This is a genomic window from Blautia sp. AM47-4 (assembly GCF_003479865.1).
GTDB lineage: Bacteria > Bacillota > Clostridia > Lachnospirales > Lachnospiraceae > Fusicatenibacter > Fusicatenibacter saccharivorans.
In genome coordinates, this window is the sequence record NZ_QUHY01000003.1 from 115,343 (window position 1) to 230,685 (window position 115,343).

General features: G+C 45.9%; 97 protein-coding genes, 6 pseudogenes and 1 riboswitch (2 of these 104 running past the window's edge). Of the genes and pseudogenes, 24 read left to right on the forward strand and 79 right to left on the reverse strand.

The annotated features are described in order from the left end of the window. The 7 genes from DW965_RS03135 to DW965_RS19575 form a co-directional block, all read right to left on the reverse strand. Nucleotides 1–856, reverse strand: the 5' portion of a protein-coding gene (locus tag DW965_RS03135; RefSeq protein ID WP_119198016.1) for a LysR family transcriptional regulator. 53 nt of this gene lie to the left of the window's left edge; the window shows 856 of its 909 coding nt (coding positions 1–856); it begins with the start codon at nt 854–856; its stop codon lies beyond the left edge, outside the window. Between the two features lie 121 nt (nt 857–977). Continuing rightward, entirely contained in the window at nt 978–1,910 is a 933-nt protein-coding gene (gene cysK, locus DW965_RS03140; RefSeq protein WP_119198017.1) for a cysteine synthase A, read from the reverse strand. Nucleotides 1,911–2,050: 140 nt separating this feature from the next. Beyond that, entirely contained in the window at nt 2,051–2,575 is a 525-nt protein-coding gene (locus tag DW965_RS03145) for a spore maturation protein (protein WP_117801829.1), read from the reverse strand. Between the two features lie 76 nt (nt 2,576–2,651). Continuing rightward, a complete protein-coding gene (locus DW965_RS20680) occupies nt 2,652–4,016 on the reverse strand; it encodes a glycoside hydrolase family 36 protein (RefSeq protein WP_330420830.1) in 1,365 nt (454 codons plus the stop codon). Continuing rightward, on the reverse strand, nt 3,919–4,860 hold the full coding sequence (locus DW965_RS20685) for a hypothetical protein (RefSeq protein ID WP_330420831.1): 942 nt from the start codon (nt 4,858–4,860) through the stop codon (nt 3,919–3,921). The genes DW965_RS20680 and DW965_RS20685 overlap by 98 nt, the downstream gene beginning before the upstream one ends. Nucleotides 4,861–5,038: 178 nt before the next feature. After that, entirely contained in the window at nt 5,039–7,105 is a 2,067-nt protein-coding gene (locus tag DW965_RS03155; RefSeq protein WP_243036305.1) for a glycoside hydrolase family 38 C-terminal domain-containing protein, read from the reverse strand. Further along, entirely contained in the window at nt 7,000–7,788 is a 789-nt protein-coding gene (locus tag DW965_RS19575) for a hypothetical protein (RefSeq protein ID WP_243036306.1), read from the reverse strand. Before DW965_RS19575 ends, DW965_RS03155 begins: the two co-directional genes overlap by 106 nt. Before the next feature lie 301 nt (nt 7,789–8,089). Between DW965_RS19575 and DW965_RS03160 the strand changes: the two genes are divergently transcribed. Then, a complete protein-coding gene (locus DW965_RS03160) occupies nt 8,090–9,235 on the forward strand; it encodes a substrate-binding domain-containing protein (RefSeq protein WP_119198018.1) in 1,146 nt (381 codons plus the stop codon). A gap of 7 nt (nt 9,236–9,242) precedes the next feature. On the opposite strand, the gene DW965_RS03165 is transcribed toward DW965_RS03160, so the two are convergent. Beyond that, nucleotides 9,243–10,280, reverse strand: a complete 1,038-nt coding sequence (locus tag DW965_RS03165) for a helix-turn-helix domain-containing protein (protein ID WP_158582793.1) — start codon at nt 10,278–10,280, stop codon at nt 9,243–9,245. A gap of 462 nt (nt 10,281–10,742) precedes the next feature. Between DW965_RS03165 and DW965_RS03170 the strand changes: the two genes are divergently transcribed. Continuing rightward, the gene (locus DW965_RS03170) at nt 10,743–11,048 is read left to right on the forward strand and encodes a hypothetical protein (protein ID WP_002569240.1); all 306 of its coding nucleotides are present in this window, start codon (nt 10,743–10,745) and stop codon (nt 11,046–11,048) included. 114 nt (nt 11,049–11,162) lie between these two features. Further along, nucleotides 11,163–11,651, forward strand: a complete 489-nt coding sequence (locus tag DW965_RS03175) for a hypothetical protein (protein WP_002569239.1) — start codon at nt 11,163–11,165, stop codon at nt 11,649–11,651. A 36-nt stretch (nt 11,652–11,687) separates the two neighbouring features. Here DW965_RS03175 and DW965_RS19280 read toward each other — a convergent pair whose 3' ends face one another. Beyond that, the gene (locus DW965_RS19280) at nt 11,688–11,930 is read right to left on the reverse strand and encodes a hypothetical protein (RefSeq protein ID WP_199681623.1); all 243 of its coding nucleotides are present in this window, start codon (nt 11,928–11,930) and stop codon (nt 11,688–11,690) included. A 349-nt stretch (nt 11,931–12,279) separates the two neighbouring features. Between DW965_RS19280 and DW965_RS03185 the strand changes: the two genes are divergently transcribed. The 8 genes and pseudogenes from DW965_RS03185 to DW965_RS03220 all read left to right on the forward strand — a co-directional run bounded on the left by DW965_RS03185 (nt 12,280) and on the right by DW965_RS03220 (nt 19,343). Then, nucleotides 12,280–12,675: a plasmid mobilization protein gene (locus tag DW965_RS03185; RefSeq protein WP_002594236.1), complete on the forward strand. Its 396-nt coding sequence runs from the start codon at nt 12,280–12,282 to the stop codon at nt 12,673–12,675. Next, nucleotides 12,647–14,271 (forward strand): annotated as a pseudogene (locus DW965_RS03190) (relaxase/mobilization nuclease domain-containing protein). The gene DW965_RS03185 and the pseudogene DW965_RS03190 overlap by 29 nt, the downstream one beginning before the upstream one ends. Next, on the forward strand, nt 14,261–14,647 hold the full coding sequence (locus tag DW965_RS03195) for a cysteine-rich VLP domain-containing protein (RefSeq protein WP_002594234.1): 387 nt from the start codon (nt 14,261–14,263) through the stop codon (nt 14,645–14,647). Before DW965_RS03190 ends, DW965_RS03195 begins: the two are co-directional and overlap by 11 nt. 130 nt (nt 14,648–14,777) lie before the next feature. Next, on the forward strand, nt 14,778–15,518 hold the full coding sequence (locus DW965_RS03200; RefSeq protein ID WP_002594233.1) for a replication initiator protein A: 741 nt from the start codon (nt 14,778–14,780) through the stop codon (nt 15,516–15,518). Beyond that, a complete protein-coding gene (locus DW965_RS03205) occupies nt 15,515–16,369 on the forward strand; it encodes an ATP-binding protein (RefSeq protein ID WP_002594232.1) in 855 nt (284 codons plus the stop codon). The genes DW965_RS03200 and DW965_RS03205 overlap by 4 nt, the downstream gene beginning before the upstream one ends. Next, complete coding sequence (locus tag DW965_RS03210) at nt 16,366–16,560, forward strand: transposon-encoded TnpW family protein (RefSeq protein WP_002594231.1); 195 nt, start codon at nt 16,366–16,368, stop codon at nt 16,558–16,560. Before DW965_RS03205 ends, DW965_RS03210 begins: the two co-directional genes overlap by 4 nt. A 127-nt stretch (nt 16,561–16,687) precedes the next feature. Continuing rightward, complete coding sequence (locus tag DW965_RS03215; protein ID WP_002594230.1) at nt 16,688–18,313, forward strand: recombinase family protein; 1,626 nt, start codon at nt 16,688–16,690, stop codon at nt 18,311–18,313. A 283-nt stretch (nt 18,314–18,596) separates the two neighbouring features. Further along, the gene (locus DW965_RS03220) at nt 18,597–19,343 is read left to right on the forward strand and encodes an SDR family NAD(P)-dependent oxidoreductase (protein ID WP_199596439.1); all 747 of its coding nucleotides are present in this window, start codon (nt 18,597–18,599) and stop codon (nt 19,341–19,343) included. Between the two features lie 287 nt (nt 19,344–19,630). Here the strand turns inward: DW965_RS03220 and DW965_RS03225 are convergent, their stop codons facing one another. Beyond that, on the reverse strand, nt 19,631–20,392 hold the full coding sequence (locus DW965_RS03225) for a sulfite exporter TauE/SafE family protein (protein ID WP_117801823.1): 762 nt from the start codon (nt 20,390–20,392) through the stop codon (nt 19,631–19,633). Between the two features lie 139 nt (nt 20,393–20,531). Further along, nucleotides 20,532–20,954, reverse strand: a complete 423-nt coding sequence (locus tag DW965_RS03230; RefSeq protein WP_055226165.1) for a MarR family winged helix-turn-helix transcriptional regulator — start codon at nt 20,952–20,954, stop codon at nt 20,532–20,534. Nucleotides 20,955–21,179: 225 nt separating this feature from the next. Between DW965_RS03230 and DW965_RS03235 the strand changes: the two genes are divergently transcribed. Next, nucleotides 21,180–22,520 carry an MATE family efflux transporter gene (locus tag DW965_RS03235; protein ID WP_119198020.1) on the forward strand — a complete coding sequence of 447 codons (1,341 nt, stop codon included), beginning with the start codon at nt 21,180–21,182 and terminating at the stop codon, nt 22,518–22,520. Nucleotides 22,521–22,730: 210 nt separating this feature from the next. Here DW965_RS03235 and DW965_RS03240 read toward each other — a convergent pair whose 3' ends face one another. From DW965_RS03240 to DW965_RS03250, 4 genes are all read right to left on the reverse strand, one after another. After that, nucleotides 22,731–23,471 (reverse strand): energy-coupling factor ABC transporter ATP-binding protein, encoded by a 741-nt coding sequence (locus DW965_RS03240; RefSeq protein ID WP_119198021.1) that lies wholly within the window; start codon nt 23,469–23,471, stop codon nt 22,731–22,733. A gap of 111 nt (nt 23,472–23,582) precedes the next feature. Next, the gene (locus tag DW965_RS19580) at nt 23,583–23,705 is read right to left on the reverse strand and encodes an energy-coupling factor transporter transmembrane protein EcfT (protein ID WP_243036315.1); all 123 of its coding nucleotides are present in this window, start codon (nt 23,703–23,705) and stop codon (nt 23,583–23,585) included. Continuing rightward, nucleotides 23,702–24,352 carry an energy-coupling factor transporter transmembrane component T family protein gene (locus DW965_RS03245; RefSeq protein WP_243036317.1) on the reverse strand — a complete coding sequence of 217 codons (651 nt, stop codon included), beginning with the start codon at nt 24,350–24,352 and terminating at the stop codon, nt 23,702–23,704. The genes DW965_RS19580 and DW965_RS03245 overlap by 4 nt, the downstream gene beginning before the upstream one ends. Before the next feature lie 23 nt (nt 24,353–24,375). After that, nucleotides 24,376–25,368 carry an energy-coupling factor ABC transporter permease gene (locus DW965_RS03250; RefSeq protein ID WP_119198022.1) on the reverse strand — a complete coding sequence of 331 codons (993 nt, stop codon included), beginning with the start codon at nt 25,366–25,368 and terminating at the stop codon, nt 24,376–24,378. A 434-nt stretch (nt 25,369–25,802) separates the two neighbouring features. On the opposite strand from DW965_RS03250, the gene DW965_RS03255 reads away from it, so the two are divergent. After that, nucleotides 25,803–27,260: an alpha-L-fucosidase gene (locus DW965_RS03255; protein ID WP_199681625.1), complete on the forward strand. Its 1,458-nt coding sequence runs from the start codon at nt 25,803–25,805 to the stop codon at nt 27,258–27,260. Between the two features lie 179 nt (nt 27,261–27,439). Here the strand turns inward: DW965_RS03255 and DW965_RS03260 are convergent, their stop codons facing one another. The 9 genes from DW965_RS03260 to DW965_RS03300 all read right to left on the reverse strand — a co-directional run bounded on the left by DW965_RS03260 (nt 27,440) and on the right by DW965_RS03300 (nt 40,023). After that, nucleotides 27,440–28,825 (reverse strand): glycosyl hydrolase family 28 protein, encoded by a 1,386-nt coding sequence (locus DW965_RS03260; RefSeq protein ID WP_118697260.1) that lies wholly within the window; start codon nt 28,823–28,825, stop codon nt 27,440–27,442. A gap of 14 nt (nt 28,826–28,839) precedes the next feature. Next, nucleotides 28,840–30,993 carry a glycoside hydrolase family 3 N-terminal domain-containing protein gene (locus DW965_RS03265; protein ID WP_118697259.1) on the reverse strand — a complete coding sequence of 718 codons (2,154 nt, stop codon included), beginning with the start codon at nt 30,991–30,993 and terminating at the stop codon, nt 28,840–28,842. Nucleotides 30,994–31,084: 91 nt separating this feature from the next. Next, the gene (locus DW965_RS03270) at nt 31,085–32,878 is read right to left on the reverse strand and encodes a family 43 glycosylhydrolase (RefSeq protein WP_119198023.1); all 1,794 of its coding nucleotides are present in this window, start codon (nt 32,876–32,878) and stop codon (nt 31,085–31,087) included. A gap of 385 nt (nt 32,879–33,263) precedes the next feature. Next, complete coding sequence (locus tag DW965_RS03275) at nt 33,264–34,532, reverse strand: extracellular solute-binding protein (protein ID WP_119198024.1); 1,269 nt, start codon at nt 34,530–34,532, stop codon at nt 33,264–33,266. A gap of 90 nt (nt 34,533–34,622) precedes the next feature. Further along, on the reverse strand, nt 34,623–34,979 hold the full coding sequence (locus DW965_RS03280) for a hypothetical protein (protein WP_055220368.1): 357 nt from the start codon (nt 34,977–34,979) through the stop codon (nt 34,623–34,625). Nucleotides 34,980–35,088: 109 nt separating this feature from the next. Next, on the reverse strand, nt 35,089–36,303 hold the full coding sequence (locus DW965_RS03285) for a M56 family metallopeptidase (protein WP_118666944.1): 1,215 nt from the start codon (nt 36,301–36,303) through the stop codon (nt 35,089–35,091). Nucleotides 36,304–36,332: 29 nt separating this feature from the next. Beyond that, nucleotides 36,333–36,698, reverse strand: coding sequence for a BlaI/MecI/CopY family transcriptional regulator (locus DW965_RS03290; protein ID WP_022461242.1), 366 nt, complete (start codon nt 36,696–36,698; stop codon nt 36,333–36,335). 122 nt (nt 36,699–36,820) lie between these two features. Further along, nucleotides 36,821–37,750 (reverse strand): calcium/sodium antiporter, encoded by a 930-nt coding sequence (locus DW965_RS03295; protein ID WP_022461243.1) that lies wholly within the window; start codon nt 37,748–37,750, stop codon nt 36,821–36,823. A gap of 434 nt (nt 37,751–38,184) precedes the next feature. After that, on the reverse strand, nt 38,185–40,023 hold the full coding sequence (locus DW965_RS03300; RefSeq protein WP_119198025.1) for a six-hairpin glycosidase: 1,839 nt from the start codon (nt 40,021–40,023) through the stop codon (nt 38,185–38,187). A 254-nt stretch (nt 40,024–40,277) separates the two neighbouring features. On the opposite strand from DW965_RS03300, the gene DW965_RS03305 reads away from it, so the two are divergent. Then, on the forward strand, nt 40,278–41,474 hold the full coding sequence (locus DW965_RS03305; RefSeq protein WP_022461245.1) for a cation:proton antiporter: 1,197 nt from the start codon (nt 40,278–40,280) through the stop codon (nt 41,472–41,474). An 86-nt stretch (nt 41,475–41,560) separates the two neighbouring features. Here the strand turns inward: DW965_RS03305 and DW965_RS03310 are convergent, their stop codons facing one another. From DW965_RS03310 to DW965_RS22425, 3 genes and pseudogenes are all read right to left on the reverse strand, one after another. Beyond that, the gene (locus DW965_RS03310) at nt 41,561–43,549 is read right to left on the reverse strand and encodes a right-handed parallel beta-helix repeat-containing protein (RefSeq protein ID WP_119198026.1); all 1,989 of its coding nucleotides are present in this window, start codon (nt 43,547–43,549) and stop codon (nt 41,561–41,563) included. 125 nt (nt 43,550–43,674) lie between these two features. Next, nucleotides 43,675–45,045, reverse strand: a complete 1,371-nt coding sequence (locus DW965_RS21965; RefSeq protein ID WP_442857820.1) for a right-handed parallel beta-helix repeat-containing protein — start codon at nt 45,043–45,045, stop codon at nt 43,675–43,677. Nucleotides 45,046–45,194: 149 nt separating this feature from the next. Then, nucleotides 45,195–45,731: pseudogene (locus tag DW965_RS22425) on the reverse strand (DUF1565 domain-containing protein); the annotation flags it as partial. A gap of 212 nt (nt 45,732–45,943) precedes the next feature. On the opposite strand from DW965_RS22425, the gene DW965_RS03320 reads away from it, so the two are divergent. After that, a complete protein-coding gene (locus tag DW965_RS03320) occupies nt 45,944–46,816 on the forward strand; it encodes an AraC family transcriptional regulator (RefSeq protein ID WP_118595224.1) in 873 nt (290 codons plus the stop codon). A 1-nt stretch (nt 46,817) separates the two neighbouring features. Here DW965_RS03320 and DW965_RS03325 read toward each other — a convergent pair whose 3' ends face one another. The 13 genes and pseudogenes from DW965_RS03325 to DW965_RS03375 all read right to left on the reverse strand — a co-directional run bounded on the left by DW965_RS03325 (nt 46,818) and on the right by DW965_RS03375 (nt 63,364). Continuing rightward, on the reverse strand, nt 46,818–47,930 hold the full coding sequence (locus tag DW965_RS03325; protein ID WP_119198027.1) for a Gfo/Idh/MocA family protein: 1,113 nt from the start codon (nt 47,928–47,930) through the stop codon (nt 46,818–46,820). Nucleotides 47,931–48,113: 183 nt separating this feature from the next. Further along, nucleotides 48,114–52,463, reverse strand: coding sequence for an ABC transporter permease (locus DW965_RS03330; protein WP_119198028.1), 4,350 nt, complete (start codon nt 52,461–52,463; stop codon nt 48,114–48,116). A gap of 7 nt (nt 52,464–52,470) precedes the next feature. Then, nucleotides 52,471–53,175: an ABC transporter ATP-binding protein gene (locus tag DW965_RS03335; protein ID WP_022461251.1), complete on the reverse strand. Its 705-nt coding sequence runs from the start codon at nt 53,173–53,175 to the stop codon at nt 52,471–52,473. Between the two features lie 125 nt (nt 53,176–53,300). Continuing rightward, complete coding sequence (locus DW965_RS03340) at nt 53,301–53,504, reverse strand: hypothetical protein (RefSeq protein ID WP_147345116.1); 204 nt, start codon at nt 53,502–53,504, stop codon at nt 53,301–53,303. A gap of 192 nt (nt 53,505–53,696) precedes the next feature. Continuing rightward, nucleotides 53,697–55,219, reverse strand: a pseudogene (locus DW965_RS03345) (glycoside hydrolase family 43 protein). Between the two features lie 13 nt (nt 55,220–55,232). Then, complete coding sequence (gene bglX / locus DW965_RS03350; protein ID WP_243036318.1) at nt 55,233–57,233, reverse strand: beta-glucosidase BglX; 2,001 nt, start codon at nt 57,231–57,233, stop codon at nt 55,233–55,235. After that, entirely contained in the window at nt 57,149–57,448 is a 300-nt protein-coding gene (locus tag DW965_RS19585; protein ID WP_243036319.1) for a hypothetical protein, read from the reverse strand. Before DW965_RS19585 ends, bglX begins: the two co-directional genes overlap by 85 nt. A gap of 2 nt (nt 57,449–57,450) precedes the next feature. Next, the gene (locus tag DW965_RS03355) at nt 57,451–59,016 is read right to left on the reverse strand and encodes a DUF5597 domain-containing protein (protein WP_022461254.1); all 1,566 of its coding nucleotides are present in this window, start codon (nt 59,014–59,016) and stop codon (nt 57,451–57,453) included. Nucleotides 59,017–59,026: 10 nt separating this feature from the next. Continuing rightward, nucleotides 59,027–59,461, reverse strand: coding sequence for a carbohydrate ABC transporter permease (locus DW965_RS19590; RefSeq protein ID WP_243036321.1), 435 nt, complete (start codon nt 59,459–59,461; stop codon nt 59,027–59,029). After that, on the reverse strand, nt 59,437–59,877 hold the full coding sequence (locus DW965_RS19595; protein WP_243036323.1) for a carbohydrate ABC transporter permease: 441 nt from the start codon (nt 59,875–59,877) through the stop codon (nt 59,437–59,439). Before DW965_RS19595 ends, DW965_RS19590 begins: the two co-directional genes overlap by 25 nt. Nucleotides 59,878–59,893: 16 nt before the next feature. Further along, nucleotides 59,894–60,802 (reverse strand): carbohydrate ABC transporter permease, encoded by a 909-nt coding sequence (locus DW965_RS03365; RefSeq protein WP_022461256.1) that lies wholly within the window; start codon nt 60,800–60,802, stop codon nt 59,894–59,896. Nucleotides 60,803–60,894: 92 nt separating this feature from the next. Further along, nucleotides 60,895–62,196, reverse strand: coding sequence for an ABC transporter substrate-binding protein (locus DW965_RS03370; protein ID WP_022461257.1), 1,302 nt, complete (start codon nt 62,194–62,196; stop codon nt 60,895–60,897). Nucleotides 62,197–62,263: 67 nt separating this feature from the next. Then, nucleotides 62,264–63,364 (reverse strand): LacI family DNA-binding transcriptional regulator, encoded by a 1,101-nt coding sequence (locus DW965_RS03375; RefSeq protein ID WP_117762079.1) that lies wholly within the window; start codon nt 63,362–63,364, stop codon nt 62,264–62,266. 646 nt (nt 63,365–64,010) lie between these two features. Between DW965_RS03375 and tnpC the strand changes: the two genes are divergently transcribed. Then, nucleotides 64,011–65,447 carry an IS66 family transposase gene (tnpC, locus tag DW965_RS19600; protein ID WP_442857822.1) on the forward strand — a complete coding sequence of 479 codons (1,437 nt, stop codon included), beginning with the start codon at nt 64,011–64,013 and terminating at the stop codon, nt 65,445–65,447. A gap of 17 nt (nt 65,448–65,464) precedes the next feature. Here the strand turns inward: tnpC and DW965_RS03385 are convergent, their stop codons facing one another. Continuing rightward, nucleotides 65,465–66,778 (reverse strand): ATP-binding protein, encoded by a 1,314-nt coding sequence (locus tag DW965_RS03385; RefSeq protein WP_022461260.1) that lies wholly within the window; start codon nt 66,776–66,778, stop codon nt 65,465–65,467. 151 nt (nt 66,779–66,929) lie between these two features. Here DW965_RS03385 and DW965_RS03390 point away from each other — a divergent pair, with 151 nt between their 5' ends. The 3 genes from DW965_RS03390 (at nt 66,930) to DW965_RS03400 (ending at nt 69,715) form a co-directional block, all read left to right on the forward strand. After that, nucleotides 66,930–67,364 (forward strand): hypothetical protein, encoded by a 435-nt coding sequence (locus DW965_RS03390; protein ID WP_119198029.1) that lies wholly within the window; start codon nt 66,930–66,932, stop codon nt 67,362–67,364. A gap of 261 nt (nt 67,365–67,625) precedes the next feature. Continuing rightward, nucleotides 67,626–68,342, forward strand: coding sequence for a histidine phosphatase family protein (locus tag DW965_RS03395; RefSeq protein WP_022461262.1), 717 nt, complete (start codon nt 67,626–67,628; stop codon nt 68,340–68,342). Nucleotides 68,343–68,368: 26 nt separating this feature from the next. Next, nucleotides 68,369–69,715: an aminopeptidase gene (locus DW965_RS03400; protein ID WP_119198030.1), complete on the forward strand. Its 1,347-nt coding sequence runs from the start codon at nt 68,369–68,371 to the stop codon at nt 69,713–69,715. On the opposite strand, the gene DW965_RS03405 is transcribed toward DW965_RS03400, so the two are convergent. The 4 genes from DW965_RS03405 to DW965_RS03420 form a co-directional block, all read right to left on the reverse strand. Further along, entirely contained in the window at nt 69,601–70,209 is a 609-nt protein-coding gene (locus tag DW965_RS03405; protein WP_117762080.1) for a nucleoside recognition protein, read from the reverse strand. The genes DW965_RS03400 and DW965_RS03405 overlap by 115 nt on opposite strands. 148 nt (nt 70,210–70,357) lie before the next feature. Further along, complete coding sequence (locus DW965_RS03410) at nt 70,358–71,725, reverse strand: MATE family efflux transporter (protein WP_118753771.1); 1,368 nt, start codon at nt 71,723–71,725, stop codon at nt 70,358–70,360. Between the two features lie 114 nt (nt 71,726–71,839). Continuing rightward, nucleotides 71,840–72,184: a hypothetical protein gene (locus tag DW965_RS03415; RefSeq protein ID WP_147398769.1), complete on the reverse strand. Its 345-nt coding sequence runs from the start codon at nt 72,182–72,184 to the stop codon at nt 71,840–71,842. Between the two features lie 53 nt (nt 72,185–72,237). Continuing rightward, nucleotides 72,238–72,462: a helix-turn-helix domain-containing protein gene (locus tag DW965_RS03420; RefSeq protein WP_119198032.1), complete on the reverse strand. Its 225-nt coding sequence runs from the start codon at nt 72,460–72,462 to the stop codon at nt 72,238–72,240. A gap of 147 nt (nt 72,463–72,609) precedes the next feature. Between DW965_RS03420 and DW965_RS03425 the strand changes: the two genes are divergently transcribed. Both DW965_RS03425 and DW965_RS21970 read left to right on the forward strand, forming a co-directional pair. Next, the gene (locus tag DW965_RS03425; RefSeq protein ID WP_117762181.1) at nt 72,610–72,852 is read left to right on the forward strand and encodes a type II toxin-antitoxin system Phd/YefM family antitoxin; all 243 of its coding nucleotides are present in this window, start codon (nt 72,610–72,612) and stop codon (nt 72,850–72,852) included. 26 nt (nt 72,853–72,878) lie between these two features. Continuing rightward, a pseudogene (locus tag DW965_RS21970) lies at nt 72,879–72,992 on the forward strand (type II toxin-antitoxin system death-on-curing family toxin); the annotation flags it as partial. A 46-nt stretch (nt 72,993–73,038) separates the two neighbouring features. Here DW965_RS21970 and rsmI read toward each other — a convergent pair. The 25 genes and pseudogenes from rsmI to DW965_RS03560 all read right to left on the reverse strand — a co-directional run bounded on the left by rsmI (nt 73,039) and on the right by DW965_RS03560 (nt 101,364). Then, nucleotides 73,039–73,899, reverse strand: a complete 861-nt coding sequence (gene rsmI, locus DW965_RS03435; protein WP_117762180.1) for a 16S rRNA (cytidine(1402)-2'-O)-methyltransferase — start codon at nt 73,897–73,899, stop codon at nt 73,039–73,041. A 4-nt stretch (nt 73,900–73,903) separates the two neighbouring features. Continuing rightward, on the reverse strand, nt 73,904–74,587 hold the full coding sequence (locus DW965_RS03440; RefSeq protein ID WP_055226320.1) for a tRNA1(Val) (adenine(37)-N6)-methyltransferase: 684 nt from the start codon (nt 74,585–74,587) through the stop codon (nt 73,904–73,906). 168 nt (nt 74,588–74,755) lie between these two features. Further along, nucleotides 74,756–75,658, reverse strand: a complete 903-nt coding sequence (locus tag DW965_RS03445; RefSeq protein WP_055226011.1) for a PSP1 domain-containing protein — start codon at nt 75,656–75,658, stop codon at nt 74,756–74,758. Between the two features lie 4 nt (nt 75,659–75,662). After that, nucleotides 75,663–76,652 carry a DNA polymerase III subunit delta' gene (gene holB / locus DW965_RS03450; protein ID WP_022461270.1) on the reverse strand — a complete coding sequence of 330 codons (990 nt, stop codon included), beginning with the start codon at nt 76,650–76,652 and terminating at the stop codon, nt 75,663–75,665. Between the two features lie 54 nt (nt 76,653–76,706). Then, nucleotides 76,707–77,303: a guanylate kinase gene (locus DW965_RS03455; protein ID WP_055267250.1), complete on the reverse strand. Its 597-nt coding sequence runs from the start codon at nt 77,301–77,303 to the stop codon at nt 76,707–76,709. Between the two features lie 27 nt (nt 77,304–77,330). Continuing rightward, complete coding sequence (locus tag DW965_RS03460; RefSeq protein WP_022461272.1) at nt 77,331–78,020, reverse strand: response regulator transcription factor; 690 nt, start codon at nt 78,018–78,020, stop codon at nt 77,331–77,333. Continuing rightward, on the reverse strand, nt 78,017–79,510 hold the full coding sequence (locus DW965_RS03465) for a sensor histidine kinase (protein ID WP_118660287.1): 1,494 nt from the start codon (nt 79,508–79,510) through the stop codon (nt 78,017–78,019). Before DW965_RS03465 ends, DW965_RS03460 begins: the two co-directional genes overlap by 4 nt. Nucleotides 79,511–79,685: 175 nt before the next feature. After that, nucleotides 79,686–80,873, reverse strand: a complete 1,188-nt coding sequence (gene metK, locus DW965_RS03470) for a methionine adenosyltransferase (protein ID WP_055267252.1) — start codon at nt 80,871–80,873, stop codon at nt 79,686–79,688. Nucleotides 80,874–80,999: 126 nt separating this feature from the next. Further along, a riboswitch (SAM riboswitch) is annotated at nt 81,000–81,112 on the reverse strand. Between the two features lie 221 nt (nt 81,113–81,333). Beyond that, nucleotides 81,334–82,962, reverse strand: a complete 1,629-nt coding sequence (gene ptsP, locus DW965_RS03475) for a phosphoenolpyruvate--protein phosphotransferase (protein WP_119198033.1) — start codon at nt 82,960–82,962, stop codon at nt 81,334–81,336. Between the two features lie 23 nt (nt 82,963–82,985). Further along, complete coding sequence (locus tag DW965_RS03480) at nt 82,986–83,243, reverse strand: HPr family phosphocarrier protein (RefSeq protein ID WP_055267256.1); 258 nt, start codon at nt 83,241–83,243, stop codon at nt 82,986–82,988. 4 nt (nt 83,244–83,247) lie between these two features. Further along, the gene (locus tag DW965_RS03485) at nt 83,248–84,084 is read right to left on the reverse strand and encodes a PRD domain-containing protein (RefSeq protein WP_022461277.1); all 837 of its coding nucleotides are present in this window, start codon (nt 84,082–84,084) and stop codon (nt 83,248–83,250) included. A 27-nt stretch (nt 84,085–84,111) separates the two neighbouring features. Then, entirely contained in the window at nt 84,112–86,274 is a 2,163-nt protein-coding gene (locus DW965_RS03490) for a PTS transporter subunit IIABC (protein WP_119198034.1), read from the reverse strand. 293 nt (nt 86,275–86,567) lie between these two features. Beyond that, a complete protein-coding gene (locus DW965_RS03495) occupies nt 86,568–86,978 on the reverse strand; it encodes a TIM-barrel domain-containing protein (RefSeq protein ID WP_118595206.1) in 411 nt (136 codons plus the stop codon). Between the two features lie 235 nt (nt 86,979–87,213). Beyond that, nucleotides 87,214–88,503 carry a UDP-N-acetylglucosamine 1-carboxyvinyltransferase gene (locus tag DW965_RS03500; protein WP_117510690.1) on the reverse strand — a complete coding sequence of 430 codons (1,290 nt, stop codon included), beginning with the start codon at nt 88,501–88,503 and terminating at the stop codon, nt 87,214–87,216. A 337-nt stretch (nt 88,504–88,840) separates the two neighbouring features. Next, nucleotides 88,841–89,344 carry a shikimate kinase gene (locus DW965_RS03505; protein WP_055226307.1) on the reverse strand — a complete coding sequence of 168 codons (504 nt, stop codon included), beginning with the start codon at nt 89,342–89,344 and terminating at the stop codon, nt 88,841–88,843. A gap of 39 nt (nt 89,345–89,383) precedes the next feature. After that, the gene (locus tag DW965_RS03510) at nt 89,384–90,403 is read right to left on the reverse strand and encodes a sugar kinase (RefSeq protein ID WP_055268266.1); all 1,020 of its coding nucleotides are present in this window, start codon (nt 90,401–90,403) and stop codon (nt 89,384–89,386) included. Nucleotides 90,404–90,580: 177 nt separating this feature from the next. Next, nucleotides 90,581–91,468 carry a carbohydrate ABC transporter permease gene (locus tag DW965_RS03515; RefSeq protein ID WP_117510684.1) on the reverse strand — a complete coding sequence of 296 codons (888 nt, stop codon included), beginning with the start codon at nt 91,466–91,468 and terminating at the stop codon, nt 90,581–90,583. A 14-nt stretch (nt 91,469–91,482) separates the two neighbouring features. Next, nucleotides 91,483–92,394, reverse strand: coding sequence for an ABC transporter permease (locus tag DW965_RS03520; RefSeq protein WP_238046142.1), 912 nt, complete (start codon nt 92,392–92,394; stop codon nt 91,483–91,485). A gap of 90 nt (nt 92,395–92,484) precedes the next feature. Continuing rightward, complete coding sequence (locus DW965_RS03525; RefSeq protein ID WP_119198035.1) at nt 92,485–93,363, reverse strand: hypothetical protein; 879 nt, start codon at nt 93,361–93,363, stop codon at nt 92,485–92,487. A 44-nt stretch (nt 93,364–93,407) separates the two neighbouring features. Then, a complete protein-coding gene (locus DW965_RS03530) occupies nt 93,408–94,328 on the reverse strand; it encodes an extracellular solute-binding protein (protein ID WP_119198036.1) in 921 nt (306 codons plus the stop codon). A 476-nt stretch (nt 94,329–94,804) separates the two neighbouring features. Continuing rightward, nucleotides 94,805–96,250, reverse strand: a complete 1,446-nt coding sequence (locus DW965_RS03540) for a uracil-xanthine permease family protein (protein ID WP_117510677.1) — start codon at nt 96,248–96,250, stop codon at nt 94,805–94,807. Between the two features lie 287 nt (nt 96,251–96,537). Then, nucleotides 96,538–96,891, reverse strand: coding sequence for an Hpt domain-containing protein (locus DW965_RS03545; protein ID WP_055220310.1), 354 nt, complete (start codon nt 96,889–96,891; stop codon nt 96,538–96,540). Between the two features lie 430 nt (nt 96,892–97,321). Then, nucleotides 97,322–98,655: pseudogene (gene gdhA / locus DW965_RS03550) on the reverse strand (NADP-specific glutamate dehydrogenase). 349 nt (nt 98,656–99,004) lie between these two features. Continuing rightward, nucleotides 99,005–99,604: a flavin reductase family protein gene (locus DW965_RS03555; protein ID WP_117510675.1), complete on the reverse strand. Its 600-nt coding sequence runs from the start codon at nt 99,602–99,604 to the stop codon at nt 99,005–99,007. Nucleotides 99,605–99,708: 104 nt separating this feature from the next. After that, nucleotides 99,709–101,364 carry a putative manganese-dependent inorganic diphosphatase gene (locus DW965_RS03560; protein WP_117510673.1) on the reverse strand — a complete coding sequence of 552 codons (1,656 nt, stop codon included), beginning with the start codon at nt 101,362–101,364 and terminating at the stop codon, nt 99,709–99,711. Nucleotides 101,365–101,744: 380 nt separating this feature from the next. Between DW965_RS03560 and DW965_RS03565 the strand changes: the two genes are divergently transcribed. Further along, nucleotides 101,745–102,656 carry a 30S ribosomal protein S1 gene (locus tag DW965_RS03565; RefSeq protein ID WP_117804507.1) on the forward strand — a complete coding sequence of 304 codons (912 nt, stop codon included), beginning with the start codon at nt 101,745–101,747 and terminating at the stop codon, nt 102,654–102,656. An 83-nt stretch (nt 102,657–102,739) separates the two neighbouring features. Here the strand turns inward: DW965_RS03565 and DW965_RS03570 are convergent, their stop codons facing one another. From DW965_RS03570 to DW965_RS03580, 3 genes are read right to left on the reverse strand one after another with little or no spacing between them, the layout of a single operon-like run. Further along, nucleotides 102,740–103,624 carry a carbohydrate ABC transporter permease gene (locus DW965_RS03570; RefSeq protein ID WP_117762170.1) on the reverse strand — a complete coding sequence of 295 codons (885 nt, stop codon included), beginning with the start codon at nt 103,622–103,624 and terminating at the stop codon, nt 102,740–102,742. 20 nt (nt 103,625–103,644) lie between these two features. Next, entirely contained in the window at nt 103,645–104,562 is a 918-nt protein-coding gene (locus DW965_RS03575; RefSeq protein ID WP_117804563.1) for an ABC transporter permease, read from the reverse strand. A 14-nt stretch (nt 104,563–104,576) separates the two neighbouring features. Beyond that, nucleotides 104,577–106,079 carry an ABC transporter substrate-binding protein gene (locus tag DW965_RS03580; RefSeq protein ID WP_117804508.1) on the reverse strand — a complete coding sequence of 501 codons (1,503 nt, stop codon included), beginning with the start codon at nt 106,077–106,079 and terminating at the stop codon, nt 104,577–104,579. Between the two features lie 317 nt (nt 106,080–106,396). Between DW965_RS03580 and DW965_RS03585 the strand changes: the two genes are divergently transcribed. Continuing rightward, complete coding sequence (locus DW965_RS03585; RefSeq protein ID WP_158582795.1) at nt 106,397–108,106, forward strand: sensor histidine kinase; 1,710 nt, start codon at nt 106,397–106,399, stop codon at nt 108,104–108,106. Between the two features lie 18 nt (nt 108,107–108,124). Further along, the gene (locus tag DW965_RS03590; RefSeq protein ID WP_117801777.1) at nt 108,125–109,702 is read left to right on the forward strand and encodes a response regulator; all 1,578 of its coding nucleotides are present in this window, start codon (nt 108,125–108,127) and stop codon (nt 109,700–109,702) included. Between the two features lie 120 nt (nt 109,703–109,822). Here DW965_RS03590 and trhA read toward each other — a convergent pair whose 3' ends face one another. The 6 genes and pseudogenes from trhA to DW965_RS03620 all read right to left on the reverse strand — a co-directional run. Next, nucleotides 109,823–110,497, reverse strand: a complete 675-nt coding sequence (gene trhA, locus DW965_RS03595) for a PAQR family membrane homeostasis protein TrhA (RefSeq protein ID WP_117804510.1) — start codon at nt 110,495–110,497, stop codon at nt 109,823–109,825. Nucleotides 110,498–110,723: 226 nt separating this feature from the next. Next, nucleotides 110,724–110,981 (reverse strand): GIY-YIG nuclease family protein, encoded by a 258-nt coding sequence (locus tag DW965_RS03600; RefSeq protein ID WP_055220299.1) that lies wholly within the window; start codon nt 110,979–110,981, stop codon nt 110,724–110,726. 172 nt (nt 110,982–111,153) lie between these two features. Continuing rightward, the gene (locus tag DW965_RS03605) at nt 111,154–112,029 is read right to left on the reverse strand and encodes an ROK family protein (protein WP_022461220.1); all 876 of its coding nucleotides are present in this window, start codon (nt 112,027–112,029) and stop codon (nt 111,154–111,156) included. 17 nt (nt 112,030–112,046) lie between these two features. Continuing rightward, nucleotides 112,047–112,981, reverse strand: a pseudogene (gene manA, locus DW965_RS03610) (mannose-6-phosphate isomerase, class I). Nucleotides 112,982–113,323: 342 nt separating this feature from the next. Next, entirely contained in the window at nt 113,324–114,277 is a 954-nt protein-coding gene (locus DW965_RS03615; RefSeq protein ID WP_117762165.1) for a peptidoglycan DD-metalloendopeptidase family protein, read from the reverse strand. A gap of 320 nt (nt 114,278–114,597) precedes the next feature. Further along, nucleotides 114,598–115,343, reverse strand: the 3' portion of a protein-coding gene (locus tag DW965_RS03620) for a D-alanyl-D-alanine carboxypeptidase family protein (protein WP_158582797.1). The gene runs 259 nt beyond the window's last position; the window shows 746 of its 1,005 coding nt (coding positions 260–1,005); its start codon lies off the right edge, out of view; it ends in the stop codon at nt 114,598–114,600.

The window sequence follows — 115,343 nt, forward strand, 5'->3', positions numbered from 1 at the left end:
GTGCGCTGATCGACATACCCTTCCTGGAAATATAACCGATCATCATGTTTTCCTCCGCGTGAAGCGGCACAGCGCGGTAGTCACTGCCGTTTAATTCCTCACAGATAATGCCGGAGCAAAGCGTATAACCATTCAGTCCGACCATCAGATTCAGCATGGTCGCACGGTCATTTGCCTTAATGATTCTCTTATATTCATACGTCGAAAGCACTTCCTCTGCCAGGAAGAACGAATTGTTGCTTCCCTGATCAAATGACAAGCATGGATATTCCTTTAGCTCCTCCATGGTGATCTCCGCCTGATCCGCAAGCGGATGATCTTTCCATAGATAGACGTACGTTCCGCAGGAAAACAGGTCGTGAAACTCGAGGTTATTATCCTTCAGCAGCTTGTTCAGCACCTTCGCATTAAAGTCATTCCGATACAAAATCCCAAGCTCACTCTTGAAGTTTTTTACATCCATCAGCACATCGTACGTTCTCGTCTCATAAACCGCAAACTCGTACTCATCCATACCAAACTGCTTCACCAGCTCCACAAACGCCTTTACGGCAAAACTGTAATGCTGCATCGACACGCTGAATTTTTTCTTTCCCTTGGTGCGATAAATATAGCGGTTCTCGAGAAGCTGATACTGATCGGTAACCTGACGTGCGTAACCCAGAAACTCCTCGCCCTCCGGGGTCAGTACTGTTCCGTGGCTGCTGCGCTTGAACAGCTCAATTCCAATATCTTTTTCCAGCTCCTTGATTGCTCCGGAGAGACTCGGCTGTGAAATATAGAGTGCCTTTGCCGCCTCATTCATGGATCTGGAATCTGCGGCCCGAATTACATAGCGAAGCTGTTGTAATGTCATAAGTAAAGTTCCCTTTCTGGTATAAATTAATATGCGAAACTGCCATTCGCGGTGGAGAGAAAATGCCGCGGATGGCAGTTTCGCTGATATCTATTATTTTAAAATCTGAAGCTGTTCCCTTTTATTTGGCAAACAGGGCTGTGGAATAGTATCTGTCTCCGTTATCCGGCAGGAGCACAACGATGGTTTTGCCTTTATTTTCCTCTCGTTTTGCGAGCTGGATCGCCGCATACAGAGCTGCTCCGGAGGAAATTCCTGCGAGAATCGCTTCCTCGGCTGCCAGATATCTTCCGGTCTCGAAAGCGTCCTCATTTTCTACTTTGATGATTTCATCGTAAATGCTGGTGTTCAGGGTATCCGGCACAAAGCCTGCGCCAATTCCCTGGATTTTATGCGGTCCGGAAATGCCGTCGGACAGTACCGGGGAGGATGCCGGTTCTACTGCTACGATTTTTACTTCCGGTTTTTTCTCTTTTAAATATTCACCCGTTCCGGTGATGGTTCCGCCGGTGCCGACACCTGCAACAAAGATATCAACCTCTCCGTCGGTGTCTTCCCAGATCTCCGGTCCTGTTGTCTTTTTGTGGGTTGCCGGGTTTGCCGGGTTCACAAACTGGCCTGCGATAAAGCTGTTCGGAATCTCTTTTGCAAGCTCATCGGCTTTCTCGATGGCACCCTTCATTCCCTTCGTTCCATCGGTCAGAACAACTTCTGCGCCGTATGCTTTTACGATATTGCGGCGCTCCACACTCATTGTCTCCGGCATGGTAAGGATCATGCGATAGCCTTTTACGGTTGCTGCCGCTGCCAGTCCGATTCCAGTGTTTCCGGAGGTCGGCTCAATGATAACCGAGCCTTCTTTTAAGAGACCTTTTGCCTCAGCGTCCTCGATCATCGCTTTTGCAATACGGTCTTTTACGCTACCTGCCGGGTTAAAGGATTCTACCTTTGCGATCAGTTTCGCCTGCAGTCCTTCTTTTTCTTCAATTCTTTTCAACTCTACCAGCGGTGTCTTTCCCACAAGATCCAGAATGCTGTCATATACCTTTGCCATCGTTGATTTCCTCCTTACTTTTGCGCTCTTTTCTCTATTTCCTTATTTCCTATTGAGTTTGTATGTTTTAAGTTGGTTCCATCTTATTCCAATTGGATGGAAATGTCAACACATTTCACTGGTATGATTAGAAAAGATCCTTACACTCCCTTTGCCAGGGCAATACTGACCGCCATTCCGACAAGAGAAGAGAACAAGGCGCCCGCCAATGTGTACCGTGTTTTTTTGATCTGCACCGCGCCAAAATAGACTGCCATGGTATAAAAAACCGTCTCCGTGCACGACATCATAATCGATGCCGCCCGTCCGGCAAAGGAGTCACAGCCCGCCTCTTTGTAGAGATCCAGCAGAAGACCCACCGCCGCGCTGTTGGAAAAGAGACGCACAACACCGAGCGGTACCAGCGCAGACGGGATTCCCGCCGGTTCCAGCACGGTTCCAAGCAGTTTTCCAAATTCCTCCAGAAATCCCGATGACCGCAGCACGCCGACCGCCGCCATCAGCCCGATTAAGGTCGGCACAATTCCGATCACCGTCCGCATGCCGTCCTTCGCCCCGTTCAGAAAATCGCCGAACACATCCTGTTTCATCAAAAGCCCCAGTCCGACCACATAAAAAATCAGCACGGGAACCATCAGATCTGAAAGCGCCGAAAGAAAACGCAAAAAATCCCCTCCCCAGAAAAATCCTATCAGATACACTCCGATACAATTTATTCCGCGGGCGGGGATTTATGTAATTTTATTTCACTTTAATCTGAAACAGACGCGCCATATACGTCTCCGGGAAGTGAATCTGCAGCGTCTTGCTGTAGTCATCGTAATGGAACACATCACCGCATGCTTTCGGGTAAATGCAGGAAACCTCCAGCTCTTTCCCTGGGAATGCTCGGTTCAGCGGAACTTCAAAATCAGCCTCTCCGCCGCGTCTCCACACACCAAGATAAATCACATCCCCCGGCACGCGGATGCCGGCTGCGAGGTGCTTGTCCTCATTATCCGCCCATCCCATCGGCCAGAACGGAACGCCGTCCCTGATGCCGCTGCGGATCTCTTTGTAGCAGTCAATTCCTTCTTTTACAAGTTCAAACCGCTCCGGCGAAATTTCTGCGAGATGGCCGCTTTGGTGAATACGAAGCAGCAGCGCATTGACCATATTGAAAATAACTTCCTCTTTTGTGCCGTCCCGCAGCGGATATGACCAGATCGCCGCCTGCTCCGGCGTCACACCGATAGCTGCATTCGCCGAAATCGTCGCATAATTGCGGTAATCCTCCTGATCGCTGGTCGACTGAATGCTGTTTCGCGCCAGCATCGCATAGTCCATCCGAAGACCGCCGCTCGAGCAGTTCTCAATGACAAGATCCGGATACTTTTTGTAGATGCCATCCAGCCATGCCAGATACGCTCTCTCATGCTCCAGAAGACCGTCTCCAAAACTGTCTGCATCTACTTCCGTACCAATACCCGGCTCAATATTGTAGTCCATCTTGATATAGCCGACACCGTAGTCCCGTACCACACGGTCGATGACTTCGGTCACATGCTCAATCACAAGCGGATGACGGAAATCCAGCTGATAACGGCTTCTGTCATACACACGCTTGCCGTGGCGCAGGAAGAAGCACTCATCCGGCAGAATGGAAGCCTTCTTACAGTTGATACCCATAACCTCCAGCTCCAGCCAGACACCAGGAATCATGCCCTTCGAACGAATATAATCCGTCACCTCACGCACTCCATTCGGAAAGCGCTTTTTACTCTCCTGCCACTCACCGACACTGTCCCACCAGTTGCCGTCCGCATACCAGCCGGCATCAATGACAAAATACTCACATCCGGCCTTCTCTGCCGCATCCACCAGCGGGAACTCTTTTTCTGTGGTCGGATCTCCAAACAGACAATTCATATAATCATTGAAAATAACCGGCAGATTTTCATTATCTTTGTTCGGACGGCGGATCTTTCTGCGGTACTTCGTCAAAGTACCAATCGCTTCCTCGAAATCATCATGACCTACGCCGACAGCCACCGGAACCGTTGTAAAGGAATCTCCCGGCTTCAGGTTCTTCGACCAGTGTGACTGAATCTCTGTCGGACCGCTCACCGCCAGATAAAATGGCAGTTCTGATCTCCGATCTCATAATGCCAGGAACCACTGTGTCAATCTCAAAAAACAGACTCGAATCTGCCGCACTGTTTCCAATATATCCCATCGGCACATATTCCTTCGCCGACCAGTTGCCCGTATTCGTAATCTCAATCGTCTTCGAAGTTCTCTGATAATTATGCGGCTGCGTCTGCGCCATGCCAAGATCTGCAAACCGGTACTTCTTCACCGTCAGCTCCTTCTGCCATCCATTGTGAACCACAACCATCGACATCTTGTCATCCGAGCTGACAAGCTCTGGAATTCCCTCTTTCTGTTCCTTCTCAATACCCCAGTAACTAAAACTCGAGATGTACTCCAGTGTCTGGTCTTCCTTTCCTTCGTTCGTCACTGTATTGTACATTCTCGCAACCGGAATCCCATCAAAAAACTGCATCACAGACTCCACCTTCGCGCCCGTCACATCATCCGACTGCACAATCCAAAGCACATCACCCTTCTCATTTCTCTCCTCGGAAATGGAATCAAACTTCAGCATAAAGCCCGGAGCCGTCACAATATACTTATTTCCATGCTTCTCATACGGCCGGTTATACCCCGAAAAATTCACCTGCACCAGCTGGAAGCTCTCCTTAATCTGAGCTTCCCGCATTCCTTCCATCATCCACACTCCATCCGGCTTCCGGCAAAGATTCTCCGCGTCAAACGGTGCATGTGAAAAATGAAACAGCTTCAGCTGATTCTCTTCCGTCACCCCAAACACAATATGAATTCCATTCACATCATAACAAATCAGCTCTGCCTTGATCGGGGTCTCAATCCTGCTCGTCCATCTCTGCATCTTAAAAACCCTCCCTTGGAAATTTTTCTCATATTTCCAGCATATAACTTGTCCCCTCTAAAGTCCAGCATATTCTTGCTTTTTCCATTCTATTCTTTTCAACCATCTTGCGCCGATCCGCCCTCCAGGCGGATCCAGACTTTCCTCCCGTTCTCACTCCTATCCCACGCGCCAGCCGTTATTTCACAACCCCAAACGTCGCAATCTCAAACTCCCGGAGTGTCACATGATACACCCCGTTCTCATCCGGGCAAAGTACCTCACCCTTCTCTTCCACTACATTACTGCGGTAAACCTCTTTCATCCAGCTCTCCTTTCGGAAAGAAAGCACCTCATCCTGCGGCATATTGTTCACAAACCGCACAAACAGATCGTCCTTTGCAAGTCCCTTCTTAAACGCCGTCAGATGAATTCCTTCCCCTTCAAAGCGGAGGAAGCTCATTTCCAGCGGCATCTCGCCCGATACGAGTTCCGGTTTTACCTGACCCGGCTTTCTGAGCCATGCCTTTGAAAGGCCGGCCTGTGCTGCTGTCAGATCCTGCTGGAATGCATAACCCTCGGCAAATGCCTCGCCTGTCTTACCAGCTGCATAAGGCACAACTTCAAACTCCAGGGTAAACGTTCCGATCTGCTGCGCCTTTGGCGTCGGGAAATAACCCCAGTCGCCCATCTCCGCAACGGAACGAAGCAGCGTTACCGCAATCGCATTCTCCTCATCCGCCAGAACCTCATATTCATACAAGCCGCGGTTTGCCACAAGAATACCATTTGTCTCATCTTCCATTGCAGCAAAACACTGCTGTCTTTCACATCCGCAAGGATTCGTCCAGGTACCATTATGACGGTTATTTCTCTTCACAACCTCAAAGGCAGAATCTGCCAGATGCATGGATGTATTCAGACCGGTCGGCATTACAACACGGACTCTGTGATCCTTTGCCTGATTACAGATCGTCGTTGCGACACGCAGACCTTTTCCCGATTTTTCCAGCGTCAGAACCGTCTTTACTTCCATCGGAACCAGTTCTTTCGAACGGTTTGCCACACGCGTATACGGATCAATACACATCTCGCGCTGTTTCTGCAGTTCCTCTCCCATACCGGATGGAATCATCATTTCGTGGCAGATCTCAACTACTGTGCGGAACGCATTTTTCTCCATACAGCGAATATCAGCTTTCATGCCTTTCGTTGTGATCGTCTGCTTTCCAGAGTCCTGAATATAAATATATTCATTTCCCATATCTCCGGTATCTTCATAGAATCCCAGATTTTCATACGTTCTTCCAGTTTCCTTATTCAGAATCTGGTAGGAACCGTCCTCATTGACCGTAACTTTCAGGTTTTCATTTTCCAGAACGCGCTCATTCGCAAAATCTGCAGAGGTTTCCTGGTTCTGATCCGGCTCTGCCTGCTCCAGATAATATGTTGCATATCCCATCGCCGGAACTTCTGCCTCAAACGTTACCAGCACCTTCTTTGCCATATATGGCTGACGGAACCGGTCATCCGGCAGATCGTACCCGAAGGAAATTCCTGCATTTTCGATTTTGGCCGGAACTGCATTTCCGTTTGCATCGCGAAGCACCAGATTTGGCATTTCTACAGCCTCGGCCGCCTCATAACCATCCCATACAAACAGATTGTAATCGCGGAACAGGTGCAGTTCTTTTGCAATGACCTGTTTTTTCGCGGTGCCAGAAGTATTCCATACAACGAACGGAATCTTTTCGCTGTTTCCAGGAAGTGCCGCGGTATTCACCTGATCGGTCAGATATTCTACACTCTCATCGTAAATCGCATCCGCTACCTGTCTGCTCTTCGCAAAGCGGGTTTTCATTTCTTCATTTACTTCATCGACGCTGCAGCCGCAGATGCTGTCATGCGGATGATTCTGCATCAGCTTTTTCCAGCTGTAAATCATCTGGTCTTCCGGGTATGCTTTGCCAAGCACCTCTGCCATAGCTGCCGCCGGTTCTGCTTTCCGCTCCAGCGCTGTTTCGCCGGCACGGTTGTCCACCTTCAGTCCCATCCAGGAAGAAGCGGTGTTTGCCAGTGTCCATCTTCCGTCTGTTTCCTGGCTTGTCAGCTCGCCTTTTACCGTAGAGAAATTCTCGGAAATTTCTTTTTCCATTGCCTTTACATAGGTTTTGAAATCCGAATGAATAAATTCAATGTCCGGGTACAGTTTCCGTGCGACACGGATTGCCTCGGTAATGTCCTTCTGCAATGCTGATGGTCGCATCCGTTCATCATCAGAAGCTGATGTGTTGCCGCAAATTTTCTCGCATCGGCCAGTTTTTTGTCCCAGTAAACTTTTGCTTCTGCCTCATCCACCGGAATCTCCACTCCGTTGTTATACCAGTTTGCAAACAGAATACCCGGCAGTTTCGTTCCGTCCGGGGATGCCCACATCATTTCGGAATACGTGGACTCATACTGTCCTCCGGTTACCTCATTATTCGGTCCGATCGGTTTTACGCCGCGTCCGAACACAACCGCATCCATGCCCGCCTGCTTCAGCACCTGCGGCATCTGTCCCGCATTTCCGAATGCATCCGGGAAATAACCGACATTTCCGATCGCTCCGTAACGCGCTGCTTCCTGCATGCCGACCTGAAGATTGCGGACACATGCCTCACCGCTGGTCAGAAACTCATCCTGCAGAATGTACCACGGGCCAGTCTGGATTTTTCCTTCACGGACGCATTTTTCCACCTGCTCGCGTTTTTCCGGGCGCACTTCCAGGTAATCGTCCAGGGCAATCGTCTGTCCATCCAGGAAAAATCCGCCAAATTCCGGATCGTTCTCTGCTTTTTCCAAAATATTGTCTACCAGCTCAATCAGTTTCATTCTGTGTTTTTCAAAAGACTGATACCACTCTCTGTCCCAGTGGGAATGGGAAATAATATGAACAGTTGTTTTCATGATGTGTTTCCTCCTGTTATAAAAATGATTTTCAAACTTAAAACTCTTTCTATTTAAGTCTTGTTCCTGTATTGCCATGTTGATTTGATATATCATATCATAAAAAAACGCAATGCTTCTGTCAAGTATTTCTGCATTTTTCCTACGCTTTTCCATGATTTTATATCATTTTCTTTTTGCTTGATATATCATTTTTAGTTTGACTTATCTTTTTCCCGAGATTATAATACAAAACAAGTCGACATCACACTTTTACAAATACAGTTGTCACCAATCATACTATTTGAGGAATTTTACAGACATGGATAGAAATAAAAGAATAACGAAACCCAAATATGAAATCATCAAAGAAGCTCTTTTAGAGCGCATCCGCACCGGACAGTTTTCTTCCGATGCCGTGTTCTGCACGGAAAAAATGCTCTCGGAGCAATATGAGGTAAGCCGCATCACAGCAAAGCGGGCGATTGAAGATCTGGAACAGCAGGGAATCCTGTATCGAAAACGCGGCGTCGGAAGCTTTGTCTCGCAGAAAATCCCACCGGTTTCCTCCTCCGCATCAGAAAACGACAGCAAATCAAAAATGGTTTCCCTGCTGCTTCCCTTTGCCACAACACAGGGAAACATTTCGGAAACGATTGGTTCCTTAAGTGCCGCACTGGCCGAAAAAGGATACTTTTTAAGCATTCATATCACCGGCTCTTCCTCTCCGAAGGAACGTACGACACTGGAACTGCTCCGTTCTCAGAACATCGCCGGACTTGTCTACTATCCCAAGCGTGACAATATCCACCTGGAACAGTTAAACGATTTCCTGTTTGCGAACCGCCCGGTTGTCATCATCGACAAGCAGACCGACTGTCCGTATTTAAACAATGTTGTCTGCGACAATTACGATGGCGGACGGCAGCTCACCCGTCACCTCCTGGAACAGGGGCATCGCAACATCGCCTTTTTCGCAACAGCTCCCCTTTCCGAAACCTCGTCAGTCCGTGATCGTTTCGGCGGATTTTTGCACGAAATGAAAGCTGCCGGAATCATGCCCGATTCTCAGCAGCTTGTCACCTGGTCCCATTCTCTTTCTGAAGAGGATGCCCTTTCCACGGAACTGACTTCTTTTCAGCAGCAGCTCCTTGCTCTGCATCAAAATGGAATCACTGCTCTTCTCGCAGAAAATGACCAGGTTGCCGAACTTATTTTCCTTGCCTGCCGTACCATCGGCCTTAGGATTCCGGAAGATCTCTGCCTCTGTGGTTTTGATGACACGAGTCTCAGCCGAAGCCTTGAAATTACCTCTATTCATCAGGACTTTGAAAGCATCGGACGGGAAGCCAGCCGGATTCTCCTTTCCACACTGGAAAACCCTGCGGCGGAACCGGAAAAAATTGTACTGCCGGTGACACTTGTTCCCCGGGCATCCTCGCTTCGAATGATAAAAACAGAATCCTAAAACCAGATCATTTTTCATCTGAATTTTCTTCCAGAAATTTTCGGATCTTCTCTGGCGGCAGCAATGCATAAATACTTTTATGGAATGTTGCCGCCACTTCCAGTTCTCCGTAATATCCTGTACGCACATCACAATTTCCCTGGAATGCCTCCCGCAGTGTCGCATTCAGCGCTGCTCCCTCATCACTGTCCATAAAATCTTTCAACATCCGGCAGCAGGTGTGCGTGTTTTCATAATAGCGGCGGTATGCCGGATGAAATTCCCGCATCCATCCGCTCACGGATACACAGAACAACGCCGTCGGATGGATCACCGGCTGATAAAGAAGATGCCATTTTTCCTGCTGTACTGGATCTGCCGCAAACGCAAGCAAAGAAACTTTCAGCTCTTCCATAAAACCCGGATAATCTTCCTCCGTCAGAGAGATAATTTTCTGATTGCGCAGATACTGGTTGATATTCGTCGCATCAATCTGCTCCGGAGAAATGTACTGTAAATAACGGGACATCATTTTCAAATCCGTACCTGCGTGCTCAATCGTATGCTGTGTGATTTTCTGCCACAAAAACTGCTGATATTCCGTAACCGGCGTATCCAGATATGCCATCCACAAATACTGTGCCAGCAGCCGGGCATCCCGGGATTCCATCTGATTCCGGGTAGGATCTTCCGGGCAAAAATCGGTATCTGCAAGCATCCCCGCAAGCTGTTCAAGCGACTGGCACATAGGAAGCTGTCCGCTCAAACGATCCATTTCGCTGATCGTCTGCTGAATGGTAAGCATCTGCGACTGGAGTGCATTCAGCTGTTTATGCAGATAAAATGGTGTTGTGCGCGGCTTGTGAAGAATCGCGCGGATATCCGCCAGTGAAAGTCCTGCCTCGCGCAGCTTGCGGATGATAAAAAGTTTTTGAATATCTGCTTCTGAAAAATCATGGTAACCGTTATGTTCATCAACAACAGGCGAGATCATCTTCTGATCGATATAATAATAAACCGTCCTCCTGGACAATCCTGTTTTTTTGATTACTTCCTGAATTCTCATTGTTGCACCCCGTTTTTCCTTTTGTCCAGTCATTCCCCCGCATTCTGACCGTTTCTCTTTTTTTCACTCTTTTTCTTTCTGTTTTTCCGCTTTTTTTCGTTTTGATTTTATAAAAGCATACACCTGGTGTATACTTTTGTTTCCTATTATATCCTGTTTTCCCTCAAAAAGCCACGTAACAATTCTCTTTTTCCATAGAAATCTTCTGCTTTTGAGAAAAGAATGCTGTTTATTTCTGAAAAAATTTGCATTGACTGTCCACCAACGATATCCCGTATAATAATGCTCATGTGCGGTAAAGTAATAAAAAGATTTAGGTAGCCGCCTTAACTATTCCTAAATAAGATAATATGCACAGTATTTTCTCGTAAATAGAAAATAAATTATTGCATTTTACCAATTATTATGTTAAAATGACAATGTAACAAAGAGCTATGTATTTTTAAGGAAAGGGAGGAACTTATGAATTTAAGAAAATCTATTTTAGCACTTTCAGTAGTAGCTGGAATTGTAGCTGCTCCAATGACTGTATTTGCCGCTCATACTCATAGTTGGGGTTCTCCCCAGTACTATGGATATGAAGATGAAATGCCTGGTATATATGATGACTGGGATAAATGTGCGACACGTCATGTATATAATTACAAACAATGTTTAATTTGTGGAGAAGTAAGCATTTATGAAGTTGAGACGATTGAAATGTCTCACAAATGGGTGAATGGTGCATGTGTATATTGCAACAAAGGTTACGCGAAAGAGATAAATTAACATAGTATCATTACCGGCAAGTTTATGATCAAAAAATAGAAAGCATTGAGAATATTTCAAAATTTCTTGAAAGTACTCTCAGTGCTTTCTTTGATAATATGAAAGGAGAAATAAATGCAAAAAAAACAACTTTCTGTATTAGTACTAATTATTTTATGCTTTTTATTAGGATGTAACAGAGAAACACCAAAAGATGAATCTCAACAAAATTATGAAGATGAATCTAATATTTCTAAAACAAATGGAGAAGAACTTGTAAATATAAACAGTGAATTGTTAGGTTCGACTCCTTTTGATATCCAAATCGATAAAACAGCATTGCAGACTAGAAAAGAAACAGAAACAGAAGTTACAATAAAGACAAATTTAACAGACTGGGGTTATACTGTTTCTTCTGAAAAAGGGAAAATATCTGATATAAATAAAAATTCATTCATATATATAGCACCTAAAGATGAGAGGGATGATACTATAAAAATACAATTATCGGACTATGAAAATGGCATATCATATGAATATACAATTCCACTTATTTTTGCGGGAAACAATGAACATTCTTTAGATAAATTCAAGGAAAATCTTTCAAGATTACCTAATAGTTAGTAAAGAGTCGATAGACTAAAGTACCACCATCCTCTTTTATTTCAACTGAATATCCATCCCGCCGCACCGCAGCGGCACATGAAGCAGTAAATCCGAAAAAGATTTGCTGCTTTTTTTGCGTCCATTTTTGGCAAATTTCCAAAAGTTCCGTATTAGACAGTGAAACCAAAAAAGGCTGCCATTTTTTTTCAGACAGCGGGCAAAACGCAGCTTCCGAAACGCCTTATTGTCGGGAAAGACCGAGCCGCCGGAAAAGTTCTTGCCGGAAAGTCCGTCCATTCTGCTCTTTTGTGGTTTGTAGGGAGTAAGGGAAAAACGCCAGCCCGCAGCCTTTTATAAAAAAAGCTGGTTATAGATTTTCTGAAAAAGTGGCAGTAGCAAGTGAACGGCAGGCCGGCAGTTTCTTAGAGCAAGATTCTACCGAGGTGCCAAAATTCGCTTATCGCTCATTTTGCCCCTGCGGGAATCTTGTTGGGGAGTGCCTTCCCCAAACCCTGCTTATGCGGCTTGCGCCGCTGAAAAACCCCTCAAAATATTTTTCGGATTTTTCAAAAACAGTTCCGCTTCACACCCTGTTTTTCTCCTATTAGTGAGAGGACACCACGCACAGAAAGGAGGTCAACCACCTATGAAACGATACAACACGCCGCACCGCAGCCGGGTAGTCAAAACACGCATGACCGAGGAAGAATACGCCGAGTTTGCCCAGCGGCTTTCTGCTTACCACATGAGCCAAGCCGAGTTTATCCGGCAAGCCATAACCGGGGCAGCCATACGCCCCATCATAACCGTTTCCCCCATCAATGACGAGCTGCTTGCCGCTGTCGGGAAGCTGACCGCCGAATACGGGAGGATCGGCGGCAACTTAAACCAGATAGCCCGGACGCTGAACGAGTGGCACAGTCCCTATCCGCAGCTTGCCGGGGAGGTACGGGCGGCGGTTTCCGACCTTGCTGCCCTAAAGTTTGAAGTCTTGCAGAAAGTGGGTGACGCTGTTGGCAACATTCAAACATATCAGCTCTAAAAACGCCGACTATGGCGCAGCGGAAGCCTATCTCACATTTGAGCATGACGAGTTTACCATGAAAGCCACCCTTGATGAAAACGGGCGGCTGATACCGAGGGAGGATTACCGCATTTCTTCCCTCAACTGCGGGGGCGAGGATTTCGCTGTTGCCTGTATGCGAGCCAATCTCCGCTATGAGAAAAACCAAAAACGGGAAGATGTGAAAAGCCACCACTATATCATCAGCTTTGACCCACGGGACGGGACAGACAACGGCTTGACCGTAGACCGGGCGCAGGAGCTGGGCGAGCAGTTCTGCAAGGAGCATTTCCCCGGACACCAAGCCTAATCTGCACCCACCCGGACGGGCATAACCACAGCGGGAATATCCATGTGCATATCGTCATCAACTCCCTGCGGATTTACGAAGTCCCGCTTCTGCCCTACATGGACAGACCAGCCGACACGCTGGAGGGCTGCAAGCACCGCTGCACCAACGCCGCTATGGAATATTTCAAGAGCGAAGTCATGGAAATGTGCCACCGGGAGGGGCTTTACCAAATCGACCTCTTGAACGGCAGCAAGGAACGGATAACCGAACGGGAATACTGGGCGGCAAAGAAAGGGCAGCTTGCCCTTGACAAAGAGAACGCCGCCAGAGAAGCCGCCGGACAGCCGACCAAGCCCACCAAGTTTGAAACGGACAAGGCGAAGCTGCGCCGGACGATACGGCAGGCACTTTCCCAAGCTGGCAGCTTTGACGAGTTTTCTTCCCTTTTGCTGCGGGAGGGTGTGACCGTCAAGGAGAGCCGGGGGCGGCTTTCCTACCTCACGCCGGACAGGACAAAGCCTATCACAGCCCGAAAGCTGGGGGACGATTTTGACAAGGCTGCTGTCCTTGCCCTGCTCACGCAGAACGCCCACAGAGCTGCCGAACAGACCAAAGCCATACCCGAATACCCTGCCGCAGTTAAAAAGCCGTTACAAGGGGAAAAAGCTGCAAAAACCACCCCGGCAGACAACACCTTGCAGCGCATGGTTGACCGGGAAGCCAAGCGAGCCGAGGGCAAGGGCGTGGGCTATGACCGCTGGGCGGCAAAGCACAACCTAAAGCAAATGGCAGCTACCGTTACCGCCTATCAGCAGTACGGCTTTTCCTCCCCGGAGGAACTGGACGAAGCCTGTTCTGCCGCCTATGCCGCCATGCAGGAAAGCCTTGCGTGGTTGAAGCAGGTGGAAAAGACGCTGAACGGGAAAAAGGAGCTGCAACGGCAGGTGCTTGCCTATTCCAAGACCCGCCCTGTCCGGGACGGGCTGAAACAGCAGAAAAACGCCAAAGCAAAAGCAGCCTACCGTCAGAAGCATGAAAGTGACTTTATCATAGCAGACGCAGCCGCCCGCTATTTCAGGGAGAACGGCATTTCCAAGCTGCCGAGCTATAAATCCCTGCAAGCAGAGATTGAAAGCCTTATCAAAGAGAAAAACAGCGGCTACAACGATTACCGGGCAAAACGGGAGGAGTACCGCCGCTTGCAGACTGTCAAGGGCAATATCGACCAGATTTTACGCCGGAGCGAGCCGCAGCGCAGAAAGGAGCAGAGCCATGAACGGTAATATCCCCCGCATGGACTACCGCCAGTACCGGGCAGCCCGCCGCCTTGTGCATGAGTGCTGCAACTATGACAGCGGGAACTGCCTGCTGTTGGAGGACGGCGAGCCTTGCGTGTGTGTACAGAGTATCAGCTATTCGCTGCTCTGCCGCTGGTTTACCGCCGCTGTCCTGCCCCTTGATGAAGCACTGGAAGCCGCCCTCTTGCGCCGGGGAAGCCGGAAACGCTGCGCTGTCTGCGGGGCGTTCTTCTTCCCAAAATCCAACCGGGGGAAATACTGCCCGGACTGCGCCGGACGCATGAAGCGGATAAACGCCGCCAAACGGAAGCGGAAACAAAGGGAGAAATGTCACGCTTTAGGGCATTTCAAACCCGCATAAATCAAGGCTTTTTTGGAGGGTGTCAAAGGGTGCGTGATACATTTATCCTTTTCCCTTAAAAACGCCCCCTAAAAGCGTAACAGAACCCACAGACAGACACCACAAGGAGGTGAACCCTATCGCTGATTATATGACCGCAGGAACGGAGCTGCCCGCTTACCTGCCTTACCCCCGTTTCCTGCTGGAAACAGACCTATCCCACACCGCAAGAGAGTTATATGCGCTGCTGTTAGACCGTTCCACCCTTTCGCAGAAGAACGGCTGGCAGGACAGCGAGGGACGGACATACATTGTCTACCCCATAGCAGAGATAGCGGAAATGCTGGATAAAGGCTGCACCACCATAAAGGGCGCACTGAACGAACTGGACGCTGCCGGGCTGCTGGAACGCAGACGGACGGGCTTTTCTGCCGCCAACCGTCTGTATGTGAAAGTGCCGCCTATCCCAGTGGTACAGTTTTCCGACCAACTGACGGACGGAAAACCGCCCCTCATAAGGGCGGGAAACCGACCAACTGACAGCCGGAAAACTGACCTTATGACGGTCGGAAAACCGTCCCCTAACCAAACTAATATAAACAACCTAATAGAGAGCCAAACAAAAGGAGCGAGTGAGGGGCAGCCCCCCGCCGCTTATGGCAGATATAAAAATGTATTTCTTTCTGACACAGAACTTTTGGAGCTGGAACAGGACTTCCCCGGCAAGTGGGAGTATTACCTTGACCGCCTTTCCTGCCACATCGCTTCCACAGGGAAGCAGTACCAGAGCCATGCAGCCACCATTTACAAGTGGGCGCAGGAGGACGCTGCCAAAGAGAAGCCAAAGAAAGGCATACCGGACTATTCATTCAAGGAGGGAGAAAGCCTATGACCGATACAATCCACAACACCATACTGCCTATGACCGACACCACAGCCGAGCCGGAGGATTACACCGGGGAGGACGGGCTTTTATACTGCGGCAAATGCCGGAAACCCAAAGAAGCCTATTTCCCGGAGGGCAAGACCTTTTTCGGGCGTGACCGCCACCCGTCAGAGTGCGACTGCCAGCGGGCAGCCCGTAAGGAACGGGAAGCCGCCGAGAAGCGGCGCAGCCACCTTGAAACGGTGGAACGGCTGAAACGGCAGGGCTTTACAGACAAGACCATGCAGGACTGGACATTTGCCAACGATAACGGCAGCTGCCCGCAGATGAAGAACGCCGCCGGATATGTGGCACGCTGGGAACAGATAAAGGACGGGAACTACGGGCTGCTCTTGTGGGGCAGGGTAGGCACTGGGAAAAGCTATTTTGCCGGGTGTATTGCAAACGCCCTCATGGAGCAGGAAGTCCCGGTGTGCATGACAAACTTTGCAGCAATATTAAACGACCTTGCCGCCAGCTTTGCGGGCAGGAACGAATATATTTCCCGCCTTTGCAGCTTCCCCCTGCTCATCATTGACGATTTTGGAATGGAGCGTGGCACAGAATACGGTCTGGAACAGGTCTACAATGTGATTGACAGCCGCTACCGGAGCAGGAAGCCGCTGATTGTGACGACCAACCTCACGCTGGAGGAATTGCAGCACCCGGAGGACACCGCCCACGCCCGGATTTATGACCGCCTGCTTGAAATGTGTTCCCCTCTCTGCTTTACCGGGGAGAATTTGAGGAAAGCCGCCGCACAGGGAAAAATGGAACAGCTGAAACGGCTGCTTGCCGGAAAGGAGATTTGCCTATGACCGACACCCAGAGAAACAAACGCCCTGCCCGCCGCCCGGACTGCGTGACCGAAACGAGGATAGGCAACACAATCCTTGTGGTGTCTGGCTTTTTCAAGGAGGGGGCGACCGACACCGCCGCTGACAAGATGATGAAAGTGCTGGAAGCAGAAGCCGCCGCCGGATATTTGACCTGTGATAAGCCTGATTGAAAAACCGTCATTTTTACCGACCGTAAAGAAGCAGATTTGACGCTTTTGCCGCTATACAGACAGCCGCCCCATGTGGTACAATCAAGGTACGGAATAGTGGGGCTGGCTGTCGGAAACGGAGGAATTTATGTTAAGACAGACCACCCAGCAACTCATTACCGCCCTTTACCCAAGACTGTCCCATGAGGACGAGCTGCAAGGCGAGAGCAATTCCATTTCCAACCAAAAGAGGATTTTGGAAACCTATGCCAAACAGAATGGATTTTCTAATCTGCGCTGGTACACCGACGACGGTTATTCCGGTGCGAACTTTCAAAGACCCGGATTTCAAGCCATGCTTGCAGACATTGAAGCAGGGAAAGTCGGGACAGTTATCGTCAAGGATATGTCGAGGTTAGGGCGAAACTACTTACAGGTGGGAATGTACACAGAAATGATTTTCCCACAGAAAGGTGTCCGCTTCATCGCTATCAATGACGGAGTGGACAGCGCACAGGGGGAAAATGATTTTGCCCCGCTGCGGAACATTTTTAACGAATGGCTGGTGAGAGATACGAGCAAGAAAATCAAGGCAGTAAAACGCTCTAAGGGCATGAGCGGAAAGCCCATCACAAGCAAGCCCGTCTATGGCTACCTCATGGACGAGGACGAAAACTTTATCATTGACGAGGAAGCCGCCCCGGTGGTACGGCAGATTTACAGCCTTTGCCTTGCCGGGAACGGTCCGACCAAGATAGCCCGTATGCTGACCGAGCAGCAAATCCCCACGCCGGGGACGCTGGAATACCGCAGGACGGGCAGCACCCGCCGCTACCACCCCGGCTATGAGTGCAAGTGGGCGACCAATACCGTGGTTCATCTGCTGGAAAACCGGGAATATACGGGCTGTCTGGTAAACTTTAAGACCGAGAAGCCGTCCTACAAGCTGAAACACAGCATAGAAAATCCCCCGGAAAAGCAGGCGGTTTTTGAGAACCACCATGAGCCTATCATTGACCGGGAAACGTGGGAACGGGTGCAGGAGTTACGCAAGCAGCGCAAACGCCCCAACCGTTATGACGAAGTGGGCTTGTTCTCCGGCATACTCTTTTGTGCCGACTGCGGCAGCGTCATGTACCAGCAGCGATACCAGACGGACAAGCGCAAGCAGGACTGTTATATCTGCGGAAGCTACAAGAAACGCACCGCCGACTGCACAGCGCACTTTATCCGCACTGACCTCTTGACCGCTGGCGTACTCTCCAATCTGCGGAAAGTTACCAGCTATGCGGCAAAGCATGAAGCCCGGTTTATGAAGCTTTTAATCGAGCAGAATGAGGACGGGGACAGACGCAGGAACGCCGCCAAGAAAAAGGAGCTGGAAGCCGCCGAGAAACGCATAGCCGAGTTATCTGCTATCTTCAAGCGGCTGTATGAGGACAGCGTAACCGGGCGCATATCGGACGAGCGTTTCACAGAGCTGTCGGCAGACTATGAAGCCGAGCAGAAAGAACTGAAAGAACGTGCCGCCAGACTGCGGGAAGAACTTTCCAAAGCGCAGGAAGCCACCGCAAACGCTGAAAAGTTTATGAATGTGGTACGCAGGCACACTACCATTGAAGAACTTACCCCTACTCTGCTGCGGGAGTTTGTGGAGAAAATCGTTGTCCATGAAAGCGTTGCCCTTGACGGGAAACGCCGGGGCAAGTTACGCAGACAGGAAATCGAAATCTATTATTCTTTTGTCGGCAAGGTAGAACTGCCCGACACCTAACCGCCCGACCTATCCGACATACCTCATGTGCCGGATAGGAACGGCAAAATTTTTTACACTTCTATTACTTCTTTATCACACATAAGCAAAAGGAAAAGATTTGCAACAAAATTTAAGAGAAAGGAAATATCCCGTTTTTTGTATTCTCCAAAACGAATCGTCATTCAGAGTCAAATGATTTTTCATGCAAAATTCATTTTTCTCCGAATCGTTAAAAAAATAAAAACTACAGCCTGCATAATCAGTTTTCATTGATACGAAAAAACGGGATCGGGTGAATGGTATGATGTTAAAAGATAAAGTTGCAATTGTTACCGGCGGAACCAGAGGAATCGGCTATGCCATTGTGCACAAATTTCTGCAGAACGGCGCGAAAGTCGTCCTGTTCGGATCCCGGGAAGAGACCGTTGCAAAAGCGGTTGCATCTTTAAAAGAAGAAAACCCGGACTGGGAAGTTTCCGGTGCATGGCCAAAGCTAACCGATGCAGCTGCCATGGTAGATGAGATCAACAAAGTCAAAGAAAAATACGGCAAAATCGATATTCTTGTGAACAACGCCGGTGTCTCAGACAGTACACCAATTGACAAGTATACCGCAGAGCGCTTTGCCAGTGTCATGGATCTAAATGTCAACGCCATGATGAACGGCATCCTTCCAACCGTTGCTATTATGAAAGAACAGGGCGGCGGCTGTATTTTAAATACCAGCTCAATGGTCAGCATCTGCGGCCAGCCGGGCGGCGTTGCCTATCCATCCAGTAAATATGCGGTCAACGGTCTGACCTGGTCCCTCGCACGGGAACTTGGTCCTTTCCATATCCGTGTAAACGCGGTTGCACCTGGCATCACCCGTACCGATATGGTTGCCGCACTTCCAAAAGAAATGATTGATCCACTCATCAACCGCATTCCTCTTCGAAGAATTGGTGAGGCAGAAGACATTGCAAACGCATTCCTCTTCCTGGCAAGCGATATGGCTTCGTATGTAACCGGAGAAATTCTTTCCGTGGATGGTGCGATGAGATCCTGATTTATTTTTCATCCAGTTGTACACCATTTTCTGATTTTGAGGTTATCTGCGTAAAATCTATGGTTTTATGATAGAAAAAATCCTGCAAGACGTTAAACTATCTCTCAATCTTCCGCTTTCCATTTTGAAGATTGGGAGGCAGTTCATGTCCCACAGGATTTTTTCCTATATAGCAGCAGATATTCTCAATCCGATTCGCTGCTTATTGTTTTTCACCATGGAAGCAAAGGACTTCCTTGATTTGGTTAAATCATATTTGGAAACTTCTAAAGTGTCAGTTGACGTAGTTAGAAAAACAGCATCACCACTCCCAGCGCACAAAGCAAAATTCCCGTCACGCGGTTCAGCATTTTCACATTTGCCCCGTTGGCCCATTTCGCTCCAATCTGTGCAAAGACCAGGGTACTGATGACACAGGCAATCAGAATTGGAATGTCCGGCGCGCCGCCGATATAAAAATGGGAGATCGCACCGGTCAGAGCTGTAAAGGTCATAATAAAGACGCTCGTTCCAACTCCTGTTTTCAGTTCATATCCGAGCACGCTGGTCAGCACCAGAAGCAGCATCATGCCACCGCCTGCTCCGACAAATCCACAGATAAATCCAATCACAACACCGCAGAGAATCGACTGCTGGATTTTCTGTTTTTCTGATTTGTTTGCCTGTACTTCTTTCGTCGTCATGATCGGACGGATGATAAATTTCAGTCCGACAAACAGTGTCATCACTTTCGAAAATCCGCCCATGGTTCCATTTGGCACAAGCGAAGATACGAAGCTGCCGACCAGTGTAAAAATCAGAACAGATATCAGCATAATCACGCCGTGGCGGATATCAATGTTTTTATTCTTTTTATAAGTCCAGGCACTTACTCCTGATGCCAGCACATCCGATGCCAGCGCAATGCCAATCGCCTGATAAGCCGGCATGTGTAAAAAGGTAATCAGCATCGGTGAAACAACGGCCGCTGCGGAGAGTCCCGCAAGTCCCGTGCCAAGGCCGGCGCCAAGACCAGCCACAATACATACGATAAGTTGTGTTATTGTCATAGTTTTCTGTCATCCGCTTAGATCCGTTGCACTTTTCCTGTACTTTGCCATTTAGGGGCAGATGACTGTTTTCCTCCTCTTTCTGTTTTTGTTTTGTCTTATTTTTCTATTATGTTCTTCTCTCTGGCTTTCAGCGTTTTTATTTTTCCGTCACGTTCCTCCGAATCAGCTCGCATAATCTGAGAAATTCTTCCCTGTCTTCTCTGGAAATTCCGGAAAACAACGATTCTCCAAACGCTCTCTGGCAATCCTGTCCAAAGCGGATAATTTCTGATGCACTTTCTTCTAGCTTCAAATGCACTTTCTTGCGATCCGCCGCATCTGTTTCTTTTTGAATGTATCCTTTTTCACACAGCTTGTTCACTGCCAGTGAAACATGCGATTTCTGCATTTTCCGCACACGCACAATATCCACTGCAAGATCAAACTGGCTGTTATTCGCAAGAAACAGCAGAACATCCACTTCCGCAGCTGACAGATCATAACGCACCATGACCTTTTTTCGGTACTGGTTGTATTTTCGTTCTACCTCCACTGCAAATTGCCATTGTTCATCAAACATACTTTTTCACCTTCTTTTTTAACTTGATATTCTTATTTGTTCTATTTTGAACTTTTTTGTATAATAGTTCTTTTTTGAACATTTGTCAAGGAGTGTACACGGAAAACGTTCGAACTTATAAATCTAAAGTATTTTTATAAAGTGCAGAAAATTATATTCTTGACTCTATAATCATTGTAGGGTTTACTATAATCGTAACATTCTACAACAGGAGGTTTCCCTATCATGGAACGAAACTTAACAACCGGCAGTATCTGGAAAAATATTTTCTATTTTTCGCTGCCTTATCTCTTATCGTATTTTCTGCAGACGCTCTACGGCATGGCAGATCTTTTCATCATCGGACAGTTTGAAGGCGCGGCCAGTACAACAGCCGTTTCCATCGGCAGTCAGGTTATGCATATGATTACCGTTATCATCGTGGGACTTGCCATGGGAACGACTGTCAGCATCGCGCAGGCCGTCGGCGCAAAAGATAAAAAGCAGGCATCACGCTGCACAGGAAATACCATCACTTTATTTCTCGGTGTTTCCGTCGTGCTGATGGTAATCCTGCTTCTTCTGGTAAAGCCGATCGTACTTGTGATGTCCACACCATCCGAAGCCGTTTCCGGCACCGTCGCTTATCTGACGATCTGTTTCATTGGTATTCCATTTATCACCGCGTATAATATCATCAGTTCCATCTTCCGTGGACTTGGTGATTCGAAAAGCCCGATGTACTTCATCGCAGTCGCATGTGCGGCCAATATCACACTCGACTATCTCTTTATGGGCGCCCTGCATCTTGGTCCATCCGGTGCCGCGCTTGGAACCACGCTTTCCCAGACACTCAGCGTCATTCTGGCACTGATTGCGATCCGCAAACGTGATACCGGCATCCGTCTTACCCGGTCGGATCTCTCCCCTCAGACAGCTGTGATGGGACAGATTCTTAAAATCGGTGTTCCGATCGCCCTGCAGGATGGTTTTATTCAGATCGCCTTTATCATCATTACCATCATCGCTAACCGGCGCGGCCTGGAAGCAGCGGCTGCAGTCGGTATTGTAGAGAAAATCATCAGCTTCCTGTTCCTGATTCCATCTTCCATGCTTTCCACTGTTTCGGCGCTCGGCGCGCAGAACATCGGTGCTGGAAAGCAGAAGCGTGCCGAACAGACCATGTGGTGTGCTGCACTGATTACTGTCGTTTTCGGACTGATCGTCGCTATTACGATTCAGTTTATTTCCGTTCCTGTGGTCGGTCTTTTCACAACAGATGCGGAGGTTGCACGCCTCGGCGGTCAGTATATCCGCGGTTATATCTGGGACTGCATTTTTGCTGGAGTCCACTTCACCTTCAGCGGCTATTTCTGTGCCTGCGGACGGTCGGAATTTTCCTTCCTGCACAATATCATTGCCATTCTGCTTGTTAGAATCCCCGGTGTGTATCTGACTTCCATCTGGTTCCCGGACACGCTGTTCCCGATGGGCATTACAACGGCATGTGGATCTCTGACCTCTATTATCATCTGCCTGCTGGTGTTTCGGTACTTAAAGAAGAAACCGATTCGTACTGCTGTATAAATTTTCTTTGGAGATATCTTTATGACAGACGATCGCAGGAAATCACCTTAATTGACAACGGAATGACAAGCGATCCAGAAAAATTTGTAACAGAAATCCGAATCCCGATTCGACCTTCGGATTCTTTTTAAAAACAACAACCGGGAATATCTGATTTTTTGATTTCAGATATCCCCGGTTGTTGTTTTCTTTTGTTTTTTTCGGCCTTTTCTACCACACCGGCTTCTGCAGGCAGAACGGCAGTTCCAGTCCATTTTCCTCGAGAAGTTCCTGGTTCGTCAAAATTTCTTTTGCATCTCCATCGCAGACAATGCACCCGCCGGACATCAGAATCACGCGACTGCACGTTTCCAGAATCATGTCGAGATCGTGCGATGCGATGATTTTCAGATGTTCAAAATCGTTCAGAATGTGGATCAGTGATCTGCGGTTTCTGGGATCGAGTGCAATCGATGGCTCGTCCATCAGGATAATATCCGGTGTCATAGCGAGAATCGTCGCGATCGATGCCATCTTTTTTTCTCCGCCCGACATTTTGTAAATTTGTTTGTCCCGCAGATGCTCGATGTGAATCTGTTTCAGTGCATGGTTTACACGTTTTTCCACCTCTTCCTCCGGCAGCCCGTAATTTCGCGGAGCAAATGCAACATCCTCAAATACCGTCGACATGAAAAGCTGGCTGTCGGAATCCTGGAAGACATAGCCGATTTTTTCGCGCACTTTGGGAAGCATCTCTTTTACAACCGGCATTTCCTCCACACGGATGCTGCCTTCGTAGTCCAGATTCAGTCCCACCAGAAGTTTCAGCAGCGTCGATTTTCCAACACCGTTCGCGCCGATCAGTCCGATGCTGTCATTTTCGTGTGCAGTAAACGTGATGTCCTGCAGAATCGGGACTGATTTTTCGTAAGAATAATGAACATGTTCAAAATTGATGTGAATATGACTCATTTTTGATATCTCCCGACAATTCTTTTCTCTTCCCGCGTGCAGGCAACTGCACCAGGTTGCTTTTCTACTTCTTCCGACTTGTTGCAAATAGATGTCTTCCCACGCAGCGCTTCATCCCGTTACTTTCAGTACGGCAAAAAGTACAAGCCACACACCCATATACAGCCAGTCCTTCGCTTTGCACGGCTCCTTCGCTGTATAGTAAAATTCTCCCTGATAGCCACGCAAAGTCATGCTTTCATACACCTCATTTGCGCGGTCCATGCTGCGCAGAAGCAGCTGCCGGCCAGTGTTCCCCATACCTTGAAATGAACACCCTTCTGATTCGGCGCGCGCAGACTGTACGCCTGGGTCATACGGTTTGCCTCCTCAAGAAGCACCGTGACATAGCGGTACGTCAGCAGCACCTGTGTCACCAGAATGGCAGGGATATGAAGCAGACGCAGTGCATAACAGATTTTCTCGATGGATGTTGTCGCAATCAGAAGATACGCCGCCAGTACGCTGTAAATACCTTTGATCATCAGCGTCACCATGGAAAGCATCCCTGCTGTCAGCGGAGCAGTACCAATATGCCCGATTACCTGACGGTCAAAGATCGGATTGAACAGCCCCACAAAGCAGACGAGCGGAAGGACAATCCGAAGCCGCCGGATGCTGTCGCTTGACGAAATTTCGCCGACAATAAAGAGCACAATCGGATAAATTCCCATGCGCAGCAGGCCGGTCAGATCGTACTTTGGAAAGGACATCGTTACGGTCAGAAAAACAACCGTTAAAACAAGTTTAACCAGCGGATGAAGCTTGTTCACCCACTGGTCCTTTGCCGCAAGCATATCCATATGATGGATTTCATATAGTGCATTGCCAAGTTTATTCATTTCTTTCTCCTGTTCCGTGCATCTTATGACTTTTTCTTTTTAAAGAAGCGGAATGCATAGCATGCACCGACACAGACAACAAGAACGACTGCAGATCCCGCAATTCCGGAAAAACTGGTTCCAAACGTGGAATCAGAATTTTTAAAACCATAATCCGGCAGAAGTGCCGTTTTTTCCTGAATCTCTTCCGCCGCTGCATGTGCGCCGGTTCCGTTATTTTCCAGTTCCGTCGAACCGGTCAGACGCTCCATGGACCACTCAAGTCCATCCGGATTGGAGGATGCCGCAAGAGAAACGGCTCCGCCGATCACCAGTGCTGCGATGCCTAAGATCGCAATTGTCTTCTTGAAAGAAAAGCGGCTCTTTGTTCTTTCTTCGCTGCATGAAAGCATCTCCGGGCGCGCTTCATAGACGAACAGCAGAACGGCCGCTGTAATCAGGCCTTCTACAAGACCAATCGCGAGATGAATCGGCTGCATTGTTGCCACAAATACAGAAAACGGCAGATCCGTTATCCCGGATGCAAGCGTTTCCAGCGCCACACTGAAAGCGCCAAGCTGCAGGGTCACCACACAGCCGAGAATCGAAGCGCCGGCAATTTTTCCCCGTGACATTCCCTTTTTCATCATTGGACGCCAGAACAGGAAATATCCAAGAAAACACCCGTAAAAAGCCATGTTCCAGATGTTGCACCCGAGTGCCAGAAGTCCGCCATCCGCGAACAGCAGACACTGAATCAGCAGCACACCTATCATCGTCAGGAATGCGGCATACGGTCCAAGCAGTGCCGTCAGCATCATACCGCCGCAGAGATGGCCGCTCGAACCCGTGCCTGGAATGGTAAAATTAATCATCTGCGCCGCAAAGACGAATGCACCCATCACTCCCATCACTGGGATCCTTTTCGGGTCGCTCTCCAGGCGCACTTTTTTTACAGAAAAACCAGCTGCTCCGCCGGAACAGACATACATTGTTGCAGCCACTGCAGGCGCAACCAACGCATCAGCCATATGCATAATGTTCTCCTCCTTTTTGTTTTCTGTTTTTTTCTTTTTTTACTTTACTACGCTAAAATTCGTCCTGCAAACCCCCGTGGGGGTTATTTTTTCAGATTTTTTTGCGATTCTTTTTGTTCACTTTTACCTATTTTTTATGAACATTTTGTTTAAATTTAAAGGGTGACTTTTTAACATTTATATGGTATTCTATAGACAACACAGACGGATATCCCGGTGTCGGGAGTCCGTACACACACTATCTCGAGGACAGGATTCCTGTCCGATCCGCGGCCGCCTGCACGTCATCGGGTCGCCGCGGTTTTTTCTACAAAAAAAAAGCCCTCCGGGCAGGATTCTTTCTTATTTTAGTGCCAAAACCGGCTCTTTACGGGTTCTGGCTGTATTTTCGAGTATTGGTGTGAATTTCATCTTGACGAGAAGGAGACTCTCTTATGAGCACAGAGAACTTAGAACACGAAGAACAAAACAGAACAACGGAACCGATCATCGATATCCGGGACAATGAAGCGCCCGCTGATCCAGAACAGGAAATTGTTTCCCAGGGTGTCCACAACTACAGCGCCGCTGAAACATATGTGTGCCCGACCGATCCGGCTGTTCTGCAGCAGCTCGAATGGTTCCGGGATCAGAAGCTTGCGCTGATGATGCATTTTGGATTGTACTGCCAGCCCGGCATGGTTGCTTCCTGGGCATTAAGTGACAAGGATTCCGACTGGTCCCGCCACCAGGTAAACTGGACGGACGGCGAAACCTTTAAAAAACAGTATTTCGGCCTGAATCGTTCGTTTAATCCGGTCCGCTTTCAGCCGGAGGAATGGGCGCAGATGGCAGAGGACTGCGGATTCCGTTATCTTCTTCTGACCACAAAGCATCACGACGGATTCTGCCTCTGGGACACCAAATATACAGATTATAAAACAACTGCAGAGGACTGCCCGTTCCATGAACATAAAAATGCGGATATTGTAAAATCCATGTTTGATGCATTCCGTGCAAAAGGCATCGGCATCGGTGCTTATTTTTCCAAAGCCGACTGGCACTGCCCGGACTACTGGAAAGAAGATCTGAGAAAAGATGGTCTGACATCCCGCGGACCTTCCTACGATCCAAAGGAATATCCGGAAGTGTGGAACCGTTTTAAAGAATATACGAAAAATCAGGTTCTGGAGCTCTGTGAAAATTACGGTAAACTGGATATTCTCTGGTTCGACGCGGGCTGGGTCTCTGAGAGCAACGGCCAGGATATTGAGCTTGGAAAGATCGTTGAGGAAGCACGTAAGATTCAGCCGTGGATTCTCTCCGTTGACCGTACAATCGGCGGTGCTTACGAAAACTACGTGACACCGGAGCTCTGCATTCCGGAAGAACCGCTGAACGTTCCGTGGGAAAGCTGCCTTACCCTCGGCGTTGACTTTACATACGAATACGGCGACCATTATAAATCTCCACGTGAGCTTGTCGGCATGCTTGTCAACATCGTTGCCAAAGGCGGCAACATGGCGCTGAACGTCAGCCCACAGCCGGACGGCCGCATCCCGGTCGATGCCTGGGACAGCCTGAACGGTTTTGGCCAGTGGATGAAAACCTTCGGCGATGCCATCTACGGAACCCGCGTCTGCGCGCCGTACCAGAGCGGAACCCTTTCGTTCACACAGAAAGGTGATTCTGTCTATGTATTCCGGTTATATCCGACGGTACAGGAATCGGTAGAGGCAGAAATTTTCGTACCGTATACCGAGACGAAGATTTCGGAGATCTGTATGGTGGAAAACGGAGAAAATGTTGCATTCAAAGAAGTCGAAGGCGGCCTTTGTATGACCGTCCCGGCAGGATACAGACGAGGCTCCGCACCGATTGCGCTGGTGTTTGAGATGAAGAAAGAGCGGTAAATCAACAAGTGTAAAATTTTCCTTGATCCATTTAGGTCGGCTGGACTAGTCATTGATACGCCTAACGTCAAAACAGTTCAAGTGCATTTCTGCACCTGAACTGTTTTTCTGCTTTTTCAATATAATTGAAAAAACTATATTCATTTAAGAAGTTGAATCTTCCCTATATGGTAATATTCTCAGAATTTCATCTGTCTGCATGTTCTGACACCGTTGACGTAAATATCATTTGCCAGTTCTGTGACTAGCCGCATATCCTGCCAGGTTTCACACTTGTTCCCCATAAAAGTAATGTTATCAAAATGGACATCATGAACACGTACTTCTTCTGTCGGTGTCTGGTACCCCCGGATCACGGAAACCGGGATATCTCCGTTCAGCACCTGGATATTGTCAAAATAGATATCATTAATCTCTCCTTTGGCAAGCTGTTCCGTATATTTGCAAAGCAAAACCTTAATATCGAACAGTTTCTGTTCTGCCTGCTCTACTCTGATATTTTTATAATGTATATCATGAACATGACCGCCATCTGCCTGATGGATGGAAATCGCCGCACCACCCATGTTTCCTTCATACTGGCAGTGTATGATGTCACAGTCTTCAAATACCAGGTCGTGGATTTCGCTCTGGAGGGCATAACCAAGCTCTATGGCATTACCGGGTTCTGCATTCCAGATTACGTTATTGTGAACACGCACTTTTGTTACATCACGTACCGTTGACGGATCTTCAAACAATCTTTGGGATTTGATGCAGATACTGTCGTCTGTGGAACGGATAAAGCAATTTTTCACCTCTACATCCTGGCTGCTCGTAATATCAATACCGTCTCCCGTTACAATCCTCGACATAATATTCATATTATCAATCACAACATGGTCACACGCCGCAGGAACTACATGCCAGGAAGGTCCGTCTACAGCCGTAAAGCCTTTTAAGAGTACATTATTACACCACTTGGTATAGATAAAGAAACGGTGTGCATTACTGTCCGGCAGATGCCAGCAGGCTCCGTTGATAATTCCGTTTCCTACAATGGAAATATTGTCACAATGGTCTGCATATACACACCCTGATACAACAGCACCTTCCTCAATATAAACCGTATCATTGGACTTTAAGGTAAGAACTCCTACATTATATACCTTGCCCTTTTCAAAGCAGATGGTGGTATCTGCCGGTTTCTCAATCCTGTGCGAGCAAAGTACAAACAATGCATCATGAAGACCACCATCTGTTTCTACAGTAAACTTTCTCGGCTCATCAAGATGGATATGGACTGTTTCTCCTTTTACAGAAGGAACTATGCCAAAGCTGGACGGACGGATTTCAAGTTTTTCATATGATGCATGGATTGAAATCTCCAGATCATACGCTTCGTTATCTACTACTACAACATAGTCAAACGAATCTGTATGGTATACCACTCGCTCTGTTCCATTGCAGGTAACACTGTATTTTGCTGATTTTTCCAATTCATCTACAGAATTTAAAATAAATCTCGGTTCCTTGACCGGGTCCGGATTAGGATAATAAATCAAATCATTTTTAAAATCCTTCATGTCTCTTTTCCCTCCTATGCTCGTATAATGTTCTCAGAAACAAGGTGGTCACTACTGTTTCCAATACTGATACGCAGTTTCATTCCGCTGCTGACGGTTTCCATGTTTTTGCCATAATATGAAAATTCTTCCTGGTCAATCAAGAAATCTACATCCTTCTTTTCCCCCGGCTCCAGGAAAACCTTCCGGAAACGGACAAGTTCTTTCTTTGGACGTACTACAGATGCATATAATGTTTCATAATAACACTGGACTACTTCTGTTCCCGCAACATTCCCTGTATTGCACACATTACAATGTATATGTACTTTTTTATCCTGTCCTGTCTGCACATCAATGTCCGAAATATCAAACTCTGTATAGGACAATCCATAGCCAAATGGATATAACGGCGTATTTGGGATATCCATATATCTGCTGGTGAAACGATTTTCTGAATTATCTTCTGTAAATATATGCCCGGTTTTTACATCCCAGTAGCTTATGGGCACCTGTCCCACACACCATGGGATACTCACAGCTAATTTGCCGGAAGGGTTTATTCTGCCATACACAAGATCTATGATTACTTCAGCTCCCATAGTGCCGGGTCTCCATGCCATAATGACAGCCTTGGATCTTTCTGATATCCTCCGCAGGTCCAATGGTCTTCCTGTAATTACCACAGTCACAATATTACTTGTACGTTCTGCTATTTTTTCAAATAACACCTGCTGTTCTTCCGGCAAAGTCAGGAATGCCCTGCTGGCAGCCTCTCCTGACTGGGACTCATGTTCCCCAAGTACACATACAACCGTATCTTCATGGGTTATCGTTTCCAGCCACTGCTCATCCCTTGGCTTGTCAGACACTTCCTGTTCCACCTGCCATACTTTACACTCTTCATCAGAAAGAATATTGCATCCTGTAATACATTCTGCTTCTATCTGCTTTTTTTGTAAAATATCTTCTATTGTTTCAACTGCCTCATGTTCTCCAAAAATTGACCAGCGGCTTAAGAATTCTCTTGACGCTGTATAAGGACCTGCCCAGATAACTTTCTTCTTCATGCTTAATGGCAGCAGCTTTTCATTTTTCAAAAGGACACAGCTTTCGCCAGCCAGCTGATATGCTTTTTCCCGGTTATGCAGAGTAAGTTTTCCACTCTTGCCAAGACCGGCAAACGGATTTTCAAAAAGCCCAAGCTGATTTTTCATCATCAGGACCCGGAATGCACTTTCGTCGATAAATGATTCCGGAATCTGTCCGTTCTTCACCAGTTCCTCCAGTCGGAACATATAAGCAGGACTCATCATATCTATATCCACTCCGGCTTCTATGGCCTGAACCGCCGCTTCATCCATATCGGCTGCCACACCCTGTTCTTCCAGCTGTCCGATGGAACCCCAGTCTGAGATCACTGTACCATCAAATCCTTCTTTATCCCGCAGAAGGTCTCTGAGAAGTTCCTTATTCCCACTGATCGGTTTTCGGTCTATGGCATTAAAAGCGGTCATAACCATAGCAGGTTTTGCCTTCAACGCCATGCGGAAAGGTTTTACATACTGTTCCAGAAATGTTCGCTGGGATATTTCAACATCATTATATTCCCGGCCTGCATTCACTGCTCCATAACCCGCAAAATGCTTCAGGCATGCCGCTATTCCAGTATCATCTTTCTGCTGATAGCCATCTACCATTGCTTTTCCCATGATCCCATTTACATATGGATCTTCTCCAAAGGATTCCATCATCCTTCCCCATCTGGGATCTCTTGAAACATCAATCATAGGAGAAAATGTTGCTCTGAGCCCTTCTGAAGATGCCTCCAAGGCAGCTATAGAAGCCGCCTCAGACACCAGTTCCGGATGAAATGAACACGCCTGCCCCAACGGAATCGGAAAAATCGTCCGACATCCATGGATAACATCTGCCATAAAGAGAAGCGGGATATGATGGGGATGCTGTTCCATATATCTGCTCTGGATATCATAAATTTTATCTTTACCGATCACTCCTAGCACTGAACCGGCATATTGAATGATCCATTCCGGTGGTAACTGTTCGCCAACAACACCGGTAAGCACTGCCTCTTTGTCAAAATATACACCGGTAAGCTGTACCATCTGTCCTATTTTTTCCTGCAAAGACATTTCTGACAGCAATTGCTGTAATTCATGTATTTCCATAAATACTCCTTATGTTCAATCCGTTTATTTCTAATGTTCATTTCTCCAAAGAGCACCTGAGCTGTTTTTCTGCTTTTTCAATATAATTGTATCATGCAAGCGGCCTTACGGTTCCTTCCGTAATTCCATTTTCATTAAACGCATCGACTCTCACATATACCGTTTCGCCTTCGACCAGCGCGCCAATATTCTGCTCCGGCATAAAGGTCATGCAGCTGTGATACAGCTTGTCCGGAGCAAAACCCCAGAGGACGTTGTATCCGACGGCGTCTGTCTGCGGCTCAATGGTGATGCGCATATCCATGGTTCCGGTTCGTTCTGCCTGATACTGCGGTGCGAATGGTTTTTCGCCGTTGCCGAGTCCGAAGACACGAAAGCCGGAGATGCATGGATTCTGATTATACGGTACTTCAAAAACAGTAAGTTTCAGATAGCGGATCTGTACACCCTCTTCTTTTACAACGAAATCGTGTGGCAGATTAGCTTCTGCATCTGATTTGTCTGCCAGGACAAAATAGTTTGTTCCATCGGCGGATGCCTCAAGCAGCCATCTTGTTTTATGCTGGCTCGGGTCGATATATCGTTCTCCCTGACGCTCGCCCGGCAGGGGTACATCGATTTTATCATCCGCAAAATTGATCTGTACGGCGCGGACATCTTTTACCTCACCAAGATCCATCGAAATCCACTCGCCCGGCTGATTTCCGGCGGCGCGCCACCAGGTCTGGATATTTTCATCTGCCGCAAACGACGGTTCTCTGCCTTCTTCAGAGGACGATGCACTCATTGCTTTCTGATAGCTTAAGAGATACCACTCCGGTTTTGCCCATGGATCTTCTTTTGCCTGCTCCACTGCCATCGGCCAGTCGCCGAACTGCTGATTGCAGAACAGAACACCATCTTTGTCGAAGCCTGCCCGCCAGATGCCGACGCGACGCTCCATATCGTGGTTTTTGCTAATCTGCATTGTCGCGGTATGCCACCAGTTTCCATAGCGGTCTTCCATCGTCGAACCGTGGCCTGCACCGCGCAGGAATCCGCCCGGTTTATAGGAATATGGATTGTTCTTTGCCAGACGGAACGGGCCAAGCGGGGAATCACTCTCGTAAACACCGTCACCGTAAACGTTGTATTCCGTTCCCGGGCCGGCATACTGGAGGTAATAGGTTCCGTCATGCTTCGTCATCCATGCGCCCTCGATGAACGGTCTCTGACTGAACATAATTTTGGCAAACCCGATCTGCTCCTCCGTCAGATGATCCGCATCTTTTCCCTGTGCTTTCAGAAATTCTTTGAATTTTTCAACAGCTTCTTCTTCACTCAGTGGCATTTTGGAATGATTTTCTCCGACGCGCTCGTATCCGATTTTTTCCGGCTGACCGTAGATCAGTTCTTTTCTCTCTGTCTTTGGAACCATCGTCTCCGGGTCAAGCTCCACACCCCAGATCGGAGTCACGTTATTGCATCCCCAGTAAAAATAGAGCTTTCCGTCATCATCAAGAAACAGGTTCGGATCCCAGAAATCGAAGGTTCCCGGAATACGCTCAAACGGACCGTTTAAGATATCTTTCGTACGGTAAAAATCGCAGATCGTGCCACGACGGGATGCGCTGAAGTACACGTAATCGCCGATCACACGCACATCCGGCGCATAGTCATACAGCGGCAGGCTCTCCGGCAGCCGGTGGCTCTCCCAGTGCACCATATCCTCCGAAACCCAGACGCTCAACGTCATGGATGCAAAAATATAATATTTTCCCTGAAATAAAATCATCGACGGATCGGCGGCCTCGCGGGAAATCTTGTCCTCGCCGCTTCTCATATCCTCGATAAACTGGTAACGGTAATCCATATTTAACGGATTGCAGAAATACTGTTTTTTCATCAAAATTCCTCTTTCCGGACGGTACGTAAAAACCCCTGTTCGTACATCCTTTTTTCTTATGATAGAAAAAGTTTAGCATATCCCGCAAAGAAAGGAAATGTTCTGATTTGACTTTTTTGTTGCACTTTTTGGACTGTTTTTTGTCTCATGTATTGGACAAATTCCTGTCAAAAATAATACTCTTTGATATGCATCTTTATATATGTTGCTTAGCATTTAAACAGCGCAGATCATTAACTGATCTCTAAAGCAAGGGTGAAAAGCCTATTTTTTGAGCTCTCACCCTTGAATATCATAGAACAACGATTTCATTTACAGACTGTTCCACAGTATTCCGGAAAATCTGTTTCTTGCAACTCTCACTCCACAGAACTGATTTTTTATGTCATTTTTGTATCTTTTCCTTCCATTTCTGTATTGTTTCTGTAAAGACATGCTCTTTTTGCTTTTCATCTTCCTGCGCCTCATACTTAGATAGTAAGGAATTAAGTTCCCTGTCCCATATCGAATAAAATCGAACGGTTTTTACTTCTTCCTGTATCGTTTTGATTTGTTTTTGATCTTGTCTCGAAAGACTCCGCATTCGTTTTTCCAGTTCCTTTTTGTAAATAGAAACCCCTTGCGGAAATCTTATATTGCTTGCCTCTCTTCTATCTTCTAACTCTATTCCTTTTCCTGATAAAACTTCTTCACTGTATAGCATTTGTAAAAAGGAGACTGCTTTTAAAGGTTGCTTTGTGTTCTTATTAATTCCTGCATAAAGTGTAACATTTGCAGTGAATCCGCCTTCCTGATTCGGCATTGCAAATACCGTATGAACTGTTTTTTCACCTCCAAGTTCTTCCAAATCATTTAGACTTACTACTCCTGTATCTTTTATTTTCCAGTTTAAAGCTAATGATCTTGTTTTTAATGCTGCTGTTTCATCCAAAACTTTTTTTATTTGCTCTTCCGAATATAGAAGTGTTTTTTTCTTATAATCAACTACCTCACTAAATGTATCAAAAAATTGAACCCCACTTCTTTGCCCTACAATCTGTTGAATTGCTTTTTCTTTTTGTCTGGCTAATTCCAGCCAATTTCTTGATATTTCTGTATTTTCCGGTAAATCCTGTGTTGTAAATGCATATAGAAAATAATCGTATGTCATAGGAAGCAGTATTTGTTCCTCATTAGCCATACCTGCAGACAAAATCCTCTCTTCTAAAATATCTATATCAAAATATTTCATGTATGGTTTCAACGAAAGAAAGGTTCCCTGATACATTTCTTTTTGGGGATCCTCAAAAACAACTGCTCTTTGCTCACTCCAGGTCGGATTCGGCCCCTCTGCCAAAAATACATCCGGTCCTTCTCCCGTCGTAATTTCATTCTGGATCTCCTGTACTTTTTCTTCCGAAGCCTTTTGCCCTGATGGGATTACCATTAATTCCACTCCATTATTTTTATATATTTTCTTCCAGGCTGCCACTATTTGAAGTACCGTTTTTTTATTTTCTTCATCAACACAAATTTTTAATGGCATTTCCGTTTTCTCAATTTCAATCTTGGCTTGCGTATCTGCATATACCGTTTCTGCATTTAAGCTCCCACTGACTAATGTGATGTTAATCAGAATCAAACCAAAAATTTCTTTCAACCTTTTTCCCATCATTATGCTACCCCCTATGTTTCTATATAGCACAAGGCTATTGCATGACTTCTGTTTTTTTACATATCATACAACAGCCTTGTGTTTTAACCATTAATTATCATATCCGTGACAAATTGTTCTTGTTTCTTTCACATTAGCAGTATTTCCTGCGTTACAATTTAAACATTTTGTAGTTTTTATTCCTGTTCTATACTGCTTCAAATCAGTTCCCCATGCGTGACCATGAGTACATGTAACTGTACCACTGCTTATCCAGCTTCCCCATACGGTTGACGATGTTATTCTTCCTCCACATCTCGGGCAAACTGCAGCATACGGCATAATTTCTTCATACGCAAAAGTATTCTTACTTTCGATAACATCCGCTTTTGTTACATTGGCAGAAAATGTACTGGCCAACATTAAGGTCATTAGAAAAATGGAAATTTTTTTCTTTACCGCTTTCATACTTTTCTCCTTAAAAATTTATTATACCTGTCAACGTACGTTCTACATTTGTATAACAAAAAATACCATACTTCCTACTTTTTGTCAATCTTTTTCTACATTTGTCTAATTAATCATTATACCCATGGCAGACTATTTTTTCTTGCCTGATCTTTATCTCAAAAAAATTTCCACATTCATTACACCTGATTTTTTCTACTCCATATCTGGCTTTCTGTAAGTCATCTCCCCATGCATATTGATGTGTACATACTACATTTTTTTCATTTTCCCATCCATCCCAAACCACTTCTCCTTGTACCGCAGCTTTGCATTTGGGACAATTTTCTATACACGATGATGACCATATTTGCCGCGCTATTTGCATTTCCGAAAAGCTCAAGATAATTATTCCAAAAAGAAAAACAGTGATATATATTCGAAGTTTTTTTCTTGCTAAAAACACATTGTAAAATCGTTCTTTCAGTATCTTTGTTTCTGATACCATCGAAACAACTCCAGACAATTCTTTTCTCGTTTGTTTTGAAGCCACTTTCAAAATAACATTGCAATAATCTTTCCGTTGTGTCAGATTCATATATTTTGTAACAGTTGCATCACAGACACATTCCATGTCTATATTTGCCATTTTTTGCACCCATAGCATCGGGATACAAAACCAATAAACATCCCTTATAATTTGAAGAAACATTTTATACCATAAATCGTGTTTTTTCTGATGTGTCAATTCATGTAAAAAAATCAAATACCATTCTTCATAGGAGTAATTTTCCGTTTCCAGCATTCCTTGTGGAATCAATATCTTTGTATTTCGTACACCAAACAACATAGGAGAATAAAAATCTTGATTTTCACAGACCCAGATTTCTGTTTTTTTTATTTTACAAACTTCGCTTGCTTTTTTTAGAGCTTCTAATACGGAATTTTTTTGCATCTTTTTACATTCTGCAAATATTCTTTTTTTCCATATTCTATATTGTATTGCGTGAAACAAAAGACATAAAATCATCCCTGCAATCCATATATACAGCAAAAATTTTTCGCCTGACATCCACCCTCGAATTGAAACGTTTCCCATTTTCGTCATGATCGCGGTCTTTTGATTTTGTTCCCCGATATAATATGCCGGCATAGAAATCATAAAAGGATGTTGCCGAAATTTCTCTGTCACACTCCAAAACGGAAAGCACATTTTAAGTGTCAGAAGTATCCAGACTATCTTTCTCCAGTAATGACCGAGCCTTTTCCCCATTATTTTTTGTACAACATATGCCATAAATGCGACTATGCCTATTGAAAGATTCCACTTTATGATAAATGCCATCTGTAACTATATCCTCTACACCACTTTTTCTATTTTTGTCTGTCAATAAATTCCTGCAATTGCTTAACCTCTTTTGAGCTAAGTTTTTCTCCATCATACAGTGCCGATGCGAATTTTGCTAATGACCCTTGAAACATTTTATCTAACATGTTTTTTCCAACCGTGCCTATATAATTTTCTTTTTCTACTAATGGTACATAAAGATTTGATTTCCCGTTCCTCACTTTTTGAATAAATCCTTTTTTTTCCAAACGAGTAAGCAATGTTAAAATGGTACTCGGTGCAACATTTTTCTCTACATTCAATTTTTCTTCAACTTGAAATCGACTGACAGGTTCCTCATATTCCCATATAATCATCATAATTTCCTGTTCTGATTCTGGTAATTTTTTCATTTCTACTCTCCGCTTTTCTCTACTTTGATCAGATTATAGCATATGTTCCAGAAGAATGCACTTCAAAAGCACCGGCCAAATGGTCGGTGCTTAAATAATGGTTTCATCAAAAATGGTTCATCTTATACCACACATAAATATGCAAAATATCCTGCATAGCATAAAAGCATAACGACACCACACGTTTTCCGTAATTCCCTGTTCTTGTACGTCCCAATCCATAAAACCAGACCTGCCAGAATTGCGATTCCTGTGTCTACAATAAATTTAGTTTCAAATGGCACAGGACAGATCAGTGCGGCTGTTCCAATTACAAATAAAATGTTAAAAATATTGCTTCCGACAATATTTCCGATTGCAATCCCTGCATTTCCTCTTTTTGCCGCTGTCACAGATGTTACCAGCTCCGGAAGGGATGTTCCGAGAGCAACAATCGTCAGTCCGATAAAACGCTCACTCATTCCAAAGTATCGTGCAATCTCGGTTGCCCCGCTGACGGCAAAATCACTTCCTTTTACAACCAGGACGCCGCCTGCCACCATCAAAAGAAGACATTTCCAGACAGGATAATTTTTCGCTTCCTCCTCTTCCGGATTTTCCCCTTTTTTTGACATTACAAACAAATATCCAAGATATACAAGAAACAGTACCCATAAGACTATGCCCTCGGCAAACGTTACTTTTCCTCCTGTCATTCCGCATATCATTAAAACTACCGTAACAAACATCATAAACGGTATTTCATAAAACAAGGTAGACCTTTGTATTGCCACATTTGTTATTAATGCCGTAAGTCCGAGAATAATAAAAATATTCAAAATATTGCTTCCAACCACATTTCCTATCGTAATTCCTGCGTTCTGCTGCATCGCTGCGGTAATACTTACAGCAGCCTCCGGCATACTCGTTCCCATTGCAACAATGGTAAGTCCGATAATCAGCTGGGGAATTCCAAACTTTCTTGCTATGCTTGCAGACCCTTCCACAAACCAGTCTGCTCCTTTTACCAGAAAAAGGAAACCCACTATCAAAATCCCTGCCTGTAACATCATACGTATCTTCCTCTCTTTCTTTTGCATTCTTTGCAGCAGGTGTTATAGGCATAAAAAAGAGACTCCTACTGCATCTACAGTAAAAGTCTCGCTATTTAATCACTTTCCGAGTTATTGAGTATCAATAGCTGTACTGACGAAGAAGTGAACACGGTTGGCTAGCTACTCCCTTTTATTTTTCCAGTTTATCAAATTTCTTTTTTTTCGTCAACGTTTTTTATTTCTCTTTTTAAAAGAAAAAATAGAGTATGGATTGTTTCCATACCCTTTTGATTTTCACAAATCCTTTGTCTGGTTCTGGTTTTATTACATCATCATTGAGGAAAATCATACCATTATTCTTACACCATGCCGGAATCCATCTTCTGCAAATCCAAAAAACCTCCAAACTGAATCACTCTGTATGATTTCAGTTTGAAGGTTCTGGTCATTCTTTATTCCAGGTTCATGCACAATCCCCAATCCTGGTCATTGGCATACGGATCGGCAAAATCGGTTTTCTGGCCGTTGACGGAATACGGATACAGGTACGCACAGGTCGCTGTTCCATCCTCAAAGAACATGGACAGCACGCCGCGCAGGGAATGCTCACCGCGAATATTATATTCTTCGTTTCCGGTCAGGCGAGCGTAGCGCTTGAAGGTTCGACCGTTTTCTGCACTCCAGTAGTGCGGGAAAGTGTCTCCGAAGACTCTGCGTTTTCCGAACCAGTAGCCGTCCCAATGACGGATTGCAATTTCATGCAGATGGTAGTCCGGCTGCTGGCCGTCGAAGAGTTCGAGGACGGCGATCTGCTGCTCGGCTCCGCGCAGGTATTTTTCTTCCCCGGTCACTTCATAAACCTGAAGAATGACTTCAGCCGCCGGCTGTACGATCGATTGCTCGTAATTTACTTCCGAAGCCGGATAAGCCGTTCCAATCTCAATCAGTTGATCAGCATGACGTCGGAACAGATCTCTTACTGTTTTCAGATCCTCCTGTTCTCCTGCTTTTTCCAGCTCTTGACAGAGCATCACAATCGGCATTTCAATCGGATAAAAACGGAATCCATCCTGTTCATAAAATTTCTCTGTGATATGAACTGCTGTCTTCAAATCTTCTTTTTCTCCCCACAGCTTCCAGCATTCAAGAAAGAATGTCACTGCCCATGGGTAGTTGTAAAGCCGGAAATAGCTGTTGTCTTTTCCTGAGCAGTTGCAAACAAGACCTGTTGCTGCATTTACCAGCTCGCGAAGATAGAATGCATGGTACTCACGAAGGCTCTGCTCCGCTTTTTCCCGGTCTTTTAAAAGATTCTGCTGCAGTGCCCGTGCAATCAGCACACCCATACCGGTACGCTCCCGTCCGGCATTGAAATCGTTTTCCGGCGTGCAGACGAGAATTTTTTCTTCGTTATCATACGGCAGATAGGCACCCTGCAGTTCTTTGATCTTTCCATGATACTGCTGGTGATCGACAATAAACGCACACCGTTTTGCAGCCAGTTCTTCCGGCCGCTCCTGTACGAGAAGACGGCAAATAGTTTTCACCTCATCGACACAAATTGAAAGTACATACTCCCCTGTTTTTTCATTTTCAAACAGATATTCATAAACACCTTTTTCCGTCTTTTCCAGCGATACTCCGTTTACCGTCACTTTTTCCGCCGGAAATGTCGGTTCAATGGTTACCTTACTCGTCTCTCCCGGATAAATCACATACTGCTCCGCATCCACCAGAATCACCTGGGAAAATGCTCTTAATTTCTCCCGGAAATCTTCGCGTCCCTGATGCGGAAATACTTTCCACTCCAGCGTCATCGTGTCTCCCGGCGCAAATTCCTGTGCGGACGGGTGCAGCCAGAAGCAGCCTCTGTCATTGCTCTGCAGTTTCAGATCGCGCTCAATACTGTAAGCAGAAAGACTGCCTTTTGTGAGCACCATTCCCAGATGCGGAGCCGCACCACCCATGCGGAGCGCCATAATATAACTGGTATTCTCCCCACAGAAAACATGTGCATGGCATCGATAGTCACGGCAGGTCACACTGTCCGTGTAGCGGTCCTGCAACGGAAATGAAACCCCAATACTTCCGGCATTTGTAAAATACGGATGCGCACCGTTGTAAGAAACCACAATCTTGGTTGTCAGCACATCTCCGTCTTTCTCATTCTGCACCTCAGCCGAAAACTCCGGCGGGCATTTCACCTCGGCGTATGGGAAATCCTCCCGCAGCCAGTTCATCTGTTTTGGATCTTTGGAAAATACAATTTCTTTCACGTTCCCAACTCTCATTTTTTATTTCCCCTTTCGTTTTTTTGATCCCGCTTTTTGAACTCCATGTAAAATTTATTTGCTGCTTTGATCATACTATATCTACATGCTCTTTTCTATATCTCTTTTTCCGTTTTACTTTATTTTTTCTTTCTTGCCGATAGTATTTTTTCTCAATTTTTGTTATACTGAAAATGTATGCGTATCAAACTCCGGCATTGCTCTTTCAAGCTGCCGACACATACATAAAATTCATAAAAGGGGGTATCTTTTTCATGGATACGTATGTCATTTTAAAAGACCTGGCAATCATTATCGTATTCGCAAAATTGTTTGGTATTCTTGCCAGAAAATGCAAGGCTCCGCAGGTTGTGGGCGAGCTGATTGCCGGTATTGTCCTTGGACCCAGTGTGCTGGGACTCGTTCAGCAGTCTGACTTTCTCGCACAGATGGCGGAGATCGGTGTCATTTTGCTGATGTTCTCCGCAGGTCTTGGCACCAGCCTGAAGGATCTGCTCCGCACCGGAGTGAAATCCCTGCTGATCGCCTGTGCCGGTGTTTTTGTTCCTCTCGTTCTTGGAGCCATCTTATACATGAGCTTTTATGGCTTCTCTGCTGTCGGAACGGAAGAATTTTACCACGCTGTTTTTATCGGTGTTATTCTGACTGCAACATCGGTCAGCATCACCGTACAGGCCTTGAAAGAACTCGGCAAGCTGAAAACAGAGGTTGGAACAACCATCTTAAATGCGGCCATCATCGACGATGTCATTGGTATCATTGTGCTGACTGTTGTCATCGGTTTTAAAGATCCGACATCCAATCCGCTGAAAGTAGCAGCCTCCACCATTCTGTTTTTTGCCCTTGCGATTGTGCTCGGTTTTCTCTGCTTTAAGCTGTTCAACCGCATGAACTCCGTATTTCCGCACACCCGCCGTCTCCCGATTCTGGGTCTTGCGCTCTGCTTCGGACTGTCCTACATTTCCGAAAAATATTTCGGCATCGCCGATATTACCGGTGCATACGTTGCGGGCGTTATCCTGTGTTCCCTCGATTCTTCCGATTACATCGAAGAAAAAATGGATATCAGCTCCTATATGATTTTCGGACCGATTTTCTTTGCAAGTATCGGACTCAAAACAACGCTCAGCGGCATGAACGAGAAATTCGTACTCTTTGCCATCTGTTTCGTCATCGTCGGCCTTGCCGCAAAAATTATCGGCTGTGGCCTGATGTCAAAGGGATGCGGCTTTACCTGGGGCGACAGCCTGAAAATCGGTGTCGGTATGATGACCCGTGGTGAAGTCTGTCTGATCGTTGCGCAAAAGGGTCTGAATGCAGGCTTTTTATCCGGCGATTTCTTCAGTGCCGTGATTCTGCTGATTCTCTTCTCGAGTATTGCAACACCGATTATGCTGAAAATCTTATACGAGAAAATGCCGACGGCAAAAGATTCTGCAAAGGCATCCTGACTTTCCTTTTACCAAAACAGGGCGCTGTGCCATTTCCTGCACAGCGCCCTGTTTTTTTCATATCAACCGGTAAGTTCTGATTTTTTCTACCACAGAATCTTCTCTGCCTCAGCTCCATCCGCAAACGGTCCCGGCATTGCTGCCACGCCGCGGTGCTCGCCAAGATAGTCCTGATCGAAGATAATCGTGCTTCCGTCCGGATCTTCGAATCTCTGCTCCGGCTCGAAGGCGTATCCTAAAATATCACTGTTGATAATTCCCGTCCGGAAATCCTTCAGGAACTCATACACGTTCGTCTTGATGGAATAGTGGCCGTCTTTTTCCACAAGTTCCACCTTAACCTGGTTCTCGTTATCCACAAGATTCTCTTTTTCATTCACACACGCCTTTGCTCCGTTAAAGTAAGCGTTTCCGTTTACCCAAACCGGCAGATGGCACTTGTTGTGATACGGCTCCAGCTTGCTCATGTCGGCCGGTTTGTCCAGCTCAAAGTGGCTGATCCACTCGTCATAGGTCGGATACTCGTCGAACACATGCGTTCCGACCTCCTGGTTATCCTCCATCTTGAAGCCCATGTCCTCAACCGTTTCTGTTTCCTCAACCGGGTAATTCTGGATAAAGATGTTGTTGTAGAACCGGTCATCACCATGCAGGAATGTCATGAATCCGGCAACCTCGGTACGGTGACGGATGTGATACGGCGTGTAACGGTCTCCTGTTCCGCCGCCAACCGCAGTTAATGAGCCAAGCATCAGATTGTGTACGCAGGCAATACCATCGGTCGCCATACGAACGCTGACCGGTGAGAGCATAATATTGTTATCGATCAGGGTCGGACCATGGCCAACCTCGATGAAAATATCCTGACTCATCATTGCGCCCTCTGCCTTTGGTGTTCCCTCCGGCGGGCAGTTGTCGTGCAGCAGGTTCTGGGTCAAGCGTGTTCCCTGTGCCTCCCAGTCGCACCAGATGCCCATCGTACAATGATGAATGTGATTTCTTCTCATCACAACATCGATCGCTGCATGCATCTTGATACCGGAAATCTCGGCTCCGCCAAGCTGCTGCATATTGTTGATGTTGTGAATGTGGTTGTCCTCAATGATACTGAACACACCGCCCATCCGTCCGACAATACCGGTCTGCTCACAGTGATGGATGTGGCAGCGGCGGATGATATGGCTTCCGATGTTCTCCTTCGTCCAGCCGTGATACTGGCCGCGGCACACAGCATCACGCTCCATCTGGGTCGGGCTTTTTACGTGTTTTCTGGTAAAGTAATGGTCGTTCTCCGGATCGTAATATTTTCCGAGCGAAATACCGCAGCACTTGCTGTTGCTGACCTCACAGTCCTCAATAATCCATCCCTTCGACCAGTGCGGACCGATCATACCGTCCTGATAAGCAGCCGGCGGCGCCCATGTCGTTGCTGCCTTGCTGACATCAAATCCACTGAACGTAATGTAATTTACGCCTGTTTTCGACGGCATAAAGCAGTTCCGGCGCACGTTGATTTCTACTTTTTCCTCCGTCGGGTTTTTACCCTGGAAGTTTGCGTAGATGACCGTCTGATTTTTCTCTTTGTCCTGCTCGGTATACCATTTGTAAACCGACCACTCCGGCTCCCAGGACGGCGCATAAACCTCGCCCTTGATACACTCCTCGAGCGTCTCTGCCTCGTATAACTGGCGGTCATTCAGATAAACCGCGCCGGTATGGCGTACCACCGGTGCAAAATACCAGTCACCGCCGACCATTGTCGTGTATGGGTTATAATTGCCAAACACTCCGTTGTCTACACGGCATACCCACACATTATCTTTGTAATGCTCCCAGTCATTCATCGTTTCCGCACCGGTGATCTTTGCGCCGAGCGGCTTCTCACTCTTATAGACGATTCTTGCATCCTCGGTTCCTCCGTTGACCGGATCAACATATTCATGGTAAATACCAGATGCAACCAGAACTTCATCTCCTGCCTTTGCAATTTTTGCCGCATCGTTGATGAACTTGAACGGCATCTCTTTTGTTCCGTTTCCATTCTTCGGAGCGGAATTATTGACATAGTAAATCATTTCTCTATACTCCTTTTTGTTATAGTAAAACCCGAAAACACTGCAAAAAAGGCTGTGACGCAATCATTCACTCTCTGCGGCGCTGAATTTTTTACGCTATTTTTTTGCGGGTCTATAGAATTTCTTTATGATAATGCTTCTTCCGCAGCCTCTTTTGATGCAAACGGGCCCGGCAGCGGATGAATGCCCTGACGGTTTCCGAAGTAGTCATATCGGAACACGATCGGCGTTCCATCCGGATTCTCATATTTCTGTTCCGGCTCAAATGCCATGCCAAGCGTCTCCGTTGAGATCACTGCACAGGCATTCTGCGGCAGATAATCGTAAACATTGGTCTCCAGTTTCCATTTTCCGTTCTCTTCTTTTACACCGATGGTGATTTCATGCTCGGTATCCACTACAGCGTCCTGTTCCTGCTTGGCCGGCTTCGCCCCATTGAAGTAAACGTTGCCGCCAAGCCATACCGGCAGCTTCTCGTAATACAGATCCGGTGACTTTCCGGAGCCCATTCCGCAATAGCCCTCAAATCTTGCCACGTACTCCTCCAATGTCGGATATCCGCTGTACGGTGCGGTTCCTGCTGTCAGATTTCCGTCATCCCACTCATTATCTCCGGTCAGTTTACGGATTTCTTCCATTCCCGCACGAACCGGCTTCTGGATGAAGATATTATTGTAGAACCGGCAGTCACCGTGAAGAACCGTCATAAATCCGTTGATCTCCGTGCGATGCGGCACATGGTACGGTGTGTAGCGTGGCGACGGCAGCTTTTCGGAGCCATTGTTGACACCGCGGCCGACAGCAGTAAACGATCCCGCGATCAGGTTATGTACTACCGCAACACCCTGCGTTGCCAGCTTCATCGCGCGGTCCGAAAGCAGTACGTTATTGTCCACCAGTGTCGGTCCGTGGGAAATTTCAATAAAGATATCCTCGCCGATACCGTCCATACCTTCTGGATTTGCATTTTCCTCGTTCGGCAGCGTATTGTCATGGAACAGGTTCTGCGTAACACGTGTGCCCTGTGCCTGCCAGTCAAGCCAGAGGCCTCTCGTACAGTGATGGAAATGGTTTCTTCGAATGATCACATCGATTGCTGCATGCATCTTGATGCCGCCGATCTCCGCACCCGCAAGGTTCTGTTTATTATTGATATGGTGAATGTGGTTATCCTCAATGATCGAGAACACACCACCTAAGTGGCCTACAATACCCGTCTGTCCACAGTCATGGATGTTGCACCGGCGGATGATGTGGCTTCCGATGTTTTCCTTTGTCCATCCCTCCCGCTGCGCCTGGCAGATACAGTCACGCTCCGTCTGTGTGCCATCTTTGAATTTCCATTTGAGCCATTTATTGTCATTGTTCGGCTGTCTGTATTTTCCAAGTGAAATGCCCGAGCACTTCGAATCTGAAATCTCACAATCCTCGATGATCCATCCCTTTGACCAGTGCGGGCCGACCATTCCTTCCTGATATGCCGTCGGCGGAGCCACTGGGTTGCCGCCTGTTTTACAACAAAGCCGGACAGCGTGATATAACCAATGCCCTCCTTCGATGGATAAAAGCAATTCTCGCGCACATTAATTTCCACCGTTTCCTCATTCGGGTTTTTCCCCTGGAAATTCACATAGAAAACGGTCTCATTCTTCTCTTCGTCCTGCTCCACATACCAGGTGTAAACCGTGAATGCCTGATCCCAGGATTTTTTATAGATCTCCGGCTTTTTCACCTGATCCAGACTTGTCACCTCATACATGGATTTTCCATTCAGATACACTTCTCCGGTGTGTGCCGTGTAGGATGCGATAAACCAGTCACCGCTGACCAGTGTCGTATATGGATTGTAATCCCCAAACAATCCGTTCGAAACGCGCGCTGTCCACACATCACCTTCCAAATGCTCCCAGTTATCCACAATTTCCGCACCAGTAATCACAGCTTTTCCCGGTTCCACAGAACGGTACACAATTCTTGCATCCTCACATCCCGCATTCGCCGGATCTACATATTCCCGATATACGCCAGGCGCTACAAGCACCTCGTCGCCGGGCCTTGCAATTTTTGCCGCCTCGGAAATCGTCTGAAATGGATATTCCTTCTGCCCATTTCCGCTTCGCACAGCATTTCCATCTACATAAATCTGCATTTTTCGCTTACCTCTCACTTCTTCACTTTTCATAAACTTTTATTGTGAATTTTCGCCAAAATCACATCACTCTTTTTCCGATTTCTGCCGTTCTTCACAATTTTCATATCTTAACCATAATACAGATCCTCGTAAAACACTACTTATATATTGCCGATCATTGCCCAGATGTTTCGATTTTTTCTATATTTTTTCTCTCTTCTGTTGTATAATACCGTTTATCAGATACGGAGGATTCTTTTGCCATGAAAAACGATTCGACTTCTTTTTTCGAAAACAATCATTTTGCTAACAGCTATGTTTACGATATCTCTATTTCGCATGTCCCCGCCTATTTCGGTCTGCACTGGCATCACTATATCGAAATTGTGCTTGCACAGGATAACGGCATTATCTATGAAGTAAATGGAGAAACCTTTCCGCTAAAGCCCGGTGATCTTCTTTTTATCTGGCCCGGCGAGCTGCACGCTGTTTCCACAACCAACAGAGAACATCGCCTGATCATGCTTCAGCTCGATGCAGATTTTCTGGAAAAACGCGTGGATTTCCAGTCTGTTGCTTATCTTTTTTATCAGATCCGTCTTCTGAATCAGAACAACTTCCCGGAAATCGAAAAGCTTCGCGGATTTCTGACAGAGCTTCGCAGGCTCTCCCTCTCCGGTATCAGTTTTTCCGAACTGCGCGGATGCGTTCTGCTATATCAGTTTTTTATTCTGCTCGGCGAAAATCTCTCCGTGCCGACCGAAACTGCCGCACCGCAAAAAACAGGCCATTCCGCACAGGTACACCGCCAGATGGTTGCTGCATGTACCTGGATCTCAAGTCACTGCACCGAACCGGTTTCCCTGGAAGAAGCATCAAAAGTCGCCGGATTCTCCCGCTGCCATTTTTCCAAGCTGTTCCGCGCATACACCGGCCTCTCCTTCACGGATTTCGTCACCAGGGAACGGCTCCATATCGCCGAAAACCTGTTAAAAAAACCGGATCTCACGATCACCGAAGTGTCGCTCGAATCCGGTTTTAACAGTATTTCTACGTTTAACAGAGTCTTTTTGAAATCAAAAAATGTAAGCCCTACCGACTTCCGTCAGATGTACCTGCAATCCTATCAGAAATAGACTATGAATTCGGCATGGCCTCCGGTCTTTCGCAGGTGGATGGAACCTTCTCAAATGCACCCGTTTCCGCACTCTTCATAATCTGATCGATCGTATCGAGTACGTGATATGCCATTTTGGCACTCGCACGGTTTGGTCTGCCCTCGGCAATTGCTTCTGCCATCTCAGACGGGCCAAGACCACGGCTGTTTTCGCTGTAATCAAAGCCATAATGTAAAACTTCCGGAACAGCCTGCTGTGTCCAGTCTTTTACACCCGGAATATAGACAACATCGCCGCCGAAATTGTTCGGATCAACAAGCTTTAAGATACCTTTTTTACCGTAAATGGTGAATACCGCCTGATCATTGATGACGCTGTCACCATTGACGCAGAATGTACCGGTCACACCGTTTTTCATTTCCAGAATCGTGAAAGCCTGGCTCTCGTTGCTGTAGTCAAATTCCTGGCCGTATTCCGGGCTGTCCGGGACGACATTGACGCGCTTCGGCGCAAGGTTGCGCACGGAGGAAACGACACGGTCCACCGGGCCGAAAAGGCTGACGATGGCGGTCAGATAATAAACACCGAAATCGTAGCAGATACCGCCGCCCGGCATCCGCAGAAAACGGAAGATGCTCGCCAGCAAATCAAGATCGCGGTTTGCGCATGCTTCGAAAGATGTCACCTCGCCGATCAGCCCGTCGTCGATCGCTTTTCTTGCGGTCTGCAGTGCCGATCCAAGGAAGGTGTCCGGTGCGGAACCGAGATAGAGATGTTTCTCCTCTGCCAGCTCGATCAGTTTCGCTGCCGTTTCCGGTGCGAGGGTCATTGTTTTTTCAGTGTAAACGTGTTTTCCGGCTTCCAGTGCCTGACGGATCAGCCCCTCGTGGGTCGGTGCCGGTGTCAGAATGACTACCATTTCAATCGACGGGTCTGCCAGAATTTCCTCGTAGGTACAGCCCTTGATGCCATACTGCTCTGCTTTCTTTTTCGCATGTTCAAGATGGCCTGCGCAGCATGCTGCTACCTCAAGATTCTCAAAGTTATGAATCATGTTCGTCAGATAAATATCACTGATCGCTCCGCAGCCGACAACGCCGACTCTCATTTTTTTCGTTTCTGTTGTTCCCATTTGTAAAAATCCCCTTTACTCTTTGTTTTTTGATTCTGTTTTGATAAAAACCCTTATCTTTTTTATACAACGAAATGTCTGAAAAAACAAGCATTCCGGCTCATATTTCACTTTCAAAATGAAAAAACCGCCCACGGTTTCTGCAGATTCTCTGCATCACCGCGGACGGCCTTTTTCTGTTGTTTACTCCACGCTTTTCAGCGATTCAATCATATCAATTTTTCTTAACCGGTAGAACATCATAAAGTTGACGAACAGGGCAAACGCAAGGGTAATCAGGGCGCTCCAGCCGTAGCTCCGCGGGAACACGTTTCGTCCGAACATCATCAGATCGACCTCGACGGTCTGAATTACGCAATGATGTAAAAACGTTCCAATTCCCATGCCCGCGATAACACCGAACAGTGTCAGCACCATGTTTTCCCGGTACACGTACGATGCCACCTCGCCGTCGAAGAAGCCGAGCACTTTCAGCGTTGCCAGCTCTCTCTGTCGTTCGGTGATGTTGATGTTGTTCAGGTTGTACAGCACCACAAACGCCAGCAGGCCCGCCGATACGATCAGCACCACGATGACGATGTCGAGGGAACGAAGCATGTTGTCAATCTGATCAATCAGGTCGGATGTGAACGAGATTGCCGCTACACCGTCGTACGTCATGATTTTTTCTCCGAGCGCTGTCTCATAATTACTCGACGTGTCCTGATATTTCATCAAAAGCTGGTTGTAATCCGGCGCTCCGCCGAACAGCTCCTCGTAGAGATCCGGGGCCAGATACAGGTAATGGCGCACGTAGTTTTCGACGATGATCGAAATCTTTACGTCCACAATATCGTCGCCTTTTTTCAGCTGAACCGTGTCGCCTGCTTTTACGCCGAGCATCGTTGCTGTCTTTTCGCTGATGGCTGCGCCGCCGTCGGTCGGGAATTCGTAAACTTCTCCGCTTTTCCGGTCTCGGAAGGCATAGAAGTCATTGAAATTCGTCAGTTCTTTCGGCACTTCAAGCACTGCATCCACGGTCTTTTTGTCGGTCTGCAGTTCGATGTTCTGGCAGTACATTTCCAGCAGCTCATCGATGCCGCTGTAGTTTTCCAGATCGGTCTGCAATGCTTCTTTTTCGGATTCATCCACATCTGAATTCAGCACAGCATTCGCCTGATAGGTGAAGAGGCTGACGAACTGGTTTTTCGCAATCGCGGTGATGGAATCCTGAAGGCCGAAACCGACGAGGATCAGACCCATGCATCCGCCGATTCCGATAACGGTCATGAAGAATCGTTTTTTATACCGCACCAGATTCCGCACGGTTGATTTCTGCGTAAAGTTCAGATGTTTCCAGAGTACGCCGATGCGTTCCAGGAAAATCCGTTTGCCGTTTTTCGGTGCTTCCGGCCGCATCAGCTCTGCCGGACCTGCGGCGAGTTCTTTGTAGCATGCCGCGATCGTCGCCACGCCGGTGCAGGCTGCACTCGCCAGAATCGCAAGGCCTCCCTGCTCCCAGTTCAGCGGGGTCATGTAATACGGGAGTCCGGTATACAGCATGCCGTAGGCATTCATAATAACCCAGGGCAGGATTTTTTCTCCAACCACCACGCCCGCGAGAGCGCCGGATACGGTGGAGAGCATCGCGTATGCGAAATATTTAAAGGCGATCACGCCGTCGGAATAGCCGAGGGCTTTTAACGTTCCGATCTGCTGACGCTGTTCCTCGATCATTCGTGTCATCGTCGTCAGGCTGACGAGAGCAGCCACGAGGAAGAAGATAACCGGGAAGAATTTTCCGATATTCGAGATACGGCCGGCATCCTGACCGAAGCTCTCAGTTGACGTTACCTTATTCCGTCCCCAGACGTACCACGTTGGTTTTTTCAGGTCTGCGAGTGTTTTCTCACCGTCCGCAATTTCCTGCTTCGCATCCACGATTTCTGGTTCGGCGTCGGCTTTTGCTTTTTCGTATTCGGCTTTGCCGTCCTCAAGTTCTTTTTCTTTATCGGCAATTTCCTGTTTCGCATCCGCAAGGGAGATTTTTCCGTCGGCGATTTCCTGTTTCGCGTCGGCAAGCTGGGTTTCACCGTCGGCAATCGTCTGCTTTGCTTCGGCAAGCTGACTTTCTCCATCGGCGATCGTCTGCTTTGCTTCTGCTAACTGGGTTTCGCCGTCGGCGATCGACTGTTTCGCTTCTGCAATTTGACTTTCTCCATTGCTTATCGTTTGTTTTGCGTCCGCCAACTGGCTTTCTCCGTCGGCAATTGTCTTTCTTCCTTCCGCAAGCTGAGCCTCGCCCGACTGAATCGTCTGCTGATATGATGCAATCTGCTGCTCGCCATCCACGATCTGCGCTCTGGCGGCTGCAAGCTGTGCTTCGCCCTCTTCCAGTTTGCTGCGGTTTGCCTCGATCTGTGCTTCTCCTTCTTCGATCTGCGCTTTCGCTGCATTGAGCTGTGCTTCTCCATCCTCCAGCTGTTTCTGGTAAGCACTTGCCTGCGCTTCTCCATCTGCAATCTGCGCAAGACCGGCTGTAACCTGCGCTTCACCGTTTTCCAGTTCTTCTTTTGCAGCAGCAAGCTCGTCCTCACCGGCGGCGCATTCCTGCTCTTTTTCCGTTAACTGCGCATCTGCCGCTGCAAGCTGATTTTCCGCATCTGTAATCTGTGCCTCTGCTGCTACAAGCTGAGCCTCTGCTTCAGCGCTGGCTGCCTCAAACGCTGCGATGTTTTGTTCCAGAAATGTTTTCTGCTCATGCATCGTGGAAAGCTGCTGTGCTAACTCTGTCTGCTTTGCTTCCAGCGCAGTTTTCTGTTCCAACAGGGATGCATACACTTCATCTTCTTCTGTCAGTCCGTCAAGCTGAGCCGTAATCGCCTCGATCTGCCCTGCCACTTCTGTCTGCGCAGCTTCCACGTCTGAAAGCTGGCCGCCAAGCTGGGCTAACTGATCCTTTGCTGTTTCGTACTGGTTTTTCTGCTCCTCGTACGCTGCTTTCTGCGCTTCATACTGTGCGCGTCCTGCAGCGGTTTCTTCTTTTTTGCTTTCCAGTTCCTCACGCGCGGCGGAAAGCTGTTCCTTCGCAGCATTTAATTCTGTTTCTTTTACGGAAAGCTGTTCTTTTGCCGCATTCAGTTCCGTCTGTTTCTGACTCAGCTCAGTTTTTGCTGCCGAAAGCTGCGCCATTTTTTCTTCTAACTCTGTTTTACCAGATGCAAGTTCTGTTTCTTTCGCTGCGAGCTGTGTCTTTCCGTCAGAAAGTTCTTTTGCTTTCGCTTCCAGTGCTGCCTTTCCGCTTTCCAGCTCTGCTGCTTTCTGATTCAGCGTTGTTTTTCCGCTTTCCAGTTCTGCCGCTTTCTGACTCAGCGTCGCTTTTCCACTTTCCAGCTCTGCCGCCTTTGCTTCCAACGTCGCCTTTCCGCTCGCAAGTTCTGCCTCTTTGTCTTTCAGCGTTGCCTTGCCGGATACCAGTTCCTGTTCTTTATCGGCGATCGTTGCTTTCGCACTGAGAAGTTCCTGCTCTTTTTCTGCAATGGCCTGTTTTCCGTCAAGGAGTTCCTGTTCTTTCTCAGCAATCGTCTGCTTTCCGTCAAGGAGCTCCTGTTCTTTGTCCTTTAACGTCTGCTCACCGTCGAGAAGTTCCTGCTCTTTGTCTGCAATCGTCACTTTCGCGTCGGCAAGCTGCTGTGCACCGTCATCCAGCTCTGTTTTTGCGTCCGCTAATTTCTGCTCTGCATCAGCGACCTGCTGTTTTGCATCATCAATCTTTTCCTGTCCTTCGGTTTTGACTGCCGTATACCGCCGGTCGCACGCCGCATCCTCGAGCGCTTCAATCTTCGTCTGTACAGCCTTCACCGTCTCATCATACGCATCGCTGTAGCTCGCCTCTTCCTGTGCGCCGTCCGCCTGGACGTAAATCTCTGTATAGAGATCCGAGGTAAATGTCTCCGGAAGCAGCAGTGCAAAACTGTTGATGCTTCCGTTTCCAATCGAGCCCGTTCCCCGGTTCAGCTCCATATAATAAGGGAGTGTCGCCGAACCAACAATCGTAAACGTGTCCCCGGTCAGCGAATCTGAGAGCGGATCCTCCGTTCCGGAAGTGAACGTTACCTGATCTCCGATCTCACAGCCGGAACTTTTCAGAAACTGCGTATCAACAAGAATTTCATCCTGTTTCTCCGGCATCCGTCCCTCGACCACGCGCGGCTCATTCACACCGTCCGTCAGCGCAATCAGTTTCACAACCTGCTCGCTCTCGCCGATGTCATGCAGCACTTCCACCGTTTTTCCGCCGTAGACCGCTTTCACGCCATCCGTCTTCGCGATATCCGCCAGATCATCGTCTGTCAGCCCCAGCGTTCCAAGGACTTTCAAATCCATATAATTTACTTCATCATAATACCGGTCCGCCGAAACCTTCATATCCCCTTCCGCCGACCGGATGCCCGAGAAAAACGCCGCGCCAAGAAGCACGATGAAAAAGACTGACAGAAACCGCCCCTTGTTCTTTGTGATTTCCCGGATAAAGTCTTTTCGAAATGCTCTCATCGTCCACCTACCATTCTATCTCTTCCACCGGCGTCGGGTTCTCATTTGTTTTCATGCCCGCCACTTTTCCGTTTCGAATTTTAATCACGCGGTCCGCCATCGGTGTCAGCGCCGAGTTGTGGGTGATGACAATGACCGTCATCCCCTTCTCCCGGCAGGTATCCTGCAGCAGCTTTAAGATCGCTTTTCCCGTCACATAATCGAGCGCGCCGGTCGGCTCATCGCAGAGCAGCAGTTTCGGATTTTTCGCCAGCGCACGCGCAATCGCCACACGCTGCTGCTCCCCGCCCGAAAGCTGCGCCGGGAAGTTATTCATCCGTTCTTCCAGTCCAACCTCCGCAAGTACCTCCGACGCATCCAGCGGATGCTTACAGATCTGCATCGCCAGCTCCACATTCTCGAGCGCCGTCAGGTTCTGCATCAGATTATAAAACTGAAAAACAAACCCAATATCCTCCCGCCGGTACTGGATCAGATTCTTGCCGCGGTACTTGCTGATCTCCGCTCCGTCCACCAGCACCTTCCCCGAAGTCGCCGTATCCATTCCACCGAGGATATTCAACACCGTCGTCTTCCCCGCACCGCTCGGTCCGACCACAATCACAAACTCACCCTTTTCCACATCAAAGCTGATCCCATCCGCAGCCTTGATCGTAACCTCACCCATTTGATAGGTCTTGGTTACATCCTGAAGACTCACATATCCCGCCATGTCGCCGTGTTCCTCCCATGTAAAAAATCGATATTTCCTATTTCTTTTATTGTATCAATCTACAGCCGCGGCGGCTAGTCCTAAGTGGGCGAATTTACTGTTTTTTTATAAATGGCATCCCCCCTTTATTTCAATACTGCCCTGATCATATATCTTATCCCAACCAGAATAATCACCACAGGCATCAGTGCATTGATCCATGCCCAGGTATTATTTAAAAATGCCGTAATGATAAATTCTCTGTACTTCACACAACTGACAATTACCAGCAGACCTCCGGCCGCAATCCATCCGAATAAAAATCTTTTGATCACTGTCCATACTGTCACCGTACCAAAATCCATGACGCTCTATAGCAGAATTACAGAGAAGGAAGGCGATCTTCTTCTGAAAGAGATGATACGAAATACACTTACTTATCTGCCAGGGAAATGGAAAGACTCTTAAACAAGTAATCTTCTATAAACTAAAACACAGCATCGACTGTTTCTTAACAATCGACGCTGTGTTTTTATTTTTAATTATTCATCCAATACCTTCACATTAAATTCCTGGAAGGTACCACGTCCATTCTCTGCAAACAGACCAATATATGTTCCCGTAAACGTCATGGTTTTCGTGCTCTCTGTACAGAGTCCTACCGTTAATCCTGTTCCTAGCATCTGGAAATTTTCTCCATCCAGACTATATGAAAATGTATAATAAGTTTTATCTGTTTCAGCCTAAGCGTAATATTTTCTCCTCTTGGAATTTCCGCACTTGCTGTAACCACAAAAATGTCATGAATATGCTTTGCAAGACAGACTTTATACTTTTCCTGTTCCCTTGTCAGATATATTTCATAATGATAAGAATCATTATAAAATGCTGTCAATCCAGCTCTCATTCCTTGCACATCTTCTGCTGAAACTTTTACTACAGTTTCAGTATAAAACCCCTTTTGTCGAATTCCAATCCATGTAGGGCTCTTAGTTTCATTTAAAGTTACCTTTGTACCTTCCAGGCATAACATCTTCTCTTCCGGATACAATTTATAATTCTTCATTTCGGGATTTCTCAGAAAATTATATTGCAGTTTAAATTTACCATCCGAAAAATTATCATGGAAATTTCTATTTACCGGTTGCACTTCTCCACCCGGAAGCGGACCATCCATAACAGTTGAAATCAAACCATGATTTCCTACAACCGGCCAGCCAGCCTCTGTCCAAACGACAGGTGTAAGAAATGTTTCTCTTCCAAGATTATGAAGCAATACCCTCCTATTTTCATCTGAACAGGTTCTCACTGCCAGACACACCAACCACCAATTTCCATTGTGATCTTCCATTATGTCTGCATGGCCTGTACAATAAATCTCCTCTCGCATGTCTTCCTTGTGAGATAAAATCGGATTATGTGGACATGGTTCATAAGGACCATAAGGACTATCTGCTCTTTGCATTGTCTCCATATGTCCATATTCCGTGCCGCCTTCCGCCAACATAAGGTAATATTTTCCAAACCATTTATATAAATGCGGTCCTTCTGGATATCTTCCACCGCATCCACGGTTAATACACACACTCTCCGTCAATTTTTCTCCTGTAAAAGGATTTACCTCACATAAAAATATACCAGCCCCCTGTTCATCTGAAGTTGTAGATACAAAATATACTTTATCACCATCAAACAATAACGACGGATCTATTCCTCCCTGATCTACCCATGCCGGTTTTGACCATCCTGACTTCATATCTTTTGTATGTACGATGAAGTTTCCCTTTGATGTAACATTTGTTGTTATCATAAAAAATGTTCCGTCATGATAACGAATCGTTGGTGCAAAAATTCCCCCTGAAGGTCTGCTCTCTTCCAACGGAAGCTGTTCTTCATCCGTCAGACAATATCCTTCCAATTCCCAATTCACTAAATTTTTGCTGTGATAAACCGGCACTCCCGGAAAATACTCAAAAGATGAGTTCACAATATAATAATCTTCTCCAACTCTGCATATAGATGGATCCGGATTATAACCGGAAATAATAGGATTTCTGTATTGCATAATACACCTCTTTTTAACCTTTCAATAATTCAAATACTTTACATTCTTCCACTTCACTGCTATTTCCGATAAACACCTCAAATTTTCCCGGTTCACTTCCAAATGTATTGTCCGCTCTTAGGAAGCGAAGCATTTTTTCGTCCACTGTAAAGCACACTTCTTTTTCTTCTCCGGCATTTAATATTACTCTTTCAAAACCCTTCAGCTGTTTTACAGGGCGCACTACACTTCCTGCAATGTCATGAATATAAAGCTGCAAAGTTTCTGTACCTTCTCTGTCACCGGTATTTTTTACTTTTACAGATACCGTAACAGATTCACCCGGCTTCATAACCGTTTTACTTAGCTCTAAATCTGATATTTCAAATTGGGTATATGTAAGGTCATATCCAAAAGAATACAGTGGTTTATTCGGCATATCCAGATATTTCGAGACATAGCGATCCTTATCTTTTCCAGGATGATGTCTACGTCCGGTAGGAAACTCATCATAATGGACAGGAACCTGTGACACGCAATATGGAAAGCTCATTGGCAGCTTTCCTGCAGGCGAAACTGCACCTCTTAATACTTCCACAATAGCAGCTCCTCCCATAGTTCCGGGCATCCAGACTTCCAATATTGCCTTCGCTCTTTCTTCCAATATGCGAATATCTAATGGTCTTCCATTAAATAATACTACGGCAATTTCAGAATTCACCTCCGAAAGTGCCTCAAATAATTCCTGCTGAATCTTAGGAATTTCTATAATTCCTTTACTGGTAGCTTCGCCCGACTGCAGAAAATGTTCTCCTATAGCCAATACAACCACATCTGCTTCTTTAGCCGCCCGCAGTGCTTCTTCCTTCATTTTTTCACAATCTTCCTGTGAGAATTTTTCTTCTGTATAATTTGCAAACCCTTCTAATTTTACATCTTCGGAAAGAATTGGGCATCCCTGAGCATAAACAATTTCATAATCTGCAAGTTTCTCTTCCGCCGCATTTTTTATTGTTATTACATCCTCCGGATTTCCTGTAAAAGACCATCCTCCCAACATATATCTTCTGTCTATATACGGTCCAATCATTGCAATTTTCTTCTTTTTATCCAATGGCAGAATATTATCTTTATTCTTTAATAGAACAAAAGAATTTTCTGCTGTTTTTTGAGCCAATTCTCTGTGTGCTTCACTAAGTATGCAAGCTTTAGCCTTAATTTCATCAGCACCCTTATATGGATTTTCAAAAAGCCCAAGGTCATTTTTCAACTTCATAATACGCCACGCACATTCTTCAATTAGTTCCACACTAATACTTTTGTCTTTTAAAAGTGCAGGTATATTTTCCGGATAAGTACCTGACATCATATCAATGTCTACTCCTGCCTCAAGAGCCTTTTTTGTTGCATCTGCCCTGTCTTCTGCTGCCCCATGGTTTACACACTCCCCAATGGCACCAAAATCAGAAATCAATACACCATCAAACCCCATCTCTTCTCTGAGGATATCCCTCATAAGCCACTTATTTACACTTGCAGGAATTCCATTAATCGTATTAAAAGACGTCATCACTAACGCACTTCCCGCCTCCACAGCCTCTTTATATGCTGGAAGATAAAAATCACGAAAAGTCCTTTCTGATACTTCCACTGTATTATAGTCTCTTCCTGCTTCTGCACCGCCATACCCAGCAAAATGCTTTACGCAAGCCCCCAGTTTCTCCCCGCCACTGATGTCTGCACCTTGATATCCTTCCACCATTGCCCTTGCATATAATCCGTTCAAATATACATCTTCTCCAGTGGATTCCATTACCCTGCCCCATCTAGCATCCCTTACCAAGTCTACCATAGGTGAAAATGTTATATGAAGTCCATCTGCAGCGCCCTCTTTTGCCGCCATAGCCGCACATTCTTTCACAAGATCCGGCTGAAAAGTTGCTCCCTGAGCTAATGGAATTGGATATACTGTTTTATACCCATTAATAATATCCAACATAAATACAAGTGGAATATGGTGTGGATGAGCTTCCATATATTTTTTTGAATCCTCTTTATCTTTTCCGCCCCCATAGTACCTAACACAGTTCCAGCAAGCTGAATATCTTTCTCTGTAATTCCCATTTCCTGCATAGGACCTGATATTACGGCCTCATCATCATACATAGCACCAACCGTCTGAAACAATTGACCAGCTTTTTCTTCTATTGTCATATCGTCAAATAGTTTTTTTAATTCTCCGATTTCCACTACTAACCCTCCTTCTCATCTGTAGTTTCTTTACAATAAATATAATGGCGTACTTCTGCATATTGTCCAAATCCAGACATACTTCTTTCATCCCCGTTCAGCACACGTCCAGAACTCCATTTTCCATTATCAAAAAAACCTTCCTCGAGACATATAATGGTAATACAGTCATGACTACTTTTTTTCGGCAAAAGTCTAATGTCAGTATTATATCCTACAGCCCAAAATTCACTTTCATTTTCTTCTATAATCATCCCTGCACACCCTGGCCTTTCATTTCCTTTTGGTCTGTAAGTCAGTTCCAAATCGCAGCCAGACAAAGAAACAATCGTACCTCTTTCATGCTCATTTCTACACATAAATGCATGTATATTTTCTGTTCCTTTAAATCGAAAATATAATTTTTGCATATTTTTCAAAATTTTATATGTTTCTTTGAGGTATTTTCCTGTTTCTATGCTTGTGAAGGCCAGTACATCTATTTGAAGTTGTTCAAGAAGCTCTTTATCCTGTTTTTGGCGTGTATCTTCCATAAGTCCTTCTATCCCAAAAGGCGAAAAACCAATTGCCCCATATTTCCCAAAAGCATAAAAAGCATTGCTAGCTGTTACCGGATCTCGCCTTGCCTCAGGTATAAACAATGGATTCCCTTCCGTTGCATATTCTTTACATACCCCTTCAAAATCAGAAAGGTATATATCCGGAGCAAAAACATCTATGCTTTTTGCAATATTTCTCCATATTTTTTTATTTCTCGCTATAGGTCCTCCTGATGGGTAATTTCCAGGTCTATCCGGAAACTGATTCAGCCAGGCATTCACATACATCGGAAGTTCATATGCCCTTTTTCCTGCTGCTGCTATGTATTCTACTGCCTGTGCATAATTCCATGCCATAAACATCTCTGCTGCATCCGACTGAAACACTTCACTCCATGTCCCTGATATACCATATATTTTTTCCAGTTCTTCTGGGATATTACTCCTAAATTGCTTCTCTGCTTCTTTTGAATAATCTCTATCTGATTTCAAAAAACCAATTTCATTTTCCACTTGTACCATGAGAACTGTCTGTGATTCTGCATCAATATCTTTCAATTTTTTCATAAAAACCGTAAATGCTCTTGCATCCGCTTTTACTGCATTTTTACAAAGAGGTGATATCGTCTGAGACAATTCTCCCCCTTTATATCTTGCTCTGAAAAATCTCCCGCTATCTCTTTTTACCCAACCTGGAACATAAGTACTTTCTCCATTTTTCCAAAGGCCAAACCACAGTAGTATCAACTTCATTTTTTCTCGTCTCGCCTGGAAAATCAGTTCTTCTAACAAAGAAAAATCATAAACTCCCTCTTCTTTTTCTATATTTTCCCATGCTACAGGAAGAAGAACTGTGTTTAGATTTAGTTCTTTTAATCTGGGCCATACTTGCTTTTCCATATACTGTAGATTACTGGAACTCGAGTTATGAAGCTCACCTCCAAGAATTAAAAAAGGTTCATCATTTACATAAAGTGTTCCAAAACCCTTTTCATCTTTTTTAATCTCTATAGTCTTTTTCATTGGCATTTCTGTAACATCATCCTTTCAAGCCTGACATTTTAATACCCTGTATAAAGTATTTCTGACAGGTTGCAAATACAAACAGTACCGGTGTCAAAGATACCAGTGCCATTGCCATCATCTGTCCAATCTGTACATTTCCCTGTGATCCCTTAAAGAACTGCAGACCCACTGCTATCGTGAATTTCTCAGATGAATTCAGATAGATCAATGGATTAAAGAAATCATTCCAGTTATATACCAGTGCCATTACCAGTACAGCCAGCATGACCGGTTTTACCGCTGGCAGCAATATCTTCGTAAATACCTGCCAGGAATTCGCCCCATCAATCTTAGCCGCTTCATCCAATTCCTTCGGAAGCGTTCTAAAGAACTGAATAAAAAGGAAAATGTTAAAAGCTCCCCCTCCCAGCCAACTTGGAATAATCAACGGCCAGAATGTATCAACCATTCCCAGTTATAATACAGCAGATACTGTGGAATCAGAGTCACCTGGGAAGGCAACATCATGGTTCCAAGAAGAATCATGAATAAGACCGGTGATAATCTGGATTTAAATCTCGCAAAACCATACGCTACTACTGAGGAAGAAAATACAGTCCCTATCGTAGCCAAAAATGTTACGACTGCTGAGTTCTGGAAGAACATACCAAAATCTGCACCCTTCCATCCCTCGATGAAATTCTCCAGCGTCGGATTCGCTGGCAGCAATGACGGCGGCATTTTATAGATATCGGATGTTTCTTTAAAAGAAGTGGATATCATCCATATAAAAGGAAACAAACAAACAATAGCTGCCGCAATCAGAATCGTGTATGTGATAATTCTTCCTATAAGTTTTGCTTGTTTTTGTGATCTTGTTCGCATATATTTCTTCCTTTCATCAATCATCATAGAACACCCAGTACTTGGATGTTGAAATCACTACCAGTGTAATCACCATAATTACAACAAATAAGCTCCATGCCATCATGGATGCATATCCCATTTTTCCATAAAGGAATCCGTTGTTATACATATGTATCGCTGCTGTATAAGTACTGTTAAGCGGTCCTCCATTAGTCAAAATCAATGGCTGCTGGAATACCTGGAAAGCTGCAATGATCGTTACGATCAGATTGAAATAGATCGTCGGGGTACATAACGGCAGGGTAATGGAAAAGATCTGGCGTATCGCACCTGCGCCGTCGATCTGTGCACTTTCATAATAAGACTGTGGAATATCCTGAATTCCCGCCAGCATGATGATGATATTATTTCCTATCGTCCACAGGGACAGGATCACGATTGATATCATTGCAATATTTTTATCTCCCAGCCAGTTCACACCTTTTATTCCAAACAGTGATAACACGTAGTTGATAATTCCATAATCCTTCTGATATATCCATCCCCACAAGATTGTTACTGCCACACCAGAGGTGATGTATGGAATGTAAAATGCTGTCCGGAAAAATCCCAGTCCTTTTACTTTCTTGCTAAGCAGCAGTGCCACAAAAAAAGCAAGTATAATACTACTTGGTACAAACATCACCACGTATTTCAGGGTATTTATAAATGCTTTTATAAACAGTGGATCATCCGTAAATGCATACTTCAGGTTCTCTAATCCAATAAACTTCCCTACCCCGGTTAAATTCATATCTGTAAACATCAGATAAAAAGAATATACAATCGGGTATAATGTCAGCACAAAAAATCCAATCAGCCATGGTGCTGTATATAAGTAAAAATTTCTGGCCTCCCGCCGTTTCATGGCTGAATATACTTTTTTTCCTTTTGGTTTTTTCACTCTTCTTCGCCTCCGTAAATAGAATCTGCCAGTAGCTGAATGAACAAGAAGGTGCTGCATATCGTTCGCAACACCTTCTTGTGATTTAACATTTAGTTTCCATTTGCTTCATTAAATGCTTTTTCCAGTGCCGGATAGTATTCATTGATCGCCTCATCAGCACTCTTACCATCAATGGTTACTGCCTGCCAGATCTGGGTCCATACATCTCCAGGTGCTGCATATGCACCGCCCCAGATATTCAGTTTTGCATCAGAAAGCCCTTCTAGGTATGCGCTGTTATCAATCGGACCATATGTCAGTTCTTTATAGTAACCCTCTGCAACGCTCTTACAAGCTGTCATTCCTGCACGGCATGTTTCCTTTGCCATGTCTTCATTTTCATAAGATGCCTCTTTCAAGAATGTCCATGCAGCATCTTTATTTTCAGAATCCTTCAGCATGGCATATCCTGTTGCGTATAAAAGATTGTTTTTTCCACCGTCCGGAACTTTCGGCATGGATACAACATCCCAGTTAAAGTTTTCACCGATCTCTTCTGCAATCAGCTTTGTCTCAAATCCGCCTAATGTATACATTGCCGCATGGCCGGATACAAAAAGCTGTTCTTTCGGAAGACTCTTGGCTGCTGTATCATCAGGCATTGCACCGCTCTGGATCATATCTCCGAATAAATCCAGACCATCTCTGACTTCCTGTGAATCGATCTCACATGTTGATAAATCATCTGAGTATGCATTTCCGCCTTTACAGATGATAGACAGCGGCGGATCTATCCAGTGGTTAACAATACCGAATGTAGCATCTGCGCCTTCGCCTCCGGCAAATTTCTTCGCTGCTTCCGCCACATCATCCCATGTCCATTCTGCTGTCGGATACTCTACGCCAAACTCATCGAACATGTCTTTGTTATATGCCAGTACAAAACAGTTCTGGAGCAGAGGCATACCTTCCAGTTTTCCATCCGGGCGGTAATAAGGATCCATCATGCCCTCTGTAACTACAGAATCTAAATCCACCCCTTCTTTTTCCACATATGGATTTAAATCTTCATAATAATCGGTGTATAATCCGTAATAATCCGGTGACATCTGGATGACATCCGGACCTGTTCCTGCTGACAGGGCTGCAGTCATCTTCTGATCCCATACATGATCGGCTGTAGGAATGACAGAATGTTCCACTTCGATCTCAGGATGTGCTTTCTGAAATGCTTCAACAGCTGCTTCCCTTGATTTCTTCTCCTCATCTGCTCCCCATGACCAGATAACAAGTTTCTGTTTTTCTTTTCCTGCTTCTGTTTTTTCACTAGATTCTTTGGTTCCTCCACATGCTGCCAGACCTACGGTCATGATCCCTGCAAGTGTCAATGCGAGTACTTTTTTTAACTTCATTTTCCTTCCTCCTAGTGTTTATTTTCTCTATATCAGCCGAAACTGCGCGCTTTTTCCGGCAAATATTCTACTTTAAGTCCTTTACTGTCTCCCCCTCTAAAATACCGTAGGGAGAATAATTCATATATTTATATTTTTTCCCTTCCAGCATATCGATTAATACTTCTACACATTTTGCTCCTTGTCTTTCAGGATAAATGGACATTGTGGTCAACTTAGGTTTAAAATGATTTCTTGTAAAAATACCATCAATTCCCATAACCGATATATCTTCGGGCACTCTCAAGCCTATTTCTTGTAAGCCAGCAATAAATCCCTGAGCTAAATCATCATTAAAACATATAAGTGCCGTTGCTTTATACTTTGAACTTTTATACAAATTTGCTGCTTCATATCCAACTTTGAAAAGATCATAATATACAAATCCTTCTGATTCCGATTGATAAGGACCTAAATATCTGTAATCTTTTTTCTTGTTTTCCTCTTCTGGTTTTCCACAGTTTATAATATAGTGTTCATAGTTAGTCTCTACCCCTCCCCCTAAAAAAATTGATTCCATCTTCATACGTTCCTTCCAGGCTTTATATCTGGAATTTGCATATCCGTAATCAAACGGAAGGAGCATTCCTATCTTTTTATGTCCTTTCTGTATAAGATAATCAATACTGGCATTAATTATTTTTTGATTCTCAATAACTACCGAAGGCATTGGTTTAGCAAATATCGCCGACGGGTCAAAAGATATTGTTACCGTAGGCAGACGATAATTTTTTCCTACTGTTTCAGCATAATCCTGTGCTACATTTTCTGTCGGAAATATAATTCCATCTGCCAAGATTTTTTTTACTGATTCAAAATCATAATCTTTTTGAAGTAAAAGATGATATCCCCTTTCTTTCGCTGTCTTCGCCATTCCATGATACATTTGATTATAATAGGCACCTGTCAGATCATTGCAAAAAAATATTATCTGATATGTTCTTCTTGTTTGAAGAGCCATAGCTATCGGATTTGGAATATATCCCAGTTGCTCTGCTATCTTAATAATTTTTTTCTTTTTTTCTTTGTCGACATATCCACTGTTATTAAGTACTCTTGAAACAACAGACACCGATACGCCTGCTTTTTCTGCCACATCTTTTCTAGTAATATTTTTTTCTGCAGACATATTCTATTCATCTTTCTTTCTCGTTATATTGTTCTTGTCTTGTTACAAGCATCATTTTATCTGTATATGTTATTTTGTTCAATAAGCAAAAATGTGGTCACGTATCCATATGGTATTTCGCTATTAATAATTATATTTTCGACAATTACCCTCTCCATTTTTACCATGCAAAACTACTTATTCTTTGTTTTTATACAATATTTTACATATACTCTTAAAAAACTTATAAAAGCGTTGATTCCAAAATGAACCAACGCTTTTATAAGTTTTTTGTAACTATTCAGAACCCCTGATAGAGTCCATGTGATTTTTTGTGAAAAACAGAGAAAATAAAAAATCTGTTTTCACTTCATTTGCTTCCTGTCGGTGGATAACTAACCGATGGTGAAGCAGCTATTTCCATCTTTGTGGATTACTGATTTTAATTCATCATTTTTGTATTTCAAAATCCTATTTTTATCGGATTTTGATTAAATTTAGCAACACTTGCACCTTAAAAAAATAGCTTTATCCACAGTCATTTTGCCCAATGAGCATTTCCACACAATTCGCTTTTTTTCTGATTTTACGCTAAAATAGAACTATCATATTTTAGTGAAAGAAGGTGGTCTCTTTGACAGTAGAGGAAATGAATACGCAGCTGCAAATGCAAGTCAATGCATTAAATGCATCTTTGAATTCCCTGCAACAATCATTTGATGCGCAGACTGCGCTTATCACCCAGCTCAATCAGACCATTCAGGAACTGAGAGAACAGCTTAACAAGAATTCTAAAAACAGTTCCAAGCCGCCTTCAAGTGATGGCTTTAAAAAACCTGCGCCAAAAAGTCTGCGTAAACCTTCTGGTAAAAAGGTTGGCGGACAGGAAGGTCATCAGGGAACATACCTGTCTGTCATTTCAGACCCTGATGAGATTGTGAAACATATGCCATCTGCCTGCGAAGGATGTCCTCATTACAAAATGTGTAAAGGAACTGCCTGTGTTGCAGAAAAACGACATGTCATTGATGCGGTCGTCACTGTTAATGTCGTGGAACATCAGCTTCTCGAGATTCCAATCTGTATGCTTCATGGAGATACCAGAAAAGGGAGCTTTCCTAATGATGTTAAAGCAACCGTGCAGTATGGTGAGAACTTGCAGGCACTATCTGTTGCTTTAAATACAGTCGGAGCAGTCAGTGTGAAAAGAACACATGAGATTCTCTCTGGCGTATTTAACATCCCACTTGCCACCGGAATCATAAGTAACATGGTAAAACGTTGTGCTGACGCAGTATCCGAGACAGTAAACCGGATAAAGCAAAAAGTTGCCGATTCAAGTCTTGGTCATTTCGATGAGACCGGAACCCGTGTTGATAAAAAACTATGGTGGGTTCATGATGCATCAAACTGTGAATTCACGTACCTTGATATCAGTCCAAAGCGTGGATATCTTGGCATGGAGCAGTGCGGTGTGCTGCCATTGTTTCACGGTATTTCCATGCATGACTGCTGGGCTTCTTACTGGAGTTACGAAGATTGCCAACATGCAGTCTGCTGTGCCCACTTATTACGGGAATTGACAGGCATTGCCGAGAACCATCCCGAGCAGAAATGGGCGTCTGCATTTATAGGCCTTCTGATAAAAATGAAGAAGGTCAAAGATAAAGCTGTAGAGGCCGGTAAAGAAACTCTCAGCTATTATCACTATCATAAGTTTGATAAGCGATACGATGAACTTATCAAACAAGCCAGGGAAAAAAATCCGCTTCCGGTTACCGCAGAGAAAAAACGTGGGAGAAAGAAAAAAGGAAAGATTCTTGCTCTGGTGGAGCGCTTTGATAATTACAAGGCATCAGTCTGCCTTTTTATCCATAACTTCATGGTTCCGTTTGATAACAATCAGGCGGAACGAGATTTAAGGATGATAAAAGTTAAGACGAAAGTATCAGGCTGCTTCCGAAGTGAAGAAGGAGCCAGGGATTATCTGAAAATCATGTCCTATGTTGGCACAGCCATAAGCAAGGGCACAACGCATACGATGCAATCAGAAAGGCAATCTCAGGATGCCAGATTTCATTTTCGAATAGGGGGTTCTGAATAGTTACATGAGAATAGCATTTAACTTAGCTCATCTATTGTTTTATCAATCTTCTCAATTGCATAGAGCGGCAAATTTATAAGCCAATCTTCCTTTTTGAAATCTGCCATCGAAGTACGAACAGATATATCAGGTGAAAACTTCTCCTGATATGTTTTCAAGCTCTTTGCTCTAAGGTTAACTTCTGCCTTCACTTCAACCGGAATAATTTGCTCACCTGTATCAATAACAAAGTCAACCTCACAAGAACCCCTATCGTTGGTATAATAATAAATACCTAAATCTTCGATGGTTTTTAATTGCTGACAAACATACTGTTCAGTAAGTGCGCCTTTGAATTCGACAAAAAGATCGTTCCCATCAAGCAAAGTACGTTGACGAAGCCCCGTCATGCATCCGAGCAATCCCACATCTACCAAAAATAACTTAAATGCTTTTAAGTCCTCATACGCCCGTAGCGGGATGCCCGTTGCATTTACACGGCTGACCTTATGAACGAGACCGCAATCACTGAGCCACATAATTGCGGTTTCATAGTCTTTCGCACGGGCACCTTCACGGACGAGCCCGTAAATGAATTTTTTGTTTTCTTTGGCTAACTGAGAAGGAATACTGTTCCACAACATACGAAGTCTTGGTACAATCTCATTTGGAGCATGTTTAGAGAAGTCTTGTTCGTAGGCTGCAAGGATTCGCTTTTGAATTTCACGGACCTCATTAAAGTCTTTGTTCTCTGCGAAGCTTTGCACAGCTTCAGGCATACCACCGACAAAGTAGTATTGCTTTAAGGAATCGATATATGTTTGCTTAAAGCATGTAATCATCCCAAAGTCTTGCTTATCAAGAAGTTCGGCAAAACGTTCCTTATCGGTTGCCATCAAAAACTCTTTGAACGAAAGAGGATAAAGCTTTAAGAAATCTACCTTGCCAACGGGAAAAGATGTGCCTTGATGCAAAGCGATACCAAGCAAAGAACCGGCACATACAATGTGGTACTGCGGGGCGTTTTCATAAAAATACTTAAGAGATGCCAGCGCTCTCGGAACTTCCTGTACTTCATCAAAAATCAATAAAGAATTGTCTGGATCAATTTTGCGACCAGCATACAACTCTAATCCCATAATTAAGCGGTCAGTATCCAAGTCAGAAGCAAATAACTCTGCCATTCTGGAATTAGAGTCAAAATTGATATATATGGCATCTGTATACGCCTGCTTGCCGAATTCTTTCATTAGCCAAGTCTTGCCAACCTGACGTGCCCCTTCAATAATTAAGGGTTTGCGGCGTTTGCTTTGTTTCCATTTTAATAGTTTTTCAATAGCAATTCGGTACATAGACGCACCTCCATCATCATAATGTAAGTATAGTATATTACGCAATTACAAAAAATACAATGAGTTTTAGTCTGATAATTACATTTTTTACAGTGATGAAAGTCGATGAGTTTCATAATATTCTGGCAGCGAAAGCGGCGTATTTATTCCTGTGAAGCAGGCCTCCGATCTTGCTGAAGCAATGAAAACTGCTGCAACTTCCTATTCCACAAGAGATCTGCTTTCTGTCCGCTATATGAACCATTTTAATACGCTTTTTGGTTTTCTCAGAGTCATTTTCTTGAGTCTCATTGGTTTACTCATCGGCGGACTGCTTTCTCTCCCCTACATGGATCATGCCAGCATTCCACTCATTGTTTCCAGCAGTGCGGCCGATTCCCTTCTTGGCAGTGTTCTTCTGGAATCCGGTGTCCAGAGTGGTGTTTATCAGAGTATTTTATGGTTTCTCCTGTGGATTCTGTTTTCCACTACGCTGGGATTTCTGCATCCCAAAAAACAAATTTGGGGTCCAGGAAACATAACCGTTCCATGGATGCTGAAAAATAAACAGATGAGTGAAATGAAAAACGGAAATATCCGCGTATAATTTTTATCCATTATGCCAAACTGGCTTAAACGATTGATTTATTGAGCAAACTTGTTTTTCTACCAGTCCCATCTTTCCAAAACACTCTTCCAATTTGTCGCATCTTTTTCCGTAGAAACTCACACAAATTTGACAATTTGTGATACACTAACCTATAGCAATTCCGAATATTTTATGCTTCATCACTAATTTTTCGGAACTGAAATTGACTTTTCGATGCATAAACCAAACGATTTGTGGTATACGAAGAAAGGAATTCTTATGAAACTTATTTTTATCCGCCACGGCGAACCGAATTATGAGATTGATTCTCTGACTGAAAAAGGCTGGCGTGAGGCTGAGCTACTTTCGAAGCGGACGGTGAAATGGAACGTCACCGATTTTTACTGCTCGCCGCTCGGACGTGCGAAGGATACGGCTTCTTTTACGTTGAAAAATGCGGGCCGCGAGGCCGAAATTCTTCCGTGGCTGCGGGAGTTTGATGCGCCTGTCCTTGATCCGGAGACCGGAAAGCGCCGGATTCCGTGGGATTTTCTTCCGGATGTGCTCGATGCAAACCGGGATCTCTATGACAATAATCTCTGGACGAAAAATCCGATCATGCAGACCGGAAACATGGACGAGAATTATCATTTTGTGACCGACGGACTCGATGCACTGCTTGCGCGCTACGGTTATGTACGCGACGGTTACCGCTATCACGCTTCGGATGAAACGAACCGCGAAGCTGTCATTGTCTGCTTCTGCCATCTCGGCGTTACGTGTGTGGCGCTGTCCCACCTGCTGAACATGACACCGGTGCAGCTCTGGCAGGGCATGTTCCTGGCGCCGACTTCCGTCACGATCGTCGGAACCGAGGAGCGCAAACCGGGCGAGGTGTACTTCCGCTGCCAGACCGTAGGCGATGTCCATCACCTGCTTTCGGCGGGCGAGCCGGTTTCCTATTATGGAGCGTTTAACGATCCATTTCAATTTTAAACTTTACAAAAAGGAAGATTTTTATCATGAATGAAGCAAAATTAAGAGAATACGCAGAGCTGATCGTAAAAATCGGCGCAAATGTACAGAAAGGACAGCGTGTCCGCCTGCAGACCGGCGTTGACCAGGTTCAGCTTGCTACCATGGTTACCGAAGAGTGCTACAAGGCCGGTGCCAGCTATGTTGAAGTGATCTGGGAGTGCGGTCCGATCAACAAACTGAATTATCAGTATGCATCCGCAGAAACTCTCGGCACCGTTCAGACCTGGGAAGAAGAGCGCCTCAAACAGATGACCGTGGATCTGCCGGTCCGCATTTTCATCGACTCCTCCGATCCGGACGAGCTTGCCGGCATCTCCGCTGACCTGCTCTCCACCGTTCGCCAGATGCGCGCAAAAGTAACGAAAAAATACCGCGACCAGATCGACGGAAAACATCAGTGGCTGATCGTTGCCGCTCCATCACCGGCATGGGCTGCAAAAGTATTCCCGGGCGAGCCGGAGGATGTTGCAGTTGAGAAACTGTGGAATGCCATTTTCGACTGCCTGTACTTAAAAGAAGGCGAAGATATCGAAAAGATCTGGCAGGCACACAGCAACCGTATGATCAGCAAGGCAAAATGGATGACCGAGCAGGCGTTCCATAAACTGCATTACACCAGCAAAAATGGAACTGATTTCACCGTTGAGCTGATCCCGGGCGCAAAATGGAGCGGCGCCGGCGATATCAATCATCTGAACAAGGTCTTCTTCGTTCCGAATATGCCGACCGAGGAAGTTTTCACCAGCCCGATGCGCGGCAAATGCGAAGGCCGCCTTGTTTCCACCAAACCGCTCAGCTGGTCCGGACAGGTTATCAACAACTTTACTGTTGATTTTAAAGACGGAAGAGTCGTTGACTGCCACGCAGAGCAGGGCGAGGAAGTTCTGAAAAAAATGTTCGCCATGGATGACGGCGCTTCGATGCTCGGCGAGGTTGCACTCGTTCCGAAGGAGTCCCCGATCAACCAGTCCGGTCTGATGTTCTTCAACACACTGTTCGATGAGAACGCATGCTGTCATGTTGCCGCCGGTGCCGGATTCTCTGAGGTTCTGGACGGATTTATGGATATGAGTGATGAAGAAATCCTCGCAAAAGGTGTCAATGATTCCCTGATCCACGTTGACTTTATGGTTGGATCGGATGACCTGCACATCGTGGGTATCCACGAAGACGGAAGCGAGACCGATGTCTTTGTAAACGGCACCTGGCTGAATAATCATCGCCCCATCCTTTCCATCACTTTGCAGAACACCACCGCCGCAATCGTACTCGCCGCTGTCGCCGCAAGCGCCGGTCCGACAATTGCCGTCGGATGGACACTGCCGTACTGACTGCGGTACGCGATGATGTTGACGGGGATGAGCTGCAGGGATGAAATATTCAAAATCAAAAACGTACACATTTCCCGGTTCGCGGTTCCTTCTGGAACTGCGGCCGGGTTTTTCGTTTTCCGCCGCTCCTCCTCCAGCTCCTCAAACCGCTCCATCGCCGCAAGCCCCGGCGGCGTCGCAGCCGCGCCAAGCCCAAACACATTACAGATCATATTCATCCCCGCCGCCCGCATTGCAGGATGCTCTTCCGGCACTCTCGGAAACAAAAACCGCAGCACCGGCCCCATCCTTTTCACCAGCCCGTCAATCACTCCCGCCTTCTTCGCAATCTCCATCAGCCCCGCCCAGAACCCTGTCACCCCAACCAGCGAAACCGCCAGCACCACCGCCTCCCGCGAAGCCCGAATCACCCCATCCGTCACCTCCGGCATCCGCCCCTGTATCGCGCCGTATACGATGCCGAGAAGCAGCATGGAACTCCATAGAACGTTCATTGCATCACCTGACTAAAAAAGATCTTTATAAAAATATGCTGACTTTATATTTTCCATGATTCGAACAGGATCCTGTTATACCCTATCCAGTGAACAAAATAGACTATATATTTCTTCGTGTATTGCCCGGCACTTTTTCATTTAAAAATCAATTTCCCGCTTTCCCTTTTCTCATATAAGGATTTCGATACAGTGAAATCACAAGCTCCGCAGCCATGAAGCACCAGATAATCGGTTCGCACCAGATTACGGCGCTGTAATGGTAACGCGGGATGAATACCATTGCGAAGATAATCTTTCCAAAAAGCTCAATAAAGCTCGACAGCAGCGGCAGAATTTTTTCTCCCAATGCCTGAAGCGCCAAGCGGCTGCAGTTGACGAGGCCGAGTGCGAAGAAGAACGGGATGGCTACGCGGAGGTAGCGGGCGCCGTTTCCGAGGACGGTCGGGTCGGAGGAGCCGGAGATCAGGTGTACCAGGGTTGGCGCAAACGGTGTGACACAGATAATCAAAGCGATGGTAACGCTGAAGCAGAATAAGTAGGCATAGCGGATGCCTTTGTGTACGCGCTCCCGGTTATCCGCACCGCGATTCTGTGCAACGTAGGTGTTGACGGCCTGCGCCATCGAAGAAAGCGGCATCATGGAGAACGAAAACAGCTTTCTCGCAGCGGTATGTCCCGCAATTGTTTCATATCCAAGACTGTTGATGCCCGGCTGCAGGACGATCGAACCAACGTAAATGATACTGCTCATGAATCCCATTGAAAATCCCTGCGCCAGCAGATCTGCGTACAGTCCGCGGTCCAGCGCGAAGTGGCGTTTTTCCGGAAGCAGGATTTTCGCTTTCGTAACAATATAAATCAGGCAGAGCACAACGGAAATGCCCTGTGCAATGACGGTTGCAATCGCGGCACCCCGGACACCCATGCCGAAGGTGCGGATAAACAGCAGATCGAGCACGATGTTCACCAGCGATGAAAAGATCAGGAACACAAGCGGCATGAAGCTGTTGCCGATCGCCCGCAGCAGGCCGGAGCACAGGTTGTAGGCGAACATGACGAACAGGAAAATCGAGAGAATCGAAATATAGCTGTAGGATTCCTCAAGAATCTCCGCCGGTGTTTTCAGCAGGCGCAGCAGCGGATGCATAAAGATCGTCGCCAGAATGGTAACTACCAGTGTCACGGCAACGCCGATGACGATACAGGATGCGACCGATTTTTTCATCCGGTCCGTCTCCTGCCGTCCAAAGCAGCGCGCCGTGACGATCGCAAGACCGTTTCCGACGCCGAACGTAAATCCGGTCATCATCTCATAGATGGATGAGCAGGCACCCATCGCCGCAATCGATGAGTCGCCAAGTGTATAGCCGACGATCAGCGTATCCATCGTGTTGTAAATCTGCTGAAACACGCGGGACGCCATGATCGGCAGGGCAAAAAGCAGCAGAGATTTCAGGATCGGGCCGTGAAGCAGATCGACCTGAGAACTCCGCCGGGTTTGTGTCTGTGACATAAAGAAAATTCCTCCCTCTAATTATAATGCATTGTTACCATTATATCAGAAGAAAGGAATTACCGGGCAGATAAAATACCCAAAACCATAAAAAAATACAATAATACAAAACTTTTACGGATTTTCATCAATGATCTTGCACGTTCCGCCTTTTTCTTCGAAGTAATCCTGCATCTGCGCCGACAGCACATTCACATCCTCGTACTGCTCCGGCCGCACATGGTTCGAAATCCAGGCATCGCCGCCCTCGTACAGGATCTGATACTGACTGTTATAGGAAGCTTCATATACATATGATTCCCCGTCGAGCGTGCATTCATAACGAACCGTGCGAAGCGACGCTTCATCCCGCAGCTGTGATTCCGTGTACACCCGAAGTCCGATCGCCGCTCCAATCAGAACAAAGATCGCCGCAAACACACCAACAAACGCATACCGGATCACTTTCCGTCTCCGCACTGCCTGCTGCACCAGCTGATCATTTAAGACCGCAAGCTGCTGTGCAATCTCATTCAGTTCCGAGGCTGCTCCTCCTCTACTTCCAGCCCGCCGCCCAGCAGCACGCTCACCGGCACCTCAAACAGCTCCGCCATCCGATCCAGCATCACCGCATCCGGAACCGAAATCCCTTTCTCCCATTTCGAAATCGTCTGCCGTACCACATGCAGCTGCTCCGCCAGCGTTTCCTGGGAATATCCTTTTTTCTTTCGCAGTATTTTGATGTTATCACTCAGCATAACTGTGTCCTCCGCGTATTTGATGGGCCTATCATACGATAAAAACTGGCGTTGCGGCAAGCAACAAAAAATAACACGGCAAATTAGGTTGTATTTATCCTAAGATTTATATATACTATAGAAAAAAGTCTTAAGGAGGTACCCAAAATGACTATCGACACAAAAACTTTAATTTCCATTTCCGAAGCAAACCAAAATTTTTCCAAAGTCGCCCGCCTGGTAGACGAATGTGGTTCCGCTGTGATTCTGAAAAATAACGTTCCAAGATATCTTGTCATCGACTTCAGCAAAGCCGAGCAGGAAACCACTGCATCCGACGAGGATGTGTTAAGCATCTCAAAACGCCTGATGGAACAAAACAAAGAAGCATACGAGGTACTTGCTAAATGAAAAGACTGAGTAAAAAGCAAATTCTCATGCTGCATACTCAGTTGATTCAGCAAACTGGCGGAAGCGACGGAGTCAAAGATTACAATCTGCTGGACTCTGCTCTCGAAACGCCTTTCCAGTCCTTCGGCGGAGAAGACTTGTACCCCACCCTGCAGGCAAAAGCCGCAAGACTGGGCTATGGCCTGATCAAAAATCATTGTATGATTCTTTCCCCAGCAAATACTGATAAATATCCCTCTTCGTCACCCCGCGATCCTTCGCCACGAGTTTCATCGCTTCTTTTCTTGCAATCCCCTGATCTTCATACCGTTTCATATGTTCTTCAATCGAAATCTCCTCAAACGCCGCCTTCGCCTCGTCCTCGATTTCTTTCTGGCTTCGGCCTTCAATCACAAGCACGCATTCCCCTTTCGGGTCTTCCTGTTCGTAGCGAATGATGGCATCTTCAATCGTGGTCTGCCATGCCGTCTCGTGTTTCTTGGTCAGTTCCCGGCAGAGTGTCAGCCGCCGGTTGCCAAGCGTCTCCAGCAGCTCCCGCAGCGTTTTCAGCAGATGATGCGGCGCCTCGTATACGATCATCGTCCGCGTCTCGTTTTTCAGCCGTTCCAGCGCCAGTTTATGTTCTTTTTTATCCGGCGGAAGAAATGCTTCGAAGACAAATCTTCTCGTTGAAAGTCCCGACAGTGTCAGTGCCGTCACACACGCGCATGCGCCCGGCAGGCTTGTCACTTCGATGCCTGCCTCGTACGCCATCTTCACCAGCTCCTCACCCGGGTCTGAGATTCCCGGTGTTCCGGCATCGGTGATAAGGGCAATGTTCGTTCCCGCCAGCAGCTTCTGCACCAGCTCGCGGCCCTTGTCGTATTTGTTGTATTCATGGTAACTCGTCATCGGCGTATGAATCTCAAAATGGTTCAGCAGCTTAATGCTGTTTCTCGTATCCTCCGCCGCGATCAGATCGACCTCCTGCAGAATGCGGATTGCACGGAAGGTCATGTCCTCCAGATTTCCAATTGGTGTTGCACACAAATATAATTTTCCTGCCATGTTCTTATCTCCCGTCTCCATATAATTCCCGGATGTCCTTTGTATACACGCCCGGCGTCTCATACACAATCAGCGGTTTCTCCACGGTAATTCTCGGATTCCCGCCTTTCATCGCCTCGATCAGCACCATGTTCGGCTCCTTGTCCACAAACGGATAAACGAGCTGCATCCTTTTTGGTTCCAGATGATATTTTTTCAGCGTCGAAAAAATCTCCGCCAGCCGGAACGGCCGGTGCACCAGATAGAACCGTCCTTTCGTCTTTAAAACCGCCGATGCCTCTTTCGCAATATCATCAAACGAGCACAGCACCTCATGCCGCGCAATCGTCTTCGCCTCAAGCGCATTCGTCAGCCCGTGCTGCCCCGTCATGTACGGCGGATTGCACGTTACCACATCAAACACTTCTTTTCCAAACTGCTGCGATGCCGTCTTCACATCTCCCTGGAAAATCTCAACATCATTTTCCAGATGATTGTACCGCACACTCCGCTGTGCCATCTCGGCACTGTACTCCTGAATTTCCAGCCCGGAAAAATGCTCTCCGTTTGTCTTCGCCTTCAGCAGAATCGGCACAATTCCCGATCCCGTGCAGAAATCCATCGCCCGCTCCCCGCGCTTCACCTTCGCGTAGGATGCCAGCAGCACCGCGTCAATGCCATAGCAGAAAAGGGATGGATTCTGTATCATCCAGTAACCGTTCTGCAGATCATCGAGCCGCTCACCCGGCTTCAAAAATTCTTCTTTTCTATCCAATGAAATCCCTCCTCCTGCTGACCGCCCAGCGCCGCATCACACAAAAAGAAGCGTCAGTTTTACCCGGCGCTTACTTTTTTCAAAATGCATTCCAAATCAATCTTATTCCGGCTGTTTTGCCTCTTCCGAAGAAGCCTGCTCCCCGGAGCTGTTTCTGTCTTTTTTCTTCTCTTTGCCTTTTTCCTTCTTATGCTTCGGCTTGAACTTGAGCTCTTCCACCGGGCACTCCCGCATTTCCTTCTCATCGTTCACATCCACCAGCACTTTTACGAGCTGACGAAGCACATTCACACCGGAAACCTCACCTTTCATGCCGTCCGGCAGCGTTACGATATCGCCGACACCCGGCAGCTTGCGGTTCAGGTATTCATAGGTTTCCTGCTCGTTTTTCAGGCAACACATCAGTCGTCCGCAGACACCCGAAATCTTCGTCGGGTTCAGGGACAGGTTCTGCTCTTTTGCCATCTTGATCGAAACCGGTGCAAACTCGGACAGATACGTATGGCAGCAAAGCGGTCTGCCGCAGATGCCGATTCCGCCGAGGATCTTTGTCTCATCGCGGACACCGATCTGGCGAAGCTCGATTCTCGTCTTAAAGACAGCCGCCAGATCCTTTACCAGCTCACGGAAATCAATTCTTCCGTCGGCGGTAAAGTAAAACAGCATCTTGTTATTGTCAAACGTATACTCTGCATCGATCAGCTTCATCTCCAGGTTGTGCGCCCGGATCTTCTTCTGGCAGATTTCAAACGCTTCTTTTTCTTTCTTGCGGTTGCTCTCCTCCCGCGCATCATCCTTCGGCGTTGCAATGCGGATGACTTCTTTCAACGGCTGGATCACCTTGGAATCGTCAACTTCTTTTGGCCCCAGCACAACGAAACCATACTCTACGCCGCGCGCCGTCTCAACGATAACGTGGTCGCCCACGCAGATGTCCAGCTCTCTCGGCGAGAAATAATATACTTTTCCTACGTTTCGAAAACGTACTCCTATAATTGTTATCATGTTATCAGTTTTCCTTCATTGTCAGAAACATAAGCTCCATGGTTAAATCAAAATTAACATTCGCGTTCAGGCGGGCTCTCGCCTTCTGGATCGCCTCTATAATCTTCTCCAGGCCTTCGTATGAGCTCTTATTTGCTCTCTCACGGATTCCATTCAGCTCCTGCTTGAACACAAGGGAATCGACCTCTTTTGTCGCCTTAAAGAGCAGAACATCGCGGAACCATAAAGAAAAGATATCGAAATAATCATCAATATTGTCTTTTTCGGCCGTCAGTTTTTTGATCGTCTCCACGATTTCATACAGCGGCATACTGTCGGCGTACTTTGCCATGCGGAGTGCACTTTCCAGCGTCTCCTCGTATTCCGGAGAACGGGCAATCCGCTCTGCTTTTCCGATATTTCCCTGCGCCAGGGACGCATCAACCTCTGCCTGGTAATCCGGCACATGCATTTCGTTCATCAGATAATCTTTCACAAGCTGGTCTCCCACTGGTTTTAAATTTAACTGCACGCAGCGTGACGAAATCGTCGGAAGCAGCGCATCCGGGTTGTCTGCCAGAAGCATGACAACTGCGTAGGCCGGCGGCTCCTCGATCGTCTTCAGCAGCGCGTTCTGCGCCTGAAGTGTCAGCTTCTGCGCCTCGTCGATGATATAAATCTTGTACGGACTGCTGTACGGCTTGATCATCACATCGTTAATGAGCTGCTCGCGGATTTCATCGATGCTGATGGTGTTCGGCTTTTCATGCTTCACATAAATGATATCCGGATGATTCTGGCTCTGTGCCTTTTTACAGGACGGGCATTCCATACAGGGCTCGACCCCGTGCTTCTCGCACTGAAGCGTCATCGCAAACAGTGAAGCCATCATTTTCTTTCCCGATCCACTCTCTCCGCCAAAAAGATAAGCATGAGATACTTTATTCATCGAAATGGCATTCTGTAAATGCGTTATGATTTCCTGATGTCCTACAACCTTCTGAAAACCCTGCATAAAATCACCCCCTGGAGTTCTTTTGTATTTCTTACTAATACTGCATTAAGTATATCACAACTTTTTCTGTTGTTCCACAAAATTCTGAATTTCGGAAAAACAGTCTTCCGGCGTAGAATTATTGGAAAATCTGCGGACAATTCCAGCTTCCGCAATTTTCTCCTCCGTAAAATCCTCACAGTCCGCCAGGAATCTCCGGCACATCTCCGCGTATTTCGGCTCTGTCTGTTTTCTTTCCCGTTCCAGTGCCCGCGAAAGCCGCAGCCCATCGTCCACCTCGACATACAGCGGAACCATCGCCTGCTCCCCGAAATATGCCTTTAATTTCAGATACGATTCCAGTGTCCCGATTCCGAGATAATCATGCTTCGCAAGATCAATCTGCCCGTCATCCGCCGTAAAATAATACCACGGCCCCTGCACCGTCGAATACATGCGCTCCTCGATAATCTTTCCGGCCTCCCGCAGTTCCGAAAGCCGTTTTTCATCCACAAAGAAATACTCTCTTCCGTCCTGCTCCCCGCTCCGGATCGGCCGTGTTGTATACAGGACAAACGGTTTTAAATCCAGCGCCGTCTCCTGGATCAGATTCTCATAAATATGATCTTTCCCTGACGCACTTTTTCCCATCAGATAGTAAATTTTTCCCATTTTATCTCTCCCCGAAACACAGATTCTTTATGCCTTAAACCGATATCCAACGCCCCAGATCGTCTCGATATACTGCGGCTTTGCCGTATTAAACTCTATTTTTTCACGAATCTTCTTGATATGCACCGTAACCGTCGCAATATCTCCGATGGACTCCATATCCCAGATCTCACGGAACAGCTCTTCTTTCGTGAAAACGCGGTTCGGATTCTCCGCAAGGAAGGTCAGCAGATCGAACTCTTTCGTTGTAAACTGCTTCTCCTCTCCGTTCACCCACACACGGCGTGCCGTCTTGTCAATCTTGATGCCGCGGATCTCCACAACATCATTCTCTTTCTTGCCGTTTCCGACCAGACGGTCGTACCGTGCCAGATGCGCTTTCACGCGCGCAACCAGCTCACTCGGAGAAAATGGCTTCGTCATATAATCATCCGCACCAAGGCCGAGTCCGCGGATTTTGTCGATATCATCCTTCTTTGCCGAAACCATGATAATCGGAATATCTTTCTTCTCACGCACCTCACGGCAGATCTCAAAGCCATCCACCTCCGGCAGCATCAGATCCAGAATCAACAGATCAAAATCCTCTTTGACCGCCCGCACAAGACCGGTGTCTCCCTGGTTTTCAATCTCTACCTCAAAGCCCGAAAGTTCTAAATAATCCTTCTCCAGATCCGCAATGGATTCCTCATCCTCAACAATCAGTATCTTACTCATGAAACAGGTACCTCCTGATATTTTCTTAATACAAAGTACATCGTGGTGCCCACGCCTTCTTTGCTGGTGGCCCACACTTTTCCGCCGTGGTCTTCGAGAATCTTCTTCACGATGGAAAGACCGATGCCGCTGCCGCCCCTCGTGCTGTTGCGGGACGTGTCGGTGCGGTAGAAACGGTCGAAAATCTTCGTCAGATCCTTCGTCGCAATTCCCTTTCCGTTGTCCTCAATCTCCACCTGCACAAAATCTCCGACATCACGCAGACGGATGTTGATGACCTTATGGCTCTTGTCCATATATTTGATGGAATTGCTTACAATGTTATTGATGACACGCTTGATCTGCTCCGCATCCGCGATGACGATCGGGTCGTCCTCGAGATAATTAAAGTATGTCAGATCCACATGCTGCGCGTCAAGCTCCAGATTCAGTTCCTCCACGCAGTCATCAAAATAATCCGCAATGTGAATCTTGGAAAACGTATACGGAATGCGGTTCGTGTCAATCTTGGAATAAAACGTCAGCTCATTGATCAGACGGTCCATCTCATTCGCTTTGTTGTAAATGGTGCGGATGTAGCGGTCCATCTTCTCCGGCGTATTTGCCACACCGTCCATGATTCCCTCGACATAACCCTTGACCGCGGTAATCGGTGTTTTCAGATCATGCGAAATGTTACTGATCAGCTCTTTATTCTCTTTGTCAAACTCGACTTTTTCCTCCGCCGTCTCTTTCAGCCGGATACGCATCTCCTCAAAGTCCTCGCAGAGGTCATTAATCTCCGCCACGCCGCACGGTTCAACAGTGAAATCCAGATTTCCGTCTTTGATATTCTGTGTCGCCTTTTTCAGCTGCTCGAGCGGTCCGATCACACCGCGGTAAATCCAGAAGCTCAGGCCCAGACTGGTGAGCACCAGAATCAGCACAATCACGATGCCTAGCTCTTTTACCATGCCCGTAATCTGCGGCGCAATCTGGTCTGTCTTGGTGACGATAAACGCACTGCATTCTTTTCCGTCCGAGTTCTCATAGTCCACCTGTTTGACCATCCACTGTTTTTCATTGCGGAAATAAACGCCGCCCTTCAAATTGGCCCCCGGGTCACCGTATTTCGGCAGCTCATTTTCCAGCTCCTCCGACGACAGCTCCTCCGAGCCATTGTAAATGATAACACCATCCTCGCGCACCGCGATAAACGACTGTTTTTTCTGCAGTCTTGCATTCAGAACAGAGAGATAATTCGTTTCTTCCAGCTTTGCCGTATCCGATTTCGCGGTATCCTCTACTTCGTCGTACTCTTCTGATGTCATCGCATTCAGCAGCAGGGTGTTGTTCGAAATCGTCCGGTATGTTGCGTTCGCAAGACCGTATTTTTCACCGATAATCTTTGCTTTATACCCTACAAAAAAGTAAAACGTCAAGGCACACATCACGATCGGAACCAGTATGATGATGAAAAAAGAAATGATTACTCTCGTCCTTAATTTCATGCTTTTCTTCTTTTTTTCCATATAAGATCCACCTGTTTTCCAACACATATTTCGTACTTTTGCGCACAAAAAATCCCCAGTACGCAGTCTAAATTTATTATAGCACAACGCCTGAGGATTTTTCATTAACTTAGATGAATCTTTCTAAACTTTCTATAAACAGAAAAACCTGAAATTAGAGGTATTTCTTCAGGTCTTCTACTTTGTCCAGTTTCTCCCACGGCAGATCCAGATCGTTTCTTCCGAAGTGGCCGTAAGCGGAAGTCTGTTTGTAGATCGGACGGCGCAGATCCAGCATTTTGATGATTCCAGCCGGACGAAGGTCGAAGTTCTCACGAACGATATCGGTCAGTTTGTTGTCGGACAGTTTTCCTGTGCCGTAGCTGTCGATCATGATAGAGGTCGGATGAGCGACACCGATTGCGTAGGAAAGCTGGACCTCGCATTTGTCGGCAAGACCTGCTGCTACGATATTCTTTGCTACGTAACGTGCTGCATAAGCTGCAGAACGGTCTACCTTTGTACAGTCTTTTCCGGAGAAAGCTCCGCCGCCGTGACGAGCGTATCCGCCGTAGGTGTCTACGATGATCTTACGTCCGGTGAGGCCGGAATCTCCGTGAGGTCCGCCGATTACAAAACGGCCGGTCGGGTTGATGAAGAACTTGGTGTGCTCATCTACCATGTCTGCCGGAATGATTTCGTCGAATACGTATTTTTTGATATCCTCATGAATCTGCTCCTGGGATACTTCCGGATCATGCTGAGTGGAAAGAACAACCGCATCAAGACGGAACGGTTTGCCGTTCTCATCGTACTCTACGGTTACCTGTGTTTTTCCGTCCGGACGCAGGTATGTTAAAGTACCGTCTTTGCGGACTTTGGTCAGCTGGCGAGCCAGTTTGTGTGCCATGTAGATCGGGTATGGCATGTACTCTTCGGTCTCGTTGGTTGCGAATCCGAACATCATTCCCTGATCTCCTGCTCCAATGGCATCGATCTCCTCATCGCTCATATTGTTCTCTTTTGCTTCGAGCGCTTTGTCTACACCCATAGCGATATCGGTGGACTGTTTGTCAATTGCAGTTACAACAGCGCAGGTATCTGCGTCAAATCCGTATTTTGCACGGTCGTAGCCGATTTCGCGAACGGTATCACGTACAACCTGCTGGAAATCAATGTGTGCGTTGGATGTAATCTCACCCATTACCATAACGTATCCTGTTGTAGTACAGGTTTCGCAAGCTACACGGCTCATCGGATCCTGCTCAAGCAGCGCATCCAGAATCGCGTCAGAAATGGCATCACAGATTTTGTCCGGATGTCCTTCGGTTACAGACTCAGAAGTAAACAGTCTTTTTTCCATTCTTTTTCTCCTTTTTTTCTTCTCTTCTCTTTTGCTTTTCGTTCGTGGGCTTTGGCTTTCCCTGAACATTTTTTCGTAAAAAAAGATCCGCAATTTTTAGCGGACCTGAATAGTAATGTTCAAATCCCCTTATTGTTCGAAAATTTCGCTCAGGCTGGCACCTTCCCGTACAGACTATTCTGTCTGGGGGTTGCCGTGGTTTCACAGATCCTATGTATCTCCACCACTCTGAATAAGAGAAAAGCAACTGAATTTTTGATTTTGTTTTTTGCTACTCTGATACACTATCGCAAAATACGCCATTCGTCAAGAGGAAATAAAAGGATTTGAGACATTTTCTTACTGTTGTCCCAAACATCCTTTCTTTTTTTCTGATTTTTCGGCTGTATCTTCTGTTATTTGTGAACAGATAAGAAACTCTCCAAAACAGAGAGTTTTCTTATCTGCTGTATCTTTTCTTCTACTCTTCTGCTTTCATCTCGCGGACAATCTTCCGCAGCTTCAGAATCATGGACGGAGCAACAGAAAGCTCATCCACTCCCATTCGTACAAACTGCTCCGTCAATGTCAGATCTGCACCGAGCTCCCCGCAGATTCCTGCCCATTTTCCGCATTTGTGTGCATTTTCCACCACCATGCGAATCATCCGAAGAACGGCTTCATGGTGTGGATTGTAGAAATCATCCAGCTGCTCATTCTGACGATCAATCGCCAGGGTATACTGCGTCAGGTCATTCGTTCCGATGCTGAAGAAATCCACCATTTCCGCCAGACGGTCGCTGATCATCACGGCTGCCGGTGTCTCGATCATAATGCCCTGCTCCGGAATTTTATACTGCACTTCCTGTGCTTTCAGCTCTTCCTCTACCTCTGCAACAATTGCGTAGATTTTTTCTACCTCTTCTGTTGATGTGATCATCGGATACATGACAGAAAGGTTTCCGTAAACGGCTGCGCGGAACAATGCGCGAAGCTGCGCTTTAAAAATTTCCGGCTGTTTCAGACAAATCCGGATTGCACGGTACCCAAGCGCCGGATTTTCTTCTTTTCCAAGATTAAAGTATTCTACCTGCTTATCTGCCCCGATATCCAGCGTACGGATAATCACTTTTTTGCCTGCCATGGTCTGCACGGCCTGTTTATATGCCTGAAACTGTTCTTCCTCCGTTGGGAAATCATTTCTTCCAAGATAGAGAAATTCACTTCGGAAAAGTCCGATTCCGCCGGCATCATTTTCCATCACATAGCCAAGGTCACCAACACTGCCGATATTTGCATAGATGTTGATCTTACGGCCATCCGGTGTAATATTTTCTTTTCCTTTCAACTCCTCAAGAAGCTTCTGTTTTTCTGCTTCTTCCTGCATTCTTTTTTCGGTTTCCTTCTGCACATCCTCCTCCGGCTCAAAGATAACCTGACCTGAAAAACCGTCTACAACGGCCGTCATGCCTGTTTTCAGACTGTTTAAATCCATCGGGACGCCGATTAATGCCGGAATATTCATCATTCGCGCAAGAATCGCAGTATGAGAATTGGTAGATCCATGCACAGTCACAAACGCAAGTATTTTTTCTTTGTCCATCTGTACAGTTTCACTCGGACTTAAATCGTCTGCCACTATAACAGATGGTTCCATAGAGCTCAGGTCGTTATCTCCCTCTCCGCTTAAATTGCGGACCAGACGTTCGGAAATATCTTTTACATCTGCGGAACGTGCCTTCATATATTCATCATCCATAGCTGCAAACATCTCTGCAAAATTATCGCCGGTTGCTGCCGCTGCATATTCTGCATTTACCAGTTCTGTCCGGATCATGTTCTCCATTGATTCCAGATAGTCCTCATCCTCCAGCATCATCTGATGGACTTCAAAGATCGCCGCACTTGCCTCTCCAACTTCCCGGACTGCCTTGTCATACAGTCTGCCAAGCTGTTTTTTCGAAACCTCCACGGCTTCTTTCACACGTTTTACTTCTGCTTCCGGATCTTCAATCCGGGCTCTTTTAACCTGGTAATCATTTTTCTTCAGAACCGCAACCGGTCCCATAACAATTCCTTTATATACGGATTTCCCCTGAAAATACTGCATTTTTTATCCTCCGAGCGTACTTTTTACAGATTTGCTTCGAAAAACGCTTTCAGCGTCTCAATCGCTGCATCTTCGTCCTCTCCGTTTGCTGCAACGGTTACGGTATCTCCCTGCTTTACACCAAGTGACATCAGCATCATCAGCTGAGTCAGTTTTTTCGTTTTTCCATCTTTTGTGATGGTGCATTCCGATGCAAAATTTTTTGCCTCCTTTACCAGCATTCCTGCCGGTCTTGCGTGGATTCCCAGTTCATCTTTAATGGTATATTCAAATGTTTTCATGCTTTTATTCTCCTTCTTCTCTGTCCATAATCCGTTCTATGTGCATAGCGAGATATCCAATTTCGATCTCCTCCATCGGAAGTTTCAGCCTCTTTTCCATCTCCTCACAGATTCGTTTCGCCGCCTGAAAGGCTTTCGGAAACTTTACGGACATGTAGTCATTCATATTTACTTTCAGTTTTTCCCCACTGACCGCTCTTGCAACCATATAGCGGATATGGTTCATCATACGGTTATACGACAACGACATCACATCGATGGTATGCCCGGTGATATGCTCCACCAAAGAAATGCTCTCCCGGACTGCTCTTGCTACTTCCATGGCCTGTGAAACATTTTCCTCCACAATTGCCGAATGAACATGAAGTGCAAGATAGCCGATTTCATGTTCATCAATTTCGATCTGAAGCCGTTCTTTTAAAAGCTCCCTGATACAGGAAGCAACTTTATACTCTTTGTAAAACATCACACGGATATCGTCGGTGAGCGGATTGCTGATCTGCTCACCGTTCTGAATCCGCCGGACAGCAAAATCCAGATGATCTGCCATTGGAAAGACGATGGAACGGTCAATTTTTCCAAATTCCTTTTCTGCCTCGTCAAGCACGGCACTCGCCAGCTCCAGGCTGAGCGGAGAAACGCCCTGTACAATGGTTCTGGCATTTCCTCGCTCCGTCATCTCTGTCAGGGAATAAATGCGGGCATCGTCTCCCGGCTGTACACGCTGTCCCGTTTTTTTCCCAAATGCAATTCCTTTCCCCATGACCAGATATTCCCGGTTATTTTCTTCTTCCACACCAATAAATGAATTGTGGTTCAGTGTTTTTGCTATCCTGTACATTCTTCTCACCCGTTTTTAAGGCACAGCTTACGCGAGAATCTCAATCGCAAATAAAGGATCTCCTGCTTTTACCGGTCCGTCTGTCAAAAGACGGATTCTCTGGTTCTCCTCCAGCTCTGTGCAAAGAACCGGTGACGTAACCGACGGCGCATGTGTTTTCAGATATTCCAGATCCAGCTTCAGCATCGGATCACCTTTTTTCACGGTCTGACCGCTTTCTACCAGTGCCTCAAATCCCTCTCCGTTCAGTTTTACTGTATCAATTCCGACATGAATCAGAAGGCTGACCCCGGAATCGGTTACAAATCCAATCGCATGTTTTGTGTCAAAAACAAACGCGACCTCTCCGTCCTCCGGAGCACGCACATAAGGATCTTCCGGTGTCACAACAGCGCCGTCTCCCATCATCTTTTCCGCAAACGCTTCATCCGGCGCAGTAGAAAGGTCGGCTGCCAGTCCGCTTATCGGGCTGCAGACAGTAATCGTATCCACAACCTTCTGTTCTTTTGTTTCCTGCGTCGGTTCCGCCTCTTTTGGGGTTGGTGTATTTTCTGCTTCCGCATACGTATTCGAAGCTTTTTCCAGATAATCCTCTAAATTTGATTTTATCACAGTTACATTGGGTCCGTAAATAACCTGTACACCATTTCCTTTATGCACAACGCCAGATGCCCCTGTCGCCTTTAAAATACCATCGCTGACTCTCGCTGCATCATGAACAGTACAGCGCAGTCTTGTCGCACAGCAGTCCACATCCGAAATATTTTTCTTTCCCCCAAGACCTTTTGTGATCGCTTCACTCATGGCATCTTCCGATGCCACCCCATCGCTCTGCGCCTCTTTTCTTGCATTTACATCTGCTTTCGTATAAAGCTTGGTTTCCACATCATCATCCTCGCGACCCGGTGTCTTAAAATCAAACTTTTTAATCATGAATTTGAAGATAAAATAATACAGGAAGAAATAAAGAATGCCGACCGGAATCACCCTCATCCAGCTTGTCTTTTCATTTCCCTGCAGAATACCGAACAGGAAGAAGTCCAGAAGTCCGCCGGAAAAGGTAAGACCTACTGCGATATTCAGGATGTGTGCGATCATATAAGCTGTTCCCGCAAGAATAACCTGCACGACAAACAACGCCGGTGCAACAAACAGGAAAGAGAATTCCAGCGGTTCTGTGATACCAGTTGCCATACACGCAAGTGCTGCGGAAAGAAGCAGACCGCCTGCTGCTTTTTTCTTCTCCGGTTTCGCACAATGGTACATGGCAAGTGCCGCTCCCGGAAGTCCGAAAATCATAAAAATAAATTCTCCGGAGAAATATCTCGTTGCATCTGCACTGAAATGTGCGACATTCGCAGAATCCGCAAGCTGTGCGAAGAAAATATTCTGTCCGCCCTGCACCATCTGTCCTGCCACTTCCATGGTACCTCCGACTGCCGTCTGCCAGAACGGCATATAGAATACGTGATGCAGACCAAATGGAATCAGTGCTCGCTTAATCAGACCGAAAATCAGCGTTCCAGCATAACCGGAGCCGGTTACCAGGCCACCCAGCGCATAAATGCCGTTCTGTACAACCGGCCATACAAAATACATTAAAATTCCCACAAACATATAGACGATCGTAGAAATAATTGGTACAAAACGAGTACCTCCAAAGAAAGAAAGTGCGTTCGGAAGCTGGATCCGGTAAAATCGATTATGAAGTGCTGCGACTCCAAGACCGACAATAATACCGCCAAACACACCCATCTGCAGCGACTGAATACCGCAGACAGAAGTGATGGTTCCTTCCAGAACGGATTCTGCAATTTCTCCGTTTTCCAGAATCTGACCCGTAATAGTCAGCATTGCGTTAATCGCTGTATTCATAACGAAATATGCAATAACGGCTGACAGGGCAGAAACCTCTTTTTCCTTCTTTGCCATACCAATTGCAACACCTACCGCAAAAATCAGAGGCAGGTTATCAAACACCGCACTTCCTACTTTGTTCATGATCACCAGCAGCGCATGAAGAATTGTGCCGTTGCCGAGCAAACTTGTCAGCCCGTACGTTTCAATTGTGGTTGCATTGGTAAATGAGCTTCCGATTCCCAGTAAAAGTCCGGCTACCGGAAGAATTGCGATCGGGAGCATAAAGCTTCTTCCCACTCGCTGCAGAACACTAAAAATTTTGTCCTTCATTTTTTTACTCCTTGTGTAGTTTATACTTTTTACAAGAAAAGTTTCTGCGGTTTTGCATCTTTTTAGCCGGTCTGTACTCTTTTTTCTAAAACAGAGCACAAAAAAGAGACACTAACCCACATAAACAATTCCTGTTATGTATAGTTAATGCCTCCAAAAATCGAGTTACACACTACAACTGTAGTTGAATATAGCACAGATAAATCTCTTTTGTCAAGTCAGTTCTTATGATTTCAGCTTTTTTCTTTTTATCCATTTTTCACATTCTTATGCATCTATTTTGTGCACAATAGCTAATCAACATCTTTTTTTTGAAATGTCATAAATTCAAGATCTTCCTGTTTCCATAGTTGTGCAGGCACATGCAATACTTCTTTACTTTCAATATCCTGCCACCGGCCTTCCGGAAGATACAGTTCATATTCATCTCTGTCAAATCCGGGTGAAATAAGCAATGCATCACCAAGCATATAAGACAGATTCTGTATCTTTGCGATTGGATCTTTCGGATATTCCATCACAAGCGGACGAATCATTGGAATACCAGACTGATGACTCTGGCAGGCGGTGTGATAAAGATATGGCACAAGTCGATGTCTGAAGTTAATCCATTTTTTTACTTCTTTTAATGCCATATCTCCATACTGCCATGGTTCCCGCGGTGTTTTACCGTGCGCTCTGGATAATGGCATCCACAATCCCATCTGCACAGAGGAAAGGTAATCTTCTATATTCGGACGTTCCTCATTTCCGATATAAATTTGTACCTTTTTAAATATCTTTTTTTACCAACACTGACCGCCTCAGCTTTGAAAGGTAAAAAATAATTCACAATAATAGTAGTAAAATTTAAGCCAATTTTTTCGCAATAAAGTAAAATAAAAGAACGGTACCTTTTATTGGACCGTCCTTTTTGTCAACATCTGTTTTATGCTGTTTTTACGCTCTTAATCGGAATTTCTGGATATCCTTTGCATTATTCACGCGCTCAATTTCAGCGCCGAGTCCTCGGAGCTTTCCATCGAAATCCTCGTATCCGCGCAGAATGTATACAATATCATCCACCACGGTAACACCCTCTGCTGCAAGACCTGCAATAACAAGTGCTGCTCCGGCGCGAAGATCCGGTGCGGAAACCTCTGCTCCGGTAAATTTCTCTACGCCGTCGATGATCGCCGTGTTGCCTTCTACTTTAATACAGGCGCCCATACGTGCCAGCTCATCCGCATATTTAAAACGATTTTCAAAAATACTCTCTGTTACAATACTCGTACCGTTTGCCAGTGCCAGTGTAACCGCAATCTGCGGCTGCATATCGGTCGGGTAACCCGGATACGGCTGTGTCTTTACGTGTGTTCTGCCCAGACGTTTGCTTGCGCTCACACGGATGGAATCGTCAAACTCTTCTACGTCGCAGCCAATCTCCTCGAGCTTTGCGGTTGTTGCTTCCAGATGCTTTGGAATCACGTTTTTAATCAGCACATCGCCCTTTGTAGCTGCTGCTGCAAACATATACGTACCTGCCTCGATCATATCCGGTACGACCGCATAGCTGGTTCCGTGCAGGGTATCGACACCCTTGATCCGGATCACATCGGTTCCTGCTCCTTTGATGTTTGCTCCCATGCTGTTCAGGAAGTTCGCCACATCGACAACGTGCGGCTCTTTCGCTGCATTCTCAATCGTTGTATTTCCTCTTGCCATCGAAGCTGCCATCATGATGTTGATGGTGGCTCCAACGGAAACCATATCCAGGAAAATGTGGCTTCCATGCAGATCTGCCGCACTTGCCACGATTGCGCCATGACGGATGCTTACCTCAGCACCGAGTGCGCGGAATCCCTTTAAATGCTGGTCGATCGGACGGCTTCCAATGTTACATCCGCCCGGAAGCGGAACTTCCGCTCTTTTGTATTTTCCAAGCAGCGCGCCTAAAAGATAATAAGACGCACGGATTTTTTTGATATATTCATAATCAACGCTCAGATCTCCGATGGTTGCTGCATTGATCCGCACGGTATGGCGGTCGATGCGGTCCACGGTGGCTCCGATCTCTGCGATTGCTTCCAGAAGTACATTAATATCACTGACATCCGGCAGGTTTTCGATCAGGACCGTCTCATCGGTCATCGTTGCTGCCGTAAGAATTGCAAGCGCCGCGTTTTTTGCTCCCCCGATTTCCACTTCGCCCACAAGAGGATTTCCACCTCTGATGACATACTGTTCCATATATTCACCTCAAATTTTCTTTCTCATACTTAACGAGTGTGTTTTATCCAATATCTAACGAATCAAAGTCTTTTTCCTGTTTTTTTACACACTCCAGATACGCTGAAACGCACTGCTCCCCGCAGTTATTTTTCAGTCTCCCCTTATCTTAACTCAAATCTAATACTTTGTAAATCAATTTTAATACATTCTGTGCTATTTCCGTCTTTTTCCATCGTTTCCGGTCAGGAATATTCAGAGAAACGTTATATGTAATTTCTAACTATCAGAACATTTCCCTTATTATGATATAATCGTATGTTTTCAAAATTTCCCTGAATATTCCACCAATTCTGTTTTACATGCCGATCTGCTCGCGGAGCGCCAGGATCGTGCCCTGGATATCCCTTCCGCTCTCGTCAACCGTAATCTCGGCATACTGCTCATATAATTTACTTCTCTCATCGTAAAGATCCTTCAGCGTCTGGCCCTCTTTCAGCACGACGCCGCGTCCCTTCAGGTTTCCGAGACGTTTCGCCAGATCCTCATACGACAGCTTCAGGTAAACGATGGTTCCAATTTCTTTAAAATGCTCCATCGCCTCTTTTCCGTAAATGGCACTGCCGCCCGGCGCGATGACGCTTTTGTTGGCTTCCAGTGTCGCATTGACTTCATTCTCAATCGCAAGAAAGCCTTCATTTCCTTCATCCGCAATGATCTCGCGCAGAAGACGTTTCTCCCGATGCTGGATCACAAGATCCGTATCAATAAACTCATATCCCAACACCTTTGCAAGAATAACACCAACGCTGCTTTTGCCGGCTCCCGGCATTCCTATTAAGATAATATTCCGTTTATTCAAGATTTATTCCTCCTGCTGTCTCGTAAATTTTTCTCTATCCTATCTCTGCAGATTCGTTCCTCCCTGCTTCATGATCTGCTCGATCTCTGTTTCGCTCGCCACATTGGCATCGTGCTGGATCATCAGCTTTAAGACACTTGCGGAAATCGCAAAGTCGATGGCTTTCTGCGGCTCAAAATCATGAAGCATCGCATGGATCAGTCCCGCGCCAAATGCATCACCGGCTCCGACTGCCTCAAAGCTGTGTACTTTATGAACCGGGCTCTCGTAGAATTTTCCGTCTTTCAGGTAAATTCCCATCCAGTCGCCGTCCTCCACGGTGTAGAGATTGCGCAGCACACTCGCAACCGCTTTGCAGTTCGGGAACTGCTTCTGGATTTCCAGCATGCCCTCTTTGTAAGACTCGATCTGCTCAATGCCGCGCGACATATCTCCGTCGTACGCCGGAATGCCAAGTGATGATTCAAAATCCTCATCGTTTGCAATGCAGACATCCACATACGCCATCAGACGGCGCATAACGCGCTGTGCGTCCTTCGTGGACCACATTTTTCCGCGGTAGTTCAGATCACATACCACCTGGATTTTTTTCTCTCTGCAGAGCGCCAGAGCGTTCTCCAGCGCTTTTTCAATCTCTGTGCTGATGGCAGGCGTGATACCGGAAAAATAAAAGAGATCTACGCCATCAAGCAGTTTTTCCCAGTCAAATTCCTCTGCCTTTGCCATTGCAATTGCGCTGTAAGCGCGGTCATAAACCACGCTCGTCGGGCGGATATTCGTTCCCTTTTCAAAATAGTAAATACCGACGCGTCCGCCGCCCCGCAGCACACGGGATGTATCGACGCCGAACCGGCGGATCTCATTGACGGCTGCCTGTCCCACCTGGTGCTCCGGCACTTTTGTCACGTACGAAACATCGTCCCCGAGTGTCGCCAGGGAAACCGCAACATTCGCCTCCGCGCCGCCGTAATTGGCTTCAAATGTATCTGCCTGTAAAATTTTCAGATGCTCCGGTGTTTTCAGACGCAGCATCACTTCTCCAAAAGTAAGTACCTTCATACTAAAATTCCTTCCAAAAGCAATTTGCTCTTTTGTCTCAATACCTCTTTATCTTACGCTGTTTTCCCCACGTACGCAAGAAAAACCTGCGGAAACCACCCCCGTTTTCCATCGCAGAAAAGCACAAAAAAAGCGGCTTTCTGTTTCGCTTCAGAAAGCCTCTTTTCGTGTATTTCATTATTCTTTTACTGCTCCCAGTGTAATACCGGTTACGAAGTATTTCTGCAGGAACGGATATACAATCAGCATAGGAACAAGGGCGATAAATACCTTTGCTGCCTCCAGTGATTTGTTGGAGTTCTGTGCTAACTGCTGATACTGCTCTGCAGTCAGGGTTACGCCTACCGGGATCTGAACGGAGATCTGACGGATGTAGGTCTGTAACGGATAGTTCGTCTCTTTGTTCATTAATACCAGGCCCTGGAAATACTCGTTCCAGTAACCAACGGATGTAAACAGGACGATGGTTGCGATAACCGGTTTGGAACACGGAACTACAATCTGCCACAGGATACGCCACGGGCCGGCGCCGTCTACACGGGCTGCCTCCTCGAGGTCTCCCGGGATGCCGCGGAAGAAGTTCATCATCAGGAGTACGTTGAATACCGGAACAGAACCAGCCAGAACCAGTGCTGCCATCGTATCGATCATACCATAATTTTTAACGGTGATGAACCACGGAATGGTACCACCATTGAACAGCATACAGAATACCAGGATCCACATCAGGACGTTTCTCGGTTTGTACTCTGTTTTGCTCTTTGCCAGCGGATAGGACATCATAATCAGGACAACCATGGTCCATATGGTTCCAATCACAACTCGCTTGATGGAAATCCAGAAGGAATTCCAGAATGCGGAATCACCCATAATCAGGCTGTAGGATTTTACGTTTGATCCGATCGGGTAAATCGTTACAAGACCGCCCTCAGCGGCTGCTTTTGAAGAAATAGATACGCAGAACGTATACCATAACGGATAAAAACAGCTGAATGCCAGGAGAATCAGGATGATAGCATTTATGACTTTAAACGCTTTGCTGCCAAAACTCTTGCTTTCTATCATAATTTCTGCCCTCCTTAGAAAATCTTGTAATCAGCAAACTTGTAAGCACAAACATAAGAAGTAACAACCAGCACGAAGCTGACAACAGATTTAAAGAGACCTGCTGCAGTAGCCAGCGAGAACTGCATGTTTGTAATACCAATACGGTATACGTATGTATCGATGATATCACCAGTTTCAATAACCAGCTGGTTGTACATGTTGAATACCTGGTCGAAACCTGCATTCAGAACGTTGCCCATTGCCAGTGTGGTCAGAAGAACGATGGTCGGAACCAGTCCCGGGATGGTGATGTGCCATACACGTTTCCAGCGGCTTGCGCCGTCGATTGCGGCTGCCTCGTAAAGGCTCGGGCTGATGCCGGTCAGCGCTGCAAGATAAATAACTGCGTTGTAACCGAACTCTTTCCATACATCAGTTCCGATCAGTAACTGACGGAAGATGCCAGGCATGGTCATCGGAAGAACGGTATCCGTTGCACCCATTGCGCTGCGGACCGTGTTGAAAATTCCGTTTGCGCCAAGGATATTGGTGATGATGTTTGCAAGGATAACCCAGGATACGAAGTGCGGCAGATATACGATCGTCTGAACCGTCTTTTTGAACTTCATATTCTTTACCTCATTCAGCAGCAGTGCGAACACCAGCGGAATGATGATATTCAGGATAACCTTTGCGATTGCAATAATCAGAGTATTGACAAGTGCCCGTTTTGCATCCGGGATAACGGTCAGGTATTTAAACCATTTCAAACCTACCCACGGAGAGCCGAACCATCCTTTGCTCGGATTGTAATCCTGGAATGCCATTACAATACCAACCATCGGAACGATAGAAAACATAAACAGCCAGATATAACCCGGCAGAACCATTAACGTATAGTGAAAGGAATTTGACAGCCCGAGACGGCCTTTTTTCTTCTTCACGGCAAGCTCCTCCTTTGATGTCATTTTTTTTAAAGTAGTGGGGTACAGGTTTTCCTGTACCCCACCCTCCACATCATACATTTACATAAATTACTCAGCCAGGTAGTCTTTTACCAGCTCAAGGATCTGATCGCCGCCCTGTACATGCCAGTCGGTGCAGAACTGATCCCACTCGTCAAGGCTCTTCGCACCAGTGATGAACTGAAGGACACTCTTGTCTTCCAGGTCAGAGATCTGCGTCCAGTAGGTATCCATTCCGTCGATGGTGTAGTACAGTTCAGAATAGATCTTGTGATCCGGTTCAAGTGTTGCGTATGGACGATCACCAATCAGCAGTGCATAGAATCTGTTGAACTGTCCGTTGTTGGTATTGACATCCATATCGGTTACTGTCAGATCTCTGGATCCGTCATAGTCCTCAGAGATAACGTCTTTCAGAGTTGCGGCATCGTTTGCCAGGTTCTTGTACAGACCGTTGAATTTGCTTCCGCCCTGCTGATAATCATCTGCGCTTGCTTCGCCTTTGATGATTCCCATCAGTGCATCATACTCATACTCGCACTCGTCGGTAGCTGCCATGGTGTTACGCAGCGGATACCAGCCGATTGCTACAGAAGTATCGAAGGTAGACTCATCACGAACGAGTACGTTGTTCATGATAACAATGGCTTTCTTCACATCATCCGATGCGTTTTTGTTTACCATAGTATAAGTGGTTCCAACGTCTTTCATATGAACATTCCACTCACCGTCTTTGGTGTACAGCGGATATGCCTGCCAGTTTGCATTGTTATCGTTACGGAAGGAATCCGGGTTTCCGTATCCAAGGCTCCACCATGGTCCCATGAAGATACCGCAGGTTCCGTTCTTAACATTGTTTGCATTGTCGCCGTTGGTTGTGGTTCCAACCTCCGGGTTGATGAGGCCTTTTTCATACCAGTCATGTAAGGTGGTAAGGGCTTCTTTCATTTCATCTGTTGTAGTTCCCCAGTACAGTTCGCCGGAATCATCTTTCAGAAAATACCCCGGTGTTGCATTGAATGCCTGATATACAGCATCGAACCGTATCCGTTGTTGGAGGAGTTCAGGAAGTTGGAGTAGGTTCTTCCGCCGTTATCAATACCTGCGATTGCATAATCCGGGCTGAGACCTGCGTCTTTAAATTTCTGAGCTACTTCGCCGAGTTCATCTACGGTCTTCGGAACTTCCAGTCCTAACTGATCCAGCCAGTCCTGACGGATAAAGTACAGGTAAACACCATCGGTATCTACCGATATGTTTGGCAGTGCACAGAAGGTTCCGTCTACGGTTGCATTGTTGATCGCACGTCCTTCGGTAGTCTCGATGATTTCTTTTACCTGTTTGGATGCGTACTGGTTGAACTCCGGCCAGAGGTCTGCAAGAAGATCTGCTCTTGCTGCCTGTACCAGGTAGTTACGGGTTGGTGCAACGACTGCATCCGGAAGGGAAGCAGATGCGATTGCCAGAGATACTTTCTGCTGGAAGTCAGATGCATTACCTGCAGTCCAGTCGCAGACAACTTTGATGTTGTAGTTATCCAGAAGGTATCTGGTGTACTGGTTGTTATCTACGGAATCGCCGTCCGGAAGTGTGGTATCCTTCGGGTCGATCTGATATCCATAATGTACTTCTACGACATGATCGAATTTTGCAAATGCACGGTCATCATTTTCACCAGGTGCAGCATCATCTGCTTCATCAGCTGCTGCGATCCAGTCACCAGAACCTGCTGCATCGCCGGAGCCGCTGTCCGATGAGGTATCCTTTGCTTCATCGCCGCCTGCCGTACTTGATGCTGTTGTGCCGCTGCTCTTGCTGTTTGCGTCAGAACTGTCTCCTCCAGTGCTGCCACATGCTACCAGGCTTACGATCATGGTGCTTGCCAGTAATGCAGAAATTACTTTCTTTTTCATTTGGTGTCCTCCTTGTGATTTACGTTCTTTTTGCGTGCTCCGTTGTTGCTTTTGTCCAGGCTTACGAAGAATCCATTGTTTTTGATCATACGTTTTGCCTAAAACTTTCACATTTTCGTCACACTTTTTATGCAATGATTATACCTCTTCTCCACCCGTTTTGACAAGCATTTTTTATGTATTTTTCACAATTTATTTCGTTTTTTTAATTCATATTGTCGATTTTGTACACTATTTTAAAATTTATAGTCAATCTTGACTTTTTCTTTTTCGTTATTCTTTTACCTATTGACGGATTTTTTGTGCTTTTTCCGTCATTTTGTATATTTCTCGTACTTTCAGACATTTTACCTGCAGAGCCTTCTACCGGCAGTTCCCTCCGAATGCCGGGCAGCACAAGAAAAAAGAACCTCTTATCTCTCCCCGGGAATACTTCTTTCCGGAAACATAAGAGGTTCTTTTTCTTTTTTTGTTCTTTATTCTGCTTTTTTCTTCTCTTTTGGAATAATAATATTCAGTACAATCGCCGCAACAGCTGCCGGAACAATACCGGAGCCGCCGAAAATCAGCTGGATATAATAAGGAAGCTCAGAAGTTGCTCCCGCTGTGGAACCAAGGCCGTAGCCAAGACCCAGTGCAACAGAAACGATCGTGATCTCACGGCTCGTAATCGGCTCTTTTGTGATGAGCTGGATACCGGAAACCAGAATTGACGCAAACATCATAACGGCTGCACCGCCGAGTACGGACTGCGGCATAATGGATACAAATGCTGCAATCTTCGGGCAGAGTCCGCAGAGGATCAGGAAAATGGCTCCGCAGGAAAGTGCCATACGGTTTACGATTTTTGTCATCGAAATAATGCCGACGTTCTGTGCAAAAGAAGTATTCGGGAGAACGCCGAGTGCTGCTGCAAAGCTGGATCCGAGACCGTCGCAGATGATACCGCCGGAAAGCTCAGAATCGGTTGCCTCGCGGTCCATACCGCTCTCTACGCAGGCACAGATATCGCCGACCGTCTCAACGGTTGTTACGATGAACATGATCGCTACCGGGAGAATTGCCTCCACACGGAAGACTGGTTTTACCTCAGCCAGTTTTCCAAAGCCTGCAATACCAGGGAGTGCGAACCAGGACGCATCTTTTACCTGCTGGAAATTGACAACCCAGGAATATGTATAGGAAACAGTGCTTCCATCCTCAAGAACCGCCGTTCCGGTATGCGGCAGAACCATGGTCATAATAATAGCTACCACGTAGCCGACTAAAATACCGATCAGAATTGAAGCCGTGCTTAAGATTCCCTTCGGATTTGTAAAGTGCTTCAGTGCCAGCGTTACAATCAGAACGACCATGCCAAGGAACAGGTTCTGTATGGAACCGTAATCGTTCGTTCCGGAACCGCCGCAGAGATAATTGATTCCAACCGGAATCAACGAAAGACCGATCGCCATAACGACGCAGCCGGTAACAACCGACGGGAAAAATTTACGAAGCGGCTTTAAACAGACGCCAAGCACGCCCTCAAACAGACCGCCGACAATTGTCGCACCAAGGATAGCGCCGTACGTCAGCGCGCCCTGTCCCAGCACGGCTGTCACGCTCTTGAATACGCCGAGGAATCCAGAAGATGTACCCATAACAATCGGCACTTTACCGCCGATCGGTCCAATCGAAAACATCTGTACCAGTGTTACAATACCGGCTACTGTCATTGCATTCTGCAAAAGAGCCGTACGAAGTGCACCGTAGCCCGCATCCGCCGTCAGACCGCACGCTCCCATGATGATCAGAAGCGGGGTAAGGTTTCCTATGAACATCGCCATTACGTGCTGCAATCCAAGCGGAATCGCCTGCTTCAGCGGAATCCGTCCTTCAAAGGTGTACGGGGTTCCCATAGCTGAACTTTTTTCTTTTTTCATTGCTTTTCTCCTGCTTTTGTAGATTTGGGCTGCCTTGCCTTTCGGTATGGAATATGCCCTGCACAGCCGGAATTTTTCCGGCAAAGCGTCCTTGTTTTTTCTTATAGATACTTATAAGTTTTTCTTTTTAAACAAGTCTTCTTCATAAGCTGTGCTTTTATGTAAAAAGATTATCATGTTTCTTTTTTCCCGTCAACCCGCATCTTGTACAGAATTCCATAAAAAGGAGACACCGGTCTGTGTTCCTCATCTCACAGATCAATGTCTCCTTGTTTTCTTCCTTCAATTTAAGCGTTCTGGAAATCCTCAATCGCTTTTACGGTGCGGTTATATTCTTCCGTCACCTTCTGCATCAGATCATCCGTCTCGGTCTCCTGCAGCGGTCTTAACCGCTCGGTCAGCTCGGCGCTTGGCTCGTACAGATTTTTAAAACCAAGATTCTGGCACACGCCTTTTAATGTATGAGCTGCACGGAATGCAACCTCAATATTTCCGTCCGCCAGTGCCTGGCAAAGCTCCTGATAGCTCGGATCCTGAGGAAATTTTAAAATGATCCGCTGAATCAGAGATTCACTGCGAAGCCGCTGAACGGTTTCCTCGTAATCTGCTCCCATCTGCATGTAGCAATCTTTTAATGTCATCTTCTCTTCCTCTTCCCTGTATGCAAATTCATTACATATTAATGCAAACAAGTTCTTTATCAATACATAAATAATTATATTTCTCGCGCAAGCTCTTGTCAACTTCTGCTTTTCATTATTTTTGCATTATTTTTGTTTACTATACGCTCTATTTCTGAACATAAAATATCTTTTTTCTTACGTTTTTCTTAGGTTTTTATATTACCTGTATATTGCATTTATGCATAATAATACAACTCACTCGCATATTCTGTCGTTTTATTCACACGGTACCGCGTGAAAGTCTATTTCTTCTGTCTAGTCTCGTTGCAAAATGTAATGTTTTTTGTACCCTGTAATTTTCGTTATTTTTCTGTGTTTCTTCTATCTTTTATGCAAAAAGGGACCCCCGTTCTTAACCGGAGATCCCTTTGGATTTCTCAAAATCAGATTAGCAGATTCCCTGAGCCATCATAGCGTCAGCTACTTTCTCAAAGCCTGCGATGTTAGCGCCCATAACATAGTCGCCCTCATGGCCGTAACGTTTTGCAGCATCAACCATGTTGTGTGTGATGTTGATCATGATGCTCTTCAGTTTTGCATCAACTTCTTCGAAGGTCCAGGACAGACGCTCGGAGTTCTGGGACATCTCGAGTGCGGATGTTGCAACACCACCTGCGTTTGCAGCTTTTCCAGGTGCGAAGATTACGCCGTGCTCCTGCAGATATTTGGTTGCTTCCAGAGTAGTAGGCATGTTAGCGCCCTCGCATACTGCAGTGCATCCGTTCTCAACAAGTGCTTTTGCATCCTCAAGCAGCAGCTCGTTCTGAGTTGCGCAAGGAAGAGCAAGGTCTGCTTTTACAACCCATACGCCGCGTCCTTCGTGGTACTCGGAGTTTGGACGATATTTCTTGTACTCGGTCAGACGAGCACGATTTACTTCTTTGATCTCTTTTAATGCAGCTACATCGATTCCGTCTGGATCGTAAACCCATCCGTTGGAGTCAGAGCAGGTGAGAACTTTCACACCAAGCTGAGTAGCTTTCTCGATTGCATAGATTGCAACGTTTCCGGAACCGGATACACAAGCGGTCTTGCCTGCGATGTCGATGCCGTTCAGTTTCAGCAGCTCCTGGGTCAGGTACAGCAGTCCGTATCCGGTAGCCTCTGTTCTTGCTAAAGATCCGCCGTAGCTTAAACCTTTACCAGTCAGAACGCCTTCGTATACGCCGCGGATTCTCTTGTACTGTCCGAACATGAAGCCGATCTCTCTTGCGCCTGTTCCGATGTCACCAGCCGGTACGTCGGTGTCTGCGCCGATATATTTGCAAAGCTCTGTCATAAAGCTCTGGCAGAATGCATGATCTCTCTGTCAGATTTTCCTTTCGGATCGAAGTCAGAACCACCTTTACCTCCGCCGATCGGAAGGCTGGTCAGTGAGTTTTTGAATACCTGCTCGAATCCCAGGAATTTGATAATACCAATATTTACAGAAGGATGCAGACGGATTCCTCCTTTGTAAGGTCCGATTGCACTGCTAAACTGTACACGATATCCGGTGTTTACATGAGCCTGTCCTTTATCGTCTACCCACGGCACACGGAATTTGATCTGACGCTCTGGCTCTACCATTCTCTCCAGAAGAGCGACTTTTCTGTATTTTTCCTCGTTTGCTTCAATAACAGGGCGAAGAGATTCCAGAACCTCTTTGACTGCCTGATGGAATTCCGGCTCAGCTGGGTTTTTTGCAACTACGGACTCAATAACCTCATCTACGTATGACATGTTAGTTTCCTCCTTGAAATTTCTCCCTTAATGTAGTGCAGAAAGATTTCTTTAAAAGATCCATCTGCGGTTCTCATCAGCCTTAAAGCGTGGAGAAAATCATTTCCGCACTCTCTCGCGTCTCCGGTGGATTCTCCCGTCCTCCGGATCACTTAATTTTATAAGGTCAACGATTGTTTGATATTATAGCATAAAATATCCGGTTTTTGCAATATTTCACGCAAAAAATTCCTAATAAATCATGATTTTGTAGCGTTTTCTAATATTTACCCAGTATTTTTGTCGATTTTGTATATTTTTACCGAAAGTACTATAAAATTTCGCGTGCTGATTCTTTAGAAAATAAAGATTAGCTGCGGTTTTTTGTTTTTATATTAGGTGTTTTCGATTTTTTCTTCACGCTCCAGCCAAAGGTTCCCTGCTTTTTCCCGATTCCAAAGTACTCTCCGTGGGAATACACAATCGGTTTCGCGCGGTTCAGATCGAAGCGGCCGCGCTCATCCATGTATGCCTCATCCGCATGGACAGCCACAACTTTTGCAAGAAACATGTGATGCGAGCCCAGTTCGAGCACCTGCTCCACTTTACACTCGATATTAACCGGCGACTCCCCGATCATCGGTGCGGAAATCTCCTCCGCCTCGACTTTCGTCAGTTTCATCTCTTTGAACTTATCCACATCTCTTCCCGAGCGCACGCCGCAGTAGTCGGTCGCATAGCAGAGGTCCTCCGTCGTCAGGTTGATGACGAACGCACCGCTCTCTTTGATCATCTGATAGCTGTAGCGTTCCGGCCGCACCGAGATCGATACCATCGGAGGATTCGTACACACCGTGCCGGCCCAGGCAACGGTGATGATGTTGTCCTCCCCGTTCTTTCCGCGCACCGACACCATGACCGCCGGCAGCGGATACAGCATATTTCCCGCTTTCCATGTCTGTTTTCCCATTCTTATTTCTTTCCTTTCCTCTTTTTCACCCTTTTATGACCGAAAAAAGCGTGCCCCGGATCTGTTTTCAGGCCCGGAACCACGCTTTTTTATTTTTTCTGTTTTTACTGATTCTGCAGCGCCATCATAAATGCCGGAATCAGCTGTTTCTTTCTCGACACAACACCCTTCAGCTCGCAGCTGACCTCGTTGACCGGAAGATCTTCAAAAGCTTTTTCGATGACTTCCTTTGCCCCGCTTCCATAATACAGAAGCTCTGTAGATTCTTCTATAATATTGGTCAGCATAAAGAATACCATCTCGATGCCGTGTTTTCCGCACTCGCTTTCCATCTGCGGCAGAAGCTGTTCCTTGATGGATTCCAGCTCGCCCGCATCGAGGGATGTAATCTGGCCGACACCAAACGTAACATCTCCCATGATGAATTTTTTGAAATCCTGGTAGAAAATTTCTTCCGGTGATTTATCTTTCAGGTTGCTTCCTGCACGGAACATTTCGGATGCAAACTCCGGAATGCTGATGCCTGCAATGTCCGCCAGTGCCTCTGCTGCCGCTTTGTCAAGAAACGTACACGTCGGCGACCGGAACATCAGCGTATCGGAAATGATGGCTGCGCAGAGCAGTCCTGCGATGTTCGGCGCGATCTCCAGCTCTTTTTCCTTATAAATTTCATACATAATCGTTCCCGTGCAGCCCACCGGCTCATTGCGGAACATAACCGGCGCCATCGTCTCAAGTGATCCCAGACGATGATGGTCGATGATCTCGAGAATCTCCGCCTCTTTGACGTTATCGACCGCCTGTGATTCCTCATTGTGATCGACGAGAATCAGTTTCTTTCCTGCATTTCCGATCAGGTTCCGACGGGAAATCGTTCCCACATATTTTCCTTTCTTGTTCAGAATCGGGAAATCGCGGTGTCTCTGATTTTTCATAACTTCTTTGATATCATCGAGGAAATCTTCGGTGTTGAACGTGATCAGATTGCTTCTGCGCATCAGATATTTGACCGGAATACTCTGGTTAATCAGACGCGCAATCGTATACGTGTCATGCGGACTGCTGATGATCACACAGCATTTTTCCTCTGCAAATTTCTGAATCGTTTTCGTCACCTTTGCGCCAAGTCCGACGATAATGCAGCTTGCATCCATCTCGATTGCACAGAGCTGGTCCTCCGCACGGTTTCCGAGAATGACAAGGTCATCTTTTTCGATGTAGTTCTCCATCGTATCCGGATGGAATGCGCCGACAACGACTTTTCCGCGGATAAAATATCCATGCTCATTTCCGACAATGACAGATCCGTCCAGCGTATCCGCGATACTGCGGTATTGCGTCCTTGCCAGTGACATGACATGGCTGTCATAAGAATCCATATAGGATTCCGCGATATCACTGACCGTGATCACGCCCTGCAGATCATTGTCCGGCGAAGTAATCGGCAGTGTGACTACATTGTTGTTTTTCATCATGGAATACGCTTTTTTCACGGAAATCGTACCCGGCACGCTCGGCACCTCGTGAATCTCAATTTCCTTTACCTGCGTTCCCGCATTCGGCAGGTAGCCCGGCGCACGCACCCCAAAGCGCTTCAGTACATACTCGGTCTCCTCATTGATCTGACCGGCACGGCGTGCCACGTAGGTTTTTGTTTTATCCGTTCTGTTTTTGATATCCGCATAGGCAATCGCCGAACAGATCGAATCCGTATCCGGATTTTTATGTCCAATTACATAAACTCTTGAATTTGATTTCATAATAGTACTCCTCCCTTCTGTATGTTTGTGGTATACAGTAAGTTCGTCCCGGTAGTTTTACTTCTTTTTTTGTAACGACTACAGTTACTGCTCACTTCGTGACCAGTAACCGCCGCCCTGCACATGCAAATTCGCTCCGCGAAGTTCCGGGCGGCCACCTGAATCACTTTCTCCTGCAGCCGCGCAGCAAGTGCGCGTCTCAGTAATTTTGGTAACGACTACACACATATTACCATCCTTTTTTCATCTGGTCAAAGAAAATCTTTTATGTTAAGATAAACGCAGATAGAAAAACGTGCAAAATTGAACCCGATTTTTTCATAAATCCACAATTTTCCTCTCGTTTTCCTGTTATTCTTACGAAAAAGGGGTGTTTCATTATGTCAGAAGAAAAATTAACCATGGATGACTTCTCCGCAGAGCTGGAAGCTTCCTTCAAAAAAATTGAGGAAGGCGACATGCTCACCGGAACCGTCATCTCCGTAGATGAAAAAGAGGTGATTCTCGATCTGAAATACTACGCAGAGGGCGTCATCCGCGCCGAGGACTTCAGCAACGAGCCTGGCTTCTCCTTAAAAGACGCTGTTCAGGTCGGTGACGAAATCACCGCAACCGTGATCCGCAAAGACGACGGCCACGGCAACATTCTTCTCTCCCGCGCAGAGGCAAACGATATCCTCGCATGGGAAAAACTCGCACAGTACAAAGAAGAGAAAACCGTACTGGATGTAAAAGTCAAAGGAATCGTAAACGCCGGTGTTATCGCTTACGTCGAAGGAATCCGCGGCTTCATCCCGGCTTCCAAACTCTCCCTGAACTACGTGGAAGATCTGAATGAATACTTAAACAAAGACATTCAGGTACAGGTTTTTGACCTCGACAAAGAAAAAGACCGCCTGATCCTCTCCGCCCGCGAGCTTCTCCGTGAAAAAGCAGATGAGGACCGCAAAGAGAAAATTTCCAACGTAGAAGTCGGCCTTGTTACCGAAGGAACCGTGGAAAGCCTGCAGCCATACGGCGCATTCATCAACCTCGGAAACGGCCTCTCCGGCCTCGTCCACATCTCCCAGATCTGCGCCAAACGCATCAAACATCCGTCCGCAGTTCTGGCAGTCGGCGATAAAGTCAAAGTAAAAGTCATCGCCATCAAAGATGGCAAACTCAGTCTCTCCATGAAGGCACTCGACGACGTTGCCGCCGAAGAAATTCAGGAAGAAACCATCGAACTCCCGGAGACAGAGGAAGTGACAACGACACTGGGATCGCTGTTTAAAAATATTAAGCTGAACTAAAGTTGCATCAAAAAAACAGACTTTCCATTCTCACGCATTCCTGCGTGTATCTGGAAAGTCTGCTTTCTATTATAAGAATTCTATTAGCCCTTTACAGCTCCAATCACAATACCTTTCACAAAGTATTTCTGGAAGAATGGATACACAACCAGAATTGGAAGTGCTCCCATAACTGCAACGGCCATTTTGATACCAGTTGCCGGAAGTGTAATGCTTTGTGTCAATGCTCCTCCTGAAGCACCGCTCATCAGATACTGCACATCCAGAAGCATCTTATTCAGCAGAACCTGAATACTGTACAGTTTATCGTTGTTGATATAGTACAGACCATTCAACCAGTCATTCCAGTATCCGAGGCCGACCAGAAGTGCCAGTGTAGCAATAATCGGCGTAGACATCGGAAGAACAATTTTTGCCAGAATTCTCCACTCACCTGCTCCGTCAATTCTTGCAGCCTCGATGACCGCATCAGGAATATTGGTGGTGAAATACGTTCTCATCATGATGACATAGAAAGCTCCCATCAGAAGATTTGGAACAATCAGTGCCCAGATGGTATTTTTAATATGAAAGATTCCAGTCCACATCATATAGGACGGTACCAAGCCACCGTTGAACAACATCGTAAAGAAAATCACAAAGGAGAAAAATGCTTTTCCCGGAAGCTCTTTTCTTGACAGTGGATAGGCAAACAGTGTTGTCAGAGTCAGGTTTGCCACGGTTCCGACTACCGTTACCAGTGCGGAAATGATATAACCTCTTACAATACTGCCTGAATCTACCAGCAGTGTTTTGTATGCATCAAAACTGATTTCACGCGGCCAGAAAGAATATCCATATTTTAATAGAATGTTCTCTTTGGTGATTGATGACATAATCAGCAGAATAAACGGGACGATACACATAGCGGACAGTAAGATCATAATCACATTAGCTGCAATCTGAAAGCTTTTATTTCTTTCAACCATTTTTCATACTCTCCCTTCGCTTAGAATAATGCACTGTTTTCGTCCAGTCTTCGAACAATCAGGTTTGCAATCAGTACCAGTGCAAATCCTACCAGTGACTGATAAAGACCTGCTGCAGATGCCATACCGATGTTGTTCAGCTCCATCAATCCACGATATACGTAAGTATCGATGGTGTTTGTCACGTCGATCAGCGGTCCGCTGTTCATTGGTACCTGATAGAACAGTCCGAAATCGGAATAGAAAATACGTCCTACGCTCATCAGGGTCAGTGTGATAATGGTTGTTTTCAGTCCCGGCAGTGTGATATGCAGAATTCTCTGCCAGCGGTTCGCACCGTCGATAGATGCAGACTCGTAAAGACTGGCATCCAATCCTACTACCGTTGCATAATAGATAATGCAGTTATATCCCAGGTTTTTCCATACATTGACAAAGATCAAAATGAATGGCCAGTACTTCGGATCAGAATACCATCCGATGCCCTGTTTTCCCATTGGTTTCAGAATACTGTTATTAATGAATCCGGCATCTGTGCTGAGGAATCCATATACCAGGTAGCTGACAACGACGATAGAAATCAGGAACGGTACCAGAATTAACGTCTGGTATATTTTCTTTCCCATCGTGGAACGGATTTCATTCAGCAGAATTGCCACTGCAATTGCAAGTACGGTTCCGACTACGATAAAGATTACGTTGTATCCCAGTGTGTTTCTTGTAATTGTCCAAGCATCTTTTGTCTTAAACAAAAACTCAAAGTTTTTAAGACCTGTAAACGGGCTTTTCAGGATTCCCAGACTGTAATTATATTTCTTGAATGCAATGATAATTCCAGCCATAGGCATATAGTTATTGATAAATAAGTATACAAGCCCCGGAAGCAGCATCAGATACATGGGAATAAATCTGCGGATTTTACCCCAATTTCTTTTCATCTTCCCAGCCTCCATTATTTGTTGGCTTCCAGCCAATCATCTAACTGTCTCTGTTTCTCAGCGATGATGGTATCTGCTCCTGCTGCTTTCAACTCATCCAGGAATTTCGGAATGGTAGTTTCTGGATCCAAGGAACCGCACTGCAGTGCAGGACCATATTTGGCAGTTACGTTTGCGCATGCAGTTACTTCGTTCTGTACATTTGTGTTGTCCCATGCAAAACCTTTGGCCGGAGAAACAACCGCATTGTTGTTGAACTCCTGGGTCTGATCCCAGATATCCGGATCATTTCCTTCCCATACATAGGAAATTGCCTCATTCGGCCAAGCCCATGGAAGACTGGTATAACCTGTGTTACTTGCTGTTACACCGTCTGGGTAGTTGATGACACCGTTGTCTTTGTCTGTAAACTCATAATGAGTTCCTTCCAGACCATTGATAAGAATATTTGCCAGATCCGGGTTTGTGTAGATCTCGTTTAATACCTGTACAGCTCTTTCCGGTTTATCACTGTTATGCGGAACATACCATACAATGTCAACACGTGTTGTGGTAGTATATGGTTCTACCAGATTCAAAACAACGATTTCTTTTCCGGACTCTTTTTCGATCTCCTGCTCGATACCTGGTTTTGTATTTGTAAAACGTCCAAAACCTTTACCAGAACCAATCAGACTATTTGCCATTTCAGTAGAAGTGGAAGCATCCGGCATGATCAGACCTTTCTGCGCCCAGTCATAGCGAAGTTTCATTTCGTTCATATATTTATCTGTTGCGTAGTAATTAATAACTTCTGTGCTGTCAGAAGATACACTCTCTAAAGATCCGATATCTCCACCAAGGTCATCTGGGTTTGTCATAAGGCTCATGGAACCCACATGAGAAACAATGGGATATACATCTGGATACATTTCTTTTACTTTTTCAAGGAGCGGCTCCAACTCCTCTTCTGTTTTAATAGAACTATAGTCAATTCCGGTTGCATCTGCCATCTCTTTATTCATAGCAAATCCCCATCCCGTTGCTTTCTCTTTATTGGACGGAACACCATAAATATTGCCGTTAAAGGTTACACATTTCCAGTCGGATTCACTGATTTCAGATTTCATATCGCTGCCATAGCTGTTCAGATAATCCGTAATCGGAAGGATCTGTCCGCTGCTGATTGCAGATGTTACATTTCCACAGTACTCATACATCAGATCCAATTTTTCAGAAGATGCCAATGTCAGGTTTACCTGCTGATCATAGCTTCCAAAGCCAACTCTTGTTACTTCAATTTTTGTATTAAATTTTTCCTCTGTGATTTTGCTCGCTGCTTCAGAAATTTTTGCGCAGTCATCTGTACTTGCATCACCAGGTGCCAGAATTTTTACTGTATAGCTGTCATTATTGCTACTTTCTGCGCTCTTAGAAGATGAACCCTGTGCAGAGCTTGCATCGCTTCCGCAACCTGCCAGCATACTTCCCGCCATAACAGAAACAAGTAAAAATGCCATTGCTTTTTTCTTATTCATTACATTTCTCTCCTTTGTTCTTTTCTTTGTTTTACGAATAGCTATATCCTATCAAAGAAGTATCTCTTTCTCTATAAAATCTGTGACTTTCTCTTTATATATTGTGACATACCACTGTAACTTTCGTTATTTTAACGAATCTGTATACTTATTTCTTGAAAACACACGACATCTATATTAGAATAAATGGCATGTTCCAACAGTTGGAACGCTCACACGATTTTTCTTATATTGTTATATTTTGGGAGGTTCTTATGTTATCTCGTAAAAATTTTTACATCTCATCAAAAATTTTTTTCACCCTTATAAGCCTTATCATGCTTATTCCGCTTACATTTCTGACGATATTTTTTGATTTCTACTCGCTTCGCCTGCTGAACCGCGAAATCGCTTCTGCAAATCGAAATGCTCTGTTTCTCTATCAGGAACAGTTAGAAGCAGATCTTTCCCAGATAGAAACCTCAATGGCACAGAACTGGGCTACGAACTGGAATTATCAGAAACTAAAATATAAACTTGATCCGCTCGATGTTCATTTAAATACACTCTCCATTGTGAATAAAGCACGGGAACAGCTTGCTCTGACAGAATGTCTCGGTGCTGTCTATATTTATTCTGCTCCCAATGATGTCTGCCGCTGTGCCTATCAGGACTGCTATTCCTATAAAGAATTAATAACAATGCAGAATTACGTAAAATCCCTTGATTTTGAATCAACTCCCAAATCCTGGTTTTACGATAAAGTCGGTGATAAATACTTTTTGGTTCGCCTTATCGGTTTTTCCAATGCCTACAGTGTTTCTCTCGTAGATTTTGATCTGGTCATGGCTCCATCTCGCCTCGCCACACAGACGCATAAAACTAGTTCACTCATCTATCTTTCCAACGACGGAACCGTATTAAATCCTTCTAAAACCATTACAGAAAATAAACTGACCTTTTCGCCTGAAGACAATAACCACGTCAAAAAAGGACAAAAAGAAAACTTTTTTGTTGTACAGGATCGCTTAAAATATGCTGATATTACCATGCTTTACCTTTCCCCTTACCAGGGAAGCCAGTTTTATTTAAATGCGACACAGATGTTTGCCATCATTGCCTCTGTGCTGGCACTGCTTTTGATTCCGTTCATGTGTTTTTTGGCCATCAAAATTTACTTTTCTCCATTAAGAGATGCAATCGCTACCATGGAGAATATTCGAAACGGTAAATTGAACTCAAAACTGCAGGAAACACAGTTTATCCGTGAATTTTCCGTCTTTAATTCCACTTTTAACCGAATGATGGATGAAATTCACAATCTGAAAATCCGCACTTATGAAAATAAGCTGACCATTCAAAAATCTCAGCTGCAATATTTTCAAATTCAGTTGAAGCCTCATTTTTATCTGAACTGCCTGAAAACTCTTTACGGTATGATTCAACAGAATAAAGGAAACGATGCACAGCAAATGATTTTATATGTTTCCCAGTATATCCGCTATACCTTCCGCGACAACAGCAGTCTTGTGCCACTGCAGACGGAACTGAATCAGGTACAGAATTATTATAAACTTCAGAAGCTAAACACAAGAGATTCTTCTGAGCTGACCATTTCTGCCGATCCCGCTGTTTCAAAGTTTCCGGTTCCCATGCTCTGCATTCAGACATTCGTCGAAAATTCTTTTAAGCATGGGCGAATCTCCAGCCAGCCGCTCAATGTACACATTTCCGTACAGCTGACAGAGACTGAAGAAGGAAATTATTTAAATATCAGTATTCAGGATAACGGAACCGGATTTCCGGACGAATTTCTGCAGTCCTTTCTGCAACATACAGAAGATGCAGTAACCGGACAGCACATCGGTATACACAATCTCCGTCAACGACTTACCTTACTTTACGGTGACCAGGCCGGACTGATCTGTATGAACAATTCCTCCGGCGCCATGACAGAAATTATCCTGCCCATCCAGGAAGAACCAAATACCAGTTCAGAAACTAAAAGTAGCTTACTCTCAAACGAAAATTTGTTTTCATTATCCTAGAAAGAGGAGGAATCCCGAATGAATGTATTGATTATTGATGACCAACCCGATGTTGTCGCCGGTATTCATTCCGGCATCAACTGGGATGCGCTTTCCATCCGACAGGTTTTCTGTGCTAACGACATTATCCGTGCGCGTGAAATTCTTTCAAACAATTCCGTGGATATCATGCTCTGCGATATCGAAATGCCGCTCGGCAGCGGTCTTGAACTTTATGAATGGGTTGCGGAGCATTTTCCAGAAATCAAATGTATTTTTCTCACCTCACATGAAGATTTTTCCTATGCACAAAAAGCACTGCAACTCGGCGGATTCGATTATCTGATTCAGCCCGCTCCCTACAGTGCAATTGAGGTTTCCATTCAGAAAGCAGTCCTGCAAATTCAAAAGGAAAGAAAGGAAAAATTTTACAGTGAATATGGAAACTATTTCAGCAAACGCGAAATGGATCTTCTTGATGTGCTTTTAAATGAATTTTTGCAGAAACAGCCTGCAGAACCGCAGAATATTCTGAGTTTTCTGGACACGATCTCCATAAAACTCGATCCCGGCCGTTCCTGTGTTCTGACTTTGATTGATATTCTCGAACAGGACACGCCACATCCAGTTCGTGACCTTTCTCTCCTCCGCTCTATCCTGCAGAATGTCGTTTCCGAGCTGTTTAAGCCGTTCACTAAAAAACTGCTTTTCTGCCATGTCCACGAACAGGTTTTTGCCCTTATTTTATACGAAACCGATAATTTTACAAAAGATCAGGTGCAAATTTATTTGCATACTTTTGTGGAAGCCGCTTCACAGTATCTCCACTTTAAAATAGCATGCTACTGTGCTCATTCTGCAAATTTTCTTCTGCTACCAGATAAAATACAGCAGCTTTTGGAACAGCGCAGTGAAAATGTGGCAAACTATAGCGGTATTTTTTATCAGAAATCCAGCATTTCCCAGGTTCCCTACACCCCTCCGGATTTTGTCCACTGGAATTTCATGCTCTCCTCTGGTTATTACGATGCCGTCCGTGCAGACATGCATGATTATCTGCTCCGCCAAAAAGAATCCGGCCATGTAAACCAGAAAATGCTCAGTCTCTTTTTACAGGATTTTCTTCAGATCTTCTATCAGATTCTGAACCATCACCACATCGATGCACACGGTGTTTTTGAAAAAGAATACGATATTCACGCCCTGAACAACTCCTGTCATTCCATAGAAGAGATGCATAAACTGCTTGATTTTTCCGTTGATTATCTAAAAAGCCTTCAAATTAGCGCAGAACCAGGTGTTTCACAGATCGACCAGGTGGTAAATTTTATTCAGAAAAATATTCACCAGAATGTTACCCGCACCGAAATCGCACATCAGGTATACATGAACCCGGAATACCTCTCCCGGCTTTTCAAAAAGGTAAAAGGAATTTCACTTTCTGACTATATCGTGCAGGAAAAACTGAAAATTGCGATTTCCCTGCTTGAGGGAACCAATCTCCCGGTCAGTGTAATTGCAACGAATATCGGCTACACGAATTTTTCTTATTTTACACAGGTATTCAAAAAAGTCTACGGAATTTCTCCGAGTGAATACCGTCAAAAGAAAAAATAATGCAAAAATAGTACTGCGGAGCGTAAAGTTTTCCCAAATAAATGTTAATACCCGGGTATAACGAAAATACGTTCCGCAGTATTTTATTTTTGCATTACTGTTTTATCTTCAAACAAGTTTTTATACCGGCATCGCCGCCACAAAATAATACATCACAATAAAATGACAGAAGCTGCCACCCATCACAAACAGATGGAAAATTTCATGTGTTCCGAACTTTTTATGCTTCGCATTAAACATCGGCATTTTTAAGGAGTAAATCACCCCGCCGACCGTATAAATGATGCCGCCCGCCAGCAACCATCCAAATGCCGGCCGTGAAAGAGCCAGAAACAGCGGATGAAATGCCAGTACACACAGCCATCCCATTGCGATATACAACACTGAGGAAAACCACTTCGGACAATTGATCCAGAATGCCTTGACAAGAATTCCGCCAATTGCAGCTGCCCACACCAATGCACAAAGTACAATTCCCGTCCGTCCATGCAGCGCAATCAGACAGATCGGCGTATAACTTCCCGCAATCAGCACGGAAATCATCATATGATCAAACTTCTTCAGTCGACGGTTTACCTTCCCATTTACATCAAACGTGTGATACACGGTGCTCGCCAGATACAGCAAAATCATACTCAGCATAAACACCGCCATCGCAACCACATGCAGATGATCCGGCTCCCGCGCCGCCTTCAAAAGCAATGGCAGCGTTCCCACCACCGCCAGGATCAGCGCAATCCCATGTGTAATCGCACTGCCAGGATCCTTGATTCCATTTTTTCTGATATACTTCATTCTACTCACTCCTTTCCTGTCAGAAACGCTGCGTATTTCAATTACTACTTTATGTAGTTTTCATTACTACTTATCATTGTTTCTTTTATTATAGCAGGATAAAATTATTTTTCAAGTCAAAATATCTATTTTCTTTTGAAAATGTTCGACCTGCTTTGACACAAAAAAACAGACTGCTCGCTTACGCATACCGTTGTGCCTGTTTGAGCCGTCTGTTTTTGTATTTTTATTGCTTCTTCGCTTGAATCAGCTTCCATTTTTCTACCCGCGAAAGCTGCTTAATTTCCCATTCTCTCCGCATAGCCTCCTGTTTTGTTAAAAAGGTTTCAAAATACACCAGTTTTACCGGTTTGCGGCTCTTTGTATATTTCGCTCCTTTTCCAGCATTGTGTGCCTTTACTCTGCGTTCCAAATTATTGGTCCAGCCTGTATAAAAAGATCCATCGCTGCATTCCAGAATATATGTAAAATTCCCCTGTTCCATTTCAAATTCCGTTCCTTCTGTTCATCTGTATTCTATGTAACTTTAACACTCGGTTCTTTTAGGCGCAATCAAAAAAATAAGAAAGAGTCCTGCTTCGCAGGAAAATTCAACGAAGTTTCCTGTAAGCAAAAAACCGTCCGGATTTCTCCGAACGGTTTTCTCATTTTTATTTTTACTGCATTGCCAGCTCATCTACCGCCAGTTTCAATGCGCCCATGATACCCTGGTTGTCGTTCAGACTTGGAAGTACAATGTAGCTGTCGAGATCCTCAAGTTCTTTTGTTACAAGATATCCGTTCAGCTGTTTCTTTACTTCTTCTCTTACGAGCGGCATCATATGCTCCTGATGCATAACGCCTCCGCCCAAAACGATTCTCTGCGGGGAGAGCAGCATGATGCAGTCTACAAGTGCCTGTCCGATATAGTAAGCCTCAAGCTCCCATACCTCTTTTTTGTCTGCCAGCTCAATACCTTTTTTGCCCCAGCGTGCTTCAATGGCAGGACCTGCAGCAAGGCCTTCCAGGCAGTTGCTGTGATACGGGCATTTTCCGCCGTAAGTATCTTTCGGATGTCTGGTCAGCAGAACGTGTCCGCCTTCCGGATGAAGCATGCCGTGCAACAGCTTGCCATTGGAAATAATTCCCATTCCAACGCCCGTTCCGATGGTGATGTAAATGCTGTTGTCCAGACCTTTTGTGATTCCCCAGGTAGCCTCACCCAGTGCAGAACCGTTTACATCGGTATCAAATCCAACCGGGATGTCCAGTGCATCTGCGAAAGCGCCTACGATGTTGTAGTTCTTCCATGCTAATTTGGGAGTTGTGGTAATGTAACCATATGTTTCGGATTTTCTGTTCAGGTCGATCGGTCCAAAGCAACCGATTCCCAGTGCCTGAATGTCCTTCTCTTTGAAATACTCAATCATTTTCGGAACGGTAATTTCCGGTGTCTCGGTCGGGATAGAAATTCTCTCATAAATTTCTCCATTTGCGTTTCCAATTGCGCAGACCATCTTTGTTCCGCCTGCTTCTAATGCTCCAAGTCTCATTGTGTTTTTCTCCTCTCTTACGCCTCTGGATTTGAGCAGATCACGGAAAGTTTTCCTTCAAATCTGCATCCGTTAAAATTAGCCGGAATAATAAAGTGTGTACCTTTTTTCACCGTAATACCGTTTACAGTACCCTCTCCGGCAATAACGCTTACATTAGTATAATATTTTTTCGCATCTAAGGTGAATACACCGTCGATGTCGTATTTATCTACAGAGTAGAACTTGCATGTTACAAAATGGGTATGTACCGCGCCCGGGATTTCCTCTGTAAAGGTATCGATATCTGCCGTTTTAAACGGAGCCTCGATAACATCGATACTCTGCTCTACATGAAGTTGTCTCGGTTTGCCGTTCTGCAGTCTGTCATAATCGTATACACGATAGGTGATATCGCTGCTCTGCTGTGTCTCCAGAATCAGTGTGCCGCCTTTGATGGCATGTACGCATCCCGGATTGATCTGGAAGAAATCTCCCTTATGTACCGGCACTTTGCGGATGAAATCGCTCCACTCATGATTGCGGATCATTTTCTCCACTTCTGCCTTGTCTTTTGCATTGTGTCCGATAACAATTTCTGTACCCGGTTCGCAGTCCAGCACGTACCAGCACTCGGTCTTTCCAAGAGATCCATTCTCATGCTCTCCTGCATAAGCATCATCTGGATGAACCTGGATGCTCAGATCATTTTTTGCATCAATGATCTTGATCAGCAGCGGAACCTGGCTTCCCGGGTAATTTCCGAAAATTTCCGGCTCCTCTTTCCAGAGCTCACCTAATGTTTTTCCATCAAATCTTCCGCCTGCCACATGGCTCATTCCGTTGGCATGTCCGCTGATCGCCCAGCACTCGCCGGTTGTATCGCTCGGAATTTCGTAATCAAATACGTCTCTTAACTTTGTTCCACCCCAGATTGCTTCTTTGAACACCGGTCCATAAATAAAAGCTCCATATTTTTCTAATCCTCCTTGTTTTCAGGATCTGTCCACTACATCTATTTTAACCGATAACATTCAAAAACGAAACCCCTAAAATGACAAACTTTCACATTTTCTGTAACCGGTTACTTTCCTTTTATTCCACCCTTTTTCTATATCAAAACAATCCTGTTTGTTATATGTAAAGCTGACTGTTTTCAGCCAGCCTTTTTTATAAAAAGCAATCGAAAAACGGTATTTTACCATCCGCGGTCTGCGCCGCCTTTTTTGTATTCAAAACCTGTAAAAAAGATTCGATTGCGAATCCTACACTTTATAATACTTTCCCGCATCCCATTTCGTGCAGGTCCTCTTTTTTATTCCGAAATTGCCGGGAGATATACCATAGGATCAATGGCTTTTCCGTCTTTTTTCATCTCAAAGAAAAGATTGCTTCCCTCTTTTACATAATATTTCGTCGGTGCTGCAACTGCTCCGATCCGTGCTGCTTTCTGAACTTTCTGGCCTGCCTCGAGGGAAACGTCTGTGAGCTGTCCGTAGATGGCTTCGTATCCATTTCCAAGATTCATGGTGACGGTGAGGCCGGTTCTTGCATCATTTTCCACACTCACAACTTCTCCGTCCGCTGCCGCCAGAACCGGAGTTCCTTCTGCCGCCGAGAAAACAACGCCTGGATTGCACTGGTAAAGATCCAGTGTCGGGAAATAAACGGTATTTTCCATGTTATACGGAATCAGAACTGTTCCAGTAACCGGCAGTTCCATGATTGTCGCTTCGCTGAACATCAGATCCTGTGCAGCCCCTGCTGTCTCAACTGCCGTTTCCTGATTTTCTGCAGAATCCACAGTTCCGGATGCTGCACTCGTTTCTTCATTCGCCGCTGTTTCTCCTGATCCTGTTTCTCCGTTCTGATCCGCCGCTGTTCCGTTTACCGCCTGCGCGTCCTGTCTTTCTGTATTCCCATCTGATTCTTCCGGTGTATTCTGAGCCGTCTCTGCATCTGCTTCTGGATTTCCCGCCGCCTCTTCTTCACACGCCGCTTCCATTTCCGGCACCTGTTCCAGACTGTTTTCCACATCATCTGCCTGATCCTGTACGGCACGCGTTCCGTCTGCATCTCCCGCCGTCTCCTCCGTCTGCTGTTCTGTAGTTCCGGTGCTTTCGTCCTCTGTAAGCTGTGCCGTCTCTCCCTGTTTCGCCTGATCTGCCTTACCGTTTCTCGCATCCTGCTGCCAGGTCAGCACTCCGCCTGCAATCATCATTGCCAGTGCCGCTGTGATCACGCCGATTCTCAACTTGTCTCTTTTCATGTTCTTACCACCTCTGCTGATATCTTTTTAAGCATTTCAGAGGCGTTTTTCGATTTCTCGCTCTCCTCCTGCTTTTCTACAGTAAGCAGTATTTCCCATCCGGCGCGATCTATACACAAAAACCGGATTTTTCCTTTCCGTTATCCACAATTTTTCCCCTGCGCTTCTTTCTTTTGTGGAAAACATAATTCTTTTCTGCGCATTCCGTGCAAAACATCCCCAATGTTATCCACACCTTATTTTCTCGACTTGCTTCACGTAAAAAAAAGAGCCGGAACCGGGAATTTTCTCCCGTTTCCAGCTCTCGCTTTCACCTGTATTTACTGTAATCTTCCATACACCGTACTCGCATCCGCGATGCTGTCCACCGCAGATCCCGAATCCGTCATGGCCTCTGCCGTAACAAGTATGTACTCTTCGCCTCCATATTCTGCAAAGCTGACCAGGCACTGACCCGCCTCATCGGTAAATCCGGTCTTTCCGCCTTCAATGACTGCCCCGTTCTCCAGTGTCGTACTCATCTCATAGCTGGTAAACCGGTGGAGCATCGTGTCATACAGCGTAATTCCCTCCGGGTGTGATGCGGTAGCCTCCGTTGTGTAAACCTCCCTCGTCACGATCTCGCGAAACGTATCACTCTTCAGACACTCACTCATCAGCACCGCAATATCACGGCAGGTAGAATAATGGTTGTCGTTATGTAGTCCCGTGCAGTTCTCAAAATGCGTATTGGTAAGTCCCAGTTCTTCTGCTTTCTGGTTCATCATGGCCACAAAACCTTCTTCCGATCCGCCGACTGCTCTCGCCAATGTCTCACAGGCATCTGCGCCGGATGGAAGCAGCACACCATAGAGAAGATCACGAACCGTCGGCTGTTCGTACGGATTAAATCCCGCTACCGACGCATCCTGTGCCGTCAGTTCCTCGAAGATGTCCTCCGGAACCGTAATCGTCTCGTTCAGATCCGGAAGATTTTCAATGGTAAGCAGCGCTGTCATAATCTTTGTCATCGACGCCGGATAAATTCTCTCATCTCCGCCCAGATTCATCATCTCAGCCAGATCGC

Bases quoted from the DNA above. Each gene is read 5' to 3' on its own strand.
- DW965_RS03185 (WP_002594236.1), top strand. From the start codon at position 12,280: ATGAAACGATACAACACGCCGCACCGCAGCCGGGTAGTCAAAACACGC.
- DW965_RS03585 (WP_158582795.1), top strand. From the start codon at position 106,397: ATGCTTATTCCGCTTACATTTCTGACGATATTTTTTGATTTCTACTCG.
- bglX (WP_243036318.1), bottom strand. From the start codon at position 57,233: ATGGAAGCTCATCCACACCATATTCCACTTGTATTTATGTTGGATATT.
- DW965_RS03220 (WP_199596439.1), top strand. From the start codon at position 18,597: ATGATGTTAAAAGATAAAGTTGCAATTGTTACCGGCGGAACCAGAGGA.
- DW965_RS03310 (WP_119198026.1), bottom strand. From the start codon at position 43,549: ATGATTTACTATGTCAATAATTCCGCTCCGAAGAATGGAAACGGAACA.
- DW965_RS19595 (WP_243036323.1), bottom strand. From the start codon at position 59,877: ATGCGAACAAGATCACAAAAACAAGCAAAACTTATAGGAAGAATTATC.
- DW965_RS03295 (WP_022461243.1), bottom strand. From the start codon at position 37,750: ATGATGTTACAGGCAGGGATTTTGATAGTGGGTTTCCTTTTTCTGGTA.
- DW965_RS03410 (WP_118753771.1), bottom strand. From the start codon at position 71,725: ATGTCACAGACACAAACCCGGCGGAGTTCTCAGGTCGATCTGCTTCAC.
- DW965_RS03375 (WP_117762079.1), bottom strand. From the start codon at position 63,364: ATGTCTGCAGAAAAAAATATTACTAGAAAAGATGTGGCAGAAAAAGCA.
- DW965_RS03195 (WP_002594234.1), top strand. From the start codon at position 14,261: ATGAACGGTAATATCCCCCGCATGGACTACCGCCAGTACCGGGCAGCC.
- DW965_RS03485 (WP_022461277.1), bottom strand. From the start codon at position 84,084: ATGTACAGGATAGCAAAAACACTGAACCACAATTCATTTATTGGTGTG.
- DW965_RS03575 (WP_117804563.1), bottom strand. From the start codon at position 104,562: ATGAAAAGAAATTGGGGTAAAATCCGCAGATTTATTCCCATGTATCTG.
- DW965_RS03600 (WP_055220299.1), bottom strand. From the start codon at position 110,981: ATGGAACAGGGGAATTTTACATATATTCTGGAATGCAGCGATGGATCT.
- DW965_RS03495 (WP_118595206.1), bottom strand. From the start codon at position 86,978: ATGGGATTGTGGATGCCATTATCCAGAGCGCACGGTAAAACACCGCGG.
- DW965_RS03615 (WP_117762165.1), bottom strand. From the start codon at position 114,277: ATGAAAAGAGACAAGTTGAGAATCGGCGTGATCACAGCGGCACTGGCA.
- DW965_RS03335 (WP_022461251.1), bottom strand. From the start codon at position 53,175: ATGGCGGGATATGTGAGTCTTCAGGATGTAACCAAGACCTATCAAATG.
- cysK (WP_119198017.1), bottom strand. From the start codon at position 1,910: ATGGCAAAGGTATATGACAGCATTCTGGATCTTGTGGGAAAGACACCG.
- DW965_RS03525 (WP_119198035.1), bottom strand. From the start codon at position 93,363: ATGAAAGAAGCCCTTACCACCTTACATGACTGGTATGAAAAAGGCCTC.
- DW965_RS03480 (WP_055267256.1), bottom strand. From the start codon at position 83,243: ATGAAAACATTTGAATATACCATTAAAGATGAACTGGGAATCCACGCA.
- DW965_RS03455 (WP_055267250.1), bottom strand. From the start codon at position 77,303: ATGGGAAAAATTTACTATCTGATGGGAAAAAGTGCGTCAGGGAAAGAT.
- holB (WP_022461270.1), bottom strand. From the start codon at position 76,652: ATGCAGGGTTTTCAGAAGGTTGTAGGACATCAGGAAATCATAACGCAT.
- DW965_RS03300 (WP_119198025.1), bottom strand. From the start codon at position 40,023: ATGAGAGTTGGGAACGTGAAAGAAATTGTATTTTCCAAAGATCCAAAA.
- DW965_RS03245 (WP_243036317.1), bottom strand. From the start codon at position 24,352: ATGAATAAACTTGGCAATGCACTATATGAAATCCATCATATGGATATG.
- DW965_RS03205 (WP_002594232.1), top strand. From the start codon at position 15,515: ATGACCGATACAATCCACAACACCATACTGCCTATGACCGACACCACA.
- DW965_RS03540 (WP_117510677.1), bottom strand. From the start codon at position 96,250: ATGAAAAAAGAAAAAAGTTCAGCTATGGGAACCCCGTACACCTTTGAA.
- DW965_RS03320 (WP_118595224.1), top strand. From the start codon at position 45,944: ATGAAAAACGATTCGACTTCTTTTTTCGAAAACAATCATTTTGCTAAC.
- DW965_RS03285 (WP_118666944.1), bottom strand. From the start codon at position 36,303: ATGGCATTTATCATAAAGTGGAATCTTTCAATAGGCATAGTCGCATTT.
- DW965_RS03330 (WP_119198028.1), bottom strand. From the start codon at position 52,463: ATGAGAGCATTTCGAAAAGACTTTATCCGGGAAATCACAAAGAACAAG.
- DW965_RS03170 (WP_002569240.1), top strand. From the start codon at position 10,743: ATGAATTTAAGAAAATCTATTTTAGCACTTTCAGTAGTAGCTGGAATT.
- DW965_RS03405 (WP_117762080.1), bottom strand. From the start codon at position 70,209: ATGAACGTTCTATGGAGTTCCATGCTGCTTCTCGGCATCGTATACGGC.
- DW965_RS03440 (WP_055226320.1), bottom strand. From the start codon at position 74,587: ATGATACAGAATCCATCCCTTTTCTGCTATGGCATTGACGCGGTGCTG.
- DW965_RS19575 (WP_243036306.1), bottom strand. From the start codon at position 7,788: ATGAAAACAACTGTTCATATTATTTCCCATTCCCACTGGGACAGAGAG.
- DW965_RS03260 (WP_118697260.1), bottom strand. From the start codon at position 28,825: ATGAAGGATTTTAAAAATGATTTGATTTATTATCCTAATCCGGACCCG.
- DW965_RS03565 (WP_117804507.1), top strand. From the start codon at position 101,745: ATGTCAGAAGAAAAATTAACCATGGATGACTTCTCCGCAGAGCTGGAA.
- trhA (WP_117804510.1), bottom strand. From the start codon at position 110,497: ATGAAGTATATCAGAAAAAATGGAATCAAGGATCCTGGCAGTGCGATT.
- DW965_RS19580 (WP_243036315.1), bottom strand. From the start codon at position 23,705: ATGACTTTGCGTGGCTATCAGGGAGAATTTTACTATACAGCGAAGGAG.
- DW965_RS03555 (WP_117510675.1), bottom strand. From the start codon at position 99,604: ATGGGAAAACAGACATGGAAAGCGGGAAATATGCTGTATCCGCTGCCG.
- DW965_RS03510 (WP_055268266.1), bottom strand. From the start codon at position 90,403: ATGAAGGTACTTACTTTTGGAGAAGTGATGCTGCGTCTGAAAACACCG.
- DW965_RS03400 (WP_119198030.1), top strand. From the start codon at position 68,369: ATGAATGAAGCAAAATTAAGAGAATACGCAGAGCTGATCGTAAAAATC.
- tnpC (WP_442857822.1), top strand. From the start codon at position 64,011: ATGCAAGTCAATGCATTAAATGCATCTTTGAATTCCCTGCAACAATCA.
- DW965_RS03420 (WP_119198032.1), bottom strand. From the start codon at position 72,462: ATGCTGAGTGATAACATCAAAATACTGCGAAAGAAAAAAGGATATTCC.
- DW965_RS03250 (WP_119198022.1), bottom strand. From the start codon at position 25,368: ATGCATATGGCTGATGCGTTGGTTGCGCCTGCAGTGGCTGCAACAATG.
- DW965_RS03235 (WP_119198020.1), top strand. From the start codon at position 21,180: ATGGAACGAAACTTAACAACCGGCAGTATCTGGAAAAATATTTTCTAT.
- DW965_RS03385 (WP_022461260.1), bottom strand. From the start codon at position 66,778: ATGTACCGAATTGCTATTGAAAAACTATTAAAATGGAAACAAAGCAAA.
- DW965_RS03355 (WP_022461254.1), bottom strand. From the start codon at position 59,016: ATGCCAATGAAAAAGACTATAGAGATTAAAAAAGATGAAAAGGGTTTT.
- DW965_RS03265 (WP_118697259.1), bottom strand. From the start codon at position 30,993: ATGGAAATACATGAATTACAGCAATTGCTGTCAGAAATGTCTTTGCAG.
- DW965_RS03290 (WP_022461242.1), bottom strand. From the start codon at position 36,698: ATGAAAAAATTACCAGAATCAGAACAGGAAATTATGATGATTATATGG.
- DW965_RS03425 (WP_117762181.1), top strand. From the start codon at position 72,610: ATGACTATCGACACAAAAACTTTAATTTCCATTTCCGAAGCAAACCAA.
- DW965_RS03255 (WP_199681625.1), top strand. From the start codon at position 25,803: ATGAGCACAGAGAACTTAGAACACGAAGAACAAAACAGAACAACGGAA.
- DW965_RS03280 (WP_055220368.1), bottom strand. From the start codon at position 34,979: ATGAAAGCGGTAAAGAAAAAAATTTCCATTTTTCTAATGACCTTAATG.
- DW965_RS03580 (WP_117804508.1), bottom strand. From the start codon at position 106,079: ATGAATAAGAAAAAAGCAATGGCATTTTTACTTGTTTCTGTTATGGCG.
- DW965_RS03275 (WP_119198024.1), bottom strand. From the start codon at position 34,532: ATGATGGGAAAAAGGTTGAAAGAAATTTTTGGTTTGATTCTGATTAAC.
- DW965_RS03490 (WP_119198034.1), bottom strand. From the start codon at position 86,274: ATGAAGGACAAAATTTTTAGTGTTCTGCAGCGAGTGGGAAGAAGCTTT.
- rsmI (WP_117762180.1), bottom strand. From the start codon at position 73,899: ATGGCAGGAAAATTATATTTGTGTGCAACACCAATTGGAAATCTGGAG.
- DW965_RS03545 (WP_055220310.1), bottom strand. From the start codon at position 96,891: ATGACATTAAAAGATTGCTACATGCAGATGGGAGCAGATTACGAGGAA.
- DW965_RS03460 (WP_022461272.1), bottom strand. From the start codon at position 78,020: ATGAGTAAGATACTGATTGTTGAGGATGAGGAATCCATTGCGGATCTG.
- metK (WP_055267252.1), bottom strand. From the start codon at position 80,873: ATGGAAAAAAGACTGTTTACTTCTGAGTCTGTAACCGAAGGACATCCG.
- DW965_RS03395 (WP_022461262.1), top strand. From the start codon at position 67,626: ATGAAACTTATTTTTATCCGCCACGGCGAACCGAATTATGAGATTGAT.
- DW965_RS03590 (WP_117801777.1), top strand. From the start codon at position 108,125: ATGAATGTATTGATTATTGATGACCAACCCGATGTTGTCGCCGGTATT.
- DW965_RS03605 (WP_022461220.1), bottom strand. From the start codon at position 112,029: ATGAGACTTGGAGCATTAGAAGCAGGCGGAACAAAGATGGTCTGCGCA.
- DW965_RS03160 (WP_119198018.1), top strand. From the start codon at position 8,090: ATGGATAGAAATAAAAGAATAACGAAACCCAAATATGAAATCATCAAA.
- DW965_RS03175 (WP_002569239.1), top strand. From the start codon at position 11,163: ATGCAAAAAAAACAACTTTCTGTATTAGTACTAATTATTTTATGCTTT.
- DW965_RS03445 (WP_055226011.1), bottom strand. From the start codon at position 75,658: ATGATAACAATTATAGGAGTACGTTTTCGAAACGTAGGAAAAGTATAT.
- DW965_RS03230 (WP_055226165.1), bottom strand. From the start codon at position 20,954: ATGTTTGATGAACAATGGCAATTTGCAGTGGAGGTAGAACGAAAATAC.
- DW965_RS03215 (WP_002594230.1), top strand. From the start codon at position 16,688: ATGTTAAGACAGACCACCCAGCAACTCATTACCGCCCTTTACCCAAGA.
- DW965_RS19590 (WP_243036321.1), bottom strand. From the start codon at position 59,461: ATGGTTGATACATTCTGGCCGTTGATTATTCCAAGTTGGCTGGGAGGG.
- DW965_RS03370 (WP_022461257.1), bottom strand. From the start codon at position 62,196: ATGAAGTTAAAAAAAGTACTCGCATTGACACTTGCAGGGATCATGACC.
- DW965_RS03200 (WP_002594233.1), top strand. From the start codon at position 14,778: ATGACCGCAGGAACGGAGCTGCCCGCTTACCTGCCTTACCCCCGTTTC.
- DW965_RS03500 (WP_117510690.1), bottom strand. From the start codon at position 88,503: ATGGAACAGTATGTCATCAGAGGTGGAAATCCTCTTGTGGGCGAAGTG.
- DW965_RS03465 (WP_118660287.1), bottom strand. From the start codon at position 79,510: ATGAAATTAAGGACGAGAGTAATCATTTCTTTTTTCATCATCATACTG.
- DW965_RS03530 (WP_119198036.1), bottom strand. From the start codon at position 94,328: ATGAAAAAGAAAGTAATTTCTGCATTACTGGCAAGCACCATGATCGTA.
- DW965_RS03570 (WP_117762170.1), bottom strand. From the start codon at position 103,624: ATGGTTGAAAGAAATAAAAGCTTTCAGATTGCAGCTAATGTGATTATG.
- DW965_RS03270 (WP_119198023.1), bottom strand. From the start codon at position 32,878: ATGAAAAAACAGTATTTCTGCAATCCGTTAAATATGGATTACCGTTAC.
- DW965_RS03515 (WP_117510684.1), bottom strand. From the start codon at position 91,468: ATGATAGAAAGCAAGAGTTTTGGCAGCAAAGCGTTTAAAGTCATAAAT.
- ptsP (WP_119198033.1), bottom strand. From the start codon at position 82,962: ATGCAGTATTTTCAGGGGAAATCCGTATATAAAGGAATTGTTATGGGA.
- DW965_RS03210 (WP_002594231.1), top strand. From the start codon at position 16,366: ATGACCGACACCCAGAGAAACAAACGCCCTGCCCGCCGCCCGGACTGC.
- DW965_RS03560 (WP_117510673.1), bottom strand. From the start codon at position 101,364: ATGAAATCAAATTCAAGAGTTTATGTAATTGGACATAAAAATCCGGAT.
- DW965_RS20685 (WP_330420831.1), bottom strand. From the start codon at position 4,860: ATGCAGAGATGGACGAGCAGGATTGAGACCCCGATCAAGGCAGAGCTG.
- DW965_RS03225 (WP_117801823.1), bottom strand. From the start codon at position 20,392: ATGACAATAACACAACTTATCGTATGTATTGTGGCTGGTCTTGGCGCC.
- DW965_RS19280 (WP_199681623.1), bottom strand. From the start codon at position 11,930: ATGGACGGACTTTCCGGCAAGAACTTTTCCGGCGGCTCGGTCTTTCCC.
- DW965_RS03165 (WP_158582793.1), bottom strand. From the start codon at position 10,280: ATGAGAATTCAGGAAGTAATCAAAAAAACAGGATTGTCCAGGAGGACG.
- DW965_RS03155 (WP_243036305.1), bottom strand. From the start codon at position 7,105: ATGCGACCATCAGCATTGCAGAAGGACATTACCGAGGCAATCCGTGTC.
- DW965_RS03325 (WP_119198027.1), bottom strand. From the start codon at position 47,930: ATGGGAACAACAGAAACGAAAAAAATGAGAGTCGGCGTTGTCGGCTGC.
- DW965_RS03240 (WP_119198021.1), bottom strand. From the start codon at position 23,471: ATGAGTCATATTCACATCAATTTTGAACATGTTCATTATTCTTACGAA.
- DW965_RS03305 (WP_022461245.1), top strand. From the start codon at position 40,278: ATGGATACGTATGTCATTTTAAAAGACCTGGCAATCATTATCGTATTC.